The organism is Agromyces sp. PvR057, from assembly GCF_040547485.1.
Taxonomy (GTDB): Bacteria; Actinomycetota; Actinomycetes; order Actinomycetales; family Microbacteriaceae; genus Agromyces.
Map to the genome: position 1 here is coordinate 283,056 of NZ_JBEPPT010000001.1, position 114,412 is coordinate 397,467.

99 protein-coding genes and 1 tRNA gene (2 of these 100 only partly in view) are annotated in these 114,412 nt (G+C 72.2%); 59 read left to right on the forward strand and 41 right to left on the reverse strand.

Annotated elements, in window-relative coordinates; genetic code table 11:
• Positions 1-543, forward strand: partial view of an aldose 1-epimerase family protein gene (locus ABIC29_RS01295; protein WP_354242006.1) — the 3' portion only. The gene continues 381 nt to the left of window position 1, outside the view; 543 of the gene's 924 nt are visible here — the last part of the coding sequence; its start codon lies off the left edge, out of view; it ends in the stop codon at positions 541-543.
• Between the two features lie 205 nt (positions 544-748).
• Here the strand turns inward: ABIC29_RS01295 and ABIC29_RS01300 are convergent, their stop codons facing one another.
• Positions 749-1,036, reverse strand: a complete 288-nt coding sequence (locus tag ABIC29_RS01300; RefSeq protein ID WP_354242009.1) for a hypothetical protein — start codon at positions 1,034-1,036, stop codon at positions 749-751.
• A gap of 23 nt (positions 1,037-1,059) precedes the next feature.
• Here ABIC29_RS01300 and ABIC29_RS01305 point away from each other — a divergent pair, with 23 nt between their 5' ends.
• On the forward strand, positions 1,060-1,590 hold the full coding sequence (locus ABIC29_RS01305) for a MarR family winged helix-turn-helix transcriptional regulator (RefSeq protein ID WP_354242012.1): 531 nt from the start codon (positions 1,060-1,062) through the stop codon (positions 1,588-1,590).
• A gap of 90 nt (positions 1,591-1,680) precedes the next feature.
• Here ABIC29_RS01305 and poxB read toward each other — a convergent pair whose 3' ends face one another.
• The gene (gene poxB, locus ABIC29_RS01310; RefSeq protein ID WP_354242015.1) at positions 1,681-3,414 is read right to left on the reverse strand and encodes a ubiquinone-dependent pyruvate dehydrogenase; all 1,734 of its coding nucleotides are present in this window, start codon (positions 3,412-3,414) and stop codon (positions 1,681-1,683) included.
• Positions 3,415-3,576: 162 nt separating this feature from the next.
• On the opposite strand from poxB, the gene ABIC29_RS01315 reads away from it, so the two are divergent.
• The 7 genes from ABIC29_RS01315 to ABIC29_RS01345 all read left to right on the forward strand — a co-directional run bounded on the left by ABIC29_RS01315 (position 3,577) and on the right by ABIC29_RS01345 (position 11,812).
• Entirely contained in the window at positions 3,577-4,665 is a 1,089-nt protein-coding gene (locus tag ABIC29_RS01315; protein ID WP_116080506.1) for a substrate-binding domain-containing protein, read from the forward strand.
• 164 nt (positions 4,666-4,829) lie between these two features.
• The gene (locus ABIC29_RS01320; RefSeq protein ID WP_116080507.1) at positions 4,830-6,134 is read left to right on the forward strand and encodes an ABC transporter substrate-binding protein; all 1,305 of its coding nucleotides are present in this window, start codon (positions 4,830-4,832) and stop codon (positions 6,132-6,134) included.
• A 57-nt stretch (positions 6,135-6,191) separates the two neighbouring features.
• Positions 6,192-7,121 carry a carbohydrate ABC transporter permease gene (locus tag ABIC29_RS01325; RefSeq protein WP_354242019.1) on the forward strand — a complete coding sequence of 310 codons (930 nt, stop codon included), beginning with the start codon at positions 6,192-6,194 and terminating at the stop codon, positions 7,119-7,121.
• The gene (locus ABIC29_RS01330) at positions 7,118-8,068 is read left to right on the forward strand and encodes a carbohydrate ABC transporter permease (protein ID WP_354242022.1); all 951 of its coding nucleotides are present in this window, start codon (positions 7,118-7,120) and stop codon (positions 8,066-8,068) included. Before ABIC29_RS01325 ends, ABIC29_RS01330 begins: the two co-directional genes overlap by 4 nt.
• A complete protein-coding gene (locus ABIC29_RS01335) occupies positions 8,065-9,072 on the forward strand; it encodes a hydroxyacid dehydrogenase (protein ID WP_354242025.1) in 1,008 nt (335 codons plus the stop codon). The genes ABIC29_RS01330 and ABIC29_RS01335 overlap by 4 nt, the downstream gene beginning before the upstream one ends.
• Before the next feature lie 35 nt (positions 9,073-9,107).
• Positions 9,108-11,147: an NHL repeat-containing protein gene (locus ABIC29_RS01340; protein ID WP_354242028.1), complete on the forward strand. Its 2,040-nt coding sequence runs from the start codon at positions 9,108-9,110 to the stop codon at positions 11,145-11,147.
• Positions 11,147-11,812, forward strand: a complete 666-nt coding sequence (locus ABIC29_RS01345; protein ID WP_354242031.1) for a ThuA domain-containing protein — start codon at positions 11,147-11,149, stop codon at positions 11,810-11,812. Before ABIC29_RS01340 ends, ABIC29_RS01345 begins: the two co-directional genes overlap by 1 nt.
• Positions 11,813-11,828: 16 nt before the next feature.
• On the opposite strand, the gene ABIC29_RS01350 is transcribed toward ABIC29_RS01345, so the two are convergent.
• Both ABIC29_RS01350 and ABIC29_RS01355 read right to left on the reverse strand, forming a co-directional pair.
• Positions 11,829-12,899: a DNA polymerase IV gene (locus ABIC29_RS01350; RefSeq protein ID WP_502915438.1), complete on the reverse strand. Its 1,071-nt coding sequence runs from the start codon at positions 12,897-12,899 to the stop codon at positions 11,829-11,831.
• A gap of 81 nt (positions 12,900-12,980) precedes the next feature.
• Positions 12,981-13,547 carry a TetR/AcrR family transcriptional regulator gene (locus tag ABIC29_RS01355; RefSeq protein ID WP_354242033.1) on the reverse strand — a complete coding sequence of 189 codons (567 nt, stop codon included), beginning with the start codon at positions 13,545-13,547 and terminating at the stop codon, positions 12,981-12,983.
• 107 nt (positions 13,548-13,654) lie between these two features.
• Here ABIC29_RS01355 and ABIC29_RS01360 point away from each other — a divergent pair, with 107 nt between their 5' ends.
• Together ABIC29_RS01360 and ABIC29_RS01365 are read left to right on the forward strand one after the other, a co-directional pair.
• The gene (locus tag ABIC29_RS01360; RefSeq protein ID WP_354242036.1) at positions 13,655-16,273 is read left to right on the forward strand and encodes an MMPL family transporter; all 2,619 of its coding nucleotides are present in this window, start codon (positions 13,655-13,657) and stop codon (positions 16,271-16,273) included.
• A 73-nt stretch (positions 16,274-16,346) separates the two neighbouring features.
• Positions 16,347-17,441 (forward strand): HoxN/HupN/NixA family nickel/cobalt transporter, encoded by a 1,095-nt coding sequence (locus ABIC29_RS01365; protein WP_354242039.1) that lies wholly within the window; start codon positions 16,347-16,349, stop codon positions 17,439-17,441.
• A 45-nt stretch (positions 17,442-17,486) separates the two neighbouring features.
• On the opposite strand, the gene ABIC29_RS01370 is transcribed toward ABIC29_RS01365, so the two are convergent.
• Positions 17,487-18,500, reverse strand: coding sequence for a DUF2804 domain-containing protein (locus ABIC29_RS01370; RefSeq protein WP_354242042.1), 1,014 nt, complete (start codon positions 18,498-18,500; stop codon positions 17,487-17,489).
• Between the two features lie 125 nt (positions 18,501-18,625).
• Between ABIC29_RS01370 and ABIC29_RS01375 the strand changes: the two genes are divergently transcribed.
• The 3 genes from ABIC29_RS01375 to ABIC29_RS01385 all read left to right on the forward strand — a co-directional run bounded on the left by ABIC29_RS01375 (position 18,626) and on the right by ABIC29_RS01385 (position 22,181).
• Positions 18,626-19,648 (forward strand): tocopherol cyclase family protein, encoded by a 1,023-nt coding sequence (locus tag ABIC29_RS01375; protein WP_354242045.1) that lies wholly within the window; start codon positions 18,626-18,628, stop codon positions 19,646-19,648.
• 106 nt (positions 19,649-19,754) lie between these two features.
• Positions 19,755-21,734: a DEAD/DEAH box helicase gene (locus ABIC29_RS01380; protein ID WP_116080517.1), complete on the forward strand. Its 1,980-nt coding sequence runs from the start codon at positions 19,755-19,757 to the stop codon at positions 21,732-21,734.
• Positions 21,735-21,740: 6 nt separating this feature from the next.
• Positions 21,741-22,181: a DUF2809 domain-containing protein gene (locus ABIC29_RS01385; protein ID WP_354242048.1), complete on the forward strand. Its 441-nt coding sequence runs from the start codon at positions 21,741-21,743 to the stop codon at positions 22,179-22,181.
• An 88-nt stretch (positions 22,182-22,269) separates the two neighbouring features.
• On the opposite strand, the gene ABIC29_RS01390 is transcribed toward ABIC29_RS01385, so the two are convergent.
• Positions 22,270-22,554, reverse strand: a complete 285-nt coding sequence (locus tag ABIC29_RS01390; protein WP_354242051.1) for a Fe-S cluster assembly protein HesB — start codon at positions 22,552-22,554, stop codon at positions 22,270-22,272.
• A 353-nt stretch (positions 22,555-22,907) separates the two neighbouring features.
• Here ABIC29_RS01390 and ABIC29_RS01395 point away from each other — a divergent pair, with 353 nt between their 5' ends.
• The gene (locus ABIC29_RS01395; RefSeq protein ID WP_116080519.1) at positions 22,908-23,852 is read left to right on the forward strand and encodes a phosphodiesterase; all 945 of its coding nucleotides are present in this window, start codon (positions 22,908-22,910) and stop codon (positions 23,850-23,852) included.
• 203 nt (positions 23,853-24,055) lie between these two features.
• Here the strand turns inward: ABIC29_RS01395 and ABIC29_RS01400 are convergent, their stop codons facing one another.
• Positions 24,056-25,840, reverse strand: a complete 1,785-nt coding sequence (locus tag ABIC29_RS01400; RefSeq protein ID WP_199471238.1) for a stealth family protein — start codon at positions 25,838-25,840, stop codon at positions 24,056-24,058.
• A gap of 239 nt (positions 25,841-26,079) precedes the next feature.
• Between ABIC29_RS01400 and ABIC29_RS01405 the strand changes: the two genes are divergently transcribed.
• The 6 genes from ABIC29_RS01405 (at position 26,080) to ABIC29_RS01430 (ending at position 30,187) form a co-directional block, all read left to right on the forward strand.
• On the forward strand, positions 26,080-26,655 hold the full coding sequence (locus ABIC29_RS01405; RefSeq protein ID WP_354242055.1) for a GNAT family N-acetyltransferase: 576 nt from the start codon (positions 26,080-26,082) through the stop codon (positions 26,653-26,655).
• Positions 26,652-27,770, forward strand: coding sequence for an amino acid ABC transporter permease (locus tag ABIC29_RS01410; RefSeq protein WP_354242058.1), 1,119 nt, complete (start codon positions 26,652-26,654; stop codon positions 27,768-27,770). Before ABIC29_RS01405 ends, ABIC29_RS01410 begins: the two co-directional genes overlap by 4 nt.
• Entirely contained in the window at positions 27,767-28,594 is an 828-nt protein-coding gene (locus tag ABIC29_RS01415) for an amino acid ABC transporter ATP-binding protein (protein ID WP_116080522.1), read from the forward strand. The genes ABIC29_RS01410 and ABIC29_RS01415 overlap by 4 nt, the downstream gene beginning before the upstream one ends.
• A gap of 113 nt (positions 28,595-28,707) precedes the next feature.
• The gene (locus tag ABIC29_RS01420) at positions 28,708-29,736 is read left to right on the forward strand and encodes an ABC transporter substrate-binding protein (RefSeq protein WP_354242061.1); all 1,029 of its coding nucleotides are present in this window, start codon (positions 28,708-28,710) and stop codon (positions 29,734-29,736) included.
• 115 nt (positions 29,737-29,851) lie between these two features.
• Positions 29,852-30,103 (forward strand): hypothetical protein, encoded by a 252-nt coding sequence (locus ABIC29_RS01425; protein WP_116080524.1) that lies wholly within the window; start codon positions 29,852-29,854, stop codon positions 30,101-30,103.
• A 10-nt stretch (positions 30,104-30,113) separates the two neighbouring features.
• A tRNA-Met gene (locus tag ABIC29_RS01430) sits at positions 30,114-30,187 on the forward strand.
• Positions 30,188-30,333: 146 nt separating this feature from the next.
• On the opposite strand, the gene ABIC29_RS01435 is transcribed toward ABIC29_RS01430, so the two are convergent.
• The 9 genes from ABIC29_RS01435 to ABIC29_RS01475 all read right to left on the reverse strand — a co-directional run bounded on the left by ABIC29_RS01435 (position 30,334) and on the right by ABIC29_RS01475 (position 41,578).
• Positions 30,334-31,452, reverse strand: coding sequence for an FAD-dependent oxidoreductase (locus ABIC29_RS01435; RefSeq protein ID WP_354242064.1), 1,119 nt, complete (start codon positions 31,450-31,452; stop codon positions 30,334-30,336).
• A complete protein-coding gene (locus ABIC29_RS01440; protein ID WP_354242067.1) occupies positions 31,449-32,612 on the reverse strand; it encodes a GNAT family N-acetyltransferase in 1,164 nt (387 codons plus the stop codon). Before ABIC29_RS01440 ends, ABIC29_RS01435 begins: the two co-directional genes overlap by 4 nt.
• Complete coding sequence (locus ABIC29_RS01445) at positions 32,612-33,772, reverse strand: LLM class flavin-dependent oxidoreductase (protein WP_354242069.1); 1,161 nt, start codon at positions 33,770-33,772, stop codon at positions 32,612-32,614. Before ABIC29_RS01445 ends, ABIC29_RS01440 begins: the two co-directional genes overlap by 1 nt.
• Positions 33,773-33,775: 3 nt before the next feature.
• Positions 33,776-34,708 (reverse strand): DUF1684 domain-containing protein, encoded by a 933-nt coding sequence (locus ABIC29_RS01450; protein ID WP_354242071.1) that lies wholly within the window; start codon positions 34,706-34,708, stop codon positions 33,776-33,778.
• A gap of 87 nt (positions 34,709-34,795) precedes the next feature.
• Positions 34,796-36,112 (reverse strand): MFS transporter, encoded by a 1,317-nt coding sequence (locus ABIC29_RS01455; protein WP_354242073.1) that lies wholly within the window; start codon positions 36,110-36,112, stop codon positions 34,796-34,798.
• A 139-nt stretch (positions 36,113-36,251) separates the two neighbouring features.
• Positions 36,252-37,640 (reverse strand): amidohydrolase, encoded by a 1,389-nt coding sequence (locus ABIC29_RS01460; protein WP_354242075.1) that lies wholly within the window; start codon positions 37,638-37,640, stop codon positions 36,252-36,254.
• Positions 37,637-38,926 (reverse strand): LLM class flavin-dependent oxidoreductase, encoded by a 1,290-nt coding sequence (locus tag ABIC29_RS01465; protein ID WP_199471240.1) that lies wholly within the window; start codon positions 38,924-38,926, stop codon positions 37,637-37,639. Before ABIC29_RS01465 ends, ABIC29_RS01460 begins: the two co-directional genes overlap by 4 nt.
• Positions 38,916-40,355, reverse strand: coding sequence for an NtaA/DmoA family FMN-dependent monooxygenase (locus ABIC29_RS01470; RefSeq protein ID WP_354242079.1), 1,440 nt, complete (start codon positions 40,353-40,355; stop codon positions 38,916-38,918). The genes ABIC29_RS01465 and ABIC29_RS01470 overlap by 11 nt, the downstream gene beginning before the upstream one ends.
• A complete protein-coding gene (locus ABIC29_RS01475; RefSeq protein ID WP_354242082.1) occupies positions 40,355-41,578 on the reverse strand; it encodes an LLM class flavin-dependent oxidoreductase in 1,224 nt (407 codons plus the stop codon). Before ABIC29_RS01475 ends, ABIC29_RS01470 begins: the two co-directional genes overlap by 1 nt.
• A gap of 226 nt (positions 41,579-41,804) precedes the next feature.
• Here ABIC29_RS01475 and ABIC29_RS01480 point away from each other — a divergent pair, with 226 nt between their 5' ends.
• From ABIC29_RS01480 to ABIC29_RS01540, 13 genes are all read left to right on the forward strand, one after another.
• Complete coding sequence (locus ABIC29_RS01480; protein WP_354242085.1) at positions 41,805-42,920, forward strand: LLM class flavin-dependent oxidoreductase; 1,116 nt, start codon at positions 41,805-41,807, stop codon at positions 42,918-42,920.
• Positions 42,920-43,963, forward strand: a complete 1,044-nt coding sequence (locus ABIC29_RS01485) for an ABC transporter permease (RefSeq protein ID WP_354242088.1) — start codon at positions 42,920-42,922, stop codon at positions 43,961-43,963. The genes ABIC29_RS01480 and ABIC29_RS01485 overlap by 1 nt, the downstream gene beginning before the upstream one ends.
• Positions 43,960-44,907: an ABC transporter permease gene (locus ABIC29_RS01490; protein ID WP_116080538.1), complete on the forward strand. Its 948-nt coding sequence runs from the start codon at positions 43,960-43,962 to the stop codon at positions 44,905-44,907. Before ABIC29_RS01485 ends, ABIC29_RS01490 begins: the two co-directional genes overlap by 4 nt.
• Positions 44,904-46,664 carry a dipeptide ABC transporter ATP-binding protein gene (locus tag ABIC29_RS01495; protein WP_116080539.1) on the forward strand — a complete coding sequence of 587 codons (1,761 nt, stop codon included), beginning with the start codon at positions 44,904-44,906 and terminating at the stop codon, positions 46,662-46,664. The genes ABIC29_RS01490 and ABIC29_RS01495 overlap by 4 nt, the downstream gene beginning before the upstream one ends.
• Before the next feature lie 94 nt (positions 46,665-46,758).
• Positions 46,759-48,378, forward strand: a complete 1,620-nt coding sequence (locus ABIC29_RS01500; protein ID WP_116080540.1) for an ABC transporter substrate-binding protein — start codon at positions 46,759-46,761, stop codon at positions 48,376-48,378.
• Positions 48,375-48,713, forward strand: coding sequence for a carboxymuconolactone decarboxylase family protein (locus ABIC29_RS01505; protein WP_116080541.1), 339 nt, complete (start codon positions 48,375-48,377; stop codon positions 48,711-48,713). The genes ABIC29_RS01500 and ABIC29_RS01505 overlap by 4 nt, the downstream gene beginning before the upstream one ends.
• Positions 48,714-48,739: 26 nt before the next feature.
• Positions 48,740-50,167, forward strand: a complete 1,428-nt coding sequence (locus tag ABIC29_RS01510) for a M20/M25/M40 family metallo-hydrolase (protein WP_354242093.1) — start codon at positions 48,740-48,742, stop codon at positions 50,165-50,167.
• A gap of 175 nt (positions 50,168-50,342) precedes the next feature.
• Positions 50,343-51,740 (forward strand): NtaA/DmoA family FMN-dependent monooxygenase, encoded by a 1,398-nt coding sequence (locus tag ABIC29_RS01515; protein WP_116080543.1) that lies wholly within the window; start codon positions 50,343-50,345, stop codon positions 51,738-51,740.
• 168 nt (positions 51,741-51,908) lie between these two features.
• Positions 51,909-53,246 (forward strand): aminotransferase class V-fold PLP-dependent enzyme, encoded by a 1,338-nt coding sequence (locus ABIC29_RS01520; RefSeq protein ID WP_354242096.1) that lies wholly within the window; start codon positions 51,909-51,911, stop codon positions 53,244-53,246.
• Positions 53,247-53,305: 59 nt separating this feature from the next.
• A complete protein-coding gene (locus tag ABIC29_RS01525) occupies positions 53,306-54,376 on the forward strand; it encodes a phosphate ABC transporter substrate-binding protein PstS (protein ID WP_354242099.1) in 1,071 nt (356 codons plus the stop codon).
• Positions 54,377-54,473: 97 nt separating this feature from the next.
• Positions 54,474-54,971, forward strand: coding sequence for an FBP domain-containing protein (locus ABIC29_RS01530; RefSeq protein WP_116080545.1), 498 nt, complete (start codon positions 54,474-54,476; stop codon positions 54,969-54,971).
• Between the two features lie 20 nt (positions 54,972-54,991).
• Positions 54,992-55,726 (forward strand): hypothetical protein, encoded by a 735-nt coding sequence (locus ABIC29_RS01535; protein ID WP_116080546.1) that lies wholly within the window; start codon positions 54,992-54,994, stop codon positions 55,724-55,726.
• A gap of 258 nt (positions 55,727-55,984) precedes the next feature.
• Entirely contained in the window at positions 55,985-56,476 is a 492-nt protein-coding gene (locus ABIC29_RS01540) for an FBP domain-containing protein (protein WP_354242103.1), read from the forward strand.
• A 4-nt stretch (positions 56,477-56,480) separates the two neighbouring features.
• On the opposite strand, the gene ABIC29_RS01545 is transcribed toward ABIC29_RS01540, so the two are convergent.
• Positions 56,481-57,251, reverse strand: coding sequence for an SGNH/GDSL hydrolase family protein (locus ABIC29_RS01545; protein WP_116082166.1), 771 nt, complete (start codon positions 57,249-57,251; stop codon positions 56,481-56,483).
• A 127-nt stretch (positions 57,252-57,378) separates the two neighbouring features.
• Here ABIC29_RS01545 and ABIC29_RS01550 point away from each other — a divergent pair, with 127 nt between their 5' ends.
• Positions 57,379-58,737 (forward strand): GH1 family beta-glucosidase, encoded by a 1,359-nt coding sequence (locus ABIC29_RS01550; RefSeq protein ID WP_354242107.1) that lies wholly within the window; start codon positions 57,379-57,381, stop codon positions 58,735-58,737.
• Between the two features lie 54 nt (positions 58,738-58,791).
• On the opposite strand, the gene ABIC29_RS01555 is transcribed toward ABIC29_RS01550, so the two are convergent.
• From ABIC29_RS01555 to ABIC29_RS01600, 10 genes are all read right to left on the reverse strand, one after another.
• Entirely contained in the window at positions 58,792-60,363 is a 1,572-nt protein-coding gene (locus ABIC29_RS01555) for a PucR family transcriptional regulator (RefSeq protein ID WP_354242110.1), read from the reverse strand.
• A 161-nt stretch (positions 60,364-60,524) separates the two neighbouring features.
• Complete coding sequence (gene kynU / locus ABIC29_RS01560; RefSeq protein ID WP_354242113.1) at positions 60,525-61,808, reverse strand: kynureninase; 1,284 nt, start codon at positions 61,806-61,808, stop codon at positions 60,525-60,527.
• Between the two features lie 35 nt (positions 61,809-61,843).
• Entirely contained in the window at positions 61,844-62,836 is a 993-nt protein-coding gene (locus ABIC29_RS01565; RefSeq protein ID WP_116080550.1) for an amidohydrolase family protein, read from the reverse strand.
• Between the two features lie 5 nt (positions 62,837-62,841).
• Complete coding sequence (locus ABIC29_RS01570) at positions 62,842-63,366, reverse strand: 3-hydroxyanthranilate 3,4-dioxygenase (protein ID WP_055863162.1); 525 nt, start codon at positions 63,364-63,366, stop codon at positions 62,842-62,844.
• Complete coding sequence (locus ABIC29_RS01575) at positions 63,363-63,842, reverse strand: RidA family protein (RefSeq protein ID WP_116080551.1); 480 nt, start codon at positions 63,840-63,842, stop codon at positions 63,363-63,365. The genes ABIC29_RS01570 and ABIC29_RS01575 overlap by 4 nt, the downstream gene beginning before the upstream one ends.
• The gene (locus ABIC29_RS01580; RefSeq protein WP_116080552.1) at positions 63,835-64,641 is read right to left on the reverse strand and encodes a 2-keto-4-pentenoate hydratase; all 807 of its coding nucleotides are present in this window, start codon (positions 64,639-64,641) and stop codon (positions 63,835-63,837) included. Before ABIC29_RS01580 ends, ABIC29_RS01575 begins: the two co-directional genes overlap by 8 nt.
• Entirely contained in the window at positions 64,638-65,723 is a 1,086-nt protein-coding gene (gene dmpG, locus ABIC29_RS01585) for a 4-hydroxy-2-oxovalerate aldolase (RefSeq protein ID WP_354242117.1), read from the reverse strand. The genes ABIC29_RS01580 and dmpG overlap by 4 nt, the downstream gene beginning before the upstream one ends.
• Positions 65,720-66,658, reverse strand: coding sequence for an acetaldehyde dehydrogenase (acetylating) (locus tag ABIC29_RS01590; protein ID WP_116080554.1), 939 nt, complete (start codon positions 66,656-66,658; stop codon positions 65,720-65,722). Before ABIC29_RS01590 ends, dmpG begins: the two co-directional genes overlap by 4 nt.
• Positions 66,655-67,536, reverse strand: coding sequence for a 2-keto-4-pentenoate hydratase (locus ABIC29_RS01595; RefSeq protein ID WP_354242120.1), 882 nt, complete (start codon positions 67,534-67,536; stop codon positions 66,655-66,657). Before ABIC29_RS01595 ends, ABIC29_RS01590 begins: the two co-directional genes overlap by 4 nt.
• The gene (locus tag ABIC29_RS01600; RefSeq protein WP_354242123.1) at positions 67,533-69,053 is read right to left on the reverse strand and encodes a 2-hydroxymuconic semialdehyde dehydrogenase; all 1,521 of its coding nucleotides are present in this window, start codon (positions 69,051-69,053) and stop codon (positions 67,533-67,535) included. The genes ABIC29_RS01595 and ABIC29_RS01600 overlap by 4 nt, the downstream gene beginning before the upstream one ends.
• A gap of 83 nt (positions 69,054-69,136) precedes the next feature.
• Here ABIC29_RS01600 and ABIC29_RS01605 point away from each other — a divergent pair, with 83 nt between their 5' ends.
• The 12 genes from ABIC29_RS01605 (at position 69,137) to ABIC29_RS01660 (ending at position 86,254) form a co-directional block, all read left to right on the forward strand.
• Entirely contained in the window at positions 69,137-70,102 is a 966-nt protein-coding gene (locus ABIC29_RS01605; RefSeq protein ID WP_116080557.1) for a LysR substrate-binding domain-containing protein, read from the forward strand.
• Positions 70,103-70,228: 126 nt separating this feature from the next.
• Entirely contained in the window at positions 70,229-71,872 is a 1,644-nt protein-coding gene (locus tag ABIC29_RS01610; protein WP_354242126.1) for an LVIVD repeat-containing protein, read from the forward strand.
• A gap of 44 nt (positions 71,873-71,916) precedes the next feature.
• Positions 71,917-73,446: a DHA2 family efflux MFS transporter permease subunit gene (locus ABIC29_RS01615; protein ID WP_354242129.1), complete on the forward strand. Its 1,530-nt coding sequence runs from the start codon at positions 71,917-71,919 to the stop codon at positions 73,444-73,446.
• An 85-nt stretch (positions 73,447-73,531) separates the two neighbouring features.
• Positions 73,532-74,656, forward strand: coding sequence for an ABC transporter ATP-binding protein (locus tag ABIC29_RS01620; protein WP_116080559.1), 1,125 nt, complete (start codon positions 73,532-73,534; stop codon positions 74,654-74,656).
• A gap of 129 nt (positions 74,657-74,785) precedes the next feature.
• Positions 74,786-75,955, forward strand: coding sequence for a hypothetical protein (locus ABIC29_RS01625; RefSeq protein WP_354242132.1), 1,170 nt, complete (start codon positions 74,786-74,788; stop codon positions 75,953-75,955).
• Positions 75,956-75,958: 3 nt separating this feature from the next.
• Positions 75,959-77,848, forward strand: a complete 1,890-nt coding sequence (locus ABIC29_RS01630; RefSeq protein WP_354242135.1) for an ABC transporter permease — start codon at positions 75,959-75,961, stop codon at positions 77,846-77,848.
• Between the two features lie 140 nt (positions 77,849-77,988).
• Positions 77,989-79,347 (forward strand): 4-aminobutyrate--2-oxoglutarate transaminase, encoded by a 1,359-nt coding sequence (gabT, locus tag ABIC29_RS01635; protein WP_354242138.1) that lies wholly within the window; start codon positions 77,989-77,991, stop codon positions 79,345-79,347.
• The gene (locus tag ABIC29_RS01640) at positions 79,344-80,657 is read left to right on the forward strand and encodes a Glu/Leu/Phe/Val family dehydrogenase (RefSeq protein WP_116080563.1); all 1,314 of its coding nucleotides are present in this window, start codon (positions 79,344-79,346) and stop codon (positions 80,655-80,657) included. Before gabT ends, ABIC29_RS01640 begins: the two co-directional genes overlap by 4 nt.
• 132 nt (positions 80,658-80,789) lie before the next feature.
• Positions 80,790-82,262, forward strand: a complete 1,473-nt coding sequence (locus tag ABIC29_RS01645) for an NAD-dependent succinate-semialdehyde dehydrogenase (RefSeq protein ID WP_116080564.1) — start codon at positions 80,790-80,792, stop codon at positions 82,260-82,262.
• A 106-nt stretch (positions 82,263-82,368) separates the two neighbouring features.
• A complete protein-coding gene (locus tag ABIC29_RS01650) occupies positions 82,369-83,733 on the forward strand; it encodes a flavin monoamine oxidase family protein (protein ID WP_116080565.1) in 1,365 nt (454 codons plus the stop codon).
• The gene (locus ABIC29_RS01655) at positions 83,733-84,695 is read left to right on the forward strand and encodes a universal stress protein (RefSeq protein WP_116080566.1); all 963 of its coding nucleotides are present in this window, start codon (positions 83,733-83,735) and stop codon (positions 84,693-84,695) included. The genes ABIC29_RS01650 and ABIC29_RS01655 overlap by 1 nt, the downstream gene beginning before the upstream one ends.
• Positions 84,692-86,254 (forward strand): APC family permease, encoded by a 1,563-nt coding sequence (locus tag ABIC29_RS01660; RefSeq protein ID WP_116080567.1) that lies wholly within the window; start codon positions 84,692-84,694, stop codon positions 86,252-86,254. The genes ABIC29_RS01655 and ABIC29_RS01660 overlap by 4 nt, the downstream gene beginning before the upstream one ends.
• Before the next feature lie 102 nt (positions 86,255-86,356).
• Here the strand turns inward: ABIC29_RS01660 and ABIC29_RS01665 are convergent, their stop codons facing one another.
• Both ABIC29_RS01665 and ABIC29_RS01670 read right to left on the reverse strand, forming a co-directional pair.
• Positions 86,357-88,012, reverse strand: coding sequence for an amidohydrolase (locus ABIC29_RS01665; protein WP_354242143.1), 1,656 nt, complete (start codon positions 88,010-88,012; stop codon positions 86,357-86,359).
• Positions 88,009-89,322 (reverse strand): MFS transporter, encoded by a 1,314-nt coding sequence (locus ABIC29_RS01670; protein WP_354242146.1) that lies wholly within the window; start codon positions 89,320-89,322, stop codon positions 88,009-88,011. The genes ABIC29_RS01665 and ABIC29_RS01670 overlap by 4 nt, the downstream gene beginning before the upstream one ends.
• A gap of 202 nt (positions 89,323-89,524) precedes the next feature.
• Here ABIC29_RS01670 and ABIC29_RS01675 point away from each other — a divergent pair, with 202 nt between their 5' ends.
• Both ABIC29_RS01675 and ABIC29_RS01680 read left to right on the forward strand, forming a co-directional pair.
• The gene (locus tag ABIC29_RS01675; RefSeq protein WP_354242149.1) at positions 89,525-90,136 is read left to right on the forward strand and encodes a TetR/AcrR family transcriptional regulator; all 612 of its coding nucleotides are present in this window, start codon (positions 89,525-89,527) and stop codon (positions 90,134-90,136) included.
• Positions 90,137-90,227: 91 nt separating this feature from the next.
• The gene (locus tag ABIC29_RS01680; RefSeq protein ID WP_116080571.1) at positions 90,228-91,685 is read left to right on the forward strand and encodes a basic amino acid/polyamine antiporter; all 1,458 of its coding nucleotides are present in this window, start codon (positions 90,228-90,230) and stop codon (positions 91,683-91,685) included.
• Positions 91,686-91,767: 82 nt separating this feature from the next.
• On the opposite strand, the gene ABIC29_RS01685 is transcribed toward ABIC29_RS01680, so the two are convergent.
• Positions 91,768-92,109 (reverse strand): carboxymuconolactone decarboxylase family protein, encoded by a 342-nt coding sequence (locus tag ABIC29_RS01685; protein WP_354242152.1) that lies wholly within the window; start codon positions 92,107-92,109, stop codon positions 91,768-91,770.
• Between the two features lie 263 nt (positions 92,110-92,372).
• Between ABIC29_RS01685 and ABIC29_RS01690 the strand changes: the two genes are divergently transcribed.
• The 3 genes from ABIC29_RS01690 to ABIC29_RS01700 are packed head-to-tail and all read left to right on the forward strand — an operon-like array spanning position 92,373 to position 94,526.
• Positions 92,373-92,819, forward strand: coding sequence for an FAS1-like dehydratase domain-containing protein (locus tag ABIC29_RS01690; RefSeq protein WP_116080573.1), 447 nt, complete (start codon positions 92,373-92,375; stop codon positions 92,817-92,819).
• Positions 92,819-93,256 carry a MaoC family dehydratase gene (locus ABIC29_RS01695; protein ID WP_116080574.1) on the forward strand — a complete coding sequence of 146 codons (438 nt, stop codon included), beginning with the start codon at positions 92,819-92,821 and terminating at the stop codon, positions 93,254-93,256. Before ABIC29_RS01690 ends, ABIC29_RS01695 begins: the two co-directional genes overlap by 1 nt.
• Before the next feature lie 16 nt (positions 93,257-93,272).
• Positions 93,273-94,526 (forward strand): UDP-N-acetylmuramate dehydrogenase, encoded by a 1,254-nt coding sequence (locus tag ABIC29_RS01700; protein WP_199471246.1) that lies wholly within the window; start codon positions 93,273-93,275, stop codon positions 94,524-94,526.
• Between the two features lie 148 nt (positions 94,527-94,674).
• On the opposite strand, the gene ABIC29_RS01705 is transcribed toward ABIC29_RS01700, so the two are convergent.
• On the reverse strand, positions 94,675-95,250 hold the full coding sequence (locus ABIC29_RS01705; RefSeq protein ID WP_354242156.1) for a hypothetical protein: 576 nt from the start codon (positions 95,248-95,250) through the stop codon (positions 94,675-94,677).
• An 8-nt stretch (positions 95,251-95,258) separates the two neighbouring features.
• Positions 95,259-96,947, reverse strand: coding sequence for a PspC domain-containing protein (locus ABIC29_RS01710; RefSeq protein ID WP_354242159.1), 1,689 nt, complete (start codon positions 96,945-96,947; stop codon positions 95,259-95,261).
• Between the two features lie 128 nt (positions 96,948-97,075).
• On the opposite strand from ABIC29_RS01710, the gene ABIC29_RS01715 reads away from it, so the two are divergent.
• Positions 97,076-98,272, forward strand: coding sequence for an ATP-binding protein (locus ABIC29_RS01715; protein ID WP_354242161.1), 1,197 nt, complete (start codon positions 97,076-97,078; stop codon positions 98,270-98,272).
• A gap of 1 nt (position 98,273) precedes the next feature.
• Entirely contained in the window at positions 98,274-98,963 is a 690-nt protein-coding gene (locus ABIC29_RS01720; RefSeq protein WP_116082175.1) for a LuxR C-terminal-related transcriptional regulator, read from the forward strand.
• On the opposite strand, the gene ABIC29_RS01725 is transcribed toward ABIC29_RS01720, so the two are convergent.
• The 6 genes from ABIC29_RS01725 to ABIC29_RS01750 all read right to left on the reverse strand — a co-directional run bounded on the left by ABIC29_RS01725 (position 98,929) and on the right by ABIC29_RS01750 (position 106,706).
• A complete protein-coding gene (locus ABIC29_RS01725; RefSeq protein WP_354242164.1) occupies positions 98,929-100,551 on the reverse strand; it encodes a bifunctional phosphatase PAP2/diacylglycerol kinase family protein in 1,623 nt (540 codons plus the stop codon). The genes ABIC29_RS01720 and ABIC29_RS01725 overlap by 35 nt on opposite strands.
• A gap of 64 nt (positions 100,552-100,615) precedes the next feature.
• On the reverse strand, positions 100,616-102,316 hold the full coding sequence (locus tag ABIC29_RS01730; protein WP_354242166.1) for a long-chain-fatty-acid--CoA ligase: 1,701 nt from the start codon (positions 102,314-102,316) through the stop codon (positions 100,616-100,618).
• 183 nt (positions 102,317-102,499) lie between these two features.
• Entirely contained in the window at positions 102,500-104,209 is a 1,710-nt protein-coding gene (locus ABIC29_RS01735) for an MDR family MFS transporter (RefSeq protein ID WP_116080579.1), read from the reverse strand.
• Entirely contained in the window at positions 104,206-104,862 is a 657-nt protein-coding gene (locus tag ABIC29_RS01740) for a TetR/AcrR family transcriptional regulator (RefSeq protein ID WP_354242169.1), read from the reverse strand. The genes ABIC29_RS01735 and ABIC29_RS01740 overlap by 4 nt, the downstream gene beginning before the upstream one ends.
• Positions 104,863-104,952: 90 nt before the next feature.
• The gene (locus ABIC29_RS01745) at positions 104,953-105,762 is read right to left on the reverse strand and encodes an ABC transporter permease (RefSeq protein ID WP_354242172.1); all 810 of its coding nucleotides are present in this window, start codon (positions 105,760-105,762) and stop codon (positions 104,953-104,955) included.
• A complete protein-coding gene (locus ABIC29_RS01750) occupies positions 105,759-106,706 on the reverse strand; it encodes an ABC transporter ATP-binding protein (RefSeq protein WP_116080581.1) in 948 nt (315 codons plus the stop codon). Before ABIC29_RS01750 ends, ABIC29_RS01745 begins: the two co-directional genes overlap by 4 nt.
• A 168-nt stretch (positions 106,707-106,874) precedes the next feature.
• Between ABIC29_RS01750 and ABIC29_RS01755 the strand changes: the two genes are divergently transcribed.
• On the forward strand, positions 106,875-109,586 hold the full coding sequence (locus tag ABIC29_RS01755; protein ID WP_354242176.1) for a phosphoenolpyruvate carboxylase: 2,712 nt from the start codon (positions 106,875-106,877) through the stop codon (positions 109,584-109,586).
• 2 nt (positions 109,587-109,588) lie between these two features.
• Here ABIC29_RS01755 and ABIC29_RS01760 read toward each other — a convergent pair whose 3' ends face one another.
• Positions 109,589-110,983: an RNA polymerase sigma factor gene (locus ABIC29_RS01760; RefSeq protein WP_354242179.1), complete on the reverse strand. Its 1,395-nt coding sequence runs from the start codon at positions 110,981-110,983 to the stop codon at positions 109,589-109,591.
• A gap of 7 nt (positions 110,984-110,990) precedes the next feature.
• A complete protein-coding gene (locus ABIC29_RS01765) occupies positions 110,991-111,332 on the reverse strand; it encodes a YciI family protein (RefSeq protein WP_116080584.1) in 342 nt (113 codons plus the stop codon).
• Positions 111,333-111,512: 180 nt separating this feature from the next.
• On the opposite strand from ABIC29_RS01765, the gene ABIC29_RS01770 reads away from it, so the two are divergent.
• On the forward strand, positions 111,513-111,854 hold the full coding sequence (locus tag ABIC29_RS01770; protein WP_116080585.1) for a YciI family protein: 342 nt from the start codon (positions 111,513-111,515) through the stop codon (positions 111,852-111,854).
• 12 nt (positions 111,855-111,866) lie between these two features.
• Entirely contained in the window at positions 111,867-112,205 is a 339-nt protein-coding gene (locus ABIC29_RS01775; RefSeq protein ID WP_354244561.1) for a YciI family protein, read from the forward strand.
• A gap of 51 nt (positions 112,206-112,256) precedes the next feature.
• Here ABIC29_RS01775 and ABIC29_RS01780 read toward each other — a convergent pair whose 3' ends face one another.
• Positions 112,257-113,075: a LysE/ArgO family amino acid transporter gene (locus ABIC29_RS01780; protein ID WP_502915459.1), complete on the reverse strand. Its 819-nt coding sequence runs from the start codon at positions 113,073-113,075 to the stop codon at positions 112,257-112,259.
• Between the two features lie 86 nt (positions 113,076-113,161).
• Between ABIC29_RS01780 and ABIC29_RS01785 the strand changes: the two genes are divergently transcribed.
• A complete protein-coding gene (locus ABIC29_RS01785; protein ID WP_116080588.1) occupies positions 113,162-114,055 on the forward strand; it encodes a LysR family transcriptional regulator ArgP in 894 nt (297 codons plus the stop codon).
• Between the two features lie 184 nt (positions 114,056-114,239).
• Positions 114,240-114,412, forward strand: the 5' portion of a protein-coding gene (locus ABIC29_RS01790; protein WP_082462533.1) for a CsbD family protein. The gene runs 1 nt beyond the window's last position; only the first 173 of its 174 coding nucleotides appear in the window; it begins with the start codon at positions 114,240-114,242; the stop codon is cut by the window's right edge — 2 of its three bases fall inside, at positions 114,411-114,412.

A 114,412-nucleotide genomic window follows, 5' to 3' on the forward strand; every position in this document is an offset into this window, starting at 1 on the left:
GAGTTCCGCGTCGACGCCGGCGGCCTGCACACCACGGTCACTGCGAAGAACATCGGTCCGGATGCCGCGCCCTACGGCACCGGCCCGCACCCGTACCTCGTGGCGGGCGGGGGCTCGGTCGACGACTGGACCCTCACGCTGCCCGCGGCCGAGGTGCTCGAGGTCACGCCCGACCGCCTCATCCCGACGGCTACCGCGGCGGTCGACGCGCCGCGCGACGGCGACTCGTTCGACTTCCGGATGCCGCGGCGCATCGGGGCGACCGAGATCGACCACGCCTTCACGGGGCTGGCCTACGACGCCGAGGGCCCCGACGGTGCCGTGCAGGCGACGCTCACCGATGCCGACGGGCGCGGCGTCGGCATGGGGTGGCGCCGGGAGTGCCCGTGGGTGCAGATCCACACGGCCGACGGCAGCGGACGCACCGGCCTCGCGGTCGAGCCGATGACCTGCCCGCCCGACGCGTTCAACTCGGGTGTCGACCTCATCGTGCTCGAACCCGGCGACTCGTCGTCGGCGCGCTGGACGATCTTCGGCATCTGACGCGGGATCCTCCCGCGACGCAGACCACCCGGCCCGGCTGGGGCTCGGTCGGTCACCGCCCTTCGACGAGGGTGGTGGTCGACCCGGCTCCAGCCGGGCCGTCGGTCGAGTGCGACGACGTCGTGTATCGAGACCCGTGTTGGTGTGCTCGGGGTCTCGATACGCTTCGCTACTCGACCTACTCGACCTACTCGACCTACTCGACCTACTCGACCGGCGAGGCTGCGGGCGTCGGGCAGTGCACCTGCGTGCGCTCGCCAGAGCGGTCGATGTCGTGGGCGGCCATCAGGCCGCCGCAGAGCGGACAGCGAGGATCGGCCGGGGGCACGTACGGAGCCTCAGGGCGGCCGATGCCGACCTGCGCCGGGCCGGTGAAGCGGTAGATGAACCGGTTCACGGCGTTGTAGAGGCCGGGCTTGCCGATGAACGGGTTCAGCGGGTTGAGCCCGGGTTCGGGCGTCCACGCCACCGCGTCCTCATTCTTTCGTGCCATAACAGTTAGTATACTAACGAATTATGGATGCCGCCCCGACCGCCGAACGCCGCGACAACCGAGAAGCTGCCGACGACGTCGATCCGCTCGCGCTCGACCGCCAGCTCTGCTTCGCCCTCGCCGTCGCGTCGCGTCTCGTGATCGGCACGTACAAGCCGATCCTCGAGCCGATGGGGCTCACGCATCCGCAGTACCTCGTGATGCTCGCGCTGTGGGAGCACGAGCCGCTCGCGCTCTCCGAGATCGCGGCCCTCGTGCGGCTCGAGCCGGCAACCCTGTCGCCGCTCGTCAAGCGGCTCGAGGTCGCCGGGCTCGTGACCCGCGAGCGCTCGATCCACGACGAGCGCCAGCTCGCCCTGCGACTCACCGAGGCCGGCCGACGCCTGCGCGACCAGGCCGAGCACGTGCCAGAGCAGGTCGTCGCGTCGCTCGGCGTCGAGGTCGACGACCTCGTGCGCCTGCACGCCGAGCTCTCGACCCTGATCCAGCGCATCAGCCCGACGCGCGGCTCCGACGCCGACCCGTCTCCCGCCTCCGCCTCGAGCGCGCGATGACGGAGTTCCGGGCGGTCGTGCCCGCACGAGAAGGCGGACGGGCACGCCGAGACTGAGGGTGCGGGCTGACGCGCTCCGCCGCCCGCTGGCTCAGCGGAAGAGGCGCCGCCACACGTTCGTGTCGGCGAGGTCGAGCAGTTCGTCGCCCCGGCCCGACATGACCGTGCGCAGCGCGTAGAGCGCGAAGCCCTTCGTCTGCGCGGCGGTGATCGACGGCGGGATCGAGAGCTCCTGACGAGCGACGACGACGTCGATGAGCGCGGCGCCGGGTTCGGCGAACGCCCTGGTCAGCGCCGCCTCGAGGTCGGCACCCTCCTCGACGCGGATGCCGGTGATGCCGACCGACTCCGCGACCGCCGCGAAGTCGGGGTTCACGAGTTCGGTGCCGAAGTTCACGATGCCGGCCGCCTTCATCTCGACCTCGACGAAGTTCAGCGACGAGTTGTTGAAGACGACGATCTTGATCGGCAGGTCGTTCTGCCGGATCGAGAGCAGGTCGCCCATGAGCATCGCGAGGCCGCCGTCGCCCGCGAGCGCGATCACCTGGCGTCCGGGGGCGGCCGCCTGCGCGCCGAGCGCGTGCGGCATCGCGTTGGCCATCGAGCCGTGCGTGAACGAACCGATCAGTCGACGTTCGCGCGTCATCCGGAGGTACCTCGCCGTCCAGACGACGGGCGAACCGACATCCGCCGTGAAGATCGCGTCGGGATCGGCCAGCCGGTCGATGACCTTCGCGAGGTACTCGGGATGGATCGGCTGCTTGCCGTCGTCGTTCGCGAGGCCGTCGAGCTCGCCGCGCGTCTTCTCGTAGTGCCGCACGCTCGACTCGAGGTGCTTGCCGCTGCGATCCTCGGCGATGAGTGGCAGCAGGGCGGAGGCCGTCTCGCGCACGTCGCCGACGAGTCCGAGGTCGACGGGCGTCCGACGCCCGAGCTGCTCGCCGCGAAGGTCGACCTGCACGACCTTCGCCTTCGACGGGTAGAACTGCCGGTACGGGAAGTCGCTGCCGAGGATGAGCAGCGCGTCGCACTTCTCCATGGCCCGGTAGCCGGAGGCGAACCCGAGCAGCCCGGTCATGCCGACGTCGTACGGGTTGTCGTACTCGATGTGCTCCTTGCCTCGGAAGGCGTGCACGATCGGCGCCTGCAGCCGCTCGGCGAGCGCGAGCACCTCGGCGTGCGCGCCGGCCACCCCGGCGCCGGCGAGGATCGTGACCGCGTCTGCGGCATTCAGGATGCCGGCGGCCTCGGTCAGCTCGTCGGGGGAGGGCAGCACGCGCGGGCGGGCGGCGCGGATGGGGGCGCTCGGACGGCGCGCCGGCGCATCGCGGAAGAACACGTCGCCCGGCACGACCACGACGGCGACGCCCTGCTTCTCGACGGCCGTGCGCAAGGCCGTCTCGAGCACCCACGGCAGCTGCGACGGATCGCCGACGAGCTCGCAGTAGACGCTGCACTCGCGGAAGAGCTCCTGCGGGTGCGTCTCCTGGAAGTACCCGCTGCCGATCTCGGACGACGGGATGTGCGAGGCGATCGCGAGCACGGGCACGCGGCTGCGCTGCGCGTCGAAGAGGCCGTTGATGAAATGCAGGTTGCCGGGTCCGCAGCTGCCGGCGACGACCGCGAGCTCGCCCGTGACGGCGGCATCGGCGGCGGCGGCGAACGCGGCGGTCTCCTCGTGCCTCGCGTGCAGCCACCGGATGCCGCCGTCACGGCGCAGTGCGTCGGTGAACGCGTTGAGCGAGTCGCCCGGGAGGCCCCAGACCCGGCTCACCCCCGCCAGCTTCAGCGTGTCCACGAACAGTTCGGCGATGGTCTGCGACATGCGTCATCCCCCCGGATGGTGTGCGGGCGCCGGGACGACGCCGTGCCTCCACCGTACGTCGCGACGACGGGGTCGCGTCGGGTGGGCGATTTCGTCCCGACGTGCGTATCGTGGATCCTGTTCGATCTTGAGAACGCACAAACATGAACATCTGGAGGCTCGGTGGTCGCCGTCGCACGTCATGACGCCATCCTGCGGGAGCTCGAGCTGCGGGGCTCCCTCGCCATCACCCAACTCTCGAAGCGCCTCGACGTCTCGGCGATGACGCTGCGCCGCGACCTCGCGGAACTCGAGTCGCGCGGCCTCCTCGTGCGCGTGCACGGCGGTGCGGTCTCGACCGCGGTCGCGAAGCAGCAGGAGCGGGGCTCCGGTTCGGCCGGCGCGATGGCGCGGCGCCCGGTCGCGACGATCGGCATGATCGCGCCGACCGCGAACTACTACTTCCCGCAGGTCATCCGCGGAGCGAGCGACGCCGCGCGCGAGCTGAACTGCCGACTGGTGCTCGGCACCACGAACTACTCGGAGCGAGAGGAGCTTCGCCAGGCCGAACGCCTCATCGCCGGCGGGGTCGATGGGCTGATGATCACGCCGCACAACGGGCTGGTCGAGGGATCGCCGCTGCACGAGCTGCTGATCGACGCGCCCGTTCCGGTCGTGGTCGTCGAGCGCGGGGTCGACGAGCGCATCGCCGGCCGCATCGAGTCCGTGCGGAGCGACCATGCGTACGGCGCCGAACTCGCGGTGCGACACCTCGTGGAGCGCGGGCATGGCCGCATCGCGCTGGCGGCGCGGGAGGCGGCGACCACGCCGTGGCTCCTCGACGGGTACGAACGCACCATGGCGCGGCTCGGGCTGGCCGGGCACGTGCGCTTCCGCTCGCTGCCGACGCCCGCCGTCGGCGCCGATTCGGCGATCGACGCGCTCGAGCGGTTCTACGACGAGTGCGTGCAGCACGAGGTCACCGCGGCGCTCATGCTGGGCGACGTGGACTCCATGGCGTTCGCGGATCTCGTGATCGAGCGCGGCCTGCGCATCCCCGAGGACTTCGCGCTCGTCGCCTACGACGACGAGTTCTCGGCCTTCGCCGCCGTACCGCTGACCGCGGTCGCGCCGCCGAAGCACGACCTCGGGTATGCGGCCCTGCGCCTCTGCTTCGACCGCGTCCGGCAGCACGAGCACGCCGGCCACGCGGTCACGCGGATGTCGCTCCTGCCGACGCTCGTCGAACGGGAGTCGACGCGGTCTGCGTGATCGGCCAGGTCTGCGTGATCGGCGAGGCCTGCGTCATCGGCGAGGCCTGCGTCATCGGCATCGAGATGTTCTGAAATGTTCGCTTTGTGCGTCATTGCTTGCGGCGACGCCCGGACTCGACTTCAGTGGCCCGTGCACGCTTCACATTCAAAGGAGAATCCGTCATGAACCTGCGTCGCACTTCCCTCACCGCAGCGGCGATGCTGGCCGCGGGCGTCCTCCTCGCCGGATGCACGTCCGCCGCTTCGGCGCCGTCCGGCGACACCGGCAGCGGTGCGACCCCCACAGGCGAGGTCACGTTCTGGTCCTCGCTCAGCGGGATGGCGGACGTCGCCGCCGCGTTCAACGCGAGCCAGGACGACATCACCGTGAACTTCGAGGAGATCGCGAACGGCGCGAACGGCGGCTACACGAAGCTCGCCGCCGCGATCGAGTCCGGGACCGGTCCGGACGTGGTCGGCATCGAGTACTACCGGCTTCCCGGATTCGTCGGTTCCGGCCAGGTCATGCCGCTGGACGACCTCGTGCCGAGCGACACGCTCGACGAGTACAGCGACCAGGTGCGCGGCCTCGTCGACTTCGAGGGAGCGACCTACGGCATGCCCTACGACGCCCCGCCGCTCGTCATGTGGTACCGCCAGGACGTGCTCGAGGCCGCGGGCGTCGAGGTGCCCAAGACCTGGGACGAGTTCGAGGCGGCCGCCCGTGCGGTGCACACCGCGAACCCCGAGGCCTACCTCACGAGCTTCTTCACGAACGAGCCCCAGCTCGCCCCGCTCTCGTGGCAGGCGGGCTCGACCTGGTTCGGCGTCGACGACGACCACTGGAAGGTCTCGATCGACGACGACGCCTCGACGAAGGTGGCCGACTACTGGCAGAAGCTCATCGATGAAGACCTCGTGAAGCCGCAGCTCGGCTTCAGCGACGAGTGGACCGCCGATCTCAACAGCGGCGTCGTCAACGGCTGGGTCGGCGGCTCGTGGAGCGCATCCGGCCTGAAGACCCGCACCGAGGCGAGCGGCCAGGCCGGCAAGTGGATCGCCGCGGTGCCGCCGTCGTGGGACGGCGAGCCGAGCGGCGCGCTGAGCGGCGGCACGAGCTTCGCGGTCACCGAGAACTCGAAGAACTCCGCCGCGGCCGCAGCCTTCCTCACCTGGCTCACGACCGAGCCTGCCGCCGTCGAGGCGCGGGGAGCGGTCGGCACGGCCTACCTCGCCTACCCGGGCCTGAACGACGTCGCCGAGAAGGTCGCGCCGGTCGACTACTACGGCAACGACATCTACGCCGTCTTCGACGAGGCATCCGCATCGGTCGTCGACGGATGGTCGTGGGGCCCGAACTACGACATCACCAATACGGCGCTGACCGACGCGGTCACGACCGCACCCACCCTCGGCGATGCGCTCGAGCAGACGCAGGAGGAGACCGTGACCGGGCTCGAGCAGCTCGGACTCGAGATCTCCGAATAGGACCGGAGCGGTGCCGGCGGCGATCCCGCCGGCACCGCCGCACCGAAGGGCAACACCATGAGCGTCCGACTCGCAGGACGGGCACCACGCGCCACGCGGCATCCGATCGCCGGCACGGGCGGCCGCACCGCAGCCATCTTCCTCACCCCGTTCTTCGCGCTCTTCCTGGTCGCGATGATCGCGCCGGTCGTCTACGCCGTCGCCATGAGCCTCTTCGCCGAGCGGCGCAGCGGCCTCGGGTTCGGCGGCACCGAGACCGAGTTCGTCGGACTCGGCAACTACGCCGACGTCCTCTCGAGCCCGACCTTCGTGGCCGGCTTCGGTCGCCTGGCGCTGTACTGCCTGCTCTACATCCCGGTGCTGCTCTGCACCGCGCTGCTGTTCGCCCTCCTGCTCGACGCTGCGGTCGCCAAGGCCAAGCGCGCGTTCCAGCTGCTCCTGTTCCTCCCGCACGCCGTGCCCGGCGTCATCGCGGCACTCATCTGGGCGTACCTCTACACGCCGGGGGTGAGCCCCTTCGTCTCAGCGCTCGAGTCGGGCGGCATCCAGATCGACTTCCTCTCGGTGCACATGGTGCTCCCGTCGATGGTGAACATCGCCGTCTGGGAGTGGGCGGGCTACAACATGATCATCCTGTTCACCGCGCTGCAGGCCGTACCCCGCGAGGTGCTCGAAGCGGCGAGGGTCGACGGCGCCGGGGAGATCCGCACCGCCCTCTGGATCAAGACGCCCCTGATCGCGCCCTCGCTCGGCATCGCCCTGCTCTTCACGGTGATCGGCTCGCTCCAGCTCTTCACCGAGCCCACGATCCTCTCGTCCGCGACGACCGCGGTCACGAGCACGTGGGTGCCGAACATGTGGGCGTACGACGCGGCGTTCAACCGCAACAACCTCCCGCAGGCGGCCGCCGCGTCGATCATCCTCGCCCTCGTGGCCGGGGTGCTCTCGTGGGTCGTCACCCGCTTCGCCTCGAAGGGACGTGCATGATGATCGCGACCACCGACGCTCCGTCGCGCTCCGCCGCACCCCCTCACGGCGACCCGGCCGGCCCGCACCGCCCGCCGCGCGAGAGCGCCGATCGCCTTCGAGCGCGTCGCGCCCCCCGACGTCCGGGCGCGAGCCTCGCCGTCAACGGCATCCTGATCCTGGGCGTCGCCTACATGGTGCTGCCGCTCCTCTGGCTCGTCTTCGCCGTGACCAAGGACGCGAAGGGCCTCTACGGCTCGAGCGCATTCTCGCCCGGCGGGGCGTTCCTCGAGAACCTGCAGCAGTTGATGGCCCAGGACGACGGCATCTTCTGGCGCTGGTTGGGCAACAGCGTGTTCTACGCCGGCATCGGCGCGCTCGTCTGCGGCTTCGTCGCCCTCATGGCTGGCTACGCGTTCGACAAGTTCAGCTTCCGCGGCAAGAACGGGCTGTTCGGGTTCGTGCTCGTGGGCGTGCTCATCCCGAACACCGCGACGGTCATCCCGCTCTACCTGCTCGCCGCGTCGGTCGGCGCGACGAACACGATCTGGGCCGTGCTCATCCCGGCGTTCTGCAACCCGTTCAGCGTCTACCTCGCACGCGTGTTCAGCGCGGGGTACCTGCCGGACGAGACCCTCGAGGCGGCACGCGTCGACGGTGCCGGACCGATCCGCAGCTTCTTCAGTATCGGACTGCCCATGCTCGTGCCCGGGTTCGTCACGATCGTGCTCTTCCAGTTCGTCGCGATCTGGAACAACTTCATGCTGCCGCTCATCATGCTGCAGGACCGCGAGCTCTTCCCGTCGAGCGTGGGCATCGCCCTCTGGCAGAGCCAGGTGCAGCAGAACCCGGAGTTCTCGACCCTCGTGATCGCGGGATCCTTCGTCTCGATCCTCCCGCTGGTCCTCGCGTTCGTCGGCCTCCAGCGTTTCTGGCGCTCGGGCCTGTCCGCCGGGAGCGTCAAGTGAGCGGGGATCGCGTGCGTGTCGCCTTCGCGATGGCGCCCGACGTGCGCGAGCGCATCTTCCCGCCGGAGCAGGTTGCGCGCTTCGAGGAGGTCGCCGAGGTCGCGGGCATCCTGACCGAGTTCGAATCGGATGCCGCGAGGCGGGCGCTCCGCGAGACCGAGGTGCTCGTCACGGGCTGGGGTGCCCCGTTCATCGACGCGGCCGCGCTCGACCTCGCGCCGAACCTCCGCGCGATCCTGCACTCGGCGGGCACGGTCAAGCCCTACGTGTCCGAGACCGTGCTGGAACGCGGCATCCGCGTGAGCACGGCGGCGACCGCGAACGCCGCCCCCGTGGCCGAGTACACGGTCGCGATGATCGTGCTGGCCAACAAGAAGGTGCTGCCCATCGCGGCGCGGTACCGGATGCTGCGCGAGGAGTTCGACGTCGAGCAGGCGTTCCCCGGGCTGGGCAACTTCGGCAAGCGCGTGGGCATCGTCGGGGCGTCGAGGATCGGCCGAAGGGTCATCGAGCTGCTGCGCGGCTACGACCTCGACGTGGTCGTCTACGACCCGTTCCTGTCGGCATCCGAGGCCCTGAGCCTCGGCGTCGAGTCCGTCGCGCTCGACGACCTCCTCGCCACCTCCGACGTCGTGTCGATCCACGCCCCGTCGCTGCCGTCGACGCGCGACCTCGTCGATGCGCGCGGCATCGGGCTGATGCGGCACGGCGCGACGCTCGTGAACACGGCCCGCGGAGAGATCATCGACCAGGCGGCGCTCACGGCTCGCGTGACCGCGGGGGAGCTGTTCGCGATCCTCGACGTCACCTCGCCGTGGGTGCTCGAGCACGAGCATCCGCTCTACGGCCACGACCACGCCCTGCTCACGCCGCACATCGCCGGTTCGCTCGGCGGCGAGCTCGGCCGACTGGCCGACGTCGTGCTCGACGAGCTGCGCCGGTTCGCACAGGGACTGCCGCTCGCCCACGAGGTCGATGCCGAACTGCTCGCGATCACGGCCTGACGGCCCATCCCCACCCTACGAACGAAGGAGTTCCGATGTCCGAATCCCCGACGCTCTCCCGCCGAGTGGTGCTGCAGGCGGGCGGTGCCGCCGGCCTGACCGCGCTCGCCGCGTTCGTCGCGGCCGACCCGGCCGCCGCCGCATCGCTCACGTCGGGCCGGCCGACCGGTCCGACGATCACCGACCTCGGCCCGGCCGTCAGCCAGTACGGCCTGATGAGCGCCCTGCTCGTCGGCGACACCGTCTACATCGGCTCGCGCAACATCGAGCCGACCGGCGTCATCGGGTTCCACCTGCCGACGCGCACGGTGACCGTGAGCACCGAGGTCACGACCGGGTACGCGATCCAGGCTCTGGCGGCCGACGCGAGCGGCCGCTACCTGTACATCGGCATCCTGCAGAAGTCCGGCGGCCCGCAGTCGAACCTGCACCGATGGGACCTGCAGACGCCCGAGGTGCCGGCGGTTCCGATCGGCGCGATCGGCGACCGCGACGTGCGCGACCTCGCGGTCGCTCCCGACGGCACGCTCTTCGCGGTCGGCGGCGGCAGCACGACGGCGCCGGCGCTGTGGCAGTTCGACCCGGCGGCGGGGCAGGTCACGAGCCTCGGCATCCCCGATGCGACCTCGACGCTCGCCCGGGCGGTCGCCGCCACCGACGAGGCGGTCTTCTTCGGTGCGGGCAGCACCCTCGGCGGCGGTGGCAGTGCCGGCAGGGCGACGCTGTTCGCCTACGACCGGGCGGCGGCGACGTTCGCGTCGATCGCGCCCGCCGAGTTCGCCGCCGATCCGAGCGTGCGCGAACTCGCGATCGTCGGCGACCGGCTCGTCGCATCGACCGCGGCCTCGACGGAGGCGTCGAAGATCGCCGTGATCGACCTCGCGGACCTCTCGTCGTACACGCTCGCGACCTCGATCGGCAAGACGGCGAAGAACATCGCGGCCATCGGCGACCACCTCTACCTCGCCAACGAGACCGGGCTGCTCGACTTCTCTCCGGCGACCGGCGCGATCGCGCAGCTCGACCTCGGCGGCCTCGACCTCGGCGAGATCTGGGGCGTCGACGCGCACGAGGGCACGCTCGCCGTCGTCTCCGCCTACGGTTTCGTGGCCGAGGTCGACCCGGCGACGGGCACGTCGACGGTCACCGACCTCGCCGAGGCCGGGGCCCCGGTGAGCCCGCAGACCTGCATGGGCCTCGCGGCCGGAGGCGGGTACGTGTACGTCGGCGGCAACGGGGCCATCGCGCGGCATTCGCTGAAGACGGGCGAGGTCGTCAACCTGCGCGCGCCCGGCGAGGCGAAGGACGCCGAGGTGATCGGGGGCGTGCTCTACACGGGGCAGTACAACTCGCAGGGCATCTGGTCGTACGACCCGAAGCGCGGCGAGCCGATCCACCAGGTCGCCGCATTCCCCGGCGAGCAGAACCGCCCGCTCGACACGACCTGGGATCCGGTGCACCGCAGGCTCCTCGTCGCGGTGCAGTCCGACACCGAGGGCGGCGGGTCGATCTGGACCTACGATCCGCGCGCGACGACGTCGACCATCGCGGTGAACCCGATCGACGACGTGCAGCTCGTGCGAGCGGTCGCCACGACCCTCGGCGTCGCCTTCCTCGGCGGCGACAACGCGCAGAAGACGGGTCCCCGAGGCACGGTGGTCGCGTGGAACCCGGTCGCGCAACAGGAGCTGTGGCGCATCGAGACGGGGCTGCCGAACGGCATCGCCGCACTCGCGATCCAGGGGCGGAACCTCTACGCGCTCACCATCAAGGGAGGCTTCGTCGTGATCGACCTGCAGAAGCGCAGCATCGTGCACACGGCCGACCACCGCCCCCTCTGCCCGGGCTTCGCGGCGATGGTCGAGAATCGGGGTGTGGTCTACGCGGTCTCCGACACCACGCTCTGGCGATTCGATCCGAAGACGTTCGCCGTGACGGTCGTCGTGCCCGAGATCAACGGCGCCTGGTACAGCGGCTCGCACCTGAACGTCGACGAGCGCGGGCACATCTACACGCTGCGCGGTCGCAACCTCGTGCAGGTCGTCGACCGCCCCCGACTCCCGGGCGGCCGCTGATGCCCGATGCCGTCATCCTCAGCGGGGGCGGCCGCTACGCCGACCCGTGGCATCCGTTCGCCGAGACGAGTGCGCTGCTCGCCGCGATCGTGCGCGAGGCGGGGTTCACGGTCGAGGTCGACGACGATCCGGATGCCGCGCTCGCGGCGCTCGGCGACGACGTCCGCCTCGTCGTGGTGAACGCGGGCGACCCCGGTGACGGGCCGGTGCCCTCGCAGGCCGCCGCCGCGGCATCCGCCCTCGACCGGGCGCTGGATCGGGGCATCGGCCTGCTCGCGATGCACGCGGCGGCCGCGAGCCTGCGCGCGTACCCGGCGTACGAGCGGCTGCTCGGCGGCCGGTGGGTCCGCGACGTCTCGTGGCATCCGCCGTTCGGCGAGGCGCGGGTGCATCTCGTGGGCGGGCACGCCGTTGCGGAGGGCCTCGCCGACTTCACCGTGCTCGACGAGCGGTACACGGACCTGCGACGGCTCGGCGGGATCGAGCCGATCGCCGAGCACGTGGAGGGCGGGATGAGGCATCCGCTCGTCTGGGCGCGGGAGGTCGGCCGCTCGAGGCTCGTCTACGACGCGCTCGGGCACGATGCGCGGTCGTACGACTCGGCCGCGCACCGGGAGCTCATCGCCGGCGCGCTCCGGTGGCTCGCCGCGGTCGACGCGCCCTGACGGATCCCACCGCGCCTCACCACCCGCTGCGGGTCGGCGTATGCCGCGCGCGCGCGTCGTCGGGCATCGGCATCTCGGCGCGGAGGCCGAGCAGGCGGATCGGCCGGCCTGGCTCGATCCGGTCGGCGGCGAACCGGTGCACGTGGGCGAGCACCTCGTCGCGATCGGCCGTCTCGGCGACCTTGCGGCTGAACGTCTTGGTCAGGAACGGCGCGTAGCGCACTTTCAGGGTGAGCCGCATCACCGGACGCCCCTCGGCGGCGACGTCGTCGAGCACCGCCTCGGCGAGGGTGCGCAGCGCCGCCTCCACCTCTGCGGGCTCGACGAGGTCGTGCTGGTAGGTGGTCTCCCGGCTGTGCCCGCGGGCGACCCACTCGGTGTCGTCGACGACGCGGGCGCCCTCGCCGCGGCCGAGCTCGCGGAACCAGGGCCCCATCCGCGGGCCGAACTCGGCGGTGAGCAGGTCGAGGTCCGCGGCGGAGAGTTCGGCGACGGTCGCGATGCCGAGGGCGGCGAGCCGTTTCGAGATCTTCGAGCCGACGCCCCACAGCTCGATCGTCGGTCGGTGGCCCATGACGTCGAGCCAGTTCTCGGCGGTGAGCCGGAACATCCCCTGCGGCTTGCCGAACCCGGTCGCGACCTTGGCGCGCACGAGCGTGTCGCCGATGCCGACGCTGCAGTGCAGCCTCGTGCGGTCGAGCACCGCGCGTCGCACCGAGGTCGCGTACGCCTCGGGGTCGTCGGTGTCGATGCCGACGAAGGCCTCGTCCCAGCCGAGCACCTGCACCGTCGCGCCGGGCTGTTCGCGCAGCGTCGCCATGACGGCGACGGATGCCTCGGTGTACGCCTCGTGGTCGACCGGCAGGATCACGGCATCGGGCGCCTTGCGCGCGGCGATGCGCAGCGGCATGCCCGAGCCGACGCCGAACGCTCGGGCCTCGTACGACGCCGTCGACACGACAGCTCGCTCGGTCGGGTCGCCGCGACCGCCCACGATCACCGGGAGCCCGGCGAGCTCGGGGCGCCGCAGCACCTCGACCGCAGCGATGAACTGGTCGAGGTCGACGTGCAGCACCCAGGCGGCCACGCCTCCAGTGTGCCGCGCCGGGCGGCAGGGCGCGACGGCGATCACGGGACGGGGTTCGGAACTGCGGGGGCGCGACGCCGGTCAGCCGAGCACGGCGTCGACGAGCCGGGTGGCGGCCGCGGCATCCGACGGGGTACGACCGAGGGCCCGCAGCACCACCGCGCCCACGAGGGCGTCGCCGAGTTCGTCGAGCGGGCGGTCGGGCGACAGCTGCCCTGCCGCGACCGCCGCCTCGAGCCTTGCGTGGAGCAGGGAGTTCGCGCCGAGCTGCTCCGACAGGCGCTGCCCGACGCTCGGGTGATCGCCGGCGGCCGCGATCAGCGAGTGCACCATCGTGGCCCCGCCCTCGCGATCGACGAAGCTCAGGATGCCGCGGAGCCACGCCGTGAGGTCGTCACGGAGGTCGCCCGTGTCGGGCGGGCTGAACCCGTCGCGGAACAGCAGGCCCTCGATCAGGCAGTCGGCGACGAGCGCGCCCTTCGACGGCCACCAGCGGTAGATCGTCTGCTTGCCGACATGCGCCTCGGCGGCGATGCCCTCCATCGTGAGGTTGTCGTAGCCGCGGCTCTCGAAGAGTCGAGCGGTGGCGTCGAGGATCGCAACCCGCGCGGCCTCGCTGCGGACCGGACCCCGTCGATGCTCGGACACCAGCACATGCTACCCATCGCCCATGCTTCTCCCAGCAAGACGAGACGGTGCGTCTCGTATACTCGCACGGTCGATCGCAACGTCGATCGCACGTGAGAGGACATGACGTGGCTGAGCTGCTGTACCGACTGGGCAAGTTCTCGGCGCGACGCGCCTGGGTGGTCATCGCCGCCTGGACCGTCGTGCTCGCGATCGCCGTCGGTGGATTCCTCATCGGGTTCAAGGGCCTCACGACGAGCTTCGACGTGCCGAACACCGCGTCGGGCGACGTGATCGCCGATCTCCAGGAGGAGCTGCCCGAGTACAGCGGCGGCGCCGGAACCGTCGTCTTCACGACGACCGACGGCTCGGCCCTGACCGACGAGCAGCAGGCCGAGATCAGCGCGCTGATCGCCGACCAGGGCGACCTCGTCGATGTCGAGGACGTGGTCGACCCGTTCGAGGCGCAGCAACAGCTCGACGACCAGCAGCAGCAGCTCGCCGACGGCCAGGCGAAGATCGACGACGGCACGGCCCAGGCCGATGCGGGTCAGGCCCAGCTCGACGCCGGGACCGCCCAGCTCGAGGCCGGGCAGGCGCAGCTCGATGCCGGCCAGGCGCAGCTCGACGCCGCGCGCGAGCAGGCCGTCGCCGCCGGTGCCCCGACCGACGCGATCGACGAGCAGCAGGCGCAGCTCGACGCGCAGCAGGCGCAGCTCGACGCCCAGACCGAGGCGCTCGCGGGCGAGCAGGCCAAGCTCGACGACGGCCGCGAGGAGCTCGAGGCGAACGCCGAGCAGCTCGAACTCGGCTCCGAGCTGCTCGGCTACGCCGACGGCATCCGCCTCGTCTCCGAAGACGGCTCGACGGCGATCGCGAACGTCTCGTTCACCGTGCCGCGACTCGAGCTCTCCGAGGACGCGAAGCAGTCGGTCATCGACCACTTCTCGGCCGAGCCCATCGAGGGCGTCTCGGTCTCGTTCTCGACCGACATCTCGCAGGGCGTTCCCGAGCTGTTCGGCATCGGCGAGGCGATCGGCCTCGTCATCGCGGCGATCGTGCTGCTCGTGATGCTCGGCTCGGTCATCGCGGCATCCCTCCCGCTCGTCACCGCCATCTTCGGCGTCGCCGTCGGCATCCTCGGCTCGCTCGCCTTCTCCGGCGTCGTCGACATGGCCTCGGTGACGCCCATGCTCGCCGTCATGCTCGGCCTCGCGGTCGGCATCGACTACTCGCTCTTCGTCGTGAACCGACACCGCAAGCAGCTGCTGCAGGGCGCCGAGGTCGTCGAGTCCATCGGCCTCGCGAACGGCACCTCGGGCAACGCGGTCGTGTTCGCGGGCACCACGGTGATCGTCGCGCTGCTCGCCCTGAACGTCACGGGCGTGCCGTTCCTCGGCCTCATGGGCACGGTCGGCGCGGTCGCCGTCGCCGTCGCGGTGCTGATCTCGACGACGCTCACCCCGGCGCTCCTCGGCCTGCTCGGCCTCCGCATCCTGCGGCGCAAGGTGCGCGCGCACCTCGGCGAGGGCAACCGCCACGAGCCCCCCGTCGTGAAGGCCATGCCGACCTGGCGTGCGGTGCTCACCGGCGTCGTGACGATCGCGGCACTCCTCGTCGTCGCGATCCCGTCGCTGTCGATGCGGGTCGGCCTGCCCGACGGCTCGTCCGAGCCGCACGGCTCCTCCGCGTACGAGGCGTACACCGTGACCGAGGAGCAGTTCGGCGCGGGCGCCAACAGCCCGCTGCTCGTCACCGCCGAACTGCCGGAGGGCACGACCGACGACGAGGTGCTGCAGCTCCAGGTCGACGTCGCCTCGGCGATCGCCGCCCAGGACGACGTGGTCTCGGTCGCCGCGGTCGACGTCTCCGACGACAACTCGCTCGCGGTGTTCCAGGTCATCCCGGCCGAGGGCCCCAACGCGGCCTCGACCGAGCAGCTCGTGCGCGACCTGCGCGCCCTGCCGCCGGTGAACGGCGACATCACGCTCGGCGTCGCCGGCCAGGCGGCGATCAACATCGACATCTCCGAGGGGCTCGCCGCCGTGCTGCCGCTCTACCTCGTCGTCGTGGTCGGGCTCTCGCTGCTCATCATGATCCTCGTGTTCCGCTCGCTGCTCGTGCCGATCATCGCCACGGGCGGGTTCATCCTGTCGCTGTTCGCCACCTATGGCGCGATCGTCGCGCTGTTCCAGTGGGGTTGGGGTGCGGACGCACTCGGCATCAGCACCGGGCCGATCCTGAGCTTCCTGCCGGTGATCCTCGTCGGCATCCTGTTCGGCCTCGCGATGGACTACCAGCTGTTCCTCGCCACCGGCATGCGCGAGGCGTACGTGCACGGGTCGCCAGCGCGACTCGCGGTGGCGCAGGGCCTTCGTGCCGGGCGCTCGGTCGTGATCGCGGCCGGACTCATCATGGTCTCGGTCTTCGGCGGGTTCATCTTCTCCGACTCGACGATGATCCGCTCGGTCGGCTTCGGCCTCGCCTTCGGCGTGCTCGTCGACGCGTTCGTCGTGCGCATGCTCCTGATGCCCGCGATCATGCACCTGCTCGGCCGGTCGGCCTGGTGGATCCCGAAGTGGCTCGACCGCGTCATGCCCGACGTCGACGTCGAGGGGGCCGCGCTCGAGCGTCGGCACCACCTCGTCACGACGGAGGACGGGGCGGATGCCGCGGCGCAGCCGACCGTCGTCACCGGCCCCGCCGACGACGAGACGCCGGCGCCCTCGGCCACCCCGACGCACTGACGACTGCCCGTTCGGGCCTCCCCGCTCGTCCGCCCCGGCGCTAGCATGACGCCGTGGCGGATGGGCGGCAGCGATGACCTCACCCGATCGGGTCGGAACCCGCCGCGGCACCGTCGGCGTCGTGGCGTTCATCGCCGCGCTCCACGTGCTGGGGTGGGGCGTGCTGCTGGTCGCCGTCGTCCCGGCCGGCATCCCGCTCGGCGCCGGCGACGGCACGGCGCTCGTCACGCTCGGCGTCGGGCTCGCGGCGTACACGCTCGGCCTGCGCCACGCGTTCGACGCCGACCACATCGCCGCCATCGACAACACCACCAGGCGCCTCACGGAGCGTGGCCGGCCGGCGAGCACCGTCGGCTTCTGGTTCTCGCTCGGCCACTCGACGATCGTGCTGGTGCTGTGCGTGCTGCTCACGTTCGGCCTCGCCGCGATCAGTGCGTCGCTCGCCGACGACTCGTCGGCGCTGCACGCCTGGACGGGCGTCATCGGCCCGACGGTGTCCGGTGTCTTCCTGCTCGTGATCGCGATGGTCAACATCGCCTCGCTGCGTGCACGCGACCGCCGACACGCACTCCACGGCGACGGCCACCACGGCGGCGGACCGGTGCTGCGGCTGCTCGGTCCGTTCGAGCGCGCGGTCGACCGCCCGTCGCGCATGTACGGCGTCGGCCTGCTCTTCGGCCTCGGGTTCGACACGGCGACCGAGATCGGCCTGCTCGCGCTCGCCGGCGCCGCGACGCTGGCCGCCGTGCCGTGGTGGGCGGCCCTCACCCTCCCCGTGCTCTTCGCCGCCGGCATGAGCGCCTTCGACACGGCGCAGGGGGCCGTGATGCGTCGGGCCTACGCGTGGCAGCCGTCGACGGCCGACGCTCCGGGCGGCGGCACGGGCGGCGGCCTCACCGGCATCGACGGCGCGGGCGGCATCCGGAACCATGACGTCGGTGCGGTGTACGGCGTCGCGATGACCGTGCTCTCGGTCGTGGCCGCGGTCGTCATCGCCCTCGTGCAGCTGTCGGGCGTGCTGGTCGAGCACCTCGGCCTCGGCGACCCGTTCGCGTGGATCGCGTCGATCGGCGTCGGCGACCTCGGCCTCGTGCTCACGGCACTCCTGCTCTCGACGTGGACCGCGGTGCTCGTGGCGACCCGGCGTCCTCGTTCGGTGTCGGCCTGATCGCGGGCGAGGGCTCGCCGCCGCACCGGCCCGCATGCGCGACCGTCACCAGCGGTTGCGCACGTCCTCGGCCCAGCCGAGCAGGCCGTCGACCGCGATGCGCTCGCCCGAGGCATCCACCCATCCCGAGTAGTGCCCGAAGCACTGGTGGCCGTGCGAGCCGAAGACGAGCAGCTCGGTCGAGCTCACGCGGTCCCAGAACGGCTCGAACCGCAGGTCCACGGATGCCCCGCGCATGCGCCACGGCGCGAGCCAATCGGTCTCGTCGTACGTCCACTCCAGCTCGTCGCCGATCTTGTGCAGGCGTCCGTCGACGACCACGGCGTTCTCGGTCGAGCCGGTGCCGTCGGTCCACCTGCCGCCGAGCTGGAGCCCGATCGTGCGGCCGTCGGCGGCCCGGCCCGACGCGGCGCCCCAGTTCCAGGTCATGCGGTACGGCCAGCGGCCCCGTCCGTGGTCGAGCACGGCCCAACTCTCGCCCGCCGGCAGTTCGATGCGCTCGCCGGCGATCTCGAGCCATCCGCTCGCCGGCCTCGCGACATCCTTCACCGTGTACTGGAACCGCGTCGCCGACCACGGCACGACGACGCCGAGGCACTCGTGGCCGTCGGGCCGGTGGGCGAGGAGGTCGAGCCGCAGGTCGCCGGACACCGCGCGCAGCCGGGTGCCGCCGTCGACCTCATCGAGGTCGATCGAGATCGTGCGCGTGACCCCACGGGCGGGTCCGTCGCCGAGCGAGGCCGGCAGCACGGCGCTCGAGCCGAGCGGGGCGATCGCCGACCGGTCGATCGTCGCCCCGGTGCGACGGTCGTGCACGAGCACGGCATGCACCGCGGCGTAGTCGAGCGACGACACGGTGAGGGCGATCACGTGGGTCGGGGTGGTGACGGCCCAGTACTCCCAGCGCTTGTTCCGTCCCCAGACGCGGCGGCCGTCGATGCCAGCGGTGTCGTGCAGGGGCGTGCGCGTCCAGCCGACGGCCCCGGGGTTCAGCCGGCCGTCTGCGCCGACGAGGGCGACGGGGGCGGTGAGCTCGCGCTCGACGATGGTGCGGGGCATCCGGGTCCGATCTCGCGGGGGATTCGAGGTGACGATGCGTCGCCGATCGGGCATGTTCGGCGCTGAATCCGCAGCGAGCGTAGCAGCGGATGCCCCGCTGGCCCGCCGCCCCCTAGGGTTGGCGCATGCGAACCCCGGCGGCGTACGTGCGAGGAGTGCGGCATCCAGAGGCCTTTCACGGCAAGGGCGTGACGAAGGGGTACTTCGAGGGCTGGTACAACAAGGTCGTGTCGGCCGACCGCACGCAACGCTGGGCGGTGATCCCCGGGGTGTTCCGCGGGCTCGGCGGTGCCACCGGCGGAGCTGACGGGCGCACGACCGACGAGGCGTTCGTGCAGGTGCTCGACGGGCTCACCGGGCGCAGCTGGTACCACCGGTACGAGGTCGGCGAGTTCGCGGCATCCGACCGGGAGTTCGACGTGCGCGTCGGGCCGAACCGGTTCTCGCCCGCGGGCATGACCCTCGACCTGCCGCAGCTCCGCGGCGAGATCGCCTACTCGACGCCGCTCGAACCGTGGCCCGTGACGGCCCGCGAGCCCGGCATCATGGGCTGGTACGGTCTCGTACCGGCCATGGAGTGCTTCCACGGCATCGTCTCGTTCGGCCACGGCCTCGCCGGCGAGATCGAGGTCGAGGGCCGCCCCACGAGCTTCGACGGCGGGCGGGGCTACCTCGAGAAGGACTGGGGCCAGGCCTTCCCGGCCGGATACGTCTGGATGGCCAGCAACCACCTCGACACCGAGATCGGCGACGGAACGGATGCCTCGCTCATCGCCTCGATCGCGATCATCCCGTGGCTCGGGCGGGCGTTCCGCGGCTCGATCATCGGCCTGCGCCACGGCGGTCGACTGCACCGGTGGACCACGTACAACCGCTCGAAGGAGACCCGTCTCTCGATCGACGACACCCATGTGCGGTGGAGCGTCACCGGCCCCGACGGCGTGCTCGAGCTCGACGCCGAGCGGGTGCGCGGCGGGCTGCTGCACGCACCGCTCCGCACCGCCATGCACCAGCGGGTCGAGGAGACGCTCGACGCGAGCATCGCGTTCCGGCACCTCGACCACGACGGACGGGTGCTGCTCGCGGGCACCGCGGCCTGCGCCGGCCTCGAGGTCTTCGGCGACACCGAACGGCTGCTCGCGCTCTGAGGGACGGATGTCGCCGGCGCCCGCCCGCGGCATCCGCTCGCCCTGCGTCGAAGCCGCCCGAAAAACGTACCCGGACGCCTCACAGGCGACAGGAGTAGGCTGAAATGTGACTTCCGGCGAAAACCCCGTCGTGGCCGAGGCTCCTGAAGAGCCCGCCGCGATCAGCTTCGCCGACCTCGGACTCGACGGCGCCGTGCTCAAGGCCCTCTCCGATGTCGGCTATGAGACCCCCTCGGCCATCCAGGCCGCCACCATCCCGACCCTCCTCGCAGGGCGCGACGTCGTGGGCCTCGCCCAGACCGGCACGGGCAAGACGGCCGCGTTCGCGCTGCCGATCCTCGCCCGGCTCGACGAATCCCAGAAGACCCCGCAGGCGCTCGTGCTCGCCCCCACGCGCGAGCTCGCCCTGCAGGTCTGCGAGGCGTTCGAGAAGTACGCGTCGCGCATGCGCGGCGTGCACATCCTCCCCGTCTACGGCGGACAGGGCTACGGCGTGCAGTTGTCGGCCCTGCGCCGCGGCGTGCACATCGTCGTCGGCACCCCCGGCCGCATCATGGACCACCTCGAGAAGGGCACGCTCGACCTCTCGCAGCTCAAGTACCTCGTGCTCGACGAGGCCGACGAGATGCTCAAGATGGGCTTCGCCGAAGACGTCGAGACGATCCTCGCCGACACCCCCGCCGACAAGCAGGTCGCCCTGTTCTCGGCCACGATGCCGTCGGCGATCCGCCGCATCTCGAAGCAGTACCTGAACGACCCCGAAGAGATCACGGTCAAGACCAAGACCACGACCTCGGCGACCATCACGCAGCGCTACCTCGTCGTCGCGCACCAGCAGAAGATCGACGCCCTCACGCGCATCCTCGAGGTCGAGAACTTCGAGGGCATGATCGTCTTCGTGCGCACGAAGAGCGTGACCGAAGAAATCGCCGAGAAGCTCCGTGCACGCGGCTACTCGGCTGCGGCCATCAACGGCGACATCGCCCAGGCCCAGCGCGAGCGCACCGTCAACCAGCTGAAGTCGGGCAAGCTCGACATCCTCGTGGCGACGGATGTCGCGGCGCGAGGCCTCGACGTCGAGCGCATCAGCCACGTCGTGAACTTCGACATCCCGACCGACACCGAGTCGTACGTGCACCGCATCGGCCGCACGGGCCGCGCCGGCCGCACCGGCGACGCGATCAGCTTCGCGACGCCGCGCGAGCGCCGCCTCATCTCGGCGATCGAGAAGGCCACCCGCCAGGAGCTCACGCAGATGCAGCTCCCGAGCGTCGACGACGTGAACGTCACGCGACTCTCGCGCTTCGACGACCGCATCACCGCGGCGCTCGAGCAGGCGGAGCGCATCGAGGGCTTCCGCGACATCATCGGCCACTACATGAAGCACCACGACGTGCCCGAGGTCGACGTGGCCGCGGCGCTCGCCGTGGTCGCCCAGGGCGAGTCGCCGCTGCTGCTCGAGCCCGAGGCCGTGCGCCCCGCGCGCGAGTGGAAGGAGCGCGACGACCGAGGTGCACGCGACGACCGCCGAGGCGACCGAGATGGCGCGTCCCGCGGCGGGCGCTACGACGACGACCGCGGCGGCGACCGTCGCTCGCGCGGCGGCCCCCAGCTCGCGACCTACCGCATCGCCGTCGGGCGACGCCACAAGGTCGAGCCCCGCCAGATCGTGGGCGCGCTCGCCAACGAGGGCGGCCTGCGCCGTGAAGACTTCGGTGCGATCCAGATCCGCCCCGACTTCTCGCTCGTCGAGCTGCCCGCCGACCTGCCCCGCGAGACGCTCGAGCGCCTCGACGGCACCCGCATCAGCGGCCGGCTCATCGAGCTGCGCCCCGACCGCGGCGCGCCGCCCCGTCGTGACGGCGGACGCGACAGCGGTCCTCGCCGTTCGTACGGCGACCGCGACGACCGGCCCCGTCGCTCGTACGACCGCGACGACAAGCCGCGCCGCTCGTACGACGACAAGCCGGCCCGCTCGTACGACAAGCCGGCGGGCTCGAACGACGACGGCGCCGCAGACACTGCCGGCGCCGGCGACGACGGCGCCGGCCGCAAGCCGCGCCACAAGGGCACGCGCGACGAGTAGTCGCACGTGCGGCTGATCCTCGCGGCGACCGCTGCGGTCGTGCTGCTCGCGGGCCTCTGCCTGCAGCTGCTCGACCGCACGGTCGCGATCGACCTCGCCGGGAGCGCGCTCTACGCGTGCCTCGTCGGGCTCGTCGTCGCGATCGCCCGGCCGCGCCTCGCCGGATGGCTCGTCGCGGTGATCGCGTTCGCCGCCTCCGCCGCGATCGAGCTGCTGCAGCTGACCGGCGTTCCCGCCGCGGTCGTGGCCGCGATGCCGCCGCTGCGGCTGGTGTTCGGCAGTTCGTTCGACCCGCTCGACCTGGTCGGCTACGCCATCGGCGCGGTGCTGCTGTTCGCGATGCTGAGCGCGGTGCACGCCGTGGCGCGTCGGCGCTCGTCGACCGTGTCGGCGTCCTCGTCCTCGTCCTCGCCGGGCGCTCCCGCGGATCGCTCGCCCATGGCCTGAACGGGCGAGGTGCCGACGGCGGCCGTGGAACGGCGGATGCCGCGGAGCACGTGCCCCGCGGCATCCGCCGTTCGATCGTGCTGGGCGGTCAGGCCTGCAGCCCGATCTCGAACGACACGCGGCCGTCGTCGCCGACCGTCGCGTCGAGCGTCTTGTCGGTGAGGGCCATCGCCGCGGCCTCGCCGAGGTAGACCCGCGCGCCGTCCTGTTCGACGATGGAATCGGTCGGATCGGGCGTCGGAACGACCGCGACGGCGAACTCGGTCGCCGTGGTGTCCTGCGCGTTGATGCGCAGCCCGGATCCTTCGGGGGCCCCGTTGCGGGAGACGATCTCCTTCACGACGGTGCTGGCGTTCTCGGTCAGTGTGAGCATGTGCTCCTCCTCTGCGATCACGAATGTCCCACCATTCCGAAGCCCTCGAATCGTCGCAACCCCTTGCACCCGCCGAGCGGATGTCGCACACTGGGCGCCCCTCGAACGGGTTCGCGCCGCGGCATGCGATCGCTCTCGCCCTCTGGCACTCACCTTTTCAGGACCACACCGCTCATGGCTGCATATTGCGCTCATGACCGCGGTGGTCCTGAAAAGGTGATCGTGCGGCGTCGACCGAGCAGGTTTCAGCTCGGTCACACTCCGCCTTCATGCCCCGTTCAGATTCGCGTGTTCCGCTAGTGTGAGCCCGACGCCCGCCGTCGTGCGTCACAGCCGATCGATGGGACACCCTCGTGAACACCCGGATCGCCGAGTACCCTCGGCCGCTCCATTTCCTGTTGCACATCAGCGATACGCACCTGCTCGCCGCCGGCGGCAGCCTCTACGATCGCGTGGCCAGCGAGCGCCACCTCCGCACCCTGTTCGACGAGTTCGAGGCATCCGGTGGACGACCGGAGGCGATCGTCTTCACGGGCGACCTGGCCGACCGGGGTGAGCCCGACGCCTACGACCGCATCCGCCGCATCGTCGATCCCGTGGCCGAGCGCCTCGACTCGCAGGTGATCTGGGTCATGGGCAACCACGACGACCGGGCGGCCTTCCGCCGCGGACTGCTCGACGACGAGGTCGGCGGCACCCGTCCGGTCGACCGGGTCGACGACGTCGGCGGCCTGCGCGTCATCACGCTCGACACGACCGTGCCCGGCAGTCACCACGGCGAGATCGCGGCAGAGCAGCTCGACTGGCTCGCCGAGGAGCTCTCGATCGCGGCGCCGCACGGCACGATCCTCGCGATGCACCACCCGCCCGTGCCGAGCGTGCTCGACCTCGCGGTGTCGGTCGAGCTGCGCGATCAGTCAGGACTCGCGGAGGTCGTCGAGGGCAGCGACATCCGCTCGATCATCGCGGGCCATCTGCACTACTCGTCGACCGCGACGTTCGCTGGGGTTCCCGTGTCGGTCGCATCGGCGAGCTGTTACACGCAGGACCTCAACGTTCCCGTCGGCGGCACCCGCGGACGCGACGGCGCCCGCGCCTTCAACCTCGTGCACGTGTACCCGTCGACCGTGCTGCACTCGGTCGTGCCGCTCGGCGCGACGCCCGCGCTCGACTGGATCGATGCCGAGGAGAGCGCACGCCGGCTCGCGGCCGACGGGATCGTGATCGCGGATGCCGCGGCGCCCGCGGTGCCGAAGGACCCGCCGTTCACGATGCCGATCCCGGTGCTCGCGGGCTGACGCCCGAGCTCGCCGCACCCTTCGCACCGCCCGCACGCGCTCTCGCGCGCCGACGACGCGGCGCCACGACCTTTTGCGGCGCGACGACCCGTGCCGAGCGGGCGTGAACCGGCAAAACGTCGTGGCGGGCGGGCGGGCGGGCGGGCGTGCGGGCGTGTGTGTGTGCGTGCGGGCGTGGGCGGTGCAGCGCTCGGCGGCGCGCGTCAGGCCGTGAGGTCGGACGCGGGCTCCGGCAGCGACGTCGAGCCGACGAGGCGCGCCTCGGCCGCGACATCCGCAGCCTTCTCCCATGGGGCGGGAAACGGGAAGTAGTGCTCGAGGAACTCGGTGACCGCGGCCGTGCGCTCCTCGACCGAGATCTCGGGCAGGCTGCCGTCGTTGAGGCAGAACATGTCCTGGTCGCGGCGCTTGAGGAGCCGGCGCATCGCGGGCAGTGCGCGCTTCAGGGTCGTCTCGATGTACTTCACGCGGGCATCGGTCTGCACGACCGCGCGCCCGGTGAGCAGCGCGTAGTAGTGGTAGAGCGAGTTCGTCACCGAGATGTCGGTCGCCGAGCGGAAGCGGCTCGCGGCCGTGCGGCGGAACTCCTCGGGGAACGCGGCCTCGAGGTCGGCCATGCCCGACTTGCGCAGGGGCGCCGCGCAGTGCTCGAGGTGACGCGTCGTGACCTTGCCGAAGCGTTCGCGCAGCAGGGCTCGGTTCACGCGCGCGGCGTTCTCGAAGCCCGAGCGGCCGGGATGCGTGTCGCCCAGCCCGATTCGAGTCGACGCCTCGACGAACTTCGTGATGCCGCCAGGCGAGAAGAACAGGTCGGGGGAGACGGGGCGACCGAAGAACATGTCGTCGTTGGAGTAGAGGAAGTGCTCGGCGAGGCCGTCGATGTAGTGCAACTGGCTCTCGACGGCGTGCGAGTTGTGCGTGGGCAGCACCGAGGTGTCGGCGAACATCTCCTCGCTGCGCACGATCGTGACCTTCGGATGCCGCGCCAGCCACTCGGGCGCCGGTGAGTCGGTCGCGATGAAGATGCGCCTGATCCACGGGGCGAACAGGTGCACCGAGCGCAGGGCGTACTTGAGCTCGTCGATCTGGCGGTAGCGGGCCTCGGAATCGTCGCCCTCGCCGACCACGTAGCTCGCCATGCGCTTCGCCCGCTCGCGCACGAACTCGTCGCTCGAGCCGTCGACCCACGAGAAGACGAGGTCGATGTCGAAGTCGACGTCGCTCGCGAGCGACGCGAACATGTGCTCGAGCGTGGGCCAGTCGCGGCCGTGCAGGTGCACGACGGCGTCGATCGCCTCGGAGCGGGGGAGCGTACGGCGCATGAGGGCGTTCTCGCGCGGGGCCTCGATGGTGTCGTCGCCGAAGCGCCAGAACTCCAGCTGCACGCCCGTCTCGGGTCCGTAGCGCAAGCGGCCGACGGGCTCGACACGGGGTCGGTGGATGCGCACGACCGAGGCCTTGCGGTGGCCGGAGAGGTGCCCGTCGGCGAGCAGCACCGGGTAGGTCGCGCCATCGCGGCGCGGCTCGACGGTCTCGGCGTAGAACGGCTCGGTCGCGAACGCCTCGGCGAAGGCCCTGGCGACGGACTTGCGGTCGCTGCGGTCGACGGCGATCACCAGGCGCTCGTCGTTGCCGCGCACGAGCAGGAAGCCGATGCCGGCCGCGTCGAGCGCGTCGCCGATCGCGCGGAGGTCCTCGATCATCGACTCGCGCGGGGTCAGGTGCCCGTTGCGCAGCGCGTACTGCCCCTTGCGCATGACGATGTCGTCACGGTCGAAGCGCGGGTCGCGGCTCGGGGAGGTCACGAGCACGAGCTCGGTGCCGTCGGCGAGGCGCAGCGGCGGCGCGGCACCCGGATCGGCGCGCGTGAAGGCGCGGCCGTCGGAGGGAACGGAAGCCGGGCCGGTGGGCCGGTCGAATGGGCGGTCGAGGTCGTTCGTCGTCAACTGGCTGGACTCCTGAATGTCTGGGAGCCGCGCGAAGCTCATCGGAACTTCGATTCTACGTCCGACTGCGCAACGACCGATATCGTCACCTGGATTTCGCCCCGTGACGCGGCAGACCCGCGTAAGAGGGCCTCCGAACGCGTCGAAACGCCGCCGCGTGACGGCCGGTGACGGTATCGGACACCGCGTGTCCACCGCGATTGCGGGCAGGGCGACCGCCTTCGTACGTTCGTGCAAACCCCGGGGGACACCACCCCGGCCGACACGCGAAGGAGGCACCGATGAGCGACACGATCGTGCGGTTCATCGCCGCGGACGACCCGCTGGCCAGACCGCTGCTCGACGACCTCGAGCGCGAGTACGACGCACGCTACGGCGACCACTTCGGCTCGCGTGCGAGCGAGGAGATCAACCGCTACCCGGTGCAGGAGTTCGCCCTGCCGTCCGGTGCCTTCCTCGTGCTCGTCGAGTTCGTCGACGGCGTCGAGACGCCGATCGCCGGCGGCGCGTTCCGCCGGTACGACGACCACACCGCCGAGCTCAAGCGCATCTGGACCCGCGCCGACCGCCGGGGCCGTGGCCTCGCCGGCGAGGTCGTCGCCGCGCTCGAGTCCGAGGCCCGCCGCCTCGGCTACACCGACATCTTCCTCACCACCGGCCCCCGCCAGCCCGAGGCCGTGTCGCTCTACCTGCGCGAGGGGTACGAGCCGCAGTTCGACACGACGCTGCCGCCGGCCGAGGTCGGCATCCACGCGTTCCGCAAGCGACTCGTCGGCGTGCCGGCCGGCACCACGCGCACCGACGCCCCGCGGTCCGCCGCGGCATCCGCCCGTACCCACGAAGGAGCGATCGCGTGAGCGCCGCGACCGGCCAGCCCACCGCGACCGGCCAGCCCACCCCATCCAGCAGACCCGAGTTCGAGCACGGCCTCAAGGTCGTCCCGGTCAAGCACTGGGGCCGGTGGGTGCTGTCGGCGATCGTCGCGTTCCTGATCCTCCAGTTCCTGTGGTCGCTCGCGAGCAACGAGAAGTGGCAGTGGGACGTCTTCGCAGAGTACTTCTTCGCGCCCTCGGTGCTGCAGTCGCTCGTGCTCACGCTGCAGCTCACGGTCATCTCGGGCGTCATCGGCTTCGCGCTCGGCGCCGTGCTCGCCGTGTTCCGGCTGTCGAAGTCGACGCTGCTGAACGCGGCCGCCTGGTGGTACATCTGGTTCTTCCGGTCGGTGCCGCTCGTCGTGCAGATCCTCGTCTGGTACAACCTCGGCTACCTGTATCCGACGCTCGGACTCGGCACGCCGTTCACGACCGACTTCTGGCTCGTCGAGTTCCCGACGACGACGATGATCTCGGCATTCGCCGCGGCGACGATCGGCCTCTCGCTGCACCAGGCGGCGTACTCGGCCGAGATCATCCGCGCCGGCATCCTCTCGGTCGACCAGGGCCAGCTCGAGGCGGCCGCCGCACTCGGCCTGCCCCGCCGCATCCGCTTCTTCCGCATCACGCTGCCGCAGGCGGCGCGAGCGATCGTGCCGAACGCGTTCAACGAGATCATCGGGCTCGTGAAGGGCACCTCGGTGGTGTTCATCGTCGCACTGCCCGAGCTGTTCTACACGGTGCAGGTCATCTACAACCGCAACCAGCGGGTGATCCCGCTGCTGCTCGTGGCCGTCGTCTGGTACGCGATCATCACGACCGTGCTCTCGATCGCGCAGTACTACGTCGAGCGGCGATTCGCCCGCGGTGCGGTGCGCGAACTGCCGCCGACGCCCATCCAGCGTTCGCGGCAGTGGATCTCCGAACAGTGGTCGCGCCTCGGCGACGGCCCGGATCAGAGCGGTGGGGCGGATGCCGCGGCGCACGCCGCGACTCCAGGTGCGCCGCCCGGGGAACGGGCGCCCGAGTCCGAACGAGCGGATGCGGCATCCGTTCTCGACACCACGACCCCGCCCACGAAGATCGGAGCGACCCGATGAGCCAGACCGCCCTCGCCCCGTCGTTCGACGGCAACGTTCCGCTCGCGGCCCGGCCGACGGCGACCGTCGGCCGCGTCGAGATCCGCGACGTCACGAAGTCGTACGGCACGAACACGGTGCTGCGCGACGTGACGCTGACCATCGCGCCCGGCGAGGTCGTCGCGCTCATCGGCCCCTCGGGTTCGGGCAAGTCGACGCTGCTGCGCACGATCAACCACCTCGAGACCGTCGACCGCGGATCGATCACGCTCGACGGCCAGTACATCGGCTACGAGGAGCGCGGCGGCAAGCTGCACGAGCTGCGCGAGGCCGAGATCCTGCGGCGGCGCACCCAGTTCGGACTCGTGTTCCAGAACTTCAACCTGTTCCCGCACCTCACCGCGATCGAGAACGTCGTCGAGGCGCCCATCGCCCTCAAGCGGCTCACGAAGCCCGAGGCCCACGAGCTCGCCAAGGCGCTGCTCGCCCGCGTCGGCCTCGCCGACAAGGTCGACCACTACCCTCGCCAGCTCTCGGGCGGGCAGCAGCAGCGCGTCGCGATCGCACGCGCCCTCGCCCTCTCGCCGAAGGTGCTGCTCTTCGACGAGCCGACCAGCGCGCTGGATCCCGAGCTCGTCGGCGAGGTGCTCGACGTGATCCGCGGCCTCGCCCGCGACGGCACCACGCTCATCGTGGTCACGCACGAGATCGGGTTCGCCAGGGAGGTCGCCGACCGCGTCGTCTTCCTCGACGGCGGCGAGATCGTCGAGCAGGGCACGCCCATTCAGGTGCTGCGCTCGCCGAAGCAGCAGCGCACCAAGGACTTCCTCGCGAAGGTGCTCTAGCACCGGGCACCGCGCCGCGAGAGACGGACCCGGTGCGGCATGGCAGTGCCGCACCGGGCGATCCGAGAAACCGACCCGGTCATCGGAACAGCACGACATTAGGAGAATCCATCATGGCGATCAACAAGAAGCAGGCGGGGGTGATCGTCGCGGGCGTCGCGGCGGTGGTCCTCATCGGCGGCGGCATCACGTGGGCCGTCCTGGCCGGCGCCGACAACTCGGCCGAGGCGGCCGACGGCGGCAGCACGACCACCGAGGAGCAGGTCGAGGCCTCGACGCAGTTCGACCTGACGTCGCAGAACGCGGCCGACCGTCCGACCATCGAGCCCGTCGCAGCGGCCGTCGAGGCGTTGAAGGAGAGCGGCTTCGAGCCCATCGAGGCCGGCAAGCTCACCGTCGCGGTCTCGCCCTATGCGGCTCCGCTCGGCGTGCTCGCGTCCGACGATGACACCACCATCATCGGCAGCGAGGCGGACTTCGGCTCGCTCATCGCCGACGGCCTCGACCTCGAGTACAACCCGGTCGCCGTGAACTGGGCCGACTGGCCCCTCGGCATCCAGTCGGGCAAGTACGACCTCATCGCGTCGAACGTGACCGTGACCGAAGAGCGCAAGGAGCTCTACGACTTCGCGAGCTACCGCCAGGACCTGCTCGGCTTCTACGTGAAGGCCGACAGCAAGATCGACTCGATCTCCGAGGCCGCCGACATCTCGGGCCTGTCGATCGTCGTCGGATCGGGCACCAACCAGGAGAAGATCCTGCTCGCCTGGAACGAGGAGCTCGAGGCCGACGGTGAAGAGCCCGCAGAGCTCGTCTACTACGACGACCAGGCCGCGGCGACGCTCGCCCTCACCTCCGGACGTATCGACGCGAGCTTCGGCCCCAACGCCACCTCCGCCTACCAGGCGGCCACGACCGGTGAGACGAAGCTCGTCGGCACGATCAACGGCGGATGGCCCGAGACCGCGCCGATCGCCGCGGGCACCGCAAAGGGCAACGGCCTCATCGAGCCCGTGCAGCTCGTGCTCCAGTCGGTCATCGACGACGGCACCTACGACGAGGTGCTCGACCGCTGGGCGCTCACGACCGAGGCGCTCGACGTCTCCGAGATCAACCCTCCCGGGTTGCCGAAGTCCGAGTGAGGCAGAAGCTCGGATGACGGCGGATGCCGCGTGGCGGGTGGCCACGCGGCATCCGGTTCCTCCATCGGCCGGGGCGACCGGTCGAACCAGTCCAAGCGGCGGAGAGGCGGAGCCCATGAACAGCTTCGATCGATTCATGCTGGTGCTCGGCTCCTGCGGGTACGGCGCCCTCTTCATGGTGCCGGCCGTCGGGCTCGCGCTGCACGGTGAGGCGGGCGAGCATCCGAGCGACGTCGAGCCGACGACGCGCGCGCCACGCACCTGCCAGGCCACCTCGGGGCGGTGCGATGCCGGATGCCACCGGCTGAGCGAGCGTCGCGTCACCCGGGCGTTCGTCCGCATCACCGCCGGCTACGAGACCGGCTGAACCACCTCATCGCGGTGTACCCAAGCGGCCCAAGGGAGCGGACTCATAACCCGCTATTCGCAGGTTCGAATCCTGCCATCGCGTCGAAACATCCTGGGAACGAACGAACGAGACCGCGATCGCTACCGGCTTACATGGCATCGATCCGGTGACCTTTCGATTTTCAGTCGAAGGGTCGGCGAACCGGCTTCTCGGTCGCGCAGCTCACTGCAAGGGTTTTTGGCTCGCCGTCAGGCGAAGCGCGCGAGGCGGAAGGGCTCGGGCGACGGGCGCCCCTCGGCGAGGTCGGCCAGGACCCGGCCGATCGCCGGGGTGAACTTGAAGCCGTGTCCCGAGAAGCCGGCGGCCACGACGAGCGGGCCGACAGCGTCGAGCACGAAGACCGAGTCGGGGCTCGTCGTGTAGGTGCAGCTGATGGCGCGGGCGGCGTCGGCGTCGGCTCCGGGGATCCACTCGCGCACGTAGCGGCGCAGGGCCTCGAACTGCACGGGCTCGGCCGTGAAGTCGCGGCGGTCGGGGTCGACGACGGGTCCGGTGCCGTGCCAGCCGGCCTTGACGCCCTCGCCGGGCGTGAGCATGCCGTAGACGCCCGAGTACCACCACTCGTCGCCGGGGCCGGGGCGGTGGTTGAAGCCGGGCCATTCGAACGAGGTGTCGATCACGGCGAAGTGTCCGGGCTGCTCCTGCGTGACGACGAGCTCGGGCAGGGGCAGCAGGCCGCCGACGAGCTTCGAGGTCCAGGCGCCGGCGGCGACGATCACGCGACGGGCGGTGAGCGTGGCGGTCTCGTCCGCGGCGTCCCCGAGCGTCACCTCGACGCGGTCGTCGTCGAGCACGCGGATGCCGCGCACTGGCGCCTCGTGGCGCACCTCGGCGCCTCGGGCGGCGGCCGCCTGCTGCAGCGCTCTCACCGAGGCGTCGGCGTTGAGCCGCCCGGCGGTGGGCGTGTGTAGCACGCGCGTGGCGAAGCGCAGTCCGGGCCAGCGCGCACCGGCCTCCGACGCGGGCAGGAACTCGCTCGGGATGCCGACGGATCCGAGGGCCGCGTGCACGGCGTCGAGGTCGGGGTGGTCGCCGTGGTTCACGATGCCGACCTGGGCGAGCAGGCTCGCGCCGGTCTCTGCCTCGAGCTCCCGCCACTGCAGGCCGGCTTCGACGAGCAGGGCGACGTGCTCGGCATCCGCGTACGAGACGTTGAAGTTGCGGCTCGCACCGTGCGAGGCACCGTTGGCGTGCCCCTCGGCGAAGCGCTCGAGGAGCAGCACGTCGCGCCCGCGTGAGGCGAGCTGCCAAGCGGCGGCCGAGCCCATGGCCCCGCCGCCGACGACGATGACGTCGTGATCGGTCATGCGGCGATGCTCCGGGTCGCGTGCGGCACGTCGATCGTGAACGCGTACAGCCGGATGCGGCGGTCGCCCTCGACGATGTCGTGCTCGCGCTCGCTCAGGCGACTGAAGCCGAGGCGGCCGTAGAGGCGGTGCGCGCCGGTCATCTGCTCGCCGCTGTTCATGACGACGCGGTCGAGTCCGCGCAGGCGGGCGAGCTCGATCGCGAGGCGGGTGAGGGCCTCGCCGATGCCGCGTCCGCGCGCGGGCGGGTCGACGGCGAGCAGCCGGAAGTCGAGTTCGCCGGGCTGGGCGAGGGGCGAGATCGTGCTGCCGCGACGGGGCGTCGCGACGCTGCCGAGCAGCTCGCCGGTCGCCCGGTCGGCCGCCACCCACACCTGGTGCTCGCGGGCCCGCGGGGCGACGCCGACGATCGAGGCGCGGTAGCCCTCGGAGAGTTCGTAGGCGTACTCGTAGGCGCGCAGCGACAGCGCCGCGACGGCCTCGAGCTCGTCGTCGCGCACGAGCCTGATCACGAGGTCGTCGCGGTCGCGCAGCGGCAGGCGGTAGTCGATGTGGTCGATGCGGTCTTCGGATGCCGCGGCATCCGTTTCGGGCTCCTGAGCGGCGCCGGCCGACGTGAACCGCTCGTAGCCGAGCCGCTCGTAGAGCCGCTGCGAGGTGAAGTTCAGCGTGCCGGTGTCGAGCACGACGGCGGGTGCGCCCCACGTGAGCGCCTCCTCCTGCGCGGCGAGGGCGAGGGCCTCGCCGATGCCGCGTCCGCGGGCTTCGGGTGCGACGCCCAGCAGGCGGAGCTCGGCCTCCTCGCCGGTCGCGAGCCGTGACTGCGCCGAGTCGGCGCGCACGAGGCTCACGGTGCCCAGGAGGCGGCCTCTGATCGGTTCGCGCAGGCGGCGCGCCGCGGCATCCGCTCGCCCGTGGTTCGCATCGCCCGCGACGTCGAGGTCGCGCACGAGGTCGGCGTCTGGCTCGTGCTCGACGGCGACGAGCACGGCACCGTCGGCCGCACGTTCGGCGACCGCGTCCACGAGCGCGCGCCGCTCGGCCGAGACGGGCAGGTGCCCGTACGGCCCCGTCGCGAACGCGAGATCGGTGAGCGCGACCACGGCCGGGAACTCCTCGGGTCGCGCGGCGCGGATCGTGAACGCGGTCGCCGCGCCCATCAGGCGGCCGCCGTCTCGAGCACGCCGGCCGTCGCGGCGGCGCCCGTCGACTCGACGATCGCCGCGGCATCCGTCTCGGAACCGCCCGCGAAGGCCGGACGGGCCGCGTACGGGGCGCCCTCGCCCCAGAGCGTCGTCGGGAACTCGCGCCGCAGCACCGGGAACACCTCGGAGGCGAGGCGGTCGAGTTGCTCGTGCTGCTGCTCGATCGGCAGCGTCGTCGGCAGGCTCACCGACTGCAGGTCGTGACCGAAGGTCTCGCGGAACCGGCCGATCTTGTCGATGACCTGCTGGGGGCTGCCCACGAGCGCGGGGCCCTCGGCGATCGCGTGATCGATGTCGCGGAAGGGGGTGTTGTTGCCTGGAACGTTGGTCGCTGCCACCAAAGCATCGTAGACGGGACCGTAGAGCTCCTTGGCCTGCTGCGTGGTATCCGCGAGATAGAGCGAGCCCGATCCGGCGCCGACGTAGGCGTAGCGGGGGTCGTGGCCGTGCCTGGCGTATTCGTCGCGGTAGTGCCGCACGAGCACCGCGTAATTCTGCAGCGGCTGGATCGCATTGGCGCTAAACAGCGGATCGCCCCACTTCGCCGCGAGGGCAGCCGAGGCGAGCGTCGTCGCCGAGCCGTGCCACACGCGGGGGGCGCCGGCGAAGGGCCGGGGGAGGGTCGTCGTCGCATGCTGTGCGCGCGTGTAGGGCGTGGCCGCCCATTCGACGTCGGTCTCGCGCCAGAGACGGCGCAGCAGCGCGTACTTGTCGGCGAGGAGCTCCCACTGGTCGTCGATCTCGAGGCCGAACAGCGGGAACTGCGCGGCCTCGTTGCCCTTGCCGATGGTCAGCTCGAGCCGGCCGCGCGAGAGCTGGTCGATCGTCGCGTAGTCCTCGGCGACGCGCACGGGGTCGAGCACCGAGAGCACCGTGACGCCCGTGTGCAGGCGGATGCGCGAGGTGGTCGCGGCGATCGCGCCGAGCAGCACCGTCGGCGAGGACGACAGGAAGTGCCCGGCGTGACGCTCGCCCACCGAGAACGCGTCGAAGCCGAGGCGCTCGGCGCGCCTGGCCGACTCGACGGTCTGGTCGAGTCGCTCCGCGGCGCTCACGAGCCGCCCGGTGACGGGGTTCTCGACGTGGGGGACGATGTCGAGCAGCTGGAACCGCATGGCTCAGGCCGCCGTGCTCGTCGCCTCGACCCGCGCGAGCGGGGTCTTCTCGCCGGCCTCGATGCCGACCGGCAGGCGGTTGCCGGCGGGCGGCAGCGGGCAGGTGGCGTAGTCGGTGTAGGCGCACGGCAGGTTCACGGCGCGGTTGAAGTCGAGCAGCACGGTGCCGTCTTCGGTGGGCGCGTCGATCGCGAGGCTGCGGTTCGCGGCGTACGTGGTGAGCCCGCTCGTGGCATCCGTGAACAGCACGAAGAGGCTGCCGGGCTCCTTGCCGTTGAACGCGATCAGGTGGAAGGCCTCGCCGCGCAGCACGAACTCGACCTCGCCCGGCGCCTCGTAGACGTGCTGCAGGCCCTCGACCGCGGCGTCGACCGTGACCTCGCGCGGCTCGTCGTACGGCACGAACCGGCCGAGGGCCAGCCAGCGCGGGTTCGGCAGGTACGTCGGCGTGCCCGAGTAGGCCGCGAGGAACGGGAACGCCGGGTCGCGCGGGCGCACGATGTCGTTGCCGCCGCGGCGGGCGAGCTCGATCGCGAGCTCGCCAGAGCGGAGCGTGACGCCGCCCCGCTCGGGGATCGGTCCGAACTCGTGGCGGCCCTCGAGGGCGACGCCGTCGAGCTCGAGCACCTCGCCCTCGTCGAGTTCGACGACCGGCCCGGCGTCGCCCGTCGACCAGCGGCCGGGCGTGCCGTCGAGGCGCTGCGGTTCGGCGCCGAGCCAGTGCAGGCCGGTCACGGCGAGGAAGCCGTGGCCGCTCGCGCGCGCGGCCTCGTGGGCGCGGTGCCACTCCTCCCACTCGCGGGCGAAGGCGGCGCGGTCGAGGGGTGCGGCGAGGGCCGCGGCGGGGGCGTCGATGGAGGTCGCGGCGGGCGCTGCTGCGGGCGATGCGGCGGGCGTCGCGGCGGCGGAGTTCGTGGAGGTCAGCGTGTCGGTCATGTGGGAAGACTAGGCAGGTCGCAAGGGGGTTTCGGAGGTCGTGACGGCAGGTTTCGGGCGGGCGTCACGGGGCGTAACGGCGGCGCCTCAGCCGACGCGCACGGCCGACCGGTCGAACGCGGAGATCGCGACCGCCGAGGCCGAGAGCACGGCGAAGACGGCGGCGGACGTGCCGAAGCCGATGGCCGGCGTCTCGCCGCCGAGGAACAGCCCGATGCCCACGGCGAGGCACACGGCACCGGCCAAGCGCTGCGCCAGGGCGAGGACGCCGGCCCCGACTCCCGCGGCACCGGTCGGCGCGTGCTCGAGGGTCAGCGTCTGGTTCGACGGGATGGCGAGCCCCGAGAGCACCCCGTGCACGGTTCCCACCCCGACGAGGGCGATCAGCACGAGCGGCGGCGACCCGGTGGTCACGAGCGCCGCCTCGACGGCGAGGCACAGGGCGCCCGCCGCGAGCACGACGGTGATGCCCCGGCGACCGAACCTGGTCGCGACGCGCCAGCTCTGCATGCTGCCGACCGCCATGCCGAGTGCGCGCGGGGCGAGCAGCAGCGCCGCCGTCAGGGCGGGAAGCCCGAGTCCGTCGATGAGGTAGAGCGTCGAGACGATGCCGAGCCCGAGTCCGGCGCCGAAGGTGAGCGTCGCGACCCCGGTTCCGAGCATGAAGCCGCGCGATCGCAGCAGCGCGGGATCGACCACGGGAGAGCCGCGCCGGCGCGCGACCCGGCGTTCCCACCCGGCGAAGGCGAGCCCCGCGAGCACGGCGATGACGAGCCAGAGCGGGCCGCCGGGCACGCCGGCCGTCACGGGCAGCATGAGCGCGAGGATCGCGGTCATGAGCAGGGCGAGGCCGACGAGGTCGAAGCCCTCCCGGCGTCCGGATCGCGGCACCGACGGCAGCACGGCGAGGCCGACCACGAACAGCGCGAGCGCGACGGGCACCGAGAGCAGCACGACGAACCGCCAGCCGAGGCCGGGTGCGGTCGCGGCGAGGATCCATCCGGCGACGGGCGGCGAGACGAGTCCCGCGATCGAGGCCGAGACCGTGTATGCGCCGATCGCCTTCGCCCGGGCCGGCCCCGTGAACAGGTCCTGGAAGTAGCCGAGCACCTGCGGGTTCACGAGCCCGGCGCCGAGCCCCTGCACGAGCCGCGCGAGGATCGCGACGTTCGCGTCGGCCGCCGCCGCGGCGAAGATCCCGCCGACGGCGAAGAGGAGCAGCCCCACGAGGTAGGGCACCCGTCGCCCGAACACGTCGCCGAGGCGCCCGCCGGGCAGCAGCGCGGCGCCGAATGCGAGCGAGTACCCGGCGACGAGCCACTGCACCTGCCCGGCATCCGCACCGAGGTCGTCGCGCAGGCCGGGCACGGCGAACGAGAACGCCGCCTGGTCGATGATCGTCACGAAGCCCGTCGACACGCCGAGGGCGAGCACGCGCCCGGACGTGCGATCCCGTGGGGTCGCGGATGTCGCGGGCCTCACGTCGTGCTCACGCAGACGGTCACGACGCCATCCGTGTTCATGCCGTTCATGCAGGCCGTGCTCATGCGAACGTGCCCTCGACGTCGACCGGGCCGCCCGTCGCCGCGAAGTCGTCGCGCACCGCGGCCAGCAGGTCGGCGTCGGTGAGCACGTCGGCGACCGTCGTCGCGAGGCCGTACGCGGCATCCGTCACCGCGTCGAGCGACGCGGGCGAGCCGGCGTACTCGGCGAACTCCCGCGTGTGCAGCGCGATCTCGGGCGGTGCGATCGCGATGACCGGGTGGATGCCGGGCAGGCGCTGGCTGATGTTGCCGAAGTCGGTCGACGCGGCCTGTGCGCCCGGTGCGTCGGCGGCGCGCAGCACGCGTCGGCCTCGCTCGGCCTGCGCCAGCGCCCAGCGCGCGGCGAGCGGCGCGTTGTGGCGGATCGGCAGGCTGAACGGCTGCGGGTCCCAGGCGACCTCGACGCCGGTGCCGGTCGCGAGCGCGATGCCGTGCGCGATGTCGTCGACGCGCGCCGAGAGTTCCCGCAGGGTCGAGGTCTCGTGCGACCGCACGTAGTACTCGAGCTCGGCGCGCTCGGGCACGACGTTGGGTCGGGCGCCGCCGTCGACGAAGACGCCGTGGATGCGGTCGCCCGGCGGCAGGTGCTGCCGCAGCAGCCCGACGGCCTGGTAGTTGAGGGTGGCGGCGTCGAGCGCGTTGCGGCCCTGGAAGGGCGCGGCCGAGGCGTGCGCGGCGACGCCGTGGTAGACGATGCGCACGATGCGTCGGCCGATGAAGACGGGGTCGGCGAGGTCGCCGCCGAACGGGTGCGCCATGACCGCGATGTCGACGTCGTCGAAGGCGCCGGCGCGGGCCAGCAGCTCCTTGCCGTTGCCGCCCTCCTCGGCGGGCGTTCCGATGAGCAGCACACGGCCGGGCACTGCCGACGGATGCTGCCGCCTGGCCTCGCCGAGCGCGAGGAACGCGCCGACGGCCGAGGCGGCGATGAGGTTGTGCCCGCACGCGTGGCCCACGCCGGGCAGGGCGTCGTACTCGGCGAGCACGGCGACCGTCGGGCCCGCTGGGGCGCCGTCGGGCTGATCGGGGCGGGCGGGCGCAGGGAGTTCGGCGATCAGCGCGGTCGGCAGCCCGAAGACGCCGACCTCCGAACGGATGCCGCGGGCCGAGAGCGTCTCGGCGACGGCCTCCACGCTCTTCACCTCGGCGAACCCCGGTTCTGCGAGCGCGAACAGGTGCGCCGAGAGCGCGCCGAGCGTGGGAGCCAGATCGTCGACGGCGGCGGCGATGGCGGCGCGAACTTCAGGGGAGGCTCCGCCATAGGGCGAGGAGATGGGCGGCGCCGCGCCCACGAGGCGTTCGGCCTCGCGGGCGACGGCATCCAAGTGCAGGGTGCTCGGCGTCGTGGGCCGGGCGCCGATCCGCACCCCGTGCGTCGCGGCGGTCACGCCCCGACCGCGACTCCGGCGAGCTCGGAGTCGCCGCGTTCGCGCTCGGCCGGCGAAGCCGATGACGCCGCGCTCCACGCCTCGGCGAGCAGCCGGTACGACGCGACGCGCGCCTCGTGGTCGTGCGTGATCGTCGTGACGAGCAGCTCGTCGGCGCCGGTCGCGCGCTGCAGCGTCTCGAGCTGCGCGACGACGCTCGCGGGCGAGCCGACGAAGCGGGTGTCGAGGCGGTCCTGCACGGCGTCGAGTTCGATGCTCGAGAGCTCGGCGTCGGGCGTCGCGTTCTCGGGGCGCGGATACGGCACCGCGCCCTGGCCCTCGCGGATCGAGAGCACCCACTCCGCGTAGCCGCTCGCGAGACGGCGGGCCTCGGCATCCGTCGGCGCGACGACCACGTCGACCGAGACGATCGTGTGCGGCCGATCGAGTTCGGCGGAGGGGCGGAAGTGGGCGCGGTACTCGGCGACGGCCGCGAGCACGCCGCTGGGCGCGACGTGGTAGTTCGCGCCGAAGCGCAGGCCGAGGCGTCCGGCGAGGCGTGCGCTCTCGCCCGCGCTCGATCCGTGCACCCACAGCTCGACCGCGTTGCCCGTGGCGGGCTGCGCCTGCACGGTCACGCCGTCGGGTCGGCTGTCGTCGGCGAAGCGCACGGGGCCGGCGAAGAAGTCGCGCAGGGCGTCGACGTCGTCGGCGAAGCGGTCCGCGTCGCCCACCGTGCGCCCGAGGAGCTTCGCCTGCAGCGCGAACCGCGCCCGGTCGAAGCGGAACGGGCGCTGGGGCGGCACGACGAGCCCGTCGATCACCTCGTTGGGGGCCGGCGGAGCGGCGACGGCCTCGGCTTCAAGTGCGACCGGCACCGCGGGCAGCGGCGGGGCGGCGGGAACGGCCTCGCCCGCGGCATCCGCCTTGGCCGGCGGGAGCCCGCTGCGGCCGAGGCCGAGGTCGACCCGGCCCGGCCAGAGCGCCGCGACGGTGCCGACCGCCTCGGCGACCTGCAGCGGCTCGTAGTTGCCGAGGATGGTCGCCGCGGTGCCGACGCGGATGCGCTCGGTCGACGCCGCGAGGATGCCGAGGAACGTGTGCGGCGCGGCACCCGCGACGCCCGGGTTCAGGTGGTGCTCGGCGAGCCAGTAGCGCGCGTAGCCGAACGCCTCGGCCCGGCGGGCCAGGTCGATCGAGCGGTGCAGCGCCTCTCCGGCGGTCGAGCCCTCGGCGATCGGCACGAGGTCGAGCACGGCGAGCGGAACGCGGCGAGCAGGACGGGGCGTCCGCGATTCAGCCGACACGACGCACCTCCTCTGCGTCCCGAACGGCCGCGTCGCGGGCGCCCGGCTCGGGCAGCCCCAGGTTCTGCCGCAACGTCGAACCGGGCTCGTACTCGGTGCGGTGCACGCCGCGGTCCTGCAGCTCGGGCACCACGCGCTCGACGAACGCGTCGAGGCCGTGCGGCGAGGTCGTGCCGACGACGACGAAGCCGTCGGTCGCGCGCTCCTGCACGTAGCGGTCGAGCTCCGCGGCGATGTGCGACGGCGTGCCGATGAACGACTGGCGCCCCGCCACCTTGATCACGAGTTCGCGGATCGAGAGCCCCTCGGCCTCGGACTGCGCGCGCCATGCCCGCGCGATCGGCACGGCATTCGGGAAGCGCGGCGCCCAGCCCTTCGTGATCGTGCCGGCGACCGTGTCGGCCGGCCCCTCGCCCGGGTCGAACGCCGGCAGCGGTCCGTCGGCGTCGTAGTTCGTCAGGTCGGTGCCCCAGAGCTGCTCGAGCGCGGTGATCGCGTTGCGCGGCGTGACCTGTGCGAGCGAGATCTCGCGGGCGACCTCCTCGGCCTCGGCCTGCGTGTCGCCGATCGCGAACGTGACGGCCGGCAGGATCTTGAGGGAGTCCTCGGTGCGGCCCCAACCGGCGAGCCGGCCCTTGACGTCGGCGTAGAACGCGCGCGCCTCCTCGAAGGCGCTGTGCCGGGAGAAGATCACCTCGGCGTGCTCGGAGGCGAAGTCGCGTCCGTCGGCCGAGTCGCCGGCCTGCACGATCACGGGGTAGCGCTGCGGGCTGGCGGGCGTCGTGAAGCGGCCGCGCACGTCGAACTGGGCGCCGCGATGCGCGAACGCGCCGGCGTCGGCGTCCTCGGCGAGGTACCGCCCCGTGGCGCGGTCGGCGACGATCGCGTCGGCCGACCAGCTGTCCCACAGCTCCTTGGCGAGGCTCACGAACTCGTTCGCGCGATGGTAGCGGTCGGCATGGTCGAGGTACCCGCCGCGGCGGAAGTTCGCACCGTGGAACGCGTCGGAGCTCGTCACGACGTTCCATCCGGCACGGCCGTCAGACAGGTGGTCGAGCGTCGAGAGCTGCCTGGCGAGCTCGTACGGCTCGTTGAAGGTCGAGTTCAGGGTGCCGACGAGGCCGATGTGCTCGGTCACGGCGGCGAGGGCGGCGAGCACGGCGAGCGTGTTCGGCCGGCCGACGACGTCGAGTTCGTGAAGCTGCCCCTTGTGCTCGCGCAGGCGCAGGCCCTCGGCGAGGAAGAGGTAGTCGAACCGACCGCGCTCGGCGGTGCGGGCGAAGTGCTCGAACGCCGTGAAGTCGATCTGGCTGCGGTGCAGCGGATCGGCCCAGAGGGTCGTGCTGTTCACGCCGGGGAAGTGGGCGGCCAGGTGCACCTGGCGCTTGCCCTGCGGCGGGTCGGCCTGCGTGGGCGTGCTCGTGGCCATCAGGCGGCCTCCTCATTCGTTCGTGCGGCAGCGCCGGCGGCGGCTGCCGCAGCGGTGTATCGGTTCTCGGGCAGCTCGAAGCCGAGCCGTTCGCGCAGGGTCGAGCCGGCGGCATCCGATCGTCCGAGTGCGGGCAGCACCCAGTCGGCGAGCTGCTCGAGATCGCGCGGCAGGCGGGCCGGGCGGATGCGCACCCCGTCGTACCCGAGGGCGGTCCAGGCGTGGATGCGCTCGAGCAGCTGCTCCGGCGTTCCGGCGAAGACGAGGGCGTCGGATGCCACGGGCGACCCGTTCTGCTCGTCGAGCCGTTCGAGCGCGGCGCGCGCGGCTTCCGGCGTCGACTCGAGCACCACGAGCACGTCGGCGAGCACCGAGAGCGGCCGGCCCGCGCGACCCGTTCGCGTCTCGGCGTCGCGCACCTCGGCGAGGATCGAGGCGGACTGGGCGTCGTCGTGCGGGGTGACGAACACGAGGTCGGCGCTCGTCGCGGCGAGCTCGTAGGGGATGGTCTGGTGCCCGAGCACGGCCACGAGCGGCTGGCCCTGCGGCGAACGGGGCACGATCGAGGCGCCGTGCACCGAGATGTGCTCGCCCACGAACTCGGCGCCGTGGATCTTCGTGCGGTCGATGAACCGGCCCGTCTCGGCGTCGCGGATGATCGCGTCGTCCTCCCAGCTGTCCCAGAGGCGACGCACGACCTCGACGACCTCGCGCGCCTCGTCGAAACCGGGGCGGATCTGCTCGGAGTCGCCGGCGAGGAGTGCCTCGACGTCGACGGTCGGCACGGTGCGGCGGCCGAAGTGCGCTGCCTCGTGCGGGGAGCCCGAGAGCTGCGGGCGCCAGCCGGCCCGACCGCGGCTCGCGAAGTCGAGCGTCTGCAGCCCGGTCGCGACGTGGAACGGCTCGGTGTGCGTGGTCGTCACGGTGGGCACGAGCCCGATTCGGCTCGTGACGGGCGCGACGAACGAGGCGATGAGCAGGGCGTCGAGGCGGCCCCGCACCTGGTCGGTGCGGTCGTCGGCCGACCAGAGCGTCGAGGTCTGCAGCCCGAGTGCGTCCTCGATGGTGACGAAGTCGATGTCGGCGCGCTCGGCGGTCTGCACGAGGTCGCTCCAATAGCGGCGGCTGAACAGTTCGGTCGGTCGCGCCGACGGGTCGCGCCAGGCGGCGGGGTGCCATCCGGCCCCGTCGAGGGCGACGGCGATGGTGGGTCGTCGAGTCATGCGATTCACCTTCCGCGCGTTGCGCCCGCGCGTGCAAGGCGACCCGTCACGAGGTGCAGTCGAAGGTCACACGGCTTCATCGGATGCCGCGGGCCGAGGTCACACGCGGTCACACGATCGGGGCATCCGTCGTCATGGTGCGTCGCGCGACGACACCCGGCGCCACCGTCGGTCACGCTTCGCGACACGGCTTGGCCGAGGCGGCTTCCGGGGGTTCAGTGGCGGGATGACCACCCTTTCGACCATCGCGTTCCTGACCCCCGGCAACTACGACGACGCCCGACCCGAGCAGGGCCTCGAGGACACCCTCGCCCTCTTCGAGCACGGCGAGCGCCTTGGCTACCACGGGGCATGGGTGCGTCAGCGCCACCTCGAGCACGGGGTGTCGTCGGCGCCCGTGTTCCTCGCCGCCGCCTCGCAGCGCACGCGCCGCATCCGCCTCGGCATCGGCGTGATCCCGATCGGCTACGAGAGCCCGTTCCGGCTCGCCGAGGACCTCTCGACGGCCGACGTGCTCTCGGGCGGACGGCTCGAGGTCGGCGTCAGCGCAGGGCGCCCGCCGCACCTCGAGCTCATCGGCGAGCGCGTGTTCGACGGCGACTGGAGCGGGCAGGACTTCTCGCACGCCCGCGTCGACCGCCTGCTCGAGAACCTGTCGGGCGAGTTCATCGGCGGGCCCGACACGGTGATCCACTCCCCGGGCAACGTGCAGCGGCCGCGCCTGCAGCCGCACGCGGCCGGGCTCCGCGACCGGATCTGGATCGGGGCGGGCTCGGCACGATCGGCCGAGTGGGCGGCGGAGCGCGGACTCGGCCTCCTGACGGGCAACATCGTCTCCGGCGGCCCGGTCGTCGCAGACGGGCCGGCGGACTTCGCCGCGACCCAGCTCGAGGTGCTCGCCCGCTACCGCGACGGATACCGGGGCGCCGGGCGCCCCCGTGTCGCGCTCGGCCGCGTGATCGTTCCCACCGACGGCGCCGACCGGGCGACCAGGGCGAAGTACGCCGAGTACCGCGCGAGTCGCGAGGAGCGCACGCGCCTCGCGCACGGCGAGCGCCTCACGCAGTTCGCGCCAGACCTCATCGGCACGGCCGAGCAGATCCTCGAGCAGCTCGCCGCCGATCCCGTCGTGGCCGACGTCACCGACCTGCGGCTCGAGCTGCCGTACGAGTTCTCGGTCGAGGACTACCGGCAGATCCTCGACGACGTCGCCTCGCTCGTCGCTCCCGAGCTCGGATGGGCGGCGGGCTCCGGTGATGCCGCGACGCCGGTGACGGATGCCGGGACGGGCGCCGCGTCATCCGCTGCCCTCGTCGCCGACGCGGGCACGGAGGCCGCCTGATGGCGAGGTACGTCCTGCTGCGCCTGCTGCAGGCCGTCGGCGTGCTGTGGGCCTCCTACACGGTGTCCTTCCTCGTGCTCTACGCGCTGCCGGGCGACCCGGTGACGCTGCTCGCGGGTGCCGACGCGACCGACATCACGCCCGCGCAGCTCGACGCGCTGCGGGCGGAGCTCGGCCTCGACCGGCCGCTCATCGTGCAGTACCTCGACCAGCTCGGCGCGGTGCTGCACGGTGACCTCGGCACCTCGATCGTGACCGGCCGCCCGGTGACCGAGATCATCGGCGAGGCGCTCCCGCCGACGATCGCGATCGCAGCGTTCGCCCTCGTCATCGCCGTCGTCGCGGGCGCCGGCATCGCGATCGCGGCGAACTACACGAGGCACCGATGGCTCGCCGACGTGCTGCTCGGCCTCCCGCCGCTCGGCGTGGCCGTGCCCGCGTTCTGGTTCGGCCTCATGCTCATCCAGTGGTTCTCGTTCGCCGTGCCGATCTTCCCGGCGGTCGGGGACCGCGGGTTCGCCTCGCTCGTGCTGCCGGCGATCACCCTGGCGCTCCCGACCGGAGCGACGATCGCGCAGCTGCTCTCGAAGAGCCTGTCGAGCACGCTCCGCGAGCCCTACGTGGACACCGCGTGGGCCAAGGGCGCGAGCCGCGCAAGGGTGCACCTCGGCCACGCGCTGAAGAACGCGGCGCTGCCCGCGCTGACCGTGACCGGCCTCATCGTGGGGCAGCTGCTCTCCGGCACGGTCGTCACCGAGACGGTGTTCTCCCGGCCCGGCATCGGCCGGGTCACCGCGGGCGCCGTGCAGCAGCAGGACGTCCCGGTCGTGCAGGGCGTCGTGCTCGTCGCCGCGACGGCGTTCGTCCTCGCGAACCTCGTGGTCGACCTCATCGCGCCGCTGCTCGACCCGCGCATCGTCACGGCCGGCGGACCCGCCAGGCGACGCGCCCGCACCGCGACGCGGGCGACCGCCGCGCGGCCCGCGCCCGCGGCATCCGGAGCCGCCGTCACGACCGCATCGACCCAGGGGGAGCCCGCATGAGCGACACCGCAGCCCTCGTTCCCGAGCGGCACGAGCAGTCCGACGACGTCTTCGCCGCCACGGCCGACGCGCGCTTCGCCGACGCGGTGCGCAGCCGCTCGGCCGACGCGGCCCTGCGCGCGGGACGCGGCCTCGGCCGGGTGCTCGCCCGGCCGACGCTCCTCATCGCGCTCGTGTGGCTCGCGCTCGTCGTGATCGCCGCGATCGCGCCGAGCCTGCTCGCCCCCGGCGACCCGCTCGCGGGCGTGCCCGCCGAACGCCTCCAGGGACCGTCGTTCGCGCACTGGTTCGGCACCGACCAGCTGGGCCGCGACCTCTACACGCGCGTCGTGCACGGCACGGCCCTGACGCTCTCGGCCGCCGGCATCGCGGTCGCGGTCGGTCTCGTCGTCGGCACGTTCCTCGGCCTGCTCGCCGGGTTCATCGGCCGGTTCGTCGACGAGGCCGTCATGCGCCTGGCGGACGTGCTGCTCGCGATCCCGGCGCTGCTGCTCTCGCTCGCGATCATCACCGCCCTCGGATTCGGCACCGTGAACGTCGCCGTCGCGGTCGGCTTCGCGAGCATCGCGACCGTCTCGCGCATCTCGCGGTCGGAGGTGCTGCGCGTGCGCAGCTCGGTCTACGTCGACGCGGCCCGCGCCTCGGGCGACCGCTGGGGGCGCGTGCTGTTCCGTCACGTGCTGCCGAACTCGGCCGGGCCGGTGCTCGTGCTCGCCGTGCTCGAGTTCGCCGGGGCGATCCTCGCCGTGTCCGCCCTCAGCTTCCTCGGGTACGGCGCGCCGCCGCCCGCGCCCGAATGGGGCTCGCTCGTCTCGGGCGGCCGCGACTTCCTGCGCAACGCCTGGTGGCTCACGACCTTCCCCGGCCTCGTGATCGCGGCCACCGTGCTCGCGGCCAACCGGGTCTCCCGCGCCCTCGACACCGAAGGGAGGCGCACACGATGAGCGCCGCACCGAACGACCAGACCGCAGCCGACCGAACCTCGGGCGGTCGCACCGCTGGCGACCGCACGCCGCTGCTCGAGATCACGAACCTCGCCGTGAGCTACCGCACCGCCGGGGGCACCATCGCGGCCGTGCGCGACGCGAGCCTCACCGTGCACGCCGGCGAGACCGTCGCGATCGTCGGCGAGTCAGGATCGGGAAAGTCGACGACCGCGCACGCCGTGGTGCAACTGCTCCCGGCGACCGCCTCGATCGCGGGCGGAACCGTGAGGTTCGAGGGGCGCGACGTCACGACGATCTCGCGCGTCGAGCTGCGCGGACTCCGCGGCCGTGCCATCGGCTTCGTGCCGCAGGACCCGACGGTGAGCCTCAACCCCGTGCAGCGTATCGGCCGGCAGGTCGCCGAGGTGCTCGAGATCCACGGGCTCGCCGACCGACGCACGGCCGCGGCACGCGCGGTCGATGCGCTCGCCGAGGCCGGGCTGCCCGACCCCGAGCGCCAGGCGCAGCAGTACCCGCACGAGCTCTCGGGCGGCATGCGCCAGCGCGTGCTCATCGCGATCGCCCTCATCGCCAGGCCCGCACTCGTGATCGCCGACGAGCCGACGAGCGCCCTCGACGTGACCGTGCAGCGGCAGATCCTCGACCGCATCGACGCCCTGAAGCACGAACTCGGCACTGCCGTGCTGCTCATCACGCACGACCTCGGCGTGGCCGCCGACCGCGCCGACCGCATCGTCGTCATGTCGCAGGGCGAGGTCGTCGAGCAGGGCACGCCCGCCGAGGTGCTCGGCTCGCCCTCGCACCCCTACACGCGTGCGCTCATCGCGGCGGCGCCGAGCCTCGACCTCGACGAGCGATCGCGGGCGGCGGATGTCTCGGCCGCACCGATCTCCGGTGCAGCCGTCGCGCCAGGCGCGGCATCGGCGGGAACGACGGATGCCTCGGGCACGCCGAGCGTCGCGGCATCCGGCCCGCTCGTGGTCGCCCACGACCTCGTGAAGGAGTTCCCGGTGCCGCGCGCGGCGGGCGGTGGAGTGCACCGCGCCGTCGACGGGGTCAGCTTCGCGATCCCGCGCGGACGCACGCTCGCCCTCGTCGGCGAATCGGGTTCGGGCAAGTCGACGACCGCGCGGCTCGTGCTGCGGCTCGCCGAGCCCACCTCGGGCAGCGTGGACTTCGACGGCGTCGACCTGACCGGACTCGGCCACGGGGCCGTGCGGCGGTTCCGTCGCCGCGCCCAGCTCGTGCACCAGAACCCGTACGCGTCGCTGAACCCGCGACTGCCGATCGGGCGCATCGTCTCGGATCCGCTCGAGGCCTTCGGCGTCGGCACCCGCGCCGAGCGCCGTCGCCGCGTCGAGGAGCTGCTCGACGTCGTCGCCCTGCCCGCCGGAACGATCGACCGCAGGCCCGCCGAGCTCTCGGGCGGGCAGCGCCAGCGCGTCGCCATCGCCAGGGCGCTCGCCCTTTCGCCCGACCTCGTCGTGCTCGACGAACCCGTGTCGGCGCTCGACGTGTCGATCCAGGACCAGATCCTGACGCTGCTCACCGAGATCCAGGCCGAGTTCGGCGTGAGCTACCTGTTCATCTCGCACGACCTCGCCGTGGTGCGCCGGATCGCGCACGAGGTGATCGTGCTGAGAGGCGGCGGCGTCGTCGAGGCGGGGGAGACCGCGCGGATCTTCCGCGACCCGCGCGAGGCGTACACGCAGGAGCTGCTCGACGCGATCCCGGGGCGGGCGGTCCGCGCCTGACGCCCGCCGGCGGCATCCCGAACCACCCGACCACCCGCACCACCAGACCACCCGCACCACCAGACCAGCACATCGAACACACCAGGAGAACCACATGCGCACCACCTCACGCTTCGTCGTCGCGGCCATCGCGACGACGACCGTCTTCGCCCTCGCGGGCTGCGCCGACGCCCAGCCGGCCGGCTCCGGCGATGCCGCGGCCACCGTCGTCGACGGCGGCCAGCTCGCCTTCGCGATCGCCAACGACCCGATCTCGCTGAACCCGTCGGGCACCGGCTCGGGCAACGACACGCTCTACGTGACCCGCCAGCTCGTCGACTCGCTGCTGTACCAGAACCCCGAGACGGGCCGCCTCGAGCCGTGGCTCGCCAGCGACTGGTCGGCGAACGACGACGCCACCGTCTTCACGTTCACGCTGCGCGACGACGTCACGTTCTCCGACGGCACGCCGCTCACCGCGGCCGACGTGAAGGGCACGTTCGACGACATCGTCGCGGCCGGTGCCGCGAGCCAGGCCTCGGCGCTGCTCATCGGCTACGACGAGACCGTCGCCGTCGACGAGCACACGGTCGAGGTGCGCTTCAGCGCGCCGAACGCGGCGTTCCCGAACTCGACCGCGACGGTGTCGCTCGGCATCGTCGGCGCAGCGACCCTCGAGACGCCCTACGACCAGCGCGCCGACGGTGCGGCGATCGTCGGCTCCGGCGCGTTCACGCTCGGCGAGTACACGAAGGACGTCGAGACCGTGCTCGAGCGTCGCGACGACTACGCGTGGGCGCCCGAGGCGCTCGGCAACGACGGCGCGGCGCACCTCGACGAGGTCGTCTTCCAGGTCGTGCCCGAGGCCAGCGTCCGCACCGGCAGCCTCACGTCGGAGCAGGTCGACGTGGCCGGCGGCGTGCAGCCGAACGACGTGCAGACCATCGAGGACGCCGGCTTCCCGCTCGTGTACCGCGCCAACCCCGGCGCGACCTTCGGCGTCTACTTCAACGAGTCGCGTCCGGTCGTCTCCGACCTCGCCGTCCGTCAGGCGATCGCCGCGGCGATCGACCCCGAGGTCGTGCGCGACACCGCGCTGAACGACCTCTTCGCGGTCGCCACGAGTTCGCTGGCGACGACCACGCCCGGCTTCGCCGACCAGGGCGACGCGTACGAGTACGACCCCGAGGCCGCAGCCGACCTGCTCGACGGTGCCGGCTGGACCGAGGGCGCCGACGGCATCCGCGAGAAGGACGGCCGGCCGCTCAGCCTGCGGCTCGCGTGGATCACGAACTTCGGCCCGAACCAGACGTCGCTCGAGCTCATCCAGCAGCAGCTGAAGGAGGTCGGCATCCAGGTCGAGCTCGTCGGCGGCAGCGTGCCCGAGTTCCTGAAGGTGCAGGAGTCGGGCGACTTCGACCTGTCGTGGCAGAACCTGTCCCGCGCCGACGGCGACGTGCTGCGCACCACCTACTCGATCGCCGCGAGCAACCGCCTGAAGCTCGACGACCCCGAGCTCGAGGCGCTGCTGCAGGAGCAGGCCGCGCTCGCCGACGCCGACGCCCGCGACGAGGTGCTCGCCGAGGCGCAGGCCCGCATCGCCGAGCAGGTGCACCAGGTCCCCGTGCACGAGCTCACCTCGATCCTCGGCACGCTGCCGACCGTGCACGGCGTGAGCCTCGGCGCCGACTCGCGCCTCGACTCGCTCGTCGGCGCATGGGAGGAAGCCGAGTGACCGGCTACTACGAGGCATCCGACCGCAGCTACACCAAGGTCTACAAGGAGCACACCCCCGACATCCTGAAGGCGTTCGCCGACTTCGACGCCGCGGTGTTCGCCGCGGAGGGGCGGGAGATCCCGCTGAAGTACCGCGAGCTCATCGCGCTCGCCGTGTCGGTCACGACGCAGTGCTCGTACTGCATCGACGCCCACTCGAAGAACGCGGTGAAGGCCGGGGCCACCGAGGCCGAGCTCGCCGAGTCGGCCTGGGTCGCGACGGCGATCCGCGCCGGCGGCGGCTACGCGCACGGGCGGCTCGCGTTCAAGCTCTCGGGATTGCACGAGCACTGATGGGCGAGACGCTGTTGACTGGGACGGTGAGCGGACCTTCGGATGGCACCCGGGCGGGCGAGGCGCGCGCGGGCGGTTCGCTGCTCGAGCGCGAGGCGCTGCACTACATCCGCGAGCTGATCCGCATCGACAGCGTCAACACGGGCGACCCGCGCACCATCGGCGACGGTGAGACGCGGGCCGCCCGGCTCGTGCAGGCGGCGCTCGCCGAGGTCGGCCTCGAGAGCGAGCTCATCGAGTCCACGCCGGGCCGCGGCAACGTCGTGGCCAGGCTGCGGGGCACGGCACCCGACGGCGGCGAGCCCGAGCGGGGGGCGCTCGTGGTGCACGCGCACCTCGACGTCGTGCCGGTCGAAGGGCAGGAGTGGCGGCATCCGCCGTTCGGTGCCGAGATCCACGACGGCGAGCTCTACGGGCGCGGCGCGGTGGACATGAAGAACTTCGCCGGCGTGCTCGTCGCGGTCGCCCGCGCGTTCGCCCGGGAGGGCTTCACGCCCTCGCGCGACCTCGTCTTCGCGTTCTTCGCCGACGAGGAGGCGGGCGGCACCTGGGGTGCGAAGTGGCTCGTCGAGCACCGGCCCGACCTGTTCGAGGGCGCCACCGAGGCGCTCAGCGAGGTCGGCGGGTTCTCGGTGCCGATCCCGTCACCGGCCTCGGGCGGTTCAGGGACGTCGGATGCCGCGAGCGAGCCGGGCCGGCACCGCCGCGCGTACCTCGTCGCCACCGCCGAGAAGGGCGTCGGGTCGGCGCGCATCACGGCGCGCGGGCGCCCCGGCCACGGGTCGCGGCCGACGCCCGACAACGCCGTGGTGCGGATCGCGCAGGCCGTCGCCGCGATCGGCGGGCACCGGTTCCCGTTCACGCGCACGCCCGCGCTCGAGGCGTTCCTCGAGCGCTTCGGCGCGGCGCGCGGCGCCGGGTTCCCGGAGGCCGCGGCCGACGTCGAGGCCGAGCTCGCCGCGCTCGGCTTCACGGGGTCCCTCGTGAGCGCCGGTGCCCGCGACACGGCGTCGCCGACCGTGCTCGAGGCCGGAGCCAAGACCAACGTCATCCCCGGCGTCGCGACGGCGAGCCTCGACGTGCGCGTGCTGCCCGGCCACGAGGCGTCCTTCGTCGACGAGCTGCGCGCCGTCGTCGGCACCGACGTCGAGGTCGAGGTCGGCAGATGGATCCCGCCCATCGCGTCGCCCGTCGACGCGCCGATCGTCGCGGTCATGCAGCAGGCGATCGAGGCCGACGACCCCGACGGGATCGTGGTGCCGTACCTGCTGCCCGCGAGCACCGACAACAAGCACCTGTCGCGGCTCGGCATCTCGGGATACGGCTTCGTGCCGCTGCGGGTGCCCGACGAGTTCGACGTCTTCGGGCAGTTCCACACGGCCGACGAGCACATCCCGGTCGAGGCGCTCGCCTTCTCGGCCCGCGTCACGGAACGACTCCTGCGCCTCGCCTGAGCACCTCGGGCGGTTCGAGACCGCGTTCTCGGCCGTCCGACGTGTCGTCATGCGGCGCAATGCGACGGTGTGTGTCGCCCCCTTACCGACCGCGTCGGCGGTGCTCGCGACATCCGGCCCGCTCCACCTAGCGTCGAGCCATGCCGAACACGACACCGCGACGAGGGGAACGACGATGACCAGACTCATCATCGGTGCGATGGTGCGCGCGATCGGCGCGTACCCGTCGGGCTGGCGCTATCCCGGAGCGCACCGCGATCCGCGACACGACGCCGGCGTGCTGCGCCTGACCGCCCGCCTGGCCGAGGAGGCCCGGCTCGACTACCTGTTCTTCGGCGACTGGCTCGCGACGGGCCACGACCTCGAGCACCACGACCCCTACCTCGTCGCCCGCATCGACCCGCTCTCGACGATCGCGCACCTCGCGGCGGTGACCGACCGCATCGGCCTCATCGCGACCGTCGACTCCACCTACGCCGACCCGTACACGGTCGCGCGGGCGACGGCCTCGATCGACCTGCTCTCCGGCGGTCGTGCCGGGCTCAACCTCGTGACCTCGGTCGATCCGCGCGCTGCCGCGAACCACGGGGTCGACTTCGACCTGGTGAATCCGACCCGCTACGAGCGGGCGGTCGAGTTCGAGGCCGTGCTGCGCCGGCTCTGGGACTCCTTCGACGACGACGCGATCGTGGCGGATGCCGCGTCGGGCCGATTCCTCGCCCCTGGCAGCCTGCACGAGACCGCGTTCCGCGGCGAGCACGTGCGCTCCGCCGGCCCGTTGAACGTGCTCCGCCCCGTGCAGGGGCACCTGCCGATCGTGCGGTCCGGGGCGTCGCCGCGGTCGCAGCTCATCGCCGCGCAGAGCGCCGACCTGGCGCTCGTCGCCGCGAACGACCTGGCCCACGCGGTCTCGGTGCGCGAGGAGTTGCGCGCCCTCGCGTTCGAATCCGGCCGCGACGACCGCACGCTGAAGGTCATCGCGCCCGTGCTGCCGATCGTCGGCGAGACGCGCGCCGACGCGCAGCAGCTCGCCGACGAGCTCTCCGAGCTCATGCAGCTCGTGGAGGACTGGCCCGACGGTCCGCCGGCGGGGTTCCCGGCCTCGCGGTCGCTCGCGAGCCTGTCGCCGCTCGTCGGCACCGACCTCACGGGCTGCTCGCCCGATCTCGCCGTGACCACGGCGATCGCGGAGCGCTTCGGCGCCGCGGGCCAGCAGCTCGTCGAGATCGTCGCCGAGCGCACGGGCCGCACGCCGGGGGGCACGCGCCCGCCGACGCTGCGGCACCTGGTGGTCGCAGCGGCCGTGAACGCCCCGATCATCGTGGGCACGGCCGCCGACATCGCGGGCGAGTTCGAGACCTGGGGCGAGGCCGGAGCCGTCGACGGGTTCAACGTGCTCTCGGCCGTGCAGCCCTCGCAGTTCGAGGCGTTCACCACGCTCGTCGCGCCCGAGCTCGTGCGCCGCGGCGTGCTGCCGCCGGCCTACGAGGGCGAGACGCTGCGCGAGCACCTCGGGCTCGCGCGGCCCGAGAGCAGCTTCGCGTACCCGCTCTACGCGGGCGCCCACATCTGAGGCCCGTACCTCCGCCGGTCGAGGAGGCGCTCCGGCGCCGCATCCAGCCGGCGCCACGGACATTCGTGACCGAATGTTGCACCCCGTGACCACGTGCGACGGGCATCGGTTGTCGCGCCGCCCGCCTCGGTCGTAGGTTCGACGCCTGACCCCGCGAATGGAGCATCCGTGATCGACACCGCAGCACGCGCCGACGTGCGATCGGTGCGCTCGGATGCCGCGGGCGGCCGGATCCCCGCCGGCGCCTCACCGCTCGCACAGCTGACCGACGCCGGCCTCGAGGTGCCCGTGCTCGGCGGAGCGACGGTGCGGCACGTGAACCTCGACGTCGCGGCATCCGCCCCCGCACTGCAGGCGGTCGCAGCCCACGTCGCGCGCGTGCTGCCCTACTACTCGAGCGTGCACCGCGGCAGCGGCTACCCGTCGCAGGCGGCGACCGCCCTCGTCGAGGACGCCCGCGTGAGCGTCGCCCGCCACGTCGGCGCCCGCGACGGCGACCTCGTCGTCTTCACCCGCAACACGACCGAGGCGCTGAACCTGCTCGCGACCGCCGTGCCCGGCGACACCGTGGTGCTCGACATCGAGCACCACGCGAACCTGCTCCCGTGGCGCAGCCGCCGCGTCGTCGTGGCCCGCCAGAGCATCGCCGAGACGCTCGTCGCGCTCGAGGGCGAGCTCGCCTCGCGCCCGGCCGCGCTGCTCTCGGTGACCGGCGCCTCGAACGTCACGGGCGAGGTGCTGCCGATCGCCGACCTCGCCCGCATCGCGCACGCGCACGGCGCCCGCATCGCCGTCGACGCCGCCCAGCTGCTGCCGCACCGACGCGTCGACCTCGCCGCATCCGACCTCGACTTCGTCGCGTTCTCGGGCCACAAGGCGTACGCGCCCTTCGGCGCGGGCGCGCTCATCGGCCGTGCCGACTGGCTCGACGCGGCACCGCCGTTCCTCGCGGGCGGTGGCGCCGTCGAGAACGTCGCCGTCGAGCGTGTCGAATGGAAGAGCGGCCCCGACCGCCACGAGGCCGGCACCCCGAACGTCGTCGGCATCGCGGCCCTCGCCCGTGCCCTCGTCGAGCTCGAACGCCTCGGCGACGCCGAGCGCGAGGCCCACGAGGCGCGCCTCACGGCCCGCCTGCACGCCGGCCTCTCGTCGCTGCCCGGCGTGCGCGTCATCCGAGGATTCGACGACGCGACCGACCGGCTCGCCATCGCGACCGTCGAACTCGAACGCGGATCCGTCGGCCTCGTCGCCGCGGCGCTCGGCGCAGAGCACGGCATCTCGGTGCGCGCCGGCCGCTTCTGCGCGCATCCCTTCTTCGACCGGGTCTCCTCCCGCTCGAACGGGCTCAGGGCGAGCCTCGGCGCCGGATCCACCCTCGACGACGTCGACCGCTTCGTCGCCGCGCTCGGCCTGCTCGTCGCCGACGGCCCGTCGCACGAGTACTCGCGCACGCCCGACGGCTGGTGTCCGGTCACCGACGATCGGCCGCGCGCGTCGTTCGACTGAGGCGCAGCGCACCGGCGCGCGACCGCGCCTTCGCGACGCAGCGTCAATACGATGGCGGTATGCGTTGGGCGAGGATCACCGGGGGGCTCGGCGCGTTCGTCGCCCTCGCCCTGTTGAGCGGCTGCGCCGTGAACGAGCAGGACCAGCAGCCCAGCGCCCTCGCCGGCACGATCGACGGCGCCGGGTCGTCGGCGCAGGCCGCGGCGCAGGAGGTCTGGATCGCCGGCTTCCAGACCGCGAACGGCAGCGCCACGGTCAACTACGACCCCGCCGGGTCGGGTGCGGGCCGCGACCAGTTCCTCGTCGGCGCGGTCGCGTGGGCGGGCAGCGACGCGGCGCTCGAGCCCGACCAGACGACCGGCGACGTCGGCCGCTGCGTCGACGGCGCGGGGGCCGTCGACCTGCCGCTCTACGTCTCGCCGATCGCGCTCGCGTTCAACGTCACCGGCGTCGACGAGCTCCGCCTCGACGCGGCATCCGTCGCCCGGATCTTCAGCGGCGACATCGACCGCTGGAACGACCCGGCGCTCGTCGCGCTGAACCCCGATGCCGCGCTGCCCGACTCGCGCATCACGGCCGTGCACCGTTCGGACGACTCCGGCACGACCGAGAACTTCACCGACTACCTGCACGAGGCCGCGCCGGCCGAATGGCCGAACGAGCCGTCGGGCACGTTCCCGTACGAGGGCGAGGCGGCGCAGGGCAGCTCGGGCATCGCCTCGGTGATCCGCGACGGCGTCGACGTCATCGGCTACCTCGACGCCTCCCGGGCCGCAGGCCTGGGCGTCGCGCAGCTCGCGGTGGGCGACGCGTTCGTCACCCCGTCGCCCGAGGCGGCCGCGGCGATCCTCGACGTCTCGCCCATGCAGCCCGGCCGTGCCGACGACGATCTCGTGATCGACATCGACCGGGCGACGGACGCCGCGGGCGCCTACCCGCTCGTGCTCGTGAGCTACGTGATCGCGTGCCGCACCTACGTCGACGCCGACGAGGGCGAGCTGGTCGCCGCCTACCTCGAGTGGATCGCGAGCGAGGCCGGGCAGGATGCGGCGGCCGACGGAGCGGGTTCGTCGCCCATCTCGGAGACGCTGCGCACCCGCGTGCAGGAGGTCGTGGCCACGATCGGCTGATCCGCGCTCGACTGCTCGGCTGTTCTGGCCCCGCCCGCCGCCGGCCTTCGTAGACTGGACGGGTTCGACGAACACGAGACGTTCACGGGGGAGACGGATGCAGGCGCTGACCGAGGCCGAGGTGCGCGGCGCGTTGCGCAACGCCTCCGCTGCGGAGCTCGCGCAACTGTCGTTGCCGGTGTCGTTCTTCGTGACGGAGTGGGCGCACTTCGACGCCTTCGCCTGGCGCGACCCCCGCATCAGCGGGCGCGGCTACCTCGTGACCGAGCTCGACGGCGCGCCGGTCGGCGTCGTGCTGCGCGCACCGTCGCCGGGCGGATCGCACCATCGCGCGGCGATCTGCACCCTCTGCCACACGCAGCAGCCGGCCGACCAGGTCGCGATGGTCTCGGCGCGCAAGGCGGGCGATGCCGGCGAGCGCGGCGACAGCGTCGGCGTCTACATGTGCAGCGACCTCGCCTGCCAGGAGACCGTGCGCCTCGGCTGGCCCGCGGCGCCGTCCGAGGTCCTGCCGAGCCTGCGCGAACTCGAACGCATCGAGGGCCTCGCCAGGCGCACCCGCGCCTTCGTCGCGAACGTGGTCGCGACCGACTGAGCCGCAGGGGAAGGATGACGATGGCGTCTCCCGAACGATCCGAGCTCGAGGCCCGGGCGGCCGCCCTCCGTCGCATCGTCTACGGCACGCCCGGAGGGCACCTGGGTGAGGCCGCTTCGGAGCTCGAGGCGGTGGAGGCCGAGCTCCGGCGTGCGGTTGCCATGGGCGGATCGCACGAGGCGCCGGCGGCGCTGATCGCCTCGCCGACCGACGAGGGGCGGAGGGCAGGATGGCTCGCGGTCGTCGAGCAGGTCGAGCAGGTCGAGCAGGATGCCCGCGCGCCCGGCGCTCCGCGCGGCACACGTCGCCGGGCCCTGGTCATGGTCGCGGTGGCCGCCGTCATCGCCGTGGTCGCCGTGCTCGGTCCGCTGCGAGAGCTCGCGGAGCCTCCGAGGGGCCTCGAGGTCTTCGACCGAGCGCCCGATCCGTCGCAGGCCCTGATTCCGGGGCAGGACGACATCCTGGCCCCCGAGGCGCTCGCCTCGGTGCGGTTCATCGGCTCCGAGGTGGGGTACGACGCCTGGGTGTTCCGCGATCGGGACGACGTCTGCATGGCGCTCCAGCGCGAGAACTGGAACGGGGCGGGCATCACGTGCGTGACCGAGGCGGAGTTCGCCCGCGCCGGCATCCGCCAGGTCGTGAGGTACGAGCAGCTGTACGACCTGGTCCGACCGGTCGGGGTGGGGCCGGGAGACGGCGTGGAGTTCGCGTGGACGACGGATTCGACCGAGCTCGAGTGGTCGACGCGCAGGTAGCCCACCCCGAGCGCTCAGGACCGCTGTGTACACTCGGCGCTTGTGAGTCAGACCGTTCCGTTCCCCATGCCCGTCGGGCGTCAGGAGGTCGTCGGCGTTCTCGATGCCGACAGGAGAGGGCCGACGCGCCCGTGATCGCGCGCGCCTCGGCGCGATCGTCTCCCTGAGACGCACTCGCTGCTCGGGGCATCTCCACCCGGAACCGAACCATCACGTCGGCTCGCACGAGCGACCCGGCACGACGAAGGACTCATCATCATGCTGCCCATCGACGGCGCGCGCATCCGCGCCTCATTCATCAACGTCTCGCAGCGCGAACGCGCCGCGGTGACGCTGCCGACCGACTTCGCGACCCTGCACTGGGACGCCTTCGACTTCCTCGGCTGGCGCGACCCGAAGCTGCCGAAGGTCGGCTACGTCGTCGTCGACATCGACGACCGCCTCGTCGGCGTCATGCTGCGCGAGGCCGACGGCCGCATCCGCACGCGGCCGCAGTGCTCGTGGTGCGAGGACGTCACGCTGCCGAACGACGTCGTGATGTACACGGCCAAGCGCGCGGGGGCGTCCGGTCGCAACGGCGACACGGTCGGCACGCTCGCCTGCGCGGGCTTCGAATGCTCCCGCAACGTGCGCCGCCTGCCGTCGATGGCCTACATCGGGTTCGACGTCGAGGCAGCCAGGCTGCAGCGCGTCGAGGCGCTGCGCGAGCACGTGGCCGGGTTCGTGCAGGCGGTGCGCGAGGGCTCCTGACCGCTCAGTGGGCGGAGTCGGGCGTCAGGGGCTCCAGCGTTGCGCGCTTGGCTGCGCGCCCGTCGCCCGACGAACGGCCGGTGAGTCGTCGGCCGATCCACGGCAGCACGAACTCGCGGTAGTAGGCGGCCGTGTTGCGGCTGCGCGCGCCCGCAGGGGCGGCGGCGACCTCGGCGACGCCCCACTCCTCCGGCACGGGCACGCCGATCGCGGTGAGCACGTTGCTCGCGACGCGCGCGTGCCCGAGCGAGTTCAGGTGCAGCTTGTCGGCCGACCAGTAGCGGATGTCACGCAGGCCGCGGTCGTTGAAGTTGTCGACGAACGTGACGCCGGGCACGTCGGCGAGGTCGACGAGGGCGGTGGTCAGCCGGGCACCGCGCGCGTCGAACACCTTGCCGAGGGGGAGGTGCTCGGTGGGGTTCGCGCCGCTCAGCATGAGCACGTGGATGCCCTCGTCGCGGATGCGGTGGATCGCCTGGCGGAAGCGGTCGGCGGTGACCTGCTCGTCCATGCGCGGCCGCAGCATGTCGTTGCCGCCGCCGTTGAAGCTCAGCAGTTCGGGCTTCAGGGCGATGGCCGCCTCGAGCTGCTCGTCGATGATCGGACCGAGCTTGCGCCCGCGGATCGCGAGGTTCGCGTAGCCGATCGGCTCGCGTGCCGCGATGGCGAGGCCCATGGCGACGAAGTCGGCCCAGCCGCGCACGCTGCCGTCGGGCCGCTCGTCGCCGACGCCTTCGGTGAAGCTGTCGCCGATGGCCGCATAGGAGTGGAACATGCGCACCACGCTACCTTTCCGTGGCGCGTCGGTCGGTCGCAGCGATAGGGTTGGCACCGAGTGGGTCATCTGACCCACTCGGTGACGGCTTCCTTCGACGGTGAGGTACCCATTGGTCGATGCACGTATGCCCCGGTTCCCGAGCGGTTTCCGATGGGGCGCGGCGACCGCCGCCTTCCAGGTCGAGGGCTCCACCCGCGCCGACGGTCGCGGCGACTCGATCTGGGACGTCTTCACGCGAACGCTCGGCCTCGTGCTCGACGGCTCGAACGCCGACGTCGCGGCCGACAGCTACGTGCGGTGGCGCGACGACCTCGCCCTGCTCGCCGAACTCGGCGTCGACGACTACCGGTTCTCGATCGCCTGGCCGCGCGTGCAGCCGGAGGGCGCCGGGACCGCGCACGCCGCGGGCCTCGACCACTACGCCCGCGTCGTCGACGCGCTGCTCGAGGCCGGCATCCGCCCGCTGCCGACGCTGTACCACTGGGACCTGCCGCAACCGCTCGAGGAGGCCGGCGGATGGCTCGCCCGCGACACCGCGGCCCGGTTCGCGGACTACGCCGCCCTCGTGGTCGATGGCCTCGGCGATCGCGTCGGGCAGTGGATCACGCTCAACGAGCCCGCGATGACGACCCTGCAGGGGTACGCGCTCGGCACGCTCGCCCCCGGGCGCACGCTCATGATGGCCGCGCTGCCGACCGCGCACCACCAGCTGCTCGCGCACGGCCTGGCGACCCGGGTGATCCGGGCGGCCGGCGACGCCGAGGTCGGCATCGTCAACAACCACACCCACGTCGTGCCGGCGAGCGACGACCCCGCCGATCACCTCGCCGCCGGCGCGTTCGACGCGATCTACAACCGGATCTTCGCCGACCCCGTGCTCGCCGGGCGCTATCCCGACCTGTCGGGGCTCGGCCTCGACCGCATGCCGGGGCTCGAGGACGGCGACCTGGAGCTCATCGCCGCGCCCATCGACTTCTACGGCGTGAACTTCTACAACCCCACCAGGGTCGCCGCGGCATCCGCCGACTCGGAGTTCGCCGCCGCGGGCCTGCCGTTCGAGCCGGTCGAGATCGAGGGCGTGCCCGTGACCGGCTTCGGCTGGCCCGTCGTGCCGGAGGCGCTCACCGAGGTGCTCGTCTCGCTGCGCGAGGAGCACGGCGACGCACTGCCGCCGATCGTGATCACCGAGAACGGCGCCTCGTACCCCGACGAGGTCGTCGAAGGGGACGACGGCGGCCGCCGCGTGCACGACCCCGAGCGCATCGCCTACCTCGACGGGCACATCCGCGCGGTGCACGACGCGATCGAGCGCGGCGTCGACGTGCGCGGATACCTCGTCTGGTCGCTCATCGACAACTTCGAGTGGGCCGACGGCTACACGCAGCGCTTCGGGCTCGTGCACCTCGACCTCGACACGGGTGAGCGCACCCGCAAGGACTCGTTCGACTGGTTCCGCGACCTGATCGCCGCGCAGCGCGGCTGACCTCGAGCCGGGCGCACCGCCGACCTCGGGCGAGCGGATGCCGCGGGTCGGCGCCTACTGCACCGCGAGCAGCGCGGCCCAGAGGTCGGCCCGCGCGTGGAACCCCGAGAGGTCGCGCTCGAGCAGGCGCTCGGCGAGTGCGATGCGGCTGCGCACCGTATGGCGGTGCACGCCGAGCTGCTGCGCGGTCGCATCGAACTGCCCGCCGTGCTCGAGCCACGTGCGCACGGTCTCGACGAGGGAGGTGCCGGATGCCGCGTCGTGCTGCACGAGCGGCGCGAGCGTCGCGACCGCGACCGCCCTGGCATCCGTCCTGGCGAGGAACGCCAGCACGCCCTGACGGCTGATCTCGTCGAACGCGACGACGCGGGCGGGAGTATCGCGGCCGCCGGACTCCCGGGCGCGCTCGAGCGCGCGGACGGCCTGTTCGTGCGCGGCCGCGAGGCTCTCGATCGGCATCGCGTCGGACACGCCGACCGGAAGGTCGAACTCGGAGCAGAGCTCGTCGGCGATCGCGGAATCCGCGGCCTCGAGCACGAGCACGACCACCCCGCCGTCGCGGGCGAAGAAGAGGCGCCCGCCGCGCTCGTCGACGCGCAGCTCGAGCAGCTCGGTCATGCGGTCGAGCGCGTGCACCGCGGCATCCGTCACGGCGACGCGCACGGGCCCTTCGGGCAGCGGACCCCACATCTCGGAGGAGACCTGTTCGGCCAGGGAGCTGTCGCCCGCGAGCAGGCTGCGCAGCAGGCCCGTGCGCAGGTGCCCCCTGGCGCGGTCGAGGTCGCGGTTCTGCTCGAGCGAGAGCCCGGCGAGCGCGATCACGGCGGTGACGACCTCGCGGCCGGCCTGGTCGAGCTCGGGGGAGTCGCCGACGGCGAGCACGCCGCGCAGCGCGCCGCCCGAACCCAACGTCTGCATGGTGATGCGCTGGGGGGCGTCGGTGGACTCGCCGACGAGCACGGTGCGGCTCGCCCGCTGCCCGCGGCGCAGCATCGAACGCGCCTCGCCGACGACCTCGCCGAGGCGGGGCTGGCCGAGCGCGCCCTCCGGCGACTCGCGGTCGAGCGCCCCCGTCGCATCGACGAGCCCGACCCAGGTTCCGAGCCGCTTCGAGAGCTCGGCGAGCGTCGCGGTGAGGCCGTCGGGTCGCAGGGCGGCACGCGAGATCGCACGCTGGGCGGAGAGCGCCCAGGCCTGCCGCGCGTACTCGTCTTCGGCGAGCAGGTCGGCCACGAGCTTGGCGATGGCGATGAACGGCACCCGGTAGGGCACCTCGAAGAGCGGCAGGCCGAGCTCGAGGCAGGCGTCGACGAGGGCCGCCGGCGTGCCGTCGCGGATCACCTCGGTGCCGAAGCCGAGTGCGGCGACGCCGCGGTCGCGGAGGCGCTGCACGTACGTGAGCGCGAAGCCCGCGGCATCCGCTCGCGCCTCGTCGAGGTCGAACTGGGTGCCCGTCGTGAGCAGCACCTGGCCCGCGTCGAGGAACGGGGCTGGATCGGCGAGGTCGGAGCTGTGCGCCCAGACCACCGGAGCGGTGAGTGCATCGGCGGGCAGCGCGGCCGCCGGCGTCAGCAGTCCGAGCGCGAGCTCTGGGCGGTCGAGCAGGGTCTGCACCGTCGGCTGCACCGTGACCACCCTCCGCTCGGCATGTACGCGGTGTCGAACATGCAGCCTCGAGTGTACAGGCGGGCCTTGTGCGGTCGGCCGGGCGGTGCCGACCGGGCGGTGCCGACCGGGCGGTGCCGACCGGCGGGTCGATCGATGCGCCGACCGACCCGCCGGGCCTCTCAGGTCACGGTGCCGCGGCGTGCGAAGCGCGGCTCGCGCCAGGTCTCGGTCGTGAGGATGTCCTCGAGCGCGGCGACGGCGTCCCACGCATCGGCGTGCGAGACGTAGAGCGGGGTGAAGCCGAAGCGCATCAGGTCGGGTGCGCGGAAGTCGCCGATGACCCCGCGCTCGATGAGCGCCTGCATGACCGAGTACCCGTCGGCGACACCCGCGCGCAGCGCGACCTGGCTGCCACGTCGAGCCGACTGCCGAGGGGTGACGACCTCGACGCCCCACCGGGCCAGCCGTGAGTCGACGAGCGAGATGAACAGCTCGGTGAGGCGGAGGCTCTTCTCCCTGAGTTGCTCGAGGTCGACCCCGCCCCAGATGTCCAGGCTGGCCTCGAGCCCGGCCAGCGCGAGCAGCTGCGGCGTGCCGACGCGGAACCGGGTGATGCCGGGGGCAGGGGCGTACTCGACGTCGAAGTCGAACGGCCTCGCGTGCCCGTGCCAGCCGGTGATCGCCGGCTGAGCCGAGGCCTGGTGCCGCCCGGCGACCCAGAGGAACGACGGCGAGCCCGGGCCGCCGTTGAGGTACTTGTAGGTGCAGCCGATCGCGAAGTCCGCGCCGGCGCCGTTGAGATCCACGGGCACGGCCCCGACGCTGTGGCAGAGGTCCCACACCATGATCGCGCCGGCCTCGTGCACGCGACGCGTCACGTCAGCCATGTCGTACATGCGCCCCGTGCGGTAGTTCACGTGGGTGAGCACGACGACCGCGACGTGCCCGTCGAGCACGTCATCGAGGGTCGGGTCGTCGTCGTCGATCAGCCGGCGCTCGAGCGGCCGGCCTGGCCCGCCGAGCAGCTCCTGCACCGACTCGAGCACGTAGAGGTCGGTCGGGAAGTTGCCGCGCTCCGACACGATCACCCGGCGCTCCGGCCGCAACCGCGCTGCCGCCACCGCCACCTGGAACAGGCTCGACGACGTCGAGTCGCCGAGCACCACCTCGCCGGCGGAGGCGCCGATCAACGGGGCGATGCGATCGCCGAGGTCGAGCGGCTTCGTGAACCAGCCGGCGTCGTTCCAGCTGCGGATCAGCCCGGTGCCCCACTCCTCGGCGATCACGCGCTGCACGTGCGCCGCCGTCGCACGCGGAAGGGCGCCGAGCGAGTTGCCGTCGAGGTAGACGACCCCGTCGGGGAGGTCGAACAGGTCGCGATACCCGGCGAGCGGGTCGGCGGCGTCGAGGGCCGTGCAGGTCGCACGGTCGATCACGTGGGGGATGGAGGGGGCGATGCTCATGGCGGAGTCGGTCCTTCTCAGCTCGGGGGAGGTGGTCAGAGCGCCAGGAAGCGCCGGGCGTTGCCGTGGCGGATGGCCGCCTTCTGCTCGTCGGTGAGGAAGTCGGCGCGCTCGATCACGGCGCCGACGGGCCGTTCGCCGAGCGGGTAGGGGTAGTCGCTGCCGAGCATCACCTGCTCGGCGCCGAGGGTGTCGACGAGCAGGCGCAGCGCCGCGGGGTCGAACACGACCGAGTCGACGCTGAAGCGGTCGAGGTAGCCCGACGGCGGCAGCTCGCTGACGCCGACCAGGTCGGGCCGGCGGTGCCACGCGTTCTCGAATCGGCCGAGCCAGAACGCGAACGAACCGCCGCCGTGCGCGAAGCCGATGCGGAGCGACGACGGCACCCGGTCGAAGACGCCGCCGAGGATCATCGCGATGATCGACAGGTGCGTCTCCGCGGGCATACCCGTGAGCCAGCGGGCCATCCACCGGTCGAGTCGGGGGGAGCCCGGCATGTCCCACGGGTGCACGAGCACCGGCACCCCGCGATCCGCGCAGTGCTGCAGGAACGTGACGATGCCCTCGTGATCGAGGTCGCGGTCGCCGACGTGGTTGCCGATCTCGACGCCGCGGTGCCCGGCGGCGATCGCGCGGTCGAGCTCGGCGCACGCGGCATCCGTGTCCTGCAGGGGCACCTGCGCGAAGGGCAGCAGCCGATCGGGTGCGGGGGCGCAGAGCTCGAGCGTGAGGTCGTTGAAGATGCGTGCCACCTTGGCCGCCTGGTCGCCGGGCTTCTCGTAGGAGAAGAACACCGGCGTCGGCGAGACGACCTGGATGTCGACGTCGTCGGCGTCCATCTCGGCGAGGCGGGTCTCGGCGTCCCAGCAGCTCTCGTCGATGCGGCGGAATTCGCCCGAGCCGACCATGATCATGGCCTCGCGCTCGGAGTCCACGCGGAGCCACGGCCAGGAGCCCGGCCCGACCTGCGTCGACAGGTCGGGCCAGCCCTTGGGCACGGCATGCGTGTGGATGTCGATCGTGCCCACCCGGTTCAGCCCTTGCCGGGGTGGACTTCGCCGCAGTTCGGGCAGGTTCGTCCCGCTTCGCTCTCGTAGAAGTCGCGGAACACGGGCGGGAGGTCCTCGACGATGTCGCGGACCTGCAGCTCGACCTCGTGCACCTTCGTGTTGCAGTTCGGGCAGAACCAGGCGAACTTCTCGAGCGTGCCCTCCTCGCGGATGCGCTCGATGACGATGCCGATCGAGCCGGCCTCGGGGCGCTGGGGGGAGTGGAACACGTTGCCGGGCAGCAGCCACATCTCGCCCTCGCGGATGTCGATGCGCTGCGGGCCGTCCTCGGTCTGGATGTTCACGTGCATGTTGCCGCGGTACTGGTAGAACCACTCCTCATACGGGTCGAAGTGGAAGTCGGTGCGCTGGTTCGGGCCGCCGACGACCTGCACGATGAAGTCGCCCATCGGCGCCCAGGCCGCCTTGTTGTTCACGGGCGGCTTCAGCAGGTGCTCGTGCTCGCGGATCCAGGCCGGGAAGTCGATCACGGGTGGGATGGTGGTCATGATTCCTCCTTGGTGGTGGTGGTGCTGACGTTCGTGACGGCGTTCGGGTCCCGTCGGGCGACGGCCTGGATCTCGATGAGCAGCAGCGGATGCGGCAACTGGTGCACGGCGACCGTCGTGCGCGCCGGGCCCGTCTCGTCGAAGTACTCGCCCCAGACCGCGTTGTAGCCGGCGAAGTCGTTCATGCTCACGAGGAAGGTCGTCGCCTGCACGAGGTCGTCGAGGCTCGCACCGGCCGCCGCGAGCACGGCCCGGATGTTCTCGAGCACCGCGCGCGTCTGCACCGCGATGTCGAGGGTCGTGGCACCGAACTCGTCGACCTCGGCACCCTCGAACGTGTTGTCCGCGCGCCGGCTGCTGGTGCCCGAGACGTAGATCAGGTCGCCCGCGACCTTCACGTGCGGGAACCGGCCGCGCGGCGTCGCCTTGCCCTCGACCGTGATGGCGCGGTTCCCGGCCTGCGTCGCTTTATTCATGCCCGCCGCCGAATCGCATCGAGACGCTCCCGAGTCCCGTGACGGATGCCGCGACGTGGGCGCCGTGCGGCAGCGGCACCGCCGCGGTCGCGGCCCCGGCGAGCAGCACCATGCCCGCGCGGAGCTCGAAGCCGTGGGCTCGCGACATCCGCAGCGCCGTGGCGAGGGCCCGATCGGGGTGACCGAGGATCGCCGCGGTCGACCCGGTGGCGCAGAGGCGCCCGTCGACCTCGAGGCGGACGCCCCGGTTGCCGAGGTCGCCGGCCGTGGCGGCATCCGTCCATGGGCCGATCACGTAGGCGGCGGCCGAGGTGTTGTCGGCGACGACGTCTTCGAGGTCGAACCGGAAGTCGAGGTAGCGGGAATCGATGATCTCGAGGGCGGGCGCGACCCCGACGACGGCCAGGCGGAGCGCGGCGTCGTCGGCGTCCGCCGGCAGGTCGGAGCCGATGAGGTAGGCCAGCTCGGGTTCGATGCGCGGATGGATGAACCCGCCCGCCTCGAGCAGGCCGCCGTCCTCGACGCGCATCCGCTCGGTCACCGAACCGATGATGACGTCGTCGACGCCCATCTGGATCGCCTTCGCCCGACTCGTGAAGCCCAGCTTGACCCCCGAGATCCGGTCGCCGCGGGAGGTGCGGCGCTCGACGAGCAGGTGCTGAACCGAGTATGCCTCGGCCAAGGTCATGGCCGCGCCCGATTGCGCGACGGGTGCGCCGTGCAGCTGGGCGGCGTCGAGGGCCTCCGCCAGTGCCGTGAGGCCGTCGCGGGGCGCGGTGCGGGCCGTGGTGCCCGTCATCGCACGGGCTCCAGCGCGGCCTCGCGGGCGGCATCGCGCGCGGCGACGAGGTCGAGGGCCACGTCGACGATCATGTCCTCCTGGCCGCCGACCATGCGCCGACGCCCCAGCTCGATGAGGATGTCGCGGGCATCGAGCCCATGGCGTTCGGCGGCGCGCTCGGCGTGGAGCAGGAAGCTCGAGTAGACGCCCGCGTAGCCGAGCGTGAGCGTCTCGCGGTCGACCCGGACCGGTCGTCGCTGCAGCGGGCGGATGAGCTCCTCCGCGGCGTCCTGCAGGGCGAACAGGTCGCAGCCGTGCTCCCACCCGAGCAGGTTCGCGACGGCGACGAACGCCTCGATCGGCGTGTTGCCCGCTCCGGCGCCCTGTCCGGCGAGCGAGGCATCGACGCGGAAGGCGCCGTGCTCGACGGCCGTGATGCTGTTCGCGACGCTCAGTGAGAGGTTCTCGTGGGCGTGGATGCCGATCTGCGTCTCGGGGTCGAGCGCGTCGCGGAAGGCGTCGATGCGCTCGGCCACGTCGTGCATGGTCAGGCGCCCGCCCGAGTCGGTGACGTAGACGCAGTGCGCGCCGTACGACTCCATGAGCTTCGCCTGCTCGGCGAGGCCGCGCGGGTCGTTGAGGTGGCTCATCATGAGGAAGCCCGAGACATCCATGCCGTGATCGCGCGCCCAGCCGATGTGCTGGGCGGCGACGTCGGCCTCGGTGCAGTGCGTCGCGACCCGCACGCTCTGCACGCCGAGGTCGCGGGCGCGGGCGAGGTGGTCGATCGTGCCGATGCCCGGGAGGATGAGCGTCGTCAGCTTCGCCCGCTCGAGCACGGATGCCGCGGCCTCGATCCAGCGCTCGTCGGTGCTCGCACCGTGCCCGTAGGCGACGCTCGATCCGCCGAGCCCGTCGCCGTGGGCGACCTCGATGGCGTCCACGCCCGCGGCCTCCAGCGCGGCCGCGATGTCGCGCACCTGCTCGACCGAGTAGCGGTGGGCGACGGCGTGCATGCCGTCGCGCAGGGTGACGTCCTGCACGTAGACGCGCGGTGCGGGCGGTGCCGGCTGTGCGGTCGTGGCGGTCGTGGCGGTCATGCCGTGGCTCCCGTTCGGTCGGCGACGAGGCGCTCGGCGGTGCGCAGCGCCGCGCTCGTCATGATGTCGAGGTTGCCCGCGTACTCGGGAAGGGAGTGACCGGCGCCGGCGACCTCGAGGAGGACGGTGACCTGCGTGCCGCGGAACGGCCGATCCAGCGCCGGGACGTAGGCCTCGTCGACGGCGTCGAACTGCACCTGCTGCTTGAGGCGGTACCCGCCGACGTAGCCCTGCACGTCGGCGACCATCGCGTCGACCGACTCGCGCACGGCGTCGTGGTCGAGGTCGCCCGGCTCGCCGTCGACGAGGCAGAACACCGTGTCGCGCATGATGAGCGGCGGGTCGGCGGGGTTCAGCACGATGATCGCCTTGCCGTGGTCGGCGCCGCCGATGCGCTCGATCGCCCGCGACGTGGTCTCGGTGAACTCGTCGATGTTCGCCCTGGTGCCGGGGCCTGCCGACTTCGAGGCGATCGAGGCGACGATCTCGGCGTAGGCGACGGGGGCGACGCGGGAGACGGCCGCGACCATCGGCACGGTGGCCTGGCCGCCGCAGGTGACCATGTTCACGTTCGTGGCGCCGAGGTGCTCCTCGAGGTTGACGACGGGCACGACGTACGGCCCGATCGCGGCCGGCGTGAGATCGACCATGATGCGGCCGCTGTCGCGCACGAGGGCGTCGTTGCGGGCGTGCGCTCCGGCCGAGGTCGCGTCGAAGACGAGCTCGACGTCGGCGAACTCGGGCATGCGCAGGAGGCCGTCGACGCCCTCGTGGGTCGTCGCGACACCGAGGCGCCGCGCGCGGGCGAGGCCGTCGGAGTGCTCGTCGATGCCGACCATGGCGACGACGCGGAGCGTGCTCGAGAGCCGCTTGACCTTGATCAGCAGGTCGGTGCCGATGTTGCCGGAGCCGATGATGGCGATGCCGACGCTCATGCTGCGGCTCCTTCGGTGAGGGGGCGGCTCAGGGCGCCGGTGAAGTCGGCGTGCACCTCGCCGAGGCCGTCGAGGCGGGCGCGGTACACGCCGGCGCCCGCCGCCGACATGGGGCCGAGGGCGCCGGAGAGGATCACCTCGCCGGCCCGCAGCGGGCGGCCGTGCCTGGCGACCGCCCTCGCGAGCCAGGCCACCGCGATGACGGGGCTGCCGAGGCAGGCCGCGCCCGATCCGGTCGAGACCGTCTCTCCGTCATGGTCGAGGCTCATGCCCACGGCCGTGAGGTCGAGGCCGTCGAGCGATCGCGGTGTGGTGCCGAGCACGACGGCACCGCTCGAGGCGTTGTCGGCGATGGTGTCGGTGATGCGGATGTCCCAGCCGGCGATGCGGGAGTCGACGACCTCGATCGCGGGCAGCACGAAGTCGGTCGCGCGGATCACGTCGGCGACATGCGTGGTGGGGGAGTCGAGGTCGCGGCCGAGCACGAAGGCCACCTCGGCCTCGACGCGGGGCTGCAGGAAGCGCGAGAGGTCGAGCGGCTCGCGGTCGCCCACGATCATGTCGTCGAGCAGCACGCCGTAGTCGGGCGTGAAGACGCCGAACTGGGCCTGCACCGCGGGCGAGGTGAGGCCGATCTTGCGGCCGACGATGCGCCGGCCGTCGACGAGGCGCCGCTCGATGCCGAGCGACTGCACGGCGTATGCGGCGTCGAGGTCGGCGTCGCCGATGAGGTCGCGCACGGGCTCGCACGGGGTTCCGGATGTCGCGGCGGACCGCAGGCGCTCGGCGGCGGCCCGCACGGCGGGCGGCGTGGTCGAGGACGCGGCATCCGCCTCGGGCCATTCGCCCGGCCAGGCCGGTGAGGTCTGGCCGCTCACAGCTGCACGCACACGTTCGCCGGCTCGGTGTAGAACCCGAGCGAGTGGTGCCCGCCCTCGCGGCCGATGCCCGAGAGGCCGACGCCGCCGAAGGGGCTGCGCAGGTCGCGCAGGTACCAGGTGTTGACCCACGACATGCCCACGCGCATGCGCTGGGCGACGCGGTGCCCGCGGGTGAGGTCGCGGGTCCAGGTGACGGCGGCGAGGCCGTAGTCGGTGTCGTTCGCGAGCGCGATCGCCTCCTCCTCGGAGTCGAACGGGATGAGTGCGGCGACGGGCCCGAAGATCTCCTCGCGCACGGTGCGGTGCGTGTTGTCGAGGCCGGTGAGCAGGGTCGGCTCGATCCAGAAGCCGGCGTCGAGCCCGTCGCCGAGGTCGGGGATGCCGCCGCCGGCGAGCACCGTGGCGCCCTCCTGCCGTGCGAGCTCGAAGTACGAGAGCACCTTCTCGCGGTGCTGCCGCGAGATGAGCGGACCCGTGGTCGTCGCGGGGTTCTCGGGCCGGCCGAGGCGCAGCCGCGCCGCCTGCTCGGCGAGGCCTGCGGCCACGTCGTCGAAGATCGCCCGCTCGACGTAGATGCGCTCGGTGCAGAGGCACACCTGCCCGGTGTTCAGGTAGGTGGAGCGGGCGAGCCCGGCGATCGCCGCGTCGAGGTCGGCGTCGGCGAACACGACGGCCGCGTTCTTGCCGCCGAGTTCGAACGAGACCGGGCGCACGCGAGGGGCCACGGCCCGCATGATCGCCGACCCGGTGGAGGACTCGCCCGTGAAGGTGACGCCGTCGATGCCCGGATGCGTCGTCAGGAACTCGCCGGCGGAGTCGGCGCCGAACCCGTGCACGACGTTGACGACGCCGGCGGGCAGGCCGGCCTCGATGAGGATCTCGGCGAGGAGGGTCGCCGAGGACGGCGTCTCCTCCGACGGCTTCACGACCACGGCGTTGCCCGAGGCGAGCGCCGGGGCGAGCTTCCACGTGAGCAGCAGGAGCGGGAGGTTCCACGGCACGATCACGGCGACCACGCCGAGCGGCTTGCGCACGGCGTAGTTCAGGGCGCGACGTCCGTCGGGGAACTCGGTCAGGTAGGAGTCGAGGCCGGCGGCCGAGACGACGTCGGCGAAGGCGCGGAAGTTCGCGGCGGCCCTGGCGACGTCGAGGTCGCGGGCGAGGGCCTCCGGCTTGCCGGTGTCGCCCACCTCGGCGGCGACGAGGTCGTCGAACCGGCGTTCGATGCCGTCGGCGATGCGTCGGAGGATCGTCGCGCGCTCGCCCACGGTCATGCGCCCCCAGGGGCCCTCGAGCGCGGCGCGGGCCGAGGCGACGGCGAGGTCGACCTCGCGGCGGCCGGCCTCGTGCACCTCGGCGACGTGCGAGCCGTCGGTGGGGTCGAGCTTGGCGAACGTGCGCACGCCGTCGACGGGCTCGCCGCCGATGAAGTTGCGCAGTTGGCGGGTCGCGCGGTCGCTCGGCTGGGGGGCTTGGGCCGTCTCAGGCAGCGACGTCGTCGTCCGGGTGGTCATGCGATCAGGCTAGGAACTCCCGTCGATGCCGACAAATACCCACTTGTGGCACTGCCATGCCCCCACGGCTATAGTTCCGAAGCGTGAGCACCGATCGCATCCTCGATGGACGACTGAAGATCCGGCACCTCGTGCTCGTCACGGCGATCGCCGACGAGGGCACGCTCGTGCGCGCCGCCGAATCCCTGCACATCACGCAGCCCGTCGTCACCCGCGGACTCCGCGAGGTCGAGGACCTGCTCGGCGTGCAGCTCTTCGAGCGGCTCCCGCGCGGGGTGGTGCCGACCCAGTACGGCCGGCCGTTCATCGAACGCGCCCGCTCGGTGCTCGCCGAGCTCCGCATCGCGGGCGAGGAGGTGCGGCTGCTGCAGTCCGGCCAGCTCGGCACGGTCACCGTCGGCACGCACCTCGCCGGCTCGAACCTGCTGCTGCCGCGGGCCATCGCCGGGCTCAAGGCCGAGCATCCGCGGCTCACCGTGGTCGTGCGCGAGGGCACGCCCGACACGCTCCAGCAGCTGCTGCTCGCGGGCGACCTCGACCTCACGGTCGGGCGTCTCTCGCCGACCGTGCCGGTCCGCCTCGAGCAGGAGCGGCTGCACCAGGAGCCGATCCGGCTCGTCGCCCGAGCCGGGCACCCCGTGCACACGGGCACGCGCACCTCGCTCGCCGACCTCATCGCCTACCCGTGGATCTTCCCGGTCGCCCAGACCGCGCTGCGTGCCGAGCTCGAGGCGGTGTTCTTCCACGAGGGGCTTCCGCTGCCGGCCGACCGGGTCGAGTGCACGTCGATGCTGACGCTGCGCAACCTGCTCGTGTCGACCGACGTCATCGCGGCCCTGCCGATGTTCATCGCCGTCGACGACGGGGAACTCCGCATCCTGCCGACCCCCCTGAGCTCGATCCGCCGCTCGGTGGGCGTCACCATGCCGAAGGACCGTGCGCCCTCGGCCGCCGCCGCGGCCCTGCTCGTGCACCTCCGCGAAGAGGGGGCGCTGCTCGCCGCGCTCGAGCGCGAGTACGCGCAGACGGAGTTCCGACCGCTCGGCTGATATGCCCGAACGGTCATGGCTCCGAGCCGGATAGTCATTGGACAGCATCGGTCGCGCTGGCGACGCTGGGATGAACGACGCCCCCTGCGTCGCGACATCCGCTCGACTGCCCAACCTGGAGGCGACATGGCCGGCTCTCCGTACGTACCGAACGCGAAGAAGTACCACCCCGACGACTTCGAGCGCGTCGAAGGCGAGCCGGTCGACCCCGACCCCGCCAGCTGGGGCATGCAGCCCGACGGCAGCTTCCTGCCGCCGGCACTGACCCCCTCGGTTCCGCGTGACGTGTTCGTCGACTGGCCCGGACAGCTCGACTACCGCGACCCCGAGACCTACAGCCTGAACGCGACCGCCGAGGCCTTCTATCCGATCGTCGTGAACACGAGCCACACCTGGCAGTCGATCTACGACTGGGAGGGGCGCCGGTACATGCTCCACTACGGCGGCGGGTACGCCTGGAAGGTCTACGACATCACCGACCCGCGCGCCCTCACCGTCGTCGACGAGGAGACCCTGCCGTGGAGCGCGCCGCAGTTCGGCGCCGTCACGATCCAGTGGAACGAGGCGCGCGGGAAGTTCATCGCGATCCAGGCGAGCGAGACGCCCCGCTACTTCCTCAACGGGCGCGTCGCCAACAAGTGGATCGACGACACCGTCGAGGGCCAGCTGCTCGAGTGGGAGGGCCTTCGCGGCTTCCGCGTCTTCGAGGTGAACGGCCCGACCCCGCGCGACTGGACCCTGCTCACCGAGGTCTCGACCGATCCGAACCACGGGCCCGACGAGGTGCAGGAGGGCAACGGCGTGCTCGACCTGCCCGTCTACCACGGCGAAAGGTACCTCTTCGTGGCGACCGCGCCCGACAACACGTTCACCAACCAGCCGTACAAGACCACGCTCTGGGCCGCGGGCCATGCCGCGTACGACGTGTCGGACCCGGCGAACCCGGTGCTGCTGTCGAACTGGTGGGTGCCGGGCACCCGCGCCGGTGAGGAGACCGACTCCGAGTACCTCGCGGGCAACGACCGGTGGAACAACAAGACCTCCTGGTTCGGCTCGCGCATGGGCGTCTTCATGCCGCGCTCGGTCGAGTCCGGCGGCACGTACGCCTACGCGGCCCAGGGCGGCCAGGGCTTCTTCGTGCTCGACGTCTCCGACCCCGCGAACATCCACCACGTCGGATGGTGCGAGCTGCCGTCGAGCGTCGCCGGCACCGAGGGCGACAACGTCGACACCACCCAGGTCGAGGAGACCGGGTACGTCTACGTCTCGGGCTACCCGATGAACACCGACTGCTACGAGCCCGCCAAGGAGATCTACCAGATCGACGTGAGCGATCCGACGCAACCGAAGCTCGTGCGCACGCTGCCCCGCCCCGTGCCGCCGGCCGAGGCGAAGTTCACCGACTGGGCGCAGCGGCGCGGATCGTTCGGGCCGAAGCGCTCGGGCTACTTCACGAACACCGGGACGCCGCACGGCGGCGTCGTGCCCTACGCGTTCTACGCGGCGGGCCTGCAGATCTTCGACGTGCGCGACCCCGAGGACCCGAAGGTCGGGGCGTACTTCGTGCCGCCCATGGGCCTCAAGGACGACGACGACATGGCTGCACCCGTGCACGGCATCTTCGTCGAGTGGGACCGCAATCTGATCTGGGTGTTCGCCAACCACGGCATCTACGCGGTCTCGACGCCGCTGCTCGGCGAACCGGTCGTGGGGCTGCCGCAGGCCGCGTCGTCGTCCGCGTCGCCGGCCGCGGCATCCGACGCGAACTGACCCGGCCGAGACATCCCCTGCGAGAGCCGACCATGCATCAGACGATGAACCAGACCTCCAGGCCTTGGCCCGCCCTCTGGGCGCTCGTCATCGGGTTCTTCATGATCCTCGTCGACACGACGATCGTGTCGATCGCGAACCCGGCGATCCTCGTCGATCTCGACACCGACCTCACCTCGGTGATCTGGGTGACGAGCGCCTACCTGCTCGCCTACGCGGTGCCGCTGCTCATCACGGGCCGGCTCGGCGATCGCTTCGGGCCCAAGCGGGTCTACCTCGTGGGGCTCGTGGTGTTCACGTTCGCGTCGCTCTGGTGCGGGCTCTCGGGGGACATCACGATGCTCATCGCCGCCCGCGCGGTGCAGGGACTCGGTGCGGCCCTCATGACACCGCAGACGATGGCCGTGATCGCCCGCATCTTCCCGCCGAACCAGCGGGGCGCGGCGATGGGTCTCTGGGGCTCGGTCGCGGGGGTCGCGACGCTCGTCGGCCCGATCCTCGGCGGCGTGCTCGTGGACTCCCTCGGATGGCAGTGGGTGTTCTTCGTGAACGTGCCCGTCGGGGTCGTCGCGTTCGTGGCGGCGTGGCGGCTCGTACCGAACCTCGAGACGCACGCGCACCGCTTCGACTGGCTGGGCGTCGTGCTGAGCGCGGTCGGCATGTTCCTCGTCGTGTTCGGCATCCAGGAGGGGTCGACCTACGACTGGGGCACGATCGTCGGCCCGATCACGGTGTGGGGGCTCATCATCACGGGACTGGCGGTGCTGGCCGGCTTCGTGGTCTGGCAGCACTTCAACCCGGCGGAGCCGCTGCTGCCGCTCGGGCTGTTCCGAGACCGCAACTTCGCGCTCTCGACCGTCGCGATCTCGCTGGTCGGCCTCGCGATGACGGCCATGCCACTGCCGCTCGCGTATTACTTCCAGGTGGCGCGCGGACTGACCCCGACCCAGGCCGCGCTCATGTTCGTGCCGATGGCCGTGATCTCCGGCGTGCTCTCGCCGCTCGTCGGGCGGTTCAGCGACCGGGTCGACCCGAAGTGGGTGGCGCTCGTCGGGCTGTCGACGGCGGCGCTCGCGCTCGGCGGGTACGTCGCGCTGCTCGGCCCGGAGGCCCCCTACTGGCTGCTCCTCTTCCCCTCGGCGCTGCTCGGGATCGGCATCTCGGGCGTCTTCGCCCCGCTCGCGTCGACCGCGACCCGCAACCTCCCGCGGGCGCAGGCCGGCGCCGGATCGGGCGTCTACACGATGACCAGGCAGGTCGGGTCGGTGCTCGGCTCCGCGGCGGTCGCCGCGCTGATGAGCTACAGCCTCGCCTCGAACCTGCCCGGCGGGGCTGCCGAACCGGCGCGGCCCGGCGAGGGCGGCGCGCTGCCGCCCGAGCTCGTCGCCGGGTTCTCGGCCGCGATGGCCCAGTCGTTGTGGCTCGCGGTCGGCGGGTTCGCCCTCTGCGCCGTCGTGGTGGCGTTCTTCGCGAAGCCGAAGGTCACCGTCGGCTGGGGCGAGGCCCCGGCATCCGCCACCGGCGCGGAAGCGCCCGCCACCGCGGCGTCGTCGACCTCGGCCGCCGAACGCTGATGGACGTCGCAGCGCCGGCCCGCGGCATCCGTACCGCCCGTCTGGATCCAAAATACAGAACTCGCCACCGAAAGTTGAGCAGGAAATGACGCACGAAAGCGGAGGCGGTCGGCTCGTCGTCGACGGCCTCGAGAAGCACTACGAGCTCGACGGCGCCGAGGTGCCGGTCGTCAAGGGCGTCACCTTCACCATCGAGCCCGGCACGTTCACGTCGCTGCTCGGCCCGTCGGGCTGCGGCAAGACGACGACCCTGCGATGCGTCGCCGGCCTCGAGAACAGCAACGGCGGCGAGATCTCGCTCGACGGCAACCTGCTCTCCACCGGTACCCGGCACATCTCGCCCGACAAGCGCGACATCGGCATGGTGTTCCAGAACTACGCGATCTGGCCGCACATGACCGTGTTCGCGAACGCGATCTTCCCGCTCCAGGTCGCCGCGGCGAAGCTGCCCAAGAAGGAGGCGAGGAAGCGCGCGATGGAGGCGCTCGAGCTCGTGCAGCTCGACGCCTACGCCCACCGGCCCGCCACCGCCCTCTCGGGCGGCCAGCAGCAGCGCCTCGCCCTCGCCCGTGCGCTCGCGCACCGCCCGAAGCTGCTGCTGCTCGACGAGCCGCTGAGCAACCTCGACGCGAAGCTCCGCGACACGATGCGCAACGAGCTGCGCTCCCTGCAGCAGCGCCTCGGCATCACGGCGCTCTACGTCACGCACGACCAGTCCGAGGCGCTGTCGATGTCGGACCGCGTGGCCGTGATGAACCAGGGCCGCATCGTGCAGGAGGCGGCACCGCGCGACCTCTACTACCAGCCGGCCGATCGCTTCGTGGCCGACTTCGTGGGCCGGGTCAACATGATCCCGGCCGTCGTGCGCGACCGCGACGCCGACGGCGCTGCGCTCGTCGAGGCGTTCGGAACCCGACTGGTGACGCCATGCCCGAGCGGCATCGGAACCGGCAGCGACGTCACCGTGACCTTCCGGCCCGAGAGCGTGCGCTGGCACGAGACCCGCCCCGACCGCCCGAACGTGCTGCCCGCCAGGGTCGTGCGGGTCGAGTTCCTCGGCGAGATCGTCGAGTACGAGGTCGAGGTGCTGCACGGCGAGACCGTCGTCGGCACCCTCGTCGCCCGTGGAGCCCCACTGGACTCGCCCTCCACCGGCAGCACCGTCTTCATCGAACTCGCGCCGCACGCCTGCCGCGTGCTGGCGGCCTAGGCGCGCCACCCGCACGCCGCACCACCCGCACGCCGCGACATCCGCAAGCCGCACCACCCGCACCACCGGAACGCCGCACCATCCGCACCACCCCAAGGAAGAGCGCCACCGAGAAAGGAAACCCGGATCATGACATCACCCACAGCACGGAACGGAATGGTGGCCCTCGCGGCCGCGGGAATGCTGCTGCTCAGCTCCTGCAGTTCGGCGGGATCGGCCGCATCCGGCCCCATCGAGCCGTCGGACGGACCGGTCGAGCTCGCCGCGTGCGATGCCGTCGAGGTCGGCGCGGTCACGCGCTGCGAGAACTTCTACGACGACTTCTGGCCCGAGATCTCGAAGCAGATGGACGCCCTCTACGAGACGGCGAAGCAGACCGACGGCGGCCGCCTGGTGATCTGGGACTGGTACGAGCTCTCGCCCAACGTCATCGCCGAGTTCAACGCGGTCTACCCCGACCTGAAGATCGAGACGCGCGGCCTCACCTACAACCTGTCGTCGGCCATCATCTCGGCCAAGGCCACGGGCTCGCGCAACACCGACGTCATCTCGGGCTCCCTCGTGTCGGCGGCGACCATGACCGACGAGGGCTATTGGGCGGATGTCGACTGGACCGAGTTCGGCGTCCCGTCGGAGTTCTTCACGATCGGCGCCCCCGAGACGCTGCCGGACAGCGTGAACGGCTCGCTCATGCAGGTCAACACCGACAAGGCCGAGGCGCCCGACACCCTCGAGGGCCTCCTCGCGCCCGAGTACGCGGGCAAGGTCTCGGTCGCGAGCTACAACGCGAACGTCTTCGCCGGCTACGGCATGGACCAGGGCGAAGACGCGATGGTCGACCTGATCGGCGAGCTGAAGTCGTCGGGCAACCTGCAGGTGCTCGAGGACCAGGACTCGCCGCTCTCGAGCGGCGACGTGCCGATCGCGCTCGGCCAGACGCTCTTCAACCCGAACCCGAGCCTGTCGGTCTCGCCCTATGAGGATGCCGGCGTCTTCGCCCAGTTCTCGGGCGTCAACGTCGATGCGAAGAACCCGGCCGGCGGCATGCTGTGGTCGCTCTGGAACGCGTACAACCCCGACTGGCTCGAGCTGCGCATGACCGACGAGCGCTTCTCGACGACGCAGGTGCCGTACCCGGGCCTGCCCACCTCGCTGTTCGACTCGGCCACCGGGCTCATGCAGACCAACTCCACCGCGCTGCTCGAGGGCCTGCAGGGCGGGGCGATCACCGAGACCGTCGACACCCGCGATGACTGGATCGCCATGATCAACGCCGCCGACGCGGCACTGAACGGATAACTCGTGTCACAGGCAGGACGGACCACGAAGGTCGAGCGCACTCGGCCGACCTCGATGAAGATCGCGACGATCATCGCCGGAGCGGTGATCTTCCTCCTCCTCGCGATCCCCTTGGCCGTACAGGTGATCACGGCCTTCCGTGGTCCGTTCCTGCCGTTCGGCGTCTCGACCGCGAAGTGGTCGGTCGAGAACTTCGTCACCCTCTGGAGCCTGCGCGACGACTTCTGGGCCGTGCTCGGCTCGACCGCCGCCTTCGTGGGCGGGTCGACCGTGCTCTCGCTCCTGATGGCGTTCGGGCTGGCCTGGGTGACGGTGCGCACCGACGCCCCGCTGCGACGCGTGATCTCCGTGCTCGTCGTGGTGCCGTTCATCATTCCGCCGATCGTCAAGGCGCAGGCGTACCTGCTGATGCTCTCGCCCGAGTCGGGCGTGCTGAACCAGCTGCTGCGCCTGCTGCCGGGCGACCTCGTGATCGACCCCTACTCGTTCGTCACGATGACGGCGATCCAGGCGCTCACGAACGTGACGTTCCCGTACCTGATGATCGTGCCGATCCTCACGAGCATGGACGGCTCCCTCGAGGAGTCCGCGCGCGTCTCGGGCGCCTCGTGGCCCAAGACGCTGCGTCGCGTCACGCTGCCGATGCTCTGGCCCGGCCTGCTCGGCGTGGCCGTGCTCACGTTCATCCTCGGACTCGGCAGCCTCGAGGTGCCACTGCTGTTCGGCCAGGAGTCGGGCACGTCGATCTTCGCGCTGAAGCTCTGGAACCTCATCAGCGCCGGCGCGGGGGAGCTGCCGCAGTACGGTCTCGCGGCGGCCTGGGGCTGCGTGTTCCTCGTGATCACGACGATCGCGTTCGTCGTCTACCTCCGCGCGACCCGCAACGCCGAGCGGCGCGCCTCGATCTCGGGCAAGGGCTTCCGGCCCACGGTCATGAAGCTCGGGCCGTGGAAGGTCCCGGTGATGCTCGCGATCTTCGTCTTCGTGCTGCTCACCGCGATCCTGCCGCTGTTCGCCCTGCTCTGGTCGGCGATCACGCCGTACCCGATCGCGTTCTCGTTCGAGGCGCTCGCGACGCAGACTCAGTTCGGCTCGTTCGGGGCGGTGCTCGCCGACCCCGAGTTCTGGGCCTCCCTCGGGCGCACCCTCGTCATCGCCGGCGGCAGCGCCACCATCGCCTGCGTTGCGGCGACGGTGCTCGCCTACGGCATCGCGAGGGCCAGGCGCACCGGCTGGACGAAGGCCGTCGACCTCTTCGCCTCGTCGTCGGTCGCGATCCCGGCGGTCATCGCGGGCTTCGCGATGTTCCTCACGTTCATGGTGATCAACCCGGTGATCCCGCTGGCCGGCACCATCGTGGCGCTGATCCTCGCGTACTCGTACCGCGTGTCGATCGCCTACCGCGCCGGGTACAGCGCGACCCTGCAGATCCGCATGGAGCTCGAGGAGGCGGCGCTCGTCAGCGGCGCCAGCCCGCTCGAGGGCTTCCGCCGCATCGTCGCCCCGCTGCTCATGCCGACGGTGTTCGCGGTGTGGATCCAGATGTTCGTGCTCGGCACCAACGAGTTCACGCTGCCGGCGTTCCTCGCGACGCCCGAGTCGCGGCCGCTGTCGGTGTACATGTACGCGATGATCAGCCCGCGGTCGGCGCAGCTCTACCAGCCCGACCAGGGTGCGGCGATGGCGCTGATCTTCACGCTGCTCGTCTTCGCGATCGGCTACGGGCTGCAGTGGGCCGTCTCGCTCCTCGCGATCGGGCGGGCGAAGCGTCGCAACCCGATCCCCGGCGTCGGAACGGCCGACGTGGTTCCGTCGGCGCCGCCCGTGGCTCCGGACACCCGCGCGGTCGCCGCGCAGGACCTCGAGGACCGGAGGCAGCTGGCCAGGCGCTGACGGTTTCGTCGACCCCGCGAGCTTGTACGTGGTGTCGATGAAACGGGTTCGAAGTGTACGACGGGGCGGTGCGGCATCCGGATGTCGCGACCTAGCATTGGGCGCACCGCCACCGTCGTCACCTTGAAGAGGAGCCCGTCATGACCATCGTCGACACCACGGTCACCGTCACCGGAGGACCGTCGCTCCCGCAGGAGCGCCGCCTCGTCACCGCCATTCCGGGCCCGCGCTCGCAGGAGCTCATGGCGCGCAAGGCCGCGGCCGTCGCCTCGGGCGTCGGCACCACCATTCCCGTCGCGATCGTCGCCGGCGGCGGTGGAGTGCTCGTCGACGCCGACGGCAATTCCATCATCGACCTCGGGTCCGGCATCGCCGTCACGGGCGTCGGCAACGCCAACCCGCGCGTCGTCGAGGCCGTCACCGCGCAGCTGAACGCCTTCACGCACACCTGCTTCACGGTCGCCCCGTACGACTCCTACGTCGACGTCGCCGAGAAGCTCAACGAACTCACCCCCGGCGACCACGACAAGCGCACCGCCCTGTTCAACTCCGGCGCCGAAGCCGTCGAGAACGCCGTGAAGATCGCCCGCGCCTACACGAAGAAGCAGGCCGTCGTCGCGTTCGACCACGCCTACCACGGCCGCACGAACCTCACCATGGGCCTGACCGCGAAGAACATCCCGTACAAGAACGGCTTCGGCCCGTTCGCGCCCGAGGTGTACCGCGTGCCGCTCAGCTACCCCTTCCGCGACGGCGGGCTCAGCGGTGCCGAGGCGGCCGCGCGCGCCATCCTGCAGATCGAGAAGCAGATCGGCGCCGAGAACCTCGCCGCGCTGATCATCGAGCCCATCCAGGGCGAGGGCGGCTTCATCGTGCCCGCCGCCGGCTTCCTCCCGGCCCTCGTCGAGTGGTGCCGCGCGAACGACGTCGTGTTCATCGCCGACGAGGTGCAGACCGGCTTCGGCCGCACCGGCGCCTGGTTCGCGAGCGACCACGAGGGCATCGTGCCCGACCTCATCACCACCGCCAAGGGCATCGCGGGCGGGCTGCCGCTCTCCGCGGTCACCGGCCGCGCCGAGATCATGGACGCCGCGGGCGCCGGCGGGCTCGGCGGCACCTACGCGGGCAACCCGCTCGCCTGCGCCGCCGCCCTCGCCTCGATCGAGACGTACGAGCAGGACGGCCTCATCGAGCGGGCCAAGGAGATCGGCACCGTGCTGATCGGCCGCCTGAACGCCCTGCGCACGACCGACGCCCGCATCGGCGACGTCCGCGGCCGCGGCGCGCTGGTCGCGATCGAGCTCGTCGACCCCGCGACCGGCGCACCGGACGCGGCACTCACCAACAAGGTCGCCGCGTACGCCCACTCGCAGGGCGTGCTCGTGCTCACCTGCGGAACCTACGGCAACGTGATCCGCTTCCTCCCCCCACTCACCATCACCGACGACCTCCTCATCGAGGGCCTGCAGGTCGTCGCGGAAGGACTCAAGAACGCATGACCGACCTGCTCGCGGCGACGACGACGTCGACTGCACGCACGACGGATGCCGCGGCATCCGTGGACCACATCGCCACCCCGCTCACCGACGCGCGCTCGCAGCTCGCCGAGGCCGTCGCCCTGCTCGGCTACAACGACGGCCTGCACCGCATGCTCGCCACCCCGCGTCGTGAGCTCACCGTCGCCGTGCCGCTGCGCATGGACTCGGGCGAGAGCCGCCTGTACGTCGGCCACCGCGTGCAGCACAACTTCTCGCGCGGCCCGGCCAAGGGCGGCCTGCGGTACGCGCCGAACGTCAACATCGACGAGGTGCGAGCCCTCGCGATGTGGATGACCTGGAAGTGCGCCCTGCTCGACGTGCCGTACGGCGGCGCCAAGGGCGGGATCGCGATCGACCCCCGCGAGCACTCCAAGGCCGAGCTCGAGCGCGTGACCCGCCGCTACACGAGCGAGATCCTGCCGATCATCGGCCCGGAGCGCGACATCCCCGCGCCCGACATCGGAACCGACGAGCAGACGATGGCCTGGATCATGGACACCTACTCCGTGACCAGCGGCTACACGGTGCCCGGCATCGTGACCGGCAAGCCCATCGCGCTCGGCGGTTCGCTGGGTCGCGCCTCGGCGACGAGCCGGGGCGTGACCCACATCGCCCTCGCCGCGCTCCGGCACGTCGGCCTCGAGCCCTCGCGCTCGACCGCCGCCGTGCAGGGCTTCGGCAAGGTCGGTGCGGATGCCGCGCGGTTCCTCTCCGAGGCGGGCGTGCGCATCGCCGGGGCGAGCGACCAGTACGGCGCCGTGTTCAACGCGGCGGGCCTCGACATCGAGGCGCTGAACGACCACGTGCGCGAGACCGGCTCGGTCGTCGGCTTCGCCGGCGGCGAGCCCATCGACGGCGCCCAGCTGCTCACGCTCGACGTCGACCTGCTCGTGCCCGCCGCCGTCGAGGGCGTGCTGCACGAGTCCAACGCCCGCGACGTGCGCGCCCGCGTCATCGTCGAGGGCGCGAACGGCCCGACGACGCCCACCGCCGACGCGATCCTGCGCGAGCGCGGCGTGCTCGTCGTGCCCGACATCCTCGCGAACGCCGGCGGCGTGATCGTCTCGTACTTCGAGTGGGTGCAGGCGAATCAGGCCTACTGGTGGCGCGCCGACGAGGTGGAGTCCAGACTGGAGGAGCGGATGCTCAGCGCGTGGCAGCACGTGCTCGGGTACGCCGAGACCAGGGGGCTCTCGCTTCGCACCGCGGCAACGGCGCTCGCCGTCGAACGCGTGGCCGATGCGCACCGCCTCCGCGGCCTCTACCCCTGATCCGACGTCTTCCAGCCCGAGTCGTCCGTCCCCGCAGGGCGGCGGCCGACTCGGGTCGGACCACGGCACGAACCGCACGAACTGCATGGCCGGCATGACCTGCACGAGACATCGAACGGAAGTCACACGCATATGACGAACGCAACGCTCGAATCGACCATCCTCGGCTCCGTCGAGACCCGCCTCTTCATCGGCGGCGACTGGGTCGACGCCGAGGGCGGCAAGACCCTGGCCGTGCACGACCCCGCGACCGGCGCCACGATCAAGGAGATCGCCGACGCCTCGCCCGCCGACGGCATCCGCGCCCTCGATGCCGCCGTGGCCGCGCAGGACTCATGGGCGGCCACCGCGCCCCGCGTGCGCGGCGAACTGCTGCGCAAGGCGTTCGACCTGCTGCAGGAGCGCAAGGAGGAGTTCGCGCTGCTGATGACCCTCGAGATGGGCAAGCCCCTCGCCGAGGCGCGCGGCGAGGTCGTCTACGGCGGCGAGTTCCTGCGCTGGTTCAGCGAGGAGGCCGTGCGCATCTCCGGCCGCTACGGGCTGAACCCCGAGGGCACCGGTCGCATGATCGTCTCGCAGCGCCCCGTCGGCCCGTCGTTCTTCATCACCCCGTGGAACTTCCCGCTCGCGATGGCGACCCGCAAGATCGCCCCCGCGCTCGCCGCCGGCTGCACCGTCGTCATCAAGCCCCCGGCGCTCACGCCGCTCACGACCATCGCGTTCGTGCAGCTGCTCGAGGAGGCCGGGCTGCCGAAGGGCGTCGTCAACGTCATCCCGACGTCGACCTCGTCGAAGGTCTCCGGCCCGATCATCGAGGACCCGCGCCTGCGCAAGCTGAGCTTCACGGGCTCGACCGAGGTCGGCCGCGCCCTGATGAAGCAGGCCGCCACCGGCATCCTCCGCACGAGCATGGAGCTCGGCGGCAACGCCCCGTTCGTGGTCTTCGGCGACGCCGACCTCGACAAGGCGGTCGAGGGCGCCCTCGTCGCGAAGTTCCGCAACATCGGCCAGGCGTGCACCGCCGCGAACCGGTTCATCGTGCACGAGTCGGTCGCCGATGAGTTCGCAAACCGCATCGCCGAGCGCGTCAAGGCCATGAAGGTCGGCCGCGGCACCGAGGAGGGCGTCAACATCGGCCCCCTCATCGACGACAAGGCGGTCGAGTCGACCGACGCGCTCGTGCAGGACGCCGTCTCGCGCGGCGCGAGCGTGCTCACCGGCGGCACCCGCATCATCGACGGCGACGGCACGTTCTACGCGCCGACCGTGCTCGCGGGCGTCGCGGCCGGCAGCCGCCTGCTCGCCGAGGAGATCTTCGGGCCGGTGCTCGGCATCTCGACCTTCTCCGACGAGGACGAGGCCGTCCGCCTCGCCAACGACACCGAGTACGGCCTCATCTCGTACGTCTTCACCCAGGACCTGGCGCGCGGTCACCGCATGATCGAACGCCTCGCCACCGGCATGATGGGCCTCAACACGGGCCTCGTCTCGAACGCCGCCGCACCGTTCGGCGGCGTGAAGCAGTCGGGCATCGGCCGCGAGGGCGGGCTCGAGGGCATCCACGAGTACCTCGACACGAAGTACACGCTCGTCCCGGTGGACTGAACCCGTCGAGCGGATGTCGCAGCGTCGCGCCGCGGCATCCGCTCGCCCCCATCTCGAACCCCGCGCGTCACGCGGGAACACGCGAACCGAAAGCGAAAGAACCACCATGGAACGCATCGACTGCGACGTCGTCATCGTCGGCGCCGGGGCCTCGGGCCTCACCGCCGCGAACAAGCTGAAGGCGGCCGGCAAGTCCGTCGTCGTGCTCGAGGCGCGCGACCGCATCGGCGGCCGCCTCTGGACCGACGACATCGAGGGCGCCATGCTCGAGATCGGCGGCCAGTGGGTCTCGCCCGACCAGGACGCCCTGATCGAGACGATCGAGGAGCTCGGGCTCGAGACGTACTCGCGCTACCGCGAGGGCGAGAACGTCTACATCGGCGAGACCGGCGAACGCCGCCTCTTCGAGGGCGACATCTTCCCGGTGCCCGCGAAGACCGAGGGCGAGATCGTCGGCCTCATCGAGAAGCTCGACACGCTCGTCGCCGAGATCGACCCCGACGCTCCGTGGGCCCACCCGCGCGCGAAGGAGCTCGACGAGGTCTCGTTCGCCGAGTGGCTCGGCACGCAGACCGACGATGAAGAGGCCAAGCTCAACATCGGCATGTTCATCGCCGGCGCCATGCTCACCAAGCCCGCGCACGCGTTCTCCGCGCTGCAGGCACTGCTCATGGCCGCCTCGGCAGGCTCGTTCTCGAACCTCGTCGACGCCGACTTCATCCTCGACCAGCGCGTCGTCGGCGGCCTGCAGCAGGTGCCGCTGCTCCTCGCCGAGCGGCTCGGCGGCGCGGTGCGCCTCGGCCAGCCGGTGCGCAAGCTCCGCTGGAACCCCGAGCACCCGGATGCCGGCGTCACGGCCGTGACCGACGACCTCGAGGTGCACGCGAAGCGCGTGATCCTCGCCCTCGCCCCGGTGCTCATCAGCCGCATCTCGTACGAGCCGCCGCTGCCCCGCCGCCAGCACCAGCTGCACCAGCACCTCTCGATGGGCTTCGTCATCAAGGTGCACGCCGTCTACGAGACGCCGTTCTGGCGCGCCGACGGGCTCAGCGGCACGGCCTTCAGCCCGTACGAGCTCGTGCACGAGGCCTACGACAACACGAACCACGCCGACCCGCGCGGCACGCTCGTCGGCTTCGTCTCCGATGAGGAGGCCGACGGCGTCTTCGCGCTCGGCGCCGAGGAGCGCAAGGCGCGCATCCTCGAGTCGCTGTCGCACTACTACGGCGAGCAGGCGAAGAACCCGGTCGTCTACTACGAGAGCGACTGGGGCTCGGAGGAGTGGACCCGCGGCGCGTACGCGGCGAGCTTCGACATGGGCGGCCTCGCCCGGTACGGTGCCGACCTGCGCAAGCCCGTCGGCCCGATCCACTTCTCGTGCAGCGACCTGGCCGGCAAGGGCTACCAGCACGTCGACGGCGCGATCCGCGTCGGCCGCGAGGTCGCCGCAGCGATCCTGGCGGACGACTGATGGACGCGGGGGCATCGTCGACGACGGCGACGTCGGGGCAGGACGCGCCGCAGCGCCGCATCGTGGTCGGCTACACGGCCAATGACAGCGGCGCCGACGCGCTCGCCCTCGCGACGAGGCTCGCCACGGCGAGCGAGGCGCAGCTCGACGTCGTGATGGTGCTCCCGAGCGAGGCCCGTTCGAGCACGGTGCCGTCGGACATCGGCTACGAGCGCCACCTCAAGGCGCGCTCGCGCGCCTGGCTGTCCGAGGCATCCGCCGGGCTGGATGCCGACGTCGCGCAGTCGCTGCACGTGCGCTACGCGGAGTCGTTCGCCGAGGGGCTCATCGCGGCCGCGCACGAGTTCGGCGCGTCGCTCATCGTCGTGGGAGCTGCCCGCGGCGGCATCCTCGGGCGTTCGCGCATCGGGTCGGTCGCCAACGAGCTGCTGCACTCGTCGGACGTGCCGGTGGCGCTCGCACCCGCCGGCTCCCGCGAGCTCGCGGCATCCGTCGGCGTCTCCCGCGTCACGGCGGCCCTCGGGTCCCGCCCCGGTGCCGGGGTGCTGCTCGATGCGGCCGTGCGCATGACCGCGACCCTGCGTGCACCGCTGCGGTTGCTCTCGCTCGTGCCGATCGACCTGCCCTCCGGCATGGACGAGGGCCTCGCCGAGCTCACGGGCACGGCCCACGCCGACGAGGTGCTCGAAGCCGCCGAGCGCGCGCTGCCAGCCGGCGTCGAGGCCACGGCCGAGGTGGCGACGGGCGACACGATCGAGGCCGCCGTGCGGAGCCTGAACTGGCACGAGGGCGAGATCGTGCTCGTGGCGTCGAGCCGCCTGGCCAGGCCCAGCCACCTGTTCCTCGGTTCGACGGCGTCGAAGATGCTCCGCGAACTCCCGGTGCCGATGATCGTCGTGCCGCGCAGCACCACCGAGCCGCGTTCCACAGGGCCGCGCACCACCGGAAAGGCGTCATCATGACGAACCGACCCGATCCCACGTCGGGCGCCCCGCTGACCTCCGCGAGCGCCGCCGTCGATGCGTCCGAACAGGGCGGCATCTCGAAGAAGGGCCTCTCGGCCGGATCGGTCGGCCTCATCGGCGCGATCGTCATCGGCATCTCGTGCATCGCGCCGGCGTACACGCTGACCGCGGCGCTCGGGCCGACCGTGTCCGAGGTCGGCGTGCAGGTGCCGGCGATCATCCTCGTCGGGTTCATCCCGATGCTGCTCGTCGCGCTCGGCTACCGCGAGCTCAACAAGCGCATGCCCGATTCGGGCACCTCGTTCACGTGGGCCACGCGCGCCTTCGGCCCCTGGGTGGGCTGGATGGCCGGCTGGGGCCTCGTCGCGGCCACGATCCTCGTGCTCTCGAACCTCGCTGGCATCGCGGTCGACTTCCTGTTCCTGCTCATCGCGCAGGTCTCGGGCAACCCCGAGATCGCGGAGATCGCGACGAACCCGTTCATCAACGTCGCGGTCTGCCTGCTGTTCATGCTCGGCGCGACGTGGATCTCGTACCGCGACATGCAGACGACCCAGAAGCTGCAGTACTGGCTGGTCGGGTTCCAGGTCGCCGTGCTCGTGACCTTCTCGGTCGCGGCGCTCGTCGAGACCGCCAACGGCAACGCCTTCGACGCGACGCCGATCGAGCTCTCGTGGTTCAACCCGTTCGCGATCGACTCGTTCTCGGCGTTCGCCGCGGGCCTCTCGCTCTCGATCTTCATCTTCTGGGGCTGGGACGTCACCCTCACGATGAACGAGGAGACGAAGGGGTCCGACAAGACACCGGGCCGCGCGGCGACGATCACGGTCGTCACCATCGTGGTGCTCTACCTGCTCATCTCGGTCTCGCTCATCGCCTTCGCGGGCGTCGGCACCGGCGAGTACGGCCTCGGCAACCCCGACATCCAGGACAACGTGTTCTTCCACCTCGCGGGGCCGATCCTGGGCCCGCTCGCGGTGCTCGTCTCGCTCGCGGTGCTCACGAGCTCGGCGTCGAGCCTGCAGTCGACCTTCGTGTCGCCCGCGCGCACGCTGCTCGCGATGGGCCACTACGGCGCGATCCCCGAGAAGTTCGCGAGCGTCAGCCCGAGGTTCTTCACCCCCGGCTACGCGACCATCGTGTCGGCGATCGTCGCATCGGTGTTCTACGCGGTCATGCGCCTGCTCAGCGAGAACGTGCTGTGGGACACGATCACGGCCCTCGGCATGATGATCTGCTTCTACTACGGCATCACGGCGTTCGCCTGCGTGTGGTTCTTCCGCAAGGTGTGGTGGAAGTCGGCTCGCAACGTGATCTACACCCTGCTCGCGCCGCTCATCGGCGGCGTGATCCTCGCGGTGCTGTTCTTCACCACCCTCATCGACTCGATGGACCCCGAGTACGGCTCGGGCTCGTCGGTCGGCGGCGTCGGCCTCGTGTTCGTGCTCGGCATGGTCGTGCTGCTCGGCGGCATCGTGGTGATGCTCTGGCAGTGGCGCAAGCGCCCGGCCTTCTTCCGCGGCGAGACGCTGTCGCGGGCGGTGGCGAGCGAGTAGCCGCCCCGCGCATGGACAGATGAGGCCGCCTCCCGCGACACCGGGGGGCGGCCTCATCATGTCTCATGCGGCACCTCGACGAGCGGATGCCGCGGTCGGCCGTCAGGCCGCGGCGTCGCCCTCGATGGCGTCGGCCTCGAAGACCGTCGCCCCGGCGACGACCGTGCGGATCACGCGCGCCGTGAGCAGCGACGCCTCGCCCTCGGCGAACGGGTCGACGTCGAGCACCGCGAAGTCGGCGGCGAGGCCGGCCGCGAGGCGTCCGCGCGCGTCGCCGTCGCCGCACGAGGCGGCCGCATCACGGGTGGCGTGGCCGATCGCCTCGGCGAGGGGCAGCGCGAACCCGGGCAGCGAGGGCTCGAACGACGGGTCGAGCGCGGAGCGGCGCGTGGCGGCCACGTACATGTTGTGCAGCGCGTCGTGGGGTGCGGTCGGGGCATCCGTCGAGAACGCGAGCAGGGCGCCGGCGTCCACGAACTCGGGCCAGGCGAACGCCCGGTCGACGCGCTCGTCGCCGAGCATGGCGACCCAGTTGTCGAAGATCGCGGGGTCGGCGTGCACCGGTTGCATCGACGCGGTCACGCCGAGGCGCGACATCCGCTCGGCCGTGCCGGGGGCCGCGTACTCGAGGTGCTCGATGCGGTGGCGGCGGGGCAGGTCGCCGTTGACGTCGACGGCGTGCTCGATCGCGTCGAGGGCGATCTCGCTGGCGTAGTCGCCGATCGCGTGCTGCGCGACCTGCAGGCCGGCGGCGTCGGCGGCCGCGACGACGGGCTTCAGCGCGTCGAGCGGCCAGATCGGCTCGGCGTTCGAGCCGTCGGCGTACGGATGCCTCATGGCGGCCGTGCACGCGTCGATCACGCCGTCGAGCACGAGCTTGATGCCCACGATGCGCAGCCACGGCGCGGTCGGCGCAGCGGCCGTCTCGGCGGCGAGGCGGGCGGCCGTCTCGACCTGCGCGAGGTTCGCGGCCTCGGCGCCGGTGTTGGCGACGAACCAGTGCGCGACCACGCGGATCGGCAGCGTGCCGCCGCGGCGGTCGGCCGCACGTCGGAACGCGGCGAGCCCGAGCTCGTCGAACGCCATGTCGACGACACCCGTGACGCCCGTGGCGAGGTACGCGTCGATCGTGCGCTCGACGGCCGCGTCGCGGTCGGCGTCGGTGGTGAGGCTCGCGAGGTGCTCCCACACGAACTGCTGGGCGGCGGTCTCGTAGAGCATGCCGTCGGGCTCGCCGTCGGCGTCGCGGCCGATGCGCCCGCCGATGGGGTCCGGCGTGTCGCGCGTGATGCCGAGGTCGGCGAGCGCGGCGCCGTTGACCCAGCACGAGTGGTAGTCGTTGGCGTCGAGGAAGACGGGCACGTCGGCGACGGCGGCATCGAGCATGGCGGCCGTCGGGGCGCCGGGCACCGAGTCGAAGAGCCAGCCGCGGCCGAGCACGCGCGGTGCGGCCGGATCCGCGGCACGTGCTGCGCGCAGCCTGGCCTGGATCTCGTCGAGCGTGCGCGCATCGGTGAGTCCGACGCGGCCGAGCGCGTCGCCCATCATGACGAGGTGCGTGTGCGCGTCGGTGAACCCGGGCAGCACGAGTCGTCCGTCGAGGTCGACGACCTCGGCGTCGCGGCCGGCGATCTCGATCGCGCGGTCGAGGTCGCCGACGTGGGCGAGCGCGTCGCCGTCGACGACGAGGGCCTCGGCCCACGGGGCCGACGGCTCGGCGGTGAAGACGCGGGCGTTGCGGTAGATCGTGCCGCTCATGCGAGCACCTCGTCGGCCTCGGCGCCCGTCGACGCGGCGGTCGGGGCGAGCGCGGCGGCGGCCGCGCGTTCGGCTCGCTCGTGCAGCGTCGAGACATGGGCGGCGAACGCGGCCGGCACGGCGAGCACGAAGCTCGCGATGCCGAGCACGACGGTGAAGCCCTGGAATCCGAAGACCTCGACGAGCGCGGCGCCGATCACGGGCGTGAGGGCCGAGCCCACGAGGTAGACGGCGAGCAGCGGCCCGGACCAGCGGCCATGCGCGTCGAGTGCAGCCGAGGTCGAGACGAAGTACATGAACGCGATGGCGTAGATCGTGTTCCACACGATGAAGACGACGATGAACATGGTCGGGTCGGTGACGAAGCCCTCCACGATCTTCAGCACGCCGCCGAGCACGAGCAGCACCACGAGCGGCACCGCACGGCCGAGGCGGTTGCCGACGACCATGAGCAGCACCGAGCCGATGAGTCCGCCGGCGGTGGCGCCGCTGAGCGCGAGGCCGAGGCCCTCGGGGGTGAGCGCGGCCTGCTCGGCGCCCATGACGCCGGCCATCGCCCAGAGCGAGTCCTCGCTGACGGCCCAGAGCGCGAAGGTCGCGAGCAGCACGAAACCGGCGATGGTCGCGAGGCGGGTCGGGCGAGCGGATGCCGCGGCGCGGGCGCGCAGCGCCGGGATCGCCGAGGTCTCGGGCACCTCGACGGGCACGGCCTCGGCGACGGCCGCTCCGGCGTTCGCCACGGCGACGGGTGCGGCCGGCAGCCAGCCGCTCACGAGCAGCGAGACGAGCGAGAACAGGGCGAGCGCGCCGAACACGTCGATCGGGGCGAGGCCGATGAGCGGCACGACGGCGAGGATCACGGTGACGATCGCTCGGTTCGCGAGGCCGTTGAAGCCGGCGACGCGGTCGGGGTTCGTGAACGCGGCGATCGCGGCGCCGGATGCGGCCACCGCTCCGCCGGCGCCGACGCCGCCGAGCAGCAGGCCGGCGACGACGACGCCCGGCACCCCGATGAGCGCGGCCGCGCCGAAGCCGAGGATCGCGATCACGAGTCCGACCCTGGCGACGAGCAGGCGGCGAGGGCCGGCGCAGAGCGGGGCGATCGCGAGGCCGGTGATGGCGGTGGCGAGCAGTGCCCCGGTGACGATCCAGCTGGCGGTGAGCACGTCGCTGCCGAGGGCGCCCTGGAGGGCCGTGATCATGTACGGCGACAGGTTGACGCCGAGGTAGCCGGCGATGCCGATCGTGAAGGTCGCGGTCGCGGTGGGCAGACGCAGCGGCACTCGCGCGCCGAGGTCGAGGTCGGTCATGTTCGTTCTCCGAGTGAGGTGGGCACGCCGTCGTGCCGGTGGGGGATCGCGTCGACCGGGGTGTCGCGACGCGGTAAGTGAATGGTGTTCGTTTATTATGCACATCAGGGTTCGGTCACGGAAGACGGATAGCCTGATCCGGGACATTCGGCACGGCGACCCGTGACATCCGATCCTGCGACATCCGATGGGGGAACGTTTCATGGCCAGGCCGAAGGTGCCCCTGCTCTCGGTCGATCGCATCGCGGATGCCGCCCTCGAACTCGTCGACTCGGGCGCGCCCTTCGGCGTCAACGCGCTCGCGCGAAAGCTCGGCGTCACGCCCTCCTCGCTGTACAACCACGTCGACGGGCGCGACGGCATCATCGAGCTCATGCGCGGCCGGTTCGCGGCCGAGGCCGGCGCACAGCTGCACGACGGCCCTTGGGACGAGATCGTCGCCGAGACGCTCCGGGCGCAGCGGCGCATGTACGCGCGGCATCCGAACCTCGTGCCCCTCATCGTCGGCAAGACGATCACCGACCCGTTCGTGATCGCCAGCTACGACCATCTCGCCTCGACGCTCGTCGCGGCGGGCTTCCCCGACGACGAGGTGCTCGGCGTCATCGCGCTCCTCGATGCCTTCGCGATCGGCTTCGGCCTCGATCTCGCCTCGCCGCACGACATCTGGCAGCCCGACGGCGAGACGCAGACGCTCGGCCGCCTCATCGCCGACGCGCCGCACGGCGACGAGCGCTCCGATCGCGCGTTCGAGCTCGGACTCGACCTTCTCGTCGAGTCGTTGCGCGGGCGCCTGGCGCGCACCCGCGGCTGAGCGACTCGCGCACGCCCGCCCACGGCATCCGCTCGCCCTGATGGGCGCTCGTCGGTGTAGCGTCGGCGCAGGGACGGGGATCGGGGGAGCCATGTCGACGACACGACCGACGGCCGCGCAACCGGCGACGGTGCGCCTCGGCACGGGCAGCCTCACCGCGGTCGTCGTCGGCTCGATGGTCGGCGCCGGGGTGTTCTCGCTGCCGGGCCAGTTCGCCGCGAACACCGGCGTCCTCGGAGCGATCATCGCCTGGCTCATCGCCGGAACCGGCATGCTCATGCTCGCCTTCGCGTTCCAGGCGCTCGCGAACCGCAAGCCGCACCTCGACGCGGGCGTCTACTCGTACGCGAAGACCGGATTCGGCGACCTCCTCGGCTTCTTCTCGGCGTTCGGCTACTGGGCGAGCGCCTGCGTCGGCAACGTCACCTACTGGGTGCTCATCATGTCGACGCTCGGGGCGTGGCTGCCCGTGCTGGGCGACGGCGACACGATCCCCGCCATGTTGGCGGCATCCGCGGGGCTGTGGGTGACGTTCCTGCTCGTGCGGCGCGGTGTGCGCGAGGCCGCGGCGGTGAACCGCATCGTGACGGTCGCCAAGCTCGTGCCGATCGTCGTCTTCATCGTCATCGCGCTGACCGTGCTGAAACCCGACGTGTTCGTCGAGAACCTGCTCGGCGCACCCGATGCCGGACCGCTGCTCGACCAGGTGCGCGGCACCATGCTCGTGACGGTGTTCGCGTTCCTCGGCGTCGAGGGGGCGAGCGTCTACTCGCGGCACGCACGGCGTCGCACGGATGTCGGCAGGGCCACCGTGCTCGGCTTCCTCTCGGTGCTCGCCGTCTTCGCCTCGGTCACGATCGTCTCGTACGGCGTGCTGCCCGCGGCCGAGATCGCCGCCCTCCGCCAGCCCTCGATGGCGGGCGTGCTCGAGGCGGCCGTCGGCCAGTGGGGTGCCGTGTTCGTGAGCATCGGGCTCATCGTCGCCGTGCTCGGCGCCTACCTCGCGTGGACGCTCATGGCCGCCGAGGTCGTCTTCACGGCGGCGCGCGACGGCGACTTCCCGACGGCGTTCGCCCGCAAGAGCGCCCGCGACGTGCCGACCGTCGCCCTGCTCTGGTCGACGATATTCGCGCAGGTCGTGCTCGCCGTCGCCTACTTCTCGGCCGACGCGTTCGACTTCGCCCTCGACCTCACGAGCGCCCTCGCGCTCGTGCCGCTCCTGTTCGCCGCCGGCTACCTGCTGAAGATCGCGATCCGCTCCGACGGCTACGGGCCGGATGCCGCGGGCCGGCGCTCGCGCACCCTCGAACTCGTGATCGGGGCGGTCGCGACCGGCTACGTGATCTTCCTGCTGCTCGGCGCCGGCCTCGAGCTGCTCTTCATCTCGCTCATCGTGCAGGCGCCCGCGACGGTGCTCTACTTCGTCGCCCGTCGTGAGCACAACCGCCCCCTCATCGCCTCGGGCTGGGACGTGGTGGTGCTCGTCGTCGCCTTCGCCGGCGCGGTTGCGGCGGTCGTTGCGCTCGCGACCGGCTGGGTCGGCATCTGAGCTCGACCCTCTCCGGCTTCATCGACAGGGGCGTCCCGGGTTTCCCGGGGCGCCCCTCTCGGAGTCCCCGGGCCCTCCACGATCACTCCGGTGCATCGGCGAAGACGCGTTTCGCGACGTTCGTCGCCCCCATGCCCTTTGGCCATCCGGCGTAGAAGGCGACGTGGGTGAGGGCTTCGATGAGCTCGTCACGGGTCACGCCGTTCTCGAGCGCCCGGCCGAGGTGGAACGCGAGCTGGTCGTGGTCTCCGCCGGCGGCGAGCACGGCGACCGTGACGAGGCTGCGGTCTCGAGGCGAGAGCTCCGGCCGGTTCCAGACGTCGTCGAAGAGCACGTCATCGGTCAGCTCGGCGAGCTTGGGCGCGAAGTCCCCGAGTGTGCGGCGTCCTCCGCCGACCTGCTTGGGTGCCTGACGGTCGGTCATCGGTGTCCCATCCCTTCGATGTCGTCATGTGCGGTCGGAGAGCGGTCGTCCCGTCGCCGTCACGTCTCGAACGTACGCGCGGTGCGGCGGAGCGCGCCGCCCCGCGGTCGCGAGAGGTCACGTTCTGCGGCTTCCAGCGTGCGCATTCCCCCAGAAGATGACCACTCGGCGCCTGGCGGCGGCGTGGCGGCGGCGCGGGGGCGTGGCGGCGGCGTGGAGCGGACGCCCGGCCGCGGCATCCGCTCGCCGAATAGACTGTGCGGGTGCCAGTGAACCCCGAGCTGCAGGGGCGGGTCTTCCCGCCGGCCGAGCCGTACCTCGTCGGTCGCGAGAAGGTGCGCGAGTTCGCGCGCGCCGTGTTCGCGACGCATCCGATCAACCATGACACCGAGGCCGCGCAAGCCGCGGGCTACGCCGACGTCGTCGCGCCGCCCACGTTCGCGGTCGTCGTGCAGGAGCACACGCTCGCGCAGTTGCTCGCCGAGCCCGACGCCGGCATCGACTTCAGCCGGGTCGTGCACGGCGACCAGCGGTTCACGTCCACGCGTCCCATCGTCGCCGGCGACCTGCTCACGGCGACGCTCACGGTCGCGAGCGTGAAGACGCTCGGACCCCACTCGATGGTGACCGCCGAGACCTCGGTGACCGATGCGGCGGGCGAGCACGTCGTCACGGCGATCTCGACGCTCGTGGTGCGAGGTGAGGAGTGATGGCCGCCGTGTCCGCGACCCCCTCGTTCGATGAGCTCGCCGTCGGCGACGTCGTGGCCGAGCGTGAGTTCGCGCTGACCCGCGACTCGCTCGTGCGCTACGCCGGCGCCTCAGGCGACTTCAACCCGATCCACTACCGCGACGACGTCGCCGCCACCGTCGGCCTGCCCGGCGTGCTCGCGCACGGCATGCTGACCATGGGCTTCGCCGTGCAGCCCGTCGTCGACTGGGCCGGCGACCCCGGCCGGGTCGCCGACTACCAGGTGCGCTTCACGCGGCCCGTGGTCGTCGACCCCGCCTTCGGCGCGACCGTGAGCGTGACCGCCAAGGTCGGCCAGCTCGACGTCGAGGCGCGCGTCGCCCGCATCGACCTCACCGTGACGTTCGGCGGCGAGACCGTGCTCGGCAAGGCGCAGGTCCGCGTCGTCCTCGGCTGACGTGGGCGATCCCGAGATGACGTCTCCCGAAGCCGTGTCCGAGGCGACCGAACCGACGTTCGCCGACCTCACGACCCTCCGCGTCGGCGGCCCGATCCGACGGCTCGTGACCGTGACCACGCAGCGCGACCTCGTCGATGCCGCCGCACTGGCATGGGGCGACGCCGAGCCGTGGATGGCGCTCGGCGGCGGCTCGAACCTCCTCGTCGGCGACGAGGGGTTCGACGGCACGGTCATCCGCATCGCGACGAAGGGCATCGAGGTGCTGCGCGGGCCCGAAGCCGACGGCGTGCCCGACGGCGAGCCCGGCGCGGAGTCCGACGCTTCGACCGTGCACCTCCGGGTGCAGGCCGGCGAGGTCTGGGACGACCTGGTCGCCTGGACCGTCGAGCACGGCTACTCGGGCATCGAGGCGTTGTCCGGCATCCCCGGATGCGTCGGCGCCGCCCCGGTGCAGAACATCGGCGCCTACGGGCAGGAGCTCGAGTCGACGCTCGTCGCGATCGAGTTCCTCGACGAGGGTGCCGAGACCCCGCGCCGCATGACGGCCGACGAGCTCGAGCTCGGCTACCGCACGTCGGTGCTGAAGCAGGGCTTGAGCGGCATCGTCGTCTCGGTCGAGCTCGCCCTGCACGACACCGCGGTCGAGGTCGCGGTGCTCGGCGAGGCGCTCGGTCGACCCGTCGCCTACGCGCAGCTCGCCGGCGCCCTGCACGTCGACCTCGGCGACCGCGTGCCGATCGCCAGGGTGCGCGAGAGCGTGCTCGCGCTGCGCGCCTCGAAGGGCATGGTGCTCGACCCCGACGACCGCGATTCCGTGAGCGCGGGCTCGTTCTTCACGAACCCGATCGTGGGCGAGCATGCGGCCAGGTCGCTGCCAGGGGATGCGCCCCGTTGGTACGTCGAGCCCGAAGCCGCCGACGAGGTCGTGCCGCTCGCGAATGCGCTCGACGAATCGCCGCTCGAGCAGTTCCTCGCGCACCAGGCGTCGCTCGAGTCATCCGCTCAGGTGACGCACGCCGCGCCGGCCCAGCCGGGCGTGAAGCTGTCGGCCGCGTGGCTCATCGAGCGTTCGGGCATCGGTCGCGGGTTCGCCCTGCCCGGGTCCCGCGCCGCGATCTCGTCGAAGCACACGCTCGCCCTCACGAACCGCGGGGGAGCGTCGGCCGAAGAGGTCGCCGAGCTCGCGCGCTACGTGCGCAACCGCGTGCAGGCCGAGTTCGGCATCCTGCTGCATCCCGAGCCGGTGGTCGTCGGGCTCGAGCTGTAGGGGCTGCGTCCCACGCCGGCGCGGCGGCTGCCGAACTCTCGTGCGACGCGCGACGGGAGGAGATCGACTCGAGCGGAGGCCCCGATTCACGGGGTGTTCCTCCGTTCGCGCCGCTCTCCTCCCGTCGGGTCGATGGTGAGGCGGTGGCTCAGCTGCGCGCGGGGGTGCGGCGCGCGCGCTCGCCGCGGCGGATGAGGCCGACGATGCCGAAGAGCGCGACGATCACGCCCACCGCGATGAGCGCGTAGAGCCAGGCCGCGAGCGGGTTCAGCCCCGCGATCCAGGCGTCGGCGGCGATGCGCCTGGCCGGATCCACGAGGATCCACAGCGTCAGCGCGGCCGTGCCGCCGAAGATGAGCGCCCACACGAGCGCGCCCCAGCGCACGGTCGGGCCGGGCGCGGGCGTCACGGGCGTGGCGGAGGCCCTGGCGTACACCGAGTCGATCCGGTCGGCGGATGCCGCGGGGTCGGCCGGCGGCGTGAACAGGGCGGGCCCGCCGGCCGCCGGCGGCACCGGGTTCGTGGTGAAGGCGTCGGGCGTGGCATCCGTGTCGATGACGACGGTCGGGCCGGTGCCCGAGGCGGTGCCCGAGGCGGTGCCCGAGGCGGTGCCCGAGGCGGTGCCCGAGGCGGTGTCGGATGCGGCGGCGGGGTCTCGGTACGCGCCTTCGTCCCTCCTCGACGGGCGTTCGGCGTCGGCGGGGCGTGCGGTGTTCTCGGTCATGTTCTCGCTCATTCCATGATCTGGACGTGGACGGCGCCGGTGCGCTGGGTCAGGTCGAGCACGGCGTCGACCTGCTCGCCGGGCTTCAGGGCCCTGGCGCCGGTCTCGCCGCCGAGCACGAGGGCGCCGCGGTCGAGCCCGTCGACCTGCAGGACGCTCGCGCCGCCGTCGTCGTCGTAGACGGTGAGGTCGATGGGCCCGGCGTCGGAGGCGTCGAGCAGCACCACGGCGCCGTTGTCGATGCCGAGCCAGGTGTCGCCGATGCCCTGGGTGAGCTGGACGACCGCGGGCGATCCCGGGACCGGCAGTGCTCGCATGTAGGCGTTCCCGATCGGCTGCACGAGCCGCTGCGAGGTGGTGAGGCCGATGCTCTCGTCGGGGCCGATCAGCCGGCCCTGCGTGGCGAACGTCGCGCTGCCGACGCCGATGAGCATCGCGATCGCGGCCGTGAGCGTGAGGAAGGCGAGCCCGCCGCTGCGGCGCCGGCGGAGGGCGGCGATGATCATGCCGAGCGCGAGCACGAGGGTTCCGGCCGCGAGGGCGACGGGCACCGCGTACGCGGCGACCTCCGGGTCTCCGAGCGCCCAGAGGGCGACGATCGCCCCGCCGATGAGGCTCACGCCGAGCACCGTGAAGACGAACGCGGCACTCGCGCGCGGCCGGCTCGCGCGGCGCTCGGCCCTGGCGGCGTCGGCGCTCGCGGCGAGCTGGCGGGCCTTCTCGCGGTTCTCGGCGGCGGCCTGGGCGCGTGCGGCGCGCGCCGCCTCCTCCTGCCCGGTCGTCCACTCCCGGTGGGCGACGCGCCAGGCCTCATGCTGTTCGCGCCACTCCGCGATGGCGGCGGCGTCGGCGCCCATCGCGGGCACGGGCGGCTCGGTCGCCGACACCGTGGCGGGGTCGCTCGGAGCCGCGGACGCGGCATCCGTCACCTGGGCGGATGCCGCATCCGCACCCGGCGAACGGGTGTCGCCGTTCGCCGGGGGAACCGGGGCGGCGTACGTCGCGCCGGCGGGCGCTGCAGACGCTGCGGACGCTGCGGGCGTGGACCCCGACCGGGCGGCGTCGGCTGCGGAAGCCGTTCGCGCGCCGCCGCCGCCGGCCGGGGGGTTCTGGGAGGCTCGCCGAGCGAGCCAGATGACGAGGGTGACGAGCCCGCCCACGAGCAGCAGCGTCCAGAGGATGCGCAGCGGCACCGCGAGGTTGAAGCCGAAGATCGGGTCGGCGAGGTAGGGCCACTCGTCCCACCACTGCCAGCCGAGCCATCCGCCCTGCACGAACGGGATGAAGCCGAGCACGCCCATGACCGCGATGCCCACGATCGCGGGATCGACGATGCCGCGGGTGAGGCGCTCGAGGTGGATCTCGCCGTCGGTGTCGGGCAGCAGCAGCCAGGCGATCGCGTAGAGGAGCACGAACGGAGCGCCGAGCACGGCGACCACGACGACGATGCCGCGCACGATGATCGGGTCGATGCCGAGGCGGGCGCCGATGCCGGCGCACACGCCGCCGAGCCATCCGGCGCGGCGCGGCAGCCCGAGGCGGCGCAGCCAGGCGTAGAACCCGGGACCCGTCGCGTCGGGCGCGCCTGACGGAGCCGAACCGACCGCTCCGTCGACCGACGGACCGACCTGCGCGGAGTCCCCCTGCACGCCTTCCGGCACTGGGTCGGTCTGCGGCGCGGTCTGGTTCGTCTCCATGCCTCGATGCTCGCAGCGGCGTCGGATGCCCCGCTATGGGGTGAGTCCCTGATTCGACCCTGAGCGTGCCCGCCCCGGCCCCGATCGCCGGGCCGGGGTCTGCTTGGATGGCAGACATGGAGCCCCGGATGTCGCGCCCGCGCGCCTGCGTCGCCACCGGCGTCGCGGCGGGGTTGGCCGCGCACCTCGGCTGGCCCGTGCTCGTCGTGCGCGTCGCGTTCGTCGTGACGAGCCTCGCCGCCGGAGCGGGCGTGCTGCTGTACGCCTGGCTCTGGGCGCTCACGCCGTGGGAGCCCGGCGAGCAGCGCCCGAGCCGGCGCGCGCCGGTCGCGTGGCTGCTGGTCTCGGCGTCCGCGGCGGTGCTCGCCGTCGCGTGGCTGACGTCGGGGCGCGCGATCGGCGCCGAGGCCGCCGGCCTGCGGTGGTGGTTCGGCGGGGTGCTCGCCGGGGTCGGCCTGGCCGTGGCATCCGGAGCCTGGGCGACCTTCATCGACCGGGCCGAGCCCGAGCGCGGCCCGAGGCACGAGCTGACGATCCGGCTCGTCGCGACGGCGCTGCTGCTGGTCACGGCCGTCGCCCTCGTGTTCGGCGAGAACGCCCACTGGCATCCGGTGCCGACGTTCGCGGCCGCGCTCGCCGCGGTGCTCGGCATCGGGCTCGTCTACGCGCCCACGCTCGTGACCGCGTGGCGGGAGCTCACCGAGGAGCGCACGAAGCGCATCCGCGAGGAGCAGCGCAGCGAGATCGCCGCGCACCTGCACGATTCGGTGCTGCAGACGCTCGCGCTCATCCAGAACCGGGCCGGCGCCACGAGCGAGGTCGCGCGCATCGCCCGCGCCCAGGAGCGGGAGCTGCGCGACTGGCTCTTCGACGGCGAGGCGCCCGCCGACAGCGATCTCGGCACCGACCTGCGCGACTTCGCCGCCGCGCTCGAGATCGACTACCCGGTGACGATCGACGTCGTGGCGGTCGGCTCGTCGAGCGAACGGGCGAGCGGCGAGGTCGCCGCCGCGGCCCGCGAGGCGATGCTGAACGCCGCGCGGCACGCGGGTGGCGAGGTGTCGGTCTACGTCGAGGCGACGCCCGACTCGGTCGAGGTGTTCGTGCGCGATCGCGGCGACGGGTTCGACCTCGCCGAGGTGCCGAGCGACCGGCTCGGGGTGCGGCAGTCGATCATCGGGCGCATGCGCCGGGCCGGCGGCTCGGGCGAGGTGCGCCCCGGGGCGGGCGGCGTCGGCACCGAGGTGCGCCTGCGGTTCCCGGCCGAGCGCATCGGCAGCATGGGGAGCGCCGGAAACTCCGGCACGGAGGGTGCACGTGGCTGACCTGAACACTGCCGAGACGGCGGGCGCGGCATCCGTGCGCGTCGTCATCGTCGACGACCACTCCATCTTCCGCTCGGGGCTGAAGGCCGATCTCGACGCCTCGATCGAGGTCGTGGGCGAGGCGCACGACGTCGAGTCCGCCGTGCTCGCGGTGACGGATGCCGCGCCAGACGTCGTGCTCCTCGACGTGCACCTGCCAGGGGTCGACGTGCCGGCCGGCACGAGCGGCGGGGCCGAGGTCATGCGCCGCGCCGCGGCATCCGTGCCCGCGACCAGGTTCCTGGCGCTCAGCGTCTCGGACAAGGCCGAAGACGTCGTCGGCGTGATCCGCGCGGGAGCGCGCGGCTACATCACGAAGGGCTCGTCGGGGGCCGACGTGAGCCGGGCCGTGCACGCGGTCGCGAGCGGCGACGCCGTCTTCTCGCCGAAGCTCGCCGGCTTCGTGCTCGACGCCTTCGGGGCCGCCGTCGGCGAGACCGCGGCCGCGAGCGACGAGCTCGACCGCCTCTCGGCGCGCGAGCAGGAGGTCATGCGCCTCATCGCCCGCGGCTACGCCTACAAGGAGGTCGCGGCCGAGCTGTTCATCTCGACGAAGACCGTCGAGTCGCACGTCTCGGCCGTGCTCCGCAAGCTGCAGCTCTCGAGCCGCCACGAGCTCACGGCCTGGGCGAACGCGCGGCGCCTGCTCTGACCCCGCGATCGGCGGCCGGCCGATAGACGTCGAGCGCCGCAGGAATGACGCGCACGGTCGTGCGGTATCCGGGCGCCGCGGTGCGGGCGGACGCCTCGGCCGGCGCCGCGATCGACACCTCGCCGTCGTGGGCGAATCCGGGCGGCTGCCCCTTGCGCGGGCGCACGAGCACGTCGATCGACTCGGTGGTGAACGACTCGAGCCGCTCCGGCAGCAGCTGCAGTCGGCGGAGCACGGCGCTCGTGCGCCGTCCGAACGCGAGCGCGCCGACGGCCCGCGCCCGGGTGCCGGCATGCAGCACGCGCACGTCGAGCTCGCCGCCGTCGAGCCTCCGGCGCTGCATCGGCGCCGCGATGCCCGGGTCGTTGCCGCCGACGCCCACGTACAGCGTCCAGACGCGGGCCCGGCGGCCGTCGACGACGACGGTCACCGGATCCGAATGCCGCAGCACCCGCACCGCGGCGGCGACGGCGGCGGGCCACTTGCCCCACCTGCCCTCGAGGCGCTCGCGCTCGGCGACGAAGTCGGGGTAGATCCCGACCGAGGCGGTGTTCAGCACCGTGATCGGGGAACCGTCGGCGAACCGGAGCTCGGCGACATCCGCCCGCACGCCCTCGCCCCGCTGCAGCGCATCGACGGCGAGGTCGACGGATGCCGCACCCGCCGTGCGTGCGAAGTGGTTGAACGTGCCGCCCGGCACGACGAGGAGCGGCAGCCCCGCGGTCCTGGCCTCGTGCGCCACGGCCGCGACCGACCCGTCTCCGCCGCAGACGCCGATGACGGCCGGCGGCTCGTCGCGGGCGAGCGCGGCGCGCACGGCCGTCCGCGGGTCGTCGCCCTCGTCGAGGAGGTGCAGTTCGGCGAGCGGCAGCCGCCGTTCGAGCACGCGCACCGGGTCGCTGCGCACCACGCTCGTGCCCGAGGACCGGTTCACGACGATGAACACGCCCGCACCGTCGGTCGAGGCGGGAAGACGGCGGTCGGTGCCGGTCGGAGCGGATCCGTCGCGCTCGGAGGGCCGGTGCGGGGGCGCGACGGCGGCGCCGAGCGCGGCCACCCCGGCGCCGAGCGCGAGCCCGCCGACGACGTCCGACACCCAGTGCGCCCCCGTGTGCAGGCGGGAGTACGCCACGCCGAGGGCTGCCGGAGCCAGGATCAGGCCGAGGCGCGGCGACTCGACTGCGATGCCGGCCGCGAAGGCCGCCGCGCTCGCCGAGTGGCCCGACGGGAAGGACGGCGAGACGGGCTGCTTCGGGAGACGCCGTCCGATCGGCACGTCGGCGAGCAGCGGCCGGTCGCCGCCGAAGACCCGCTTGGCGATCAGGTTGGCGAGTGCGCTCGCCGCGAGCAGCGAACCGAGCCCGCGCGCGGCTGCGCGGCGGCGACCGGTCACGGCGAGCACGCCGGCGATCGTCCACCAGAGCACGCCGCGGTCGGCGAACCCCGAGACCCGCGACCAGAATCGGTCGGCCACGGGATGGCTGGGTCCGGCGTTCACGGCCCGGGCCGTCGCGGCATCCGCTCGTCGAACCCACGCCGGCAGGATCTTCGTTCGCTGGACGGCGACGCGTGCGCTCTGGGAGACCACCTCGTCATCGTACGCGGGGCGACGGGCCCCGCCGGCAGGCGGGCAGCGACGGCGCGCCCCGGCGTCAGTCGTGCGACGTCCGCTCGAGCAGTGCGTCGCGCACCTCGCGGCGCAGCACCTTGCCGATGAGCGAGCGGGGGAGCTCGTCGAACTCCTCGATGTGCTTCGGCACCTTGTAGGGCGTGAGGCTCGTGCGGCAGAAGTCGCGGAGCGCGGATGCCTCGAACACCGCGCCCTCGCGGAGCTCGACGCCCGCGGCGACGGCCTCTCCGCCATCGGGGCGGGGCAGGCCGACGACCGCCGCGCCGCGCACGTCGGGGTGCGCGAGCAGGGCCGACTCGACCTCGGACGGCGAGACGTTGAAGCCGCCCGTGATGATGAGCTCCTTCACGCGGTCGACGATCGTGACGAACCCCTCGTCGGAGACGGTCACGATGTCGCCGGTGCGCAGCCAGCCGCCGGGCAGCAGGGTCTCGGCGGTCTCGGCGGGGCGGCGCCAATAGCCCTGGAAGACCTGCGGCCCGCGCACGAGCAGTTCGCCCGGCTCGCCGGCGGGCCGATCGGCGTCGGGCTGGTCGGGGTCGACCACGCGGATCTCGGTGCTGGGGAACGGCACCCCGACGGTGCCGGGGCGACGCGTCGGACCCATCGGGTTGCCGATCGAGATGGGCGAGCTCTCGGTCATGCCGTAGCCCTCGACGAGCAGCCCGCCCGTGGCGCTCTCCCAGCGGTCGACGGTCGCGATCGGCAGGCTCATGGCCCCCGAGATCGCGAAGCGGATGCTCGCCAGCGCCTGCGGCCGGCGCTCGGCGGCGCGCACGAGCCGGTCGTAGATCGGCGGCACGGCCGGCAGGAACGTCGGCGGCGAGTGCCGCGCCGCATCGAGCACGAGCTTCGGATCGAACGTCGGGAAGAGCACGAGCCGGGCACCGATGCTCATCGCGGTCGTGAGGCAGAGCGTCAGGCCGTAGGCGTGGAACAGCGGCAGCACCCCGTAGAACGTCTCGCCGCCGAGGTCGAGGCCTGGCACCCACGCGCGGCTCTGCATCGCGTTCGCCCGCAGGTTGCGGTGGCTGAGCACGGCGCCCTTCGGCGTTCCCGTGGTGCCGCTCGTGTACTGCAGCACGGCGGTGTCGTCGAGCGAGGGGCGCGGATGCCGCTTCGAGAGCGCGCGTCGCGAGGTGAGGTGCTCCCATGCCAGGAGCCCGCGAGCCCGAGGCGACGCCGCGAGTGCGGCGCGCGAACGCCTCGCCTTCGGGATCGGCAGGCGCAGGGCGAGCCGCTTGCCGAACGGCAGGGCCTTCGACACGTCGACCGCGACGATGTGGTCGGGCCGGATGTCGCTCGGGAACTCGGCGACCGTGTCGGCGACGTTGCTCCAGACGATCGCGACGCGGGCGCCGTGGTCCTCGAACTGGTGCCGCAGCTCGGGCGGGGTGTAGAGCGGGTTGTGCTCGACGACGATCGCGCCGAGCCGCAGCGCGGCGTAGAACGCGACGACGTGCTGTGGGCAGTTCGGCAGCACGAGCGCGACCCGATCGCCGGCCTTCACGCCGAGCCGGCGCAGCCCCTCGGCCGCCGAGGCGATCTGCTCGCCGAGCTCGCGGTAGTCCGTCTCGGCGCCGAAGAACTCGAGCGCCGTGCGGCGCCGGTAGCGCTTCACGGCGGCGTCGATCATGTCGACGAGGGTCTCGCTCGGTTCGTCGATCTCGGGCGGAACCCCCTCGGCGTAGTGCGCGAGCCAGGGGCGGTGTTCGTACGTCATGCCAGCCTCTCGAGGCCACCCTGCACGCGTCGACCACGGTCGCAGCCGTCGTTGCCGCGGCGCATGCGGATGCCACCTCTCAGCGTAGGCGCATCCGCATGCGCGGGCCCGGATGCGTCGTCTGCCGCGTGTGGGGTCCGGGCGCGCCCGTGTCGGAGCGCGCCCGGAGTCGTCAGCCCGTCGTCAGCCCTCGCGGGGCGCCGTGCCGGGCGTGCCGCCCTGCGAGGGCGTGCCGCCGGTCGCGGTCGAGACCGGCTCGCCGTCGTCGGCCGGTCCGCTCACGACGATGCCGTCGCGCATGGCCTGCTCAGCGGCATCCGCCTCCTCGCCCGTGATCGCCTCGCCGCGCGCGACCATGCCGGCCTCGTCGCTGAGCGGGATCTGCTTGAGGAACAGCGCGAGCACGAACGCCGCGAGGATGAACGGGATCAGGTACCAGAACACGGGGGCGAGCGAGTCGGCGTAGGCCGTCACGATCGAGTCGCGCACGGGGTCGGGCAGCTCCGAGAGCCTCTGCGGGTCGAGGGTCGACATGGCATCGCCGGCCTGGGACGCGCTCGCGCCGGCATCCGTGAAGATCTTCGTGAGGTTCTCCGACAGGCGGGTCGCGAACATCGCACCGAAGATCGCGACGCCGAGCGACGCGCCCACCTCGCGGAAGTAGTTGTTCGTGCTGGTCGCGGTGCCCACCTGGGTCGGCGGCACGGCGTTCTGCACGACGAGCACGACGACCTGCATGATGAGGCCGAGGCCCGCGCCGAACACGAACAGGTAGACGCAGATCAGCCAGATCGGGGTGTCGGCCGAGAGCGTCGTCATGGCGAGCATCGCCGCAGCCGTCACGAGCGTGCCCGCGATCGGGTAGGCGCGGTAGCGACCCGACTTCGAGATCGCGATGCCCGACCAGATCGAGGTGCCCATCATGCCGGCCATCATCGGCAGCATCAGCAGGCCGGATGCGGTCGCCGAAGCGCCCGAGGACATCTGCAGGAACGTCGGCACGAACGCGATGGCCGAGAACATGCCGATGCCGAGCGTGAAGCCGATGGCGGTCGCGTTGATGAAGACGGGGTTCTTGAACAGCGAGAGCGGGATGACCGGGTCGTCGGCGCGGGCCTCGACGACGACGAACGCGGTCGCTGCGGCGAGCAGGCCGACGCCCCAGGCCCAGGTCTCGAGGGCGTCCCAGCCGTGGTCGGAGCTGCCGCCGAAGTCGGTGAAGAAGATGAGGCAGACGGTCGCCGCGGAGAGCAGCATGACGCCGAGGACGTCGATCTTCTTCTCGGCCTTCTTGCTCGGCAGCGTCAGCGTGAACCAGGCGATCGTGAAGGCCGCGATGCCGATCGGGATGTTGATGTAGAACGCCCACTGCCACGTGAGGTGGTCGACGAAGAAGCCGCCGAGCAGGGGGCCGGCGACGGCCGAGAGGCCGAAGATCGCACCGAGCGGGCCCATGTACCTGCCGCGCTCCGAGGCGGGCACGATGTCGGCGATGATCGCCTGCGAGAGGATCATGAGTCCGCCGCCGCCGAGGCCCTGCATCGCGCGGAACGCGACGAACGCCCAGAAGGTGGGGGCGAACGCGGCGCCGACGGAGGCCACGGTGAACAGGGCGATCGCGATCAGGAACAGGTTGCGACGGCCGAGCACGTCGCCGAACTTGCCGTAGATGGGCATGACGATCGTGGTCGCGAGCAGGTACGCGGTGGTGATCCACGCCTGGTACTCGACGCCGCCGAGCTCGCCGACGATGGTCGGCATCGCCGTCGAGACGATGGTCTGGTCGAGGCTGGAGAGCAGCATGCCGGCGATGAGCGCCGAGAAGATGATCCAGATCCGGCGCTGGGTGAGGACGAGCGGGCCGCTCGTCGCCGTGGGTCGTGCAGAGGTCATGAGGGGCTTTCCGTGGTTCGGGTGGGGTCGTGGTTCGGGGCGGGGGTGCAGGCCGCGCGGGTCGCGGCGACGGAGTCGCGGAGGATGGAGGCGAAGTCCTCGCGGCCCGTGGCGGGGTTCGAGAAGAACTGCTGCCCTGCGTTGCCGACGAGGGAGCCGATCACGACGGCGGCGGTGCGCGCGAGCGGGTCGCCGGAGGCGAGACCCTCCCGCTCCTCGATCGCGGCGATGATGCGCTGCTCGAGTTGCCGACCCGCGCCGATCATGTGGGGGAGCAGGTGCGGTTCGCGTTCGACGAGGGTGTGCGGATCGATGGCGTCGTGCTCGTCGTCCCAGGCGGCGACGGTCGCGATGGCGAGCTCGGCGAGGGCGTCGAGCAGTGTCGGGGCGCCGTCGTCGCCGCGGATGAAGGCGGCGAGTGCGGCCTCGTCGATGCCGTCGGCGTCGTGGCCGACGACGGCGGCCTCCTTGCCGGCGAAGTAGTTGAAGAACGTTCGGCGGGAGACGCCGACGTCGGCGCAGAGCTCCTCGACGGTGAAGCCCGAGAGGCCTCGTTCGACCGTGAGTTGTCGGGCCCGGTGGCTGAGGTCGCGGCGGGTGCGCGTCATCCGCTGCTCGCGCAGCCCGGGGGGAGTATTTGCACTCTCGGTCACGAAGTGCAATTCTGCACTATTCCAAAAAGAGTGCAAAATCAACGATGGTTCGGGTTTCGATCCGCGGTGTGCGGGCCACGGATGCCGCGCTCAGGCGTCGCGGCGGATCCACCGGAACGTGAGGCGGCTGAGCAGGAGCCCCACGACGAGCCACACGAGCAGCGCGATCGCAACGCCCGGCAGGTTCCACGACTCGTTCTGCTCGAGGGCCTCCCAGCCATCGGGCAGGAACACCGAGCGCATGCCCTGGGCGATCCACTTGAGGGGGAAGATGCTCGCGATGTTCTGCAGCCAGTCGGGCAGCATGTTCCACTGCAGGTAGACGCCCGAGATGAACTGCAGGATCAGGCCGATCGGGATCACGACGGCGGCGGCGCTCTTGCCCGACCGCGGCAGGGCCGACAGGGCGATGCCGATGAGCGCGCACGTCGTGAGGCCGAGCACGAACACCCAGGCGAAGGTCACCCACTTCTCGGGCTCGGTCGGCAGGGCGATGCCGAGCACGAGCCAGCCGGCGAGGATCAGCAGCGTCGCCTGCAGGGTTCCGGTCACGAACACCTGGCCGATCTTGCCGAGGAAGTAGGCCACCGGTGAGAGGGGGGTGCCGCCGAGGCGCTTCAGCGTGCCGTTCGACTTCTCGAGGGCGATGTCGATCGCGAGGTTCTGCACGCCGGAGAGGAAGATCCCCGACGCGAGCATCGCCGGCAGGTACAGCGCCGCCACCGAGATCTCCGACCCGCGAGGGCCGACCTCGCCCGATGCGCTGAATGCGGCCGAGAAGATCGCGAGCATCACGAACGGGAAGAGGAACGTGAAGAACAGCGTGTCGGGTGCCCGGAAGTACATCCGGGTCTCCACGCCGATGCGCGCGCTGCCCTGGGTCATCACGTTCGTGCTCATGCGGCCGGCTCCTCGGCGTCGGCGGCCGTCGAGGCCGCGGTGGCGTGCTCGGCCGTGCGTGCGCCGGGGTTGACGGCGGCGGCCCGCTCGGCACTGCGCACGAGGCCGAGGTAGACGTCCTCGAGCGTCGGGCGGATCACCTCGAGTGCCCGCGGCTCGCCGCCGAGCGCGTCGACGATGGATGCCACGACCCGGCCGGGTTCGTGGGTGCGCACCTCGTGGGTCCGGCCCTCGGCGCCGATCCACCGCACGACCGGCACGCGCGCCTCGGCGCCGCCGATCTCGGTGATGCCGCCGACGTCGAGCAGGCGCCCGCCGGCGATGACCCCGGCACGGTCGGCCAGCTGCGCGGCCTCGTCGAGGTAGTGCGTCGTGAGCAGGATGGTCGTGCCCTCGGCCTTCAGCGAGCGGATGAGCTCCCAGAACTGCTGGCGCGCCTCGGGGTCGAAGCCGGTGGTGGGCTCGTCGAGGAAGAGCAGCTCCGGCCGCCCGACGATGCCGAGCGCCACGTCGACGCGGCGCTGCTGTCCGCCCGAGAGCTTCGCGACCCTCGTGTTCGCCTTCGCCTCGAGGCCGACGGCCGCGATCACGTCGTCGACGTCGCGGGGATTCGGGTAGAGCCCCGCGAAATGCCGCAGCACCTCGCGCACGGTGAGCAGGCCGGTCTCGCCGCCGGTCTGCAACACGATGCCGAGCCGGGACTTCCAGTCGCGCCCGCCATGGGCCGGGTCCACGCCGAGCACGGCGACGTCTCCGGCGGTGCGGGTGCGGTAGCCCTCGAGGATCTCGACGGTCGTGGACTTGCCCGCGCCGTTCGGTCCGAGCAGGGCGAACGTCTCGCCGGAGCGGATGTCGAGGTCGATGCCGTCGACGGCGGCGATACCGCCGTAGACCTTGCGGAGCCCGCGGATCCGGACCGCGACGTCGCTGGGTGTGGGGTGCATGCTTCGAGCCTGCCCTGCCGCGCCCTCGCGCAACACCCCTTGTCCGGACGATCCTTGCATCCATCGATCGGGGGATGCGCTGCGGGCGGCACGCGTTCCGAGCGGTCGCCGTGTGAACAGCGCGTCACAGGATTTCGACCTCGCCCAGTCCGGCAGTAGCTTCGAGGAATGCCCAGCACCTCGGAATCCGCATACGACCGCGACCGCGAACTCGTCGTCAGCGACATCGACGCGAGCTTCCGCGCCGATGTGAGCCTGCTCGGCGGACTGCTCGGCACGATCCTCGTCGAGGCGGGCGGCCAGGAGCTCTTCGACGACGTCGAGCGCCTTCGTCACGCGACGATCCACGCGCACGAGACGCGCGACGACGCCGCGCTCGCCGAGGCCGAGCGCATCGCGGCCTCGTTCGACCCGGCACGTGCCGAGCAGGTCGCCCGTGCCTTCACCGTGTACTTCCACCTCGTGAACCTCGCCGAGGAGCACCAGCGGGTGCGCATCCTCCGCACGCGCGCCGAGTCCCGCGAGCGGCTCTCGCGCGCCGGCGGCGACGCGGCCGAGTCCGGTGCCTCGGCGCTCGGGCGCATCGACGGGTCGCTCTCGGCCACGATCCGCCTGCTCGTCGGCGAGGTCGGCGCCGACGAGGCGAGGGCCCGCGTCGAGAAGCTCAGGTTCCACCCGGTGCTCACGGCACACCCCACCGAGGCGCGCCGCCGTGCGATCGCCTCGGCGATCCGCCGCATCGGCGAGCTCGTCGACGAGCGCGACGACCTCACCCGCGGCGACCGCACGCGCGCCGAGATCGACCGCCGCCTGCTCGAGGAGATCGACATCCTCTGGCGCACGGCCCCGCTGCGCACGACCCGCCCGACCCCGCTCGACGAGGTGCGCACCGCGATGGGCGTGTTCGACCAGACCCTGTTCGAGGTCGTGCCGCAGGTGTACCGCAGCATCGACGACCGACTGCAGCCCAACTCCGCGGGCCGCGCAGCGCCCGTCGCACCGGCGTTCCTGCGTGTCGGCAGCTGGATCGGCGGCGACCGCGACGGCAACCCGTACGTGACCGCCGAGACCACGCGCGAGGCGGCGCACATCGCCGCGGAGCACGTGCTGCTCGGCCTGGAGCGCGCCGCCCAGCGCATCGGCCGCACGCTCACGCTCGACGCGAAGGACACCCCGGCGTCGGCCGAGCTCGCCGAACTGCTCGCCGCGCAGGAGGCGCTCGCCCCCAACGTGACCGCGACGATCGGCACCCGGGCGCCGCACGAGCCCCACCGCCGGGTGCTGCTCGTCGTCGCCGAGCGCATCGCGGCGACGCGCCGCGGCGACGCCGACCTCGCGTACCCCGCCCCCGAGGCGCTGCTCGCCGACCTGCGCGTGCTGCAGGACTCCCTCCGCCAGGGCGGCGCGCTCCGCAGCGCGAACGGCGAGCTGCAGCACCTGATCTGGCAGGCCGAGACCTTCGGGTTCCACCTCGCCGAGCTCGAGGTGCGCCAGCACTCCAAGGTGCATCGGCAGGCGCTCGCCGAGATCCGTGCGGGCGGCGACCTCGGCGAGACCACCGAGGAGGTGCTGTCGGTGTTCCGGGTCATCGCCGAGCTGCAGCGCCGGTTCGGCGTGCGCACGGTCCGCCGCTACATCGTGTCGTTCACGCAGAGCCCCGACGACCTCGCGAACGTCTACGAACTGGCGGCCGCGGCGCTCGGCGCCGATGCCGACGACGTCGCGATCGACGTGGTTCCGCTGTTCGAGACGTTCGCCGACCTCGAGGCCAGCGTCGAGATCCTCGACGCGATGCTCGAGCTCGACCAGGTGCAGGCGCGCCTCGCGGCGACCGGCCGCAAGGTCGAGGTCATGCTCGGCTACTCCGACTCGTCGAAGGACGTCGGTCCCGTCTCGGCCACCCTCGCGCTGCACGGGGCGCAGGCGCGCATCGCGGCCTGGGCCGAGCGCAACGACATCGAGCTGACCCTGTTCCACGGTCGCGGCGGCGCGCTCGGACGCGGCGGCGGCCCCGCCAACGAGGCCGTGCTCGCGCAGCCGGCCGGCTCGGTCGAGGGCCGCCTCAAGATCACCGAGCAGGGTGAGGTCATCTTCGCCCAGTACGGCGATCCGGCGATCGCCAAGCGCCACCTCGAGCAGATGGCCTCGGCGGCGCTGCTGGCCGGCAGCCCATCGAACGAGGCCCGAAACCGGGCGGCCGACGAGCGCTACGGCGACCTCGCCGCGACGCTCGACGAGGCATCCCGCACCAGGTTCCACTCGCTCGTGAAGGCCGAGGGCTTCGCGCCCTGGTTCGCCGACGTCACGCCCATGGAGGAGGTCGGGCACCTCGCGCTCGGCTCGCGCCCGGCCCGTCGCGGCCTCTCGGTCGAGTCGCTCGACGACCTGCGCGCCATTCCGTGGGTGTTCTCGTGGAGCCAGGCCCGCATCAACCTCGCGGCATGGTTCGGTCTCGGCACCGCGCTCGAGTCCGTCGGCGACGAGGAGCTGCTCCGCGAGGCGTACGCGGAATGGCCGCTGTTCACCGCCATGATCGACAACTTCTCGATGTCGCTCGCGAAGACCGACGAGCGCATCGCCGCCCGCTACCTCGCCCTCGGCGAGCGCGCCGACCTCGCGGGCCTCGTGCTCGACGAGATGCGCCTCACGAAGCAGTGGCTCGGCCGCGTCACGCAGAGCGACGAGCTGCTCGTCGCCCGCCCCGTGCTCGCGAAGGCGGTGCGCCTGCGCAGCCCGTACGTCGACGCCCTCTCGCTGCTGCAGCTGCGCGCGCTCACGGCGATCCGGTCGGGCGAGACCGACCTGCCGAGCGACGACCACCACGCGCTGCTGCTGCTCACGGTCAACGGCGTCGCCGCGGGCGTGCAGAACACGGGCTGAGCTCAGCCGGCGTCGGGCCCGGCGGCGGTCCCGCCGTCGAGCTCGGCGAGCCTGCGCTCGAGGAAGCGCCGCTCGGGCTCGGTCGGCGCCAGGGCGATGGACTGACGGAGGCGTTCGGCCGCGGCATCCGTTCGCCCGAGCCTGCGCAGCAGGTCGGCCTGCGCCGCGGGCAGCAGGTGGTACCGGTCGAGGGCTCCGGATGCCGCGAGCCGGTCGAGTTCGTCCAGCCCCGCCCGTGGGTCGCCGGCGAGGCCCACCGCCACGGCGCGATTGAGCTCGACGACCGGAGACGGCGTGATCTCGAGCAGGGCGTCGTAGCGCCGCACGATCGCGGGCCAGTCGGTGTCGTCGGCGTGCGCCGCCCTCGCGTGCTCGCGCTGGATCTCGGCCTGCAGGCGGTACGGGCCCGCGGCGTCGGATGCGGTCGGGCCGGCCGCATCGCTGCCGCCCGCGTCGAGCCGGTCGAGCACCGCGAGCCCGTCGGCGGTCTCGGCGGCGTTCCATCGCGTGCGGTCCTGCTCGTCGAGCGGCACGAGATCGCCCGACGCATCGACGCGAGCCGTCGAGCGCGCATGCTGCAGCAGCAGGAGCGCGAGGAGCCCTGCGGCCTCGGCCTCGTCGGGCATGAGGTCGACGACGAGCCGCGCGAGCCGGATCGCCTCCTCCTGAAGGTCGAGCCGCAGCAGCCGGTCGCCCGAGCTCGCGAGGTACCCCTCGTTGTGCACGAGCATGAGCACCGCGAGCACGCCGTTCAGGCGCCGCCGCAGCTCGTCGCCCTCGGGCACCCGGTAGGGGATGCCCGCGTTGCGGATCTTGCGCTTGGCCCGCACGAGCCGCTGCGCCATCGTCGCCTCCGGCACGAGGAACGCGCGCGCGATCTCGGGCGTCTCGAGGCCGCCGACGGTGCGCAGGGTCAGTGCGACCCTGGCCTCGAGCGGCAGTGCCGGGTGCGCGCACGTGAAGACCAGCCGCAGCCGGTCGTCGATCTCGTTCGCGGCCGCGGCGAGGTCGGCCGGATCGGTCGGCGCGCCGGGTCCCCGCATCTCGTCCATCACCATCCACTCCCTGACCTTGTCGAGCTCGACTCCGCGGCGGCGCAGCACGTCCAGCGCCCGGTTGCGCGCGACGGTCGTGAGCCAGGCGCCCGGATTGTCGGGCACGCCCTCGACGGGCCAGCGCTCGGCCGCACGCACGAACGCGTCGGCCGCGGCATCCTCGGCGAGGTCCCAGTCGCGGGTCGCGCGGATCAGCGTCGCGACGATGCGCGTCCACTCCTCGCGGTAGGCGAGGTCGACGGCTTCGCGTGCGGCGGGTGCCGGGGCCGACGGACGCCGGGCCGCGGCATCCGTCGACCCCGGCGCGCCCGTCGGCGACGGGTCGGGCTCGGCCCGCGTCATCCGTCGATCACTCGTCTTCCTCGCCGTTCCAGAAGGGCCGCAGCTCGATGCGCCCGCCCCTGGCCATCGGATGCCGCGACGCGACCTCGATGGCCTCGTCGAGGTCTCGGCACTCGAGGATGTCGAACCCCGCGATCCACTCCTTCGACTCGGTGAAGGGGCCGTCGGTCACGATGGTCTCGCCGTTGCGGACGCGCACGAGCGTGGCGTCGCGCACGGGCTGCAGTCGCTGGCCCTCCAGCCGCGTGCCGCGGGCGTCGTTCTCGTCGACCCACTGCTCGACGGGGATGCCGTCGTCGCCGGAGCGGTCGGGCTCGGGGTCGGTGGCGACGAACATGACGTATCGCATCTGATCTCCTCGGTTCGATGTTCACGGTATGCCCAGGCGACGAACGGCGACAGGATGAATCGACACCTGCCGGGACATCCGTCGAAAGCGAGGTGCGCGGATGTCGCGGACGGTGTCGATCGCGCGTCGCCCCGTTCGTCGCAGGGGAAAGCGCAGATGGAACGAGAGGAGCGCACCGTGATGGAGATCATGATGTTCGTGGTCGACGACCCCGAGGTCGACGCCGGCGAGGTCGATCAGGAGGCCGTCGCCGAGTGGGATCGCGTCAGGGCCGAGCAGGGCGTGCTGAAGCGCGCCATGCGGCTGCGACCCGCCGACGAGGCCGTGACCGTGCGGGTCAGGGGCGGCGAGACGATCGTGACCGACGGTCCGTTCACCGAGTCGAAGGAGTGGATCGCCGGCTACGACATCCTCGAGGTCGAGGACCTCGATCAGGCCGTCGAGCTCGCGAAGGCCGACCAGCTCGCGCGTCACGGCGCCCTCGAGCTGCGGCCCTTCTGGACCCTGCACGGGGAGGAGTGAGCCGTGGAGTTCATGATGTTCGTCGTGCACGATCCCGAGGCCGAGCCGTACGTGGCGGAGGAGGACGACATGGCCGAGTGGGACGCCGAGATGGTGCGCCGGGGCGTCTCGATCATCGGAGATCGGCTGCGCCCGCCCGAGTATGCGAAGACCGTTCGCGTGCGCGGCGACGAGGCGATCGTCACCGACGGCCCGTTCACGGAGTCGAAGGAGTGGGTCGCGGGGTTCGACGTCATCGAGGTGCGAGACCTCGAGGAGGCGATCGAGGTCGCGTCGCGGCATCCGATGGCCAGGTTCGGAAAGATCGAGTTGCGTCGGGCGTGGCCGCTCAGCGAGGGCTTCGAGCGCTAGGGCGGATGCCGCGGGCCGGCGTCGTGCCGGCCCGCGGCGTCGGCGGCCGGCTCAGTGCGGGAGCACGAGCATCACGCCGAGCGCGATCATGACCACGGCGATGACCCCGTCGAGCACGCGCCATGCGCGCGGACTCGCGAGCACCCCGCCGAGCAGGCGCGAGCCGTAGGCCAGGCCGAAGAACCACAGCAGGCTCGCGAGGCCCGCGCCGACGGCGAACGCCCAGCGCCCGTCGCCGTGCGTGTTCGCGATCGAACCGAGCAGGAACACGGTGTCGAGGTACACGTGCGGGTTCAGCCAGGTCAGGGCCAGGCACGTGAGCACGGCGGCCATGAGCGTCGTGCGGCCCGTGGCCGGGTGCCGGCGCGCCGTCCGGCTCGCGGGTTCGGGCTCGTTCGACGTGCGCGGGCGTTCGATCGTCGGGGTCGCGGATGCCGCGGACGGGCCGGGTGCGGCTGCCGGGGTGTCCCGACCCCGGCCCTCCGTTCCCGGCCCGTCCGCGACCTCCGCGACCGCCTCCGCCTCCGCGACCGCCTCCGCCGCCTCGGTCGCCTGCTCGGCGGGGATCGCGCCCTCGCTCGCGACGAGTGCTTCGCCGCTCGGCCGGATCGCGCGCTTCGCCGCGAGGAGCCCGTAGACGACGAGGAACGCCGCGCCCGCCCAGCGCACGGCCTCGACGAGCCATGGCACGGCCTGCAGCACCGCGCCGACGCCCGAGACGCCGAGCACGATGAGAGCGAGGTCGCTCATGGCGCAGATCGCGGCGACGGCGAAGACGTGCTCGCGGCGGATGCCCTGGCGCAGCACGAACAGGTTCTGCGCGCCGATGGCGACGATGAGCGAGAGGCCGAGGCCGAGGCCGGCGAGCATGGCGGAGAGGGGCACGCTTCGACGGTAGGCGCGAAACGGGCATCAATCCAGCTCATGTTCCTTCAGAAGCATTAGCGTTGCTTCAGATGGAGATCCCGACCGACCTCGCGCGCACGCTCGCCGTCGTCATCGACGAGGGCACGTTCGACGCGGCCGCGCGGCGCCTGCGCCTCACCCCGTCGGCCGTGTCGCAGCGCGTCAAGGCGCTCGAGCAGCAGCTCGGCCGGGTGCTCGTGGTGCGCAGCAAGCCGGCGCGCGCGACCGAGGCCGGCGCCGCCGTCGTGCGGCTCGCACGCCAGCTCGCGCTGCTCGAGCACGACACGCTCGCCGCGTTCGGGCTCGACGCCGAGTCCGCCGACGCGGCGCGGCCCGTGACGCTGCCGCTCGCCGTGAACGCCGACTCGCTCGCCACCTGGTTCCTGCCGGCGCTCGCGCGCGTGGCCGACCGGCATCCGGTGGTCTTCGACCTGCATCGCGACGACCAGGACTTCACGGCCGGCCTGCTCGAGTCGGGCACGGTCATGGGCGCCGTCACGTCGCAGGCCGATCCGGTCGCCGGATGCCTCGTGCGGCCGCTCGGAACGATGCGCTACGAGGCCGTGGCGACCTCCGCGTTCGCCGCGCGCTGGGGGCTGCCGGGGCGCACCTGGGCCTTCGCCGCCGCGCCCATCGTCGAGTTCGACCGCCGCGACGACCTGCAGCGCCGGTACCTCGCCGCCCGCGACGTCGACCCCGACTCCCCGCCCCGGCACTTCGTGCCGGCCTCCGCCGACTTCGCGGCCGCCGTGAAGCTCGGCCTCGGCTGGGGACTGCTCCCGGCGTTCCAGTCGGCCGACGAGCTCGCGGCCGGAACCCTCGTGCCCCTCGGCGGGCCGCCCGTCGACGTGCCGTTGCACTGGCAGCAGTGGAACCTGCGCTCGCCGCTGCTCGACGCCGTCGCCGACGCGCTCGCCGCCGAGGCCGCGACCGCGCTGCGCTGACCGGTCACGCGGGCGCCGTCGTCGCGGAAACGGCGCGAGCCACCGCCAGCCCCGTCGTGCGGGTGCGTGTCGCCGATCGTTAGGCGATTCCGCCTGTGAACTCAACCCCTTGTCGCCGCTCCACGCGAAGCGTTGACTGGATCCAACAGCACGGCAGACCGCCGCCGCTGGGAAGGAGTCCATCATGGGAACCGATGACCGCATCAAGAACACCGCCGAAGACCTCGGGGGCAAGGCCAAAGAGGCCCAGGGCAAGCTGACCGGAGACGACTCGAAGGTCGCCGAGGGCAAGGCCGATCAGGCCAAGGCCGACCTGAAGAACGCCGCCGAAGACGTCAAGGACGCCTTCAAGCACTG

Coding starts and splice junctions, on each gene's coding strand:
- ABIC29_RS01300 (WP_354242009.1), bottom strand. CDS start 1,036: ATGGCACGAAAGAATGAGGACGCGGTGGCGTGGACGCCCGAACCCGGG.
- ABIC29_RS01305 (WP_354242012.1), top strand. CDS start 1,060: ATGGATGCCGCCCCGACCGCCGAACGCCGCGACAACCGAGAAGCTGCC.
- poxB (WP_354242015.1), bottom strand. CDS start 3,414: ATGTCGCAGACCATCGCCGAACTGTTCGTGGACACGCTGAAGCTGGCG.
- ABIC29_RS01320 (WP_116080507.1), top strand. CDS start 4,830: ATGAACCTGCGTCGCACTTCCCTCACCGCAGCGGCGATGCTGGCCGCG.
- ABIC29_RS01325 (WP_354242019.1), top strand. CDS start 6,192: ATGAGCGTCCGACTCGCAGGACGGGCACCACGCGCCACGCGGCATCCG.
- ABIC29_RS01330 (WP_354242022.1), top strand. CDS start 7,118: ATGATGATCGCGACCACCGACGCTCCGTCGCGCTCCGCCGCACCCCCT.
- ABIC29_RS01340 (WP_354242028.1), top strand. CDS start 9,108: ATGTCCGAATCCCCGACGCTCTCCCGCCGAGTGGTGCTGCAGGCGGGC.
- ABIC29_RS01345 (WP_354242031.1), top strand. CDS start 11,147: ATGCCCGATGCCGTCATCCTCAGCGGGGGCGGCCGCTACGCCGACCCG.
- ABIC29_RS01365 (WP_354242039.1), top strand. CDS start 16,347: ATGACCTCACCCGATCGGGTCGGAACCCGCCGCGGCACCGTCGGCGTC.
- ABIC29_RS01370 (WP_354242042.1), bottom strand. CDS start 18,500: ATGCCCCGCACCATCGTCGAGCGCGAGCTCACCGCCCCCGTCGCCCTC.
- ABIC29_RS01375 (WP_354242045.1), top strand. CDS start 18,626: ATGCGAACCCCGGCGGCGTACGTGCGAGGAGTGCGGCATCCAGAGGCC.
- ABIC29_RS01390 (WP_354242051.1), bottom strand. CDS start 22,554: ATGCTCACACTGACCGAGAACGCCAGCACCGTCGTGAAGGAGATCGTC.
- ABIC29_RS01400 (WP_199471238.1), bottom strand. CDS start 25,840: ATGAGCTTCGCGCGGCTCCCAGACATTCAGGAGTCCAGCCAGTTGACG.
- ABIC29_RS01405 (WP_354242055.1), top strand. CDS start 26,080: ATGAGCGACACGATCGTGCGGTTCATCGCCGCGGACGACCCGCTGGCC.
- ABIC29_RS01415 (WP_116080522.1), top strand. CDS start 27,767: ATGAGCCAGACCGCCCTCGCCCCGTCGTTCGACGGCAACGTTCCGCTC.
- ABIC29_RS01420 (WP_354242061.1), top strand. CDS start 28,708: ATGGCGATCAACAAGAAGCAGGCGGGGGTGATCGTCGCGGGCGTCGCG.
- ABIC29_RS01425 (WP_116080524.1), top strand. CDS start 29,852: ATGAACAGCTTCGATCGATTCATGCTGGTGCTCGGCTCCTGCGGGTAC.
- ABIC29_RS01435 (WP_354242064.1), bottom strand. CDS start 31,452: ATGACCGATCACGACGTCATCGTCGTCGGCGGCGGGGCCATGGGCTCG.
- ABIC29_RS01440 (WP_354242067.1), bottom strand. CDS start 32,612: ATGGGCGCGGCGACCGCGTTCACGATCCGCGCCGCGCGACCCGAGGAG.
- ABIC29_RS01445 (WP_354242069.1), bottom strand. CDS start 33,772: ATGCGGTTCCAGCTGCTCGACATCGTCCCCCACGTCGAGAACCCCGTC.
- ABIC29_RS01450 (WP_354242071.1), bottom strand. CDS start 34,708: ATGACCGACACGCTGACCTCCACGAACTCCGCCGCCGCGACGCCCGCC.
- ABIC29_RS01470 (WP_354242079.1), bottom strand. CDS start 40,355: ATGGCCACGAGCACGCCCACGCAGGCCGACCCGCCGCAGGGCAAGCGC.
- ABIC29_RS01475 (WP_354242082.1), bottom strand. CDS start 41,578: ATGACTCGACGACCCACCATCGCCGTCGCCCTCGACGGGGCCGGATGG.
- ABIC29_RS01480 (WP_354242085.1), top strand. CDS start 41,805: ATGACCACCCTTTCGACCATCGCGTTCCTGACCCCCGGCAACTACGAC.
- ABIC29_RS01485 (WP_354242088.1), top strand. CDS start 42,920: ATGGCGAGGTACGTCCTGCTGCGCCTGCTGCAGGCCGTCGGCGTGCTG.
- ABIC29_RS01490 (WP_116080538.1), top strand. CDS start 43,960: ATGAGCGACACCGCAGCCCTCGTTCCCGAGCGGCACGAGCAGTCCGAC.
- ABIC29_RS01495 (WP_116080539.1), top strand. CDS start 44,904: ATGAGCGCCGCACCGAACGACCAGACCGCAGCCGACCGAACCTCGGGC.
- ABIC29_RS01500 (WP_116080540.1), top strand. CDS start 46,759: ATGCGCACCACCTCACGCTTCGTCGTCGCGGCCATCGCGACGACGACC.
- ABIC29_RS01515 (WP_116080543.1), top strand. CDS start 50,343: ATGACCAGACTCATCATCGGTGCGATGGTGCGCGCGATCGGCGCGTAC.
- ABIC29_RS01525 (WP_354242099.1), top strand. CDS start 53,306: ATGCGTTGGGCGAGGATCACCGGGGGGCTCGGCGCGTTCGTCGCCCTC.
- ABIC29_RS01530 (WP_116080545.1), top strand. CDS start 54,474: ATGCAGGCGCTGACCGAGGCCGAGGTGCGCGGCGCGTTGCGCAACGCC.
- ABIC29_RS01535 (WP_116080546.1), top strand. CDS start 54,992: ATGGCGTCTCCCGAACGATCCGAGCTCGAGGCCCGGGCGGCCGCCCTC.
- ABIC29_RS01540 (WP_354242103.1), top strand. CDS start 55,985: ATGCTGCCCATCGACGGCGCGCGCATCCGCGCCTCATTCATCAACGTC.
- ABIC29_RS01545 (WP_116082166.1), bottom strand. CDS start 57,251: ATGTTCCACTCCTATGCGGCCATCGGCGACAGCTTCACCGAAGGCGTC.
- ABIC29_RS01550 (WP_354242107.1), top strand. CDS start 57,379: ATGCCCCGGTTCCCGAGCGGTTTCCGATGGGGCGCGGCGACCGCCGCC.
- kynU (WP_354242113.1), bottom strand. CDS start 61,808: ATGAGCATCGCCCCCTCCATCCCCCACGTGATCGACCGTGCGACCTGC.
- ABIC29_RS01570 (WP_055863162.1), bottom strand. CDS start 63,366: ATGACCACCATCCCACCCGTGATCGACTTCCCGGCCTGGATCCGCGAG.
- ABIC29_RS01575 (WP_116080551.1), bottom strand. CDS start 63,842: ATGAATAAAGCGACGCAGGCCGGGAACCGCGCCATCACGGTCGAGGGC.
- ABIC29_RS01580 (WP_116080552.1), bottom strand. CDS start 64,641: ATGACGGGCACCACGGCCCGCACCGCGCCCCGCGACGGCCTCACGGCA.
- dmpG (WP_354242117.1), bottom strand. CDS start 65,723: ATGACCGCCACGACCGCCACGACCGCACAGCCGGCACCGCCCGCACCG.
- ABIC29_RS01590 (WP_116080554.1), bottom strand. CDS start 66,658: ATGAGCGTCGGCATCGCCATCATCGGCTCCGGCAACATCGGCACCGAC.
- ABIC29_RS01600 (WP_354242123.1), bottom strand. CDS start 69,053: ATGACCACCCGGACGACGACGTCGCTGCCTGAGACGGCCCAAGCCCCC.
- ABIC29_RS01610 (WP_354242126.1), top strand. CDS start 70,229: ATGGCCGGCTCTCCGTACGTACCGAACGCGAAGAAGTACCACCCCGAC.
- ABIC29_RS01615 (WP_354242129.1), top strand. CDS start 71,917: ATGAACCAGACCTCCAGGCCTTGGCCCGCCCTCTGGGCGCTCGTCATC.
- ABIC29_RS01620 (WP_116080559.1), top strand. CDS start 73,532: ATGACGCACGAAAGCGGAGGCGGTCGGCTCGTCGTCGACGGCCTCGAG.
- ABIC29_RS01625 (WP_354242132.1), top strand. CDS start 74,786: ATGACATCACCCACAGCACGGAACGGAATGGTGGCCCTCGCGGCCGCG.
- gabT (WP_354242138.1), top strand. CDS start 77,989: ATGACCATCGTCGACACCACGGTCACCGTCACCGGAGGACCGTCGCTC.
- ABIC29_RS01640 (WP_116080563.1), top strand. CDS start 79,344: ATGACCGACCTGCTCGCGGCGACGACGACGTCGACTGCACGCACGACG.
- ABIC29_RS01645 (WP_116080564.1), top strand. CDS start 80,790: ATGACGAACGCAACGCTCGAATCGACCATCCTCGGCTCCGTCGAGACC.
- ABIC29_RS01650 (WP_116080565.1), top strand. CDS start 82,369: ATGGAACGCATCGACTGCGACGTCGTCATCGTCGGCGCCGGGGCCTCG.
- ABIC29_RS01655 (WP_116080566.1), top strand. CDS start 83,733: ATGGACGCGGGGGCATCGTCGACGACGGCGACGTCGGGGCAGGACGCG.
- ABIC29_RS01660 (WP_116080567.1), top strand. CDS start 84,692: ATGACGAACCGACCCGATCCCACGTCGGGCGCCCCGCTGACCTCCGCG.
- ABIC29_RS01665 (WP_354242143.1), bottom strand. CDS start 88,012: ATGAGCGGCACGATCTACCGCAACGCCCGCGTCTTCACCGCCGAGCCG.
- ABIC29_RS01670 (WP_354242146.1), bottom strand. CDS start 89,322: ATGACCGACCTCGACCTCGGCGCGCGAGTGCCGCTGCGTCTGCCCACC.
- ABIC29_RS01675 (WP_354242149.1), top strand. CDS start 89,525: ATGGCCAGGCCGAAGGTGCCCCTGCTCTCGGTCGATCGCATCGCGGAT.
- ABIC29_RS01680 (WP_116080571.1), top strand. CDS start 90,228: ATGTCGACGACACGACCGACGGCCGCGCAACCGGCGACGGTGCGCCTC.
- ABIC29_RS01685 (WP_354242152.1), bottom strand. CDS start 92,109: ATGACCGACCGTCAGGCACCCAAGCAGGTCGGCGGAGGACGCCGCACA.
- ABIC29_RS01695 (WP_116080574.1), top strand. CDS start 92,819: ATGGCCGCCGTGTCCGCGACCCCCTCGTTCGATGAGCTCGCCGTCGGC.
- ABIC29_RS01700 (WP_199471246.1), top strand. CDS start 93,273: ATGACGTCTCCCGAAGCCGTGTCCGAGGCGACCGAACCGACGTTCGCC.
- ABIC29_RS01705 (WP_354242156.1), bottom strand. CDS start 95,250: ATGACCGAGAACACCGCACGCCCCGCCGACGCCGAACGCCCGTCGAGG.
- ABIC29_RS01710 (WP_354242159.1), bottom strand. CDS start 96,947: ATGGAGACGAACCAGACCGCGCCGCAGACCGACCCAGTGCCGGAAGGC.
- ABIC29_RS01715 (WP_354242161.1), top strand. CDS start 97,076: ATGTCGCGCCCGCGCGCCTGCGTCGCCACCGGCGTCGCGGCGGGGTTG.
- ABIC29_RS01730 (WP_354242166.1), bottom strand. CDS start 102,316: ATGACGTACGAACACCGCCCCTGGCTCGCGCACTACGCCGAGGGGGTT.
- ABIC29_RS01735 (WP_116080579.1), bottom strand. CDS start 104,209: ATGACCTCTGCACGACCCACGGCGACGAGCGGCCCGCTCGTCCTCACC.
- ABIC29_RS01745 (WP_354242172.1), bottom strand. CDS start 105,762: ATGAGCACGAACGTGATGACCCAGGGCAGCGCGCGCATCGGCGTGGAG.
- ABIC29_RS01750 (WP_116080581.1), bottom strand. CDS start 106,706: ATGCACCCCACACCCAGCGACGTCGCGGTCCGGATCCGCGGGCTCCGC.
- ABIC29_RS01755 (WP_354242176.1), top strand. CDS start 106,875: ATGCCCAGCACCTCGGAATCCGCATACGACCGCGACCGCGAACTCGTC.
- ABIC29_RS01760 (WP_354242179.1), bottom strand. CDS start 110,983: ATGACGCGGGCCGAGCCCGACCCGTCGCCGACGGGCGCGCCGGGGTCG.
- ABIC29_RS01765 (WP_116080584.1), bottom strand. CDS start 111,332: ATGCGATACGTCATGTTCGTCGCCACCGACCCCGAGCCCGACCGCTCC.
- ABIC29_RS01770 (WP_116080585.1), top strand. CDS start 111,513: ATGGAGATCATGATGTTCGTGGTCGACGACCCCGAGGTCGACGCCGGC.
- ABIC29_RS01775 (WP_354244561.1), top strand. CDS start 111,867: ATGATGTTCGTCGTGCACGATCCCGAGGCCGAGCCGTACGTGGCGGAG.
- ABIC29_RS01780 (WP_502915459.1), bottom strand. CDS start 113,075: ATGCTCGCCGGCCTCGGCCTCGGCCTCTCGCTCATCGTCGCCATCGGC.
- ABIC29_RS01785 (WP_116080588.1), top strand. CDS start 113,162: ATGGAGATCCCGACCGACCTCGCGCGCACGCTCGCCGTCGTCATCGAC.